Source organism: Mesorhizobium sp. dw_380 (assembly GCF_018588885.1).
In the GTDB taxonomy this organism is placed as follows: Bacteria; Pseudomonadota; Alphaproteobacteria; order Rhizobiales; family Rhizobiaceae; genus Mesorhizobium.
Map to the genome: position 1 here is coordinate 1 of NZ_JAFFIW010000008.1, position 113,415 is coordinate 113,415.

General features: G+C 63.2%; 104 protein-coding genes, 1 other RNA gene and 1 pseudogene (1 of these 106 only partly in view). 65 read left to right on the plus strand and 41 right to left on the minus strand.

The window, feature by feature from the left end:
• Positions 1–40: 40 nt before the first annotated feature.
• Positions 41–1,048: a ligase-associated DNA damage response exonuclease gene (locus JT360_RS10155; RefSeq protein ID WP_214471402.1), complete on the minus strand. Its 1,008-nt coding sequence runs from the start codon at positions 1,046–1,048 to the stop codon at positions 41–43.
• A 122-nt stretch (positions 1,049–1,170) separates the two neighbouring features.
• Here JT360_RS10155 and JT360_RS10160 point away from each other — a divergent pair, with 122 nt between their 5' ends.
• Complete coding sequence (locus JT360_RS10160; RefSeq protein ID WP_214471403.1) at positions 1,171–2,088, plus strand: class I SAM-dependent methyltransferase; 918 nt, start codon at positions 1,171–1,173, stop codon at positions 2,086–2,088.
• 126 nt (positions 2,089–2,214) lie between these two features.
• Entirely contained in the window at positions 2,215–2,574 is a 360-nt protein-coding gene (locus JT360_RS10165) for a hypothetical protein (protein ID WP_214471405.1), read from the plus strand.
• Positions 2,575–2,588: 14 nt separating this feature from the next.
• Here the strand turns inward: JT360_RS10165 and JT360_RS10170 are convergent, their stop codons facing one another.
• The 9 genes from JT360_RS10170 to JT360_RS10210 form a co-directional block, all read right to left on the minus strand.
• Positions 2,589–3,530, minus strand: coding sequence for a 2-hydroxyacid dehydrogenase (locus JT360_RS10170; protein WP_214471406.1), 942 nt, complete (start codon positions 3,528–3,530; stop codon positions 2,589–2,591).
• Between the two features lie 29 nt (positions 3,531–3,559).
• On the minus strand, positions 3,560–5,188 hold the full coding sequence (locus JT360_RS10175) for an ABC transporter ATP-binding protein (RefSeq protein ID WP_214471407.1): 1,629 nt from the start codon (positions 5,186–5,188) through the stop codon (positions 3,560–3,562).
• Positions 5,185–5,685: a type II toxin-antitoxin system VapC family toxin gene (locus JT360_RS10180; RefSeq protein WP_214471408.1), complete on the minus strand. Its 501-nt coding sequence runs from the start codon at positions 5,683–5,685 to the stop codon at positions 5,185–5,187. Before JT360_RS10180 ends, JT360_RS10175 begins: the two co-directional genes overlap by 4 nt.
• The gene (locus JT360_RS10185) at positions 5,685–5,918 is read right to left on the minus strand and encodes a hypothetical protein (RefSeq protein ID WP_214471409.1); all 234 of its coding nucleotides are present in this window, start codon (positions 5,916–5,918) and stop codon (positions 5,685–5,687) included. Before JT360_RS10185 ends, JT360_RS10180 begins: the two co-directional genes overlap by 1 nt.
• Before the next feature lie 161 nt (positions 5,919–6,079).
• The gene (locus JT360_RS10190; protein WP_214471410.1) at positions 6,080–7,225 is read right to left on the minus strand and encodes an ABC transporter permease; all 1,146 of its coding nucleotides are present in this window, start codon (positions 7,223–7,225) and stop codon (positions 6,080–6,082) included.
• Positions 7,225–8,322: a microcin C ABC transporter permease YejB gene (locus tag JT360_RS10195; protein WP_214471412.1), complete on the minus strand. Its 1,098-nt coding sequence runs from the start codon at positions 8,320–8,322 to the stop codon at positions 7,225–7,227. Before JT360_RS10195 ends, JT360_RS10190 begins: the two co-directional genes overlap by 1 nt.
• A gap of 276 nt (positions 8,323–8,598) precedes the next feature.
• Positions 8,599–10,467: an extracellular solute-binding protein gene (locus tag JT360_RS10200; protein ID WP_214471414.1), complete on the minus strand. Its 1,869-nt coding sequence runs from the start codon at positions 10,465–10,467 to the stop codon at positions 8,599–8,601.
• Positions 10,467–12,344, minus strand: coding sequence for an extracellular solute-binding protein (locus JT360_RS10205; protein WP_214471416.1), 1,878 nt, complete (start codon positions 12,342–12,344; stop codon positions 10,467–10,469). The genes JT360_RS10200 and JT360_RS10205 overlap by 1 nt, the downstream gene beginning before the upstream one ends.
• Before the next feature lie 171 nt (positions 12,345–12,515).
• Positions 12,516–13,181: a c-type cytochrome gene (locus JT360_RS10210; protein WP_214471418.1), complete on the minus strand. Its 666-nt coding sequence runs from the start codon at positions 13,179–13,181 to the stop codon at positions 12,516–12,518.
• Positions 13,182–13,376: 195 nt separating this feature from the next.
• Here JT360_RS10210 and JT360_RS10215 point away from each other — a divergent pair, with 195 nt between their 5' ends.
• Together JT360_RS10215 and JT360_RS10220 are read left to right on the plus strand one after the other, a co-directional pair.
• Positions 13,377–14,105 carry a 3-deoxy-manno-octulosonate cytidylyltransferase gene (locus JT360_RS10215; RefSeq protein ID WP_214471419.1) on the plus strand — a complete coding sequence of 243 codons (729 nt, stop codon included), beginning with the start codon at positions 13,377–13,379 and terminating at the stop codon, positions 14,103–14,105.
• A 42-nt stretch (positions 14,106–14,147) separates the two neighbouring features.
• The gene (locus tag JT360_RS10220) at positions 14,148–15,011 is read left to right on the plus strand and encodes a prephenate dehydratase (protein WP_214471421.1); all 864 of its coding nucleotides are present in this window, start codon (positions 14,148–14,150) and stop codon (positions 15,009–15,011) included.
• A gap of 60 nt (positions 15,012–15,071) precedes the next feature.
• On the opposite strand, the gene JT360_RS10225 is transcribed toward JT360_RS10220, so the two are convergent.
• Positions 15,072–15,908, minus strand: coding sequence for a LysR family transcriptional regulator (locus tag JT360_RS10225; protein WP_214471422.1), 837 nt, complete (start codon positions 15,906–15,908; stop codon positions 15,072–15,074).
• Between the two features lie 86 nt (positions 15,909–15,994).
• Between JT360_RS10225 and JT360_RS10230 the strand changes: the two genes are divergently transcribed.
• Positions 15,995–16,981: an aldo/keto reductase gene (locus JT360_RS10230; RefSeq protein ID WP_250888713.1), complete on the plus strand. Its 987-nt coding sequence runs from the start codon at positions 15,995–15,997 to the stop codon at positions 16,979–16,981.
• 61 nt (positions 16,982–17,042) lie between these two features.
• Here JT360_RS10230 and JT360_RS10235 read toward each other — a convergent pair whose 3' ends face one another.
• The 3 genes from JT360_RS10235 to JT360_RS10245 all read right to left on the minus strand — a co-directional run bounded on the left by JT360_RS10235 (position 17,043) and on the right by JT360_RS10245 (position 18,787).
• Positions 17,043–17,345 (minus strand): Dabb family protein, encoded by a 303-nt coding sequence (locus JT360_RS10235; RefSeq protein WP_214471423.1) that lies wholly within the window; start codon positions 17,343–17,345, stop codon positions 17,043–17,045.
• Between the two features lie 9 nt (positions 17,346–17,354).
• Positions 17,355–18,299: an NAD(+) diphosphatase gene (nudC, locus tag JT360_RS10240; RefSeq protein ID WP_214471424.1), complete on the minus strand. Its 945-nt coding sequence runs from the start codon at positions 18,297–18,299 to the stop codon at positions 17,355–17,357.
• A 68-nt stretch (positions 18,300–18,367) separates the two neighbouring features.
• The gene (locus tag JT360_RS10245) at positions 18,368–18,787 is read right to left on the minus strand and encodes an HIT domain-containing protein (protein WP_214471425.1); all 420 of its coding nucleotides are present in this window, start codon (positions 18,785–18,787) and stop codon (positions 18,368–18,370) included.
• A gap of 154 nt (positions 18,788–18,941) precedes the next feature.
• Between JT360_RS10245 and ffs the strand changes: the two genes are divergently transcribed.
• The 12 genes and pseudogenes from ffs to JT360_RS10305 all read left to right on the plus strand — a co-directional run bounded on the left by ffs (position 18,942) and on the right by JT360_RS10305 (position 30,664).
• Positions 18,942–19,038, plus strand: an RNA gene (ffs, locus tag JT360_RS10250) — signal recognition particle sRNA small type.
• A gap of 104 nt (positions 19,039–19,142) precedes the next feature.
• Positions 19,143–20,960, plus strand: a complete 1,818-nt coding sequence (locus JT360_RS10255) for a DNA polymerase III subunit gamma/tau (RefSeq protein WP_214471426.1) — start codon at positions 19,143–19,145, stop codon at positions 20,958–20,960.
• Positions 20,961–20,983: 23 nt separating this feature from the next.
• Positions 20,984–21,307: a YbaB/EbfC family nucleoid-associated protein gene (locus tag JT360_RS10260; protein ID WP_172347094.1), complete on the plus strand. Its 324-nt coding sequence runs from the start codon at positions 20,984–20,986 to the stop codon at positions 21,305–21,307.
• 20 nt (positions 21,308–21,327) lie between these two features.
• Positions 21,328–21,735, plus strand: a complete 408-nt coding sequence (locus JT360_RS10265; RefSeq protein WP_214471427.1) for a hypothetical protein — start codon at positions 21,328–21,330, stop codon at positions 21,733–21,735.
• A gap of 236 nt (positions 21,736–21,971) precedes the next feature.
• Entirely contained in the window at positions 21,972–22,961 is a 990-nt protein-coding gene (locus tag JT360_RS10270; RefSeq protein ID WP_214471429.1) for a cell wall hydrolase, read from the plus strand.
• A 192-nt stretch (positions 22,962–23,153) separates the two neighbouring features.
• The gene (gene recR, locus JT360_RS10275) at positions 23,154–23,759 is read left to right on the plus strand and encodes a recombination mediator RecR (protein WP_214471431.1); all 606 of its coding nucleotides are present in this window, start codon (positions 23,154–23,156) and stop codon (positions 23,757–23,759) included.
• Positions 23,760–23,953: 194 nt separating this feature from the next.
• Positions 23,954–25,231 (plus strand): lytic murein transglycosylase, encoded by a 1,278-nt coding sequence (locus tag JT360_RS10280; RefSeq protein WP_214471434.1) that lies wholly within the window; start codon positions 23,954–23,956, stop codon positions 25,229–25,231.
• A 219-nt stretch (positions 25,232–25,450) separates the two neighbouring features.
• Positions 25,451–27,093 (plus strand): annotated as a pseudogene (locus tag JT360_RS10285) (ABC transporter substrate-binding protein).
• Positions 27,094–27,112: 19 nt separating this feature from the next.
• On the plus strand, positions 27,113–28,174 hold the full coding sequence (locus JT360_RS10290) for an ABC transporter permease (RefSeq protein ID WP_214471436.1): 1,062 nt from the start codon (positions 27,113–27,115) through the stop codon (positions 28,172–28,174).
• On the plus strand, positions 28,171–29,091 hold the full coding sequence (gene nikC, locus JT360_RS10295; protein ID WP_214471438.1) for a nickel transporter permease: 921 nt from the start codon (positions 28,171–28,173) through the stop codon (positions 29,089–29,091). The genes JT360_RS10290 and nikC overlap by 4 nt, the downstream gene beginning before the upstream one ends.
• Positions 29,088–29,921 (plus strand): ABC transporter ATP-binding protein, encoded by an 834-nt coding sequence (locus JT360_RS10300; protein ID WP_214471439.1) that lies wholly within the window; start codon positions 29,088–29,090, stop codon positions 29,919–29,921. Before nikC ends, JT360_RS10300 begins: the two co-directional genes overlap by 4 nt.
• Complete coding sequence (locus JT360_RS10305) at positions 29,918–30,664, plus strand: ABC transporter ATP-binding protein (protein ID WP_214471440.1); 747 nt, start codon at positions 29,918–29,920, stop codon at positions 30,662–30,664. Before JT360_RS10300 ends, JT360_RS10305 begins: the two co-directional genes overlap by 4 nt.
• A gap of 215 nt (positions 30,665–30,879) precedes the next feature.
• On the opposite strand, the gene JT360_RS10310 is transcribed toward JT360_RS10305, so the two are convergent.
• From JT360_RS10310 to JT360_RS10320, 3 genes are read right to left on the minus strand one after another with little or no spacing between them, the layout of a single operon-like run.
• The gene (locus JT360_RS10310; protein ID WP_214471441.1) at positions 30,880–33,981 is read right to left on the minus strand and encodes an efflux RND transporter permease subunit; all 3,102 of its coding nucleotides are present in this window, start codon (positions 33,979–33,981) and stop codon (positions 30,880–30,882) included.
• Positions 33,981–35,057, minus strand: coding sequence for an efflux RND transporter periplasmic adaptor subunit (locus tag JT360_RS10315; RefSeq protein ID WP_214471442.1), 1,077 nt, complete (start codon positions 35,055–35,057; stop codon positions 33,981–33,983). Before JT360_RS10315 ends, JT360_RS10310 begins: the two co-directional genes overlap by 1 nt.
• A complete protein-coding gene (locus JT360_RS10320; RefSeq protein ID WP_214471443.1) occupies positions 35,054–36,193 on the minus strand; it encodes an efflux RND transporter periplasmic adaptor subunit in 1,140 nt (379 codons plus the stop codon). Before JT360_RS10320 ends, JT360_RS10315 begins: the two co-directional genes overlap by 4 nt.
• A 241-nt stretch (positions 36,194–36,434) precedes the next feature.
• On the opposite strand from JT360_RS10320, the gene JT360_RS10325 reads away from it, so the two are divergent.
• Positions 36,435–37,712 (plus strand): 4-aminobutyrate--2-oxoglutarate transaminase, encoded by a 1,278-nt coding sequence (locus JT360_RS10325; RefSeq protein ID WP_214471444.1) that lies wholly within the window; start codon positions 36,435–36,437, stop codon positions 37,710–37,712.
• 95 nt (positions 37,713–37,807) lie between these two features.
• Here JT360_RS10325 and JT360_RS10330 read toward each other — a convergent pair whose 3' ends face one another.
• Entirely contained in the window at positions 37,808–39,061 is a 1,254-nt protein-coding gene (locus tag JT360_RS10330; protein ID WP_214471445.1) for an NAD(P)/FAD-dependent oxidoreductase, read from the minus strand.
• 433 nt (positions 39,062–39,494) lie between these two features.
• Here JT360_RS10330 and JT360_RS10335 point away from each other — a divergent pair, with 433 nt between their 5' ends.
• The 18 genes from JT360_RS10335 (at position 39,495) to trmB (ending at position 56,686) form a co-directional block, all read left to right on the plus strand.
• Positions 39,495–40,784: an imelysin family protein gene (locus JT360_RS10335; RefSeq protein WP_214471446.1), complete on the plus strand. Its 1,290-nt coding sequence runs from the start codon at positions 39,495–39,497 to the stop codon at positions 40,782–40,784.
• A 96-nt stretch (positions 40,785–40,880) separates the two neighbouring features.
• Positions 40,881–41,192 (plus strand): (2Fe-2S)-binding protein, encoded by a 312-nt coding sequence (locus JT360_RS10340; protein ID WP_214471448.1) that lies wholly within the window; start codon positions 40,881–40,883, stop codon positions 41,190–41,192.
• Positions 41,158–41,643 (plus strand): bacterioferritin, encoded by a 486-nt coding sequence (gene bfr / locus JT360_RS10345; protein WP_214471450.1) that lies wholly within the window; start codon positions 41,158–41,160, stop codon positions 41,641–41,643. Before JT360_RS10340 ends, bfr begins: the two co-directional genes overlap by 35 nt.
• A 12-nt stretch (positions 41,644–41,655) precedes the next feature.
• Entirely contained in the window at positions 41,656–43,257 is a 1,602-nt protein-coding gene (locus JT360_RS10350) for a di-heme oxidoreductase family protein (protein ID WP_214471451.1), read from the plus strand.
• Complete coding sequence (locus tag JT360_RS10355) at positions 43,257–44,333, plus strand: imelysin family protein (RefSeq protein ID WP_214471452.1); 1,077 nt, start codon at positions 43,257–43,259, stop codon at positions 44,331–44,333. The genes JT360_RS10350 and JT360_RS10355 overlap by 1 nt, the downstream gene beginning before the upstream one ends.
• 3 nt (positions 44,334–44,336) lie before the next feature.
• A complete protein-coding gene (locus JT360_RS10360; protein ID WP_214471453.1) occupies positions 44,337–45,440 on the plus strand; it encodes a DUF1513 domain-containing protein in 1,104 nt (367 codons plus the stop codon).
• A gap of 96 nt (positions 45,441–45,536) precedes the next feature.
• Positions 45,537–46,214 (plus strand): tRNA (adenosine(37)-N6)-threonylcarbamoyltransferase complex dimerization subunit type 1 TsaB, encoded by a 678-nt coding sequence (gene tsaB, locus JT360_RS10365; RefSeq protein WP_214471454.1) that lies wholly within the window; start codon positions 45,537–45,539, stop codon positions 46,212–46,214.
• Positions 46,214–46,708, plus strand: coding sequence for a ribosomal protein S18-alanine N-acetyltransferase (gene rimI, locus JT360_RS10370; RefSeq protein ID WP_214471455.1), 495 nt, complete (start codon positions 46,214–46,216; stop codon positions 46,706–46,708). Before tsaB ends, rimI begins: the two co-directional genes overlap by 1 nt.
• Positions 46,709–46,792: 84 nt before the next feature.
• Complete coding sequence (gene olsA, locus JT360_RS10375) at positions 46,793–47,593, plus strand: lyso-ornithine lipid O-acyltransferase (protein ID WP_214471457.1); 801 nt, start codon at positions 46,793–46,795, stop codon at positions 47,591–47,593.
• A gap of 74 nt (positions 47,594–47,667) precedes the next feature.
• On the plus strand, positions 47,668–49,077 hold the full coding sequence (gene miaB, locus JT360_RS10380; RefSeq protein WP_214471459.1) for a tRNA (N6-isopentenyl adenosine(37)-C2)-methylthiotransferase MiaB: 1,410 nt from the start codon (positions 47,668–47,670) through the stop codon (positions 49,075–49,077).
• Positions 49,078–49,160: 83 nt separating this feature from the next.
• Complete coding sequence (locus tag JT360_RS10385; protein ID WP_250888730.1) at positions 49,161–50,153, plus strand: PhoH family protein; 993 nt, start codon at positions 49,161–49,163, stop codon at positions 50,151–50,153.
• Positions 50,154–50,170: 17 nt separating this feature from the next.
• Positions 50,171–50,677, plus strand: coding sequence for an rRNA maturation RNase YbeY (gene ybeY, locus JT360_RS10390; protein WP_214471462.1), 507 nt, complete (start codon positions 50,171–50,173; stop codon positions 50,675–50,677).
• 28 nt (positions 50,678–50,705) lie between these two features.
• Complete coding sequence (locus JT360_RS10395) at positions 50,706–51,800, plus strand: hemolysin family protein (protein ID WP_214471463.1); 1,095 nt, start codon at positions 50,706–50,708, stop codon at positions 51,798–51,800.
• A gap of 16 nt (positions 51,801–51,816) precedes the next feature.
• A complete protein-coding gene (locus JT360_RS10400) occupies positions 51,817–52,287 on the plus strand; it encodes a VOC family protein (RefSeq protein WP_214471677.1) in 471 nt (156 codons plus the stop codon).
• An 86-nt stretch (positions 52,288–52,373) separates the two neighbouring features.
• On the plus strand, positions 52,374–53,966 hold the full coding sequence (lnt, locus tag JT360_RS10405; RefSeq protein ID WP_214471464.1) for an apolipoprotein N-acyltransferase: 1,593 nt from the start codon (positions 52,374–52,376) through the stop codon (positions 53,964–53,966).
• A gap of 138 nt (positions 53,967–54,104) precedes the next feature.
• On the plus strand, positions 54,105–54,524 hold the full coding sequence (locus JT360_RS10410) for a helix-turn-helix domain-containing protein (RefSeq protein ID WP_214471465.1): 420 nt from the start codon (positions 54,105–54,107) through the stop codon (positions 54,522–54,524).
• A gap of 168 nt (positions 54,525–54,692) precedes the next feature.
• Entirely contained in the window at positions 54,693–55,958 is a 1,266-nt protein-coding gene (gene metK, locus JT360_RS10415) for a methionine adenosyltransferase (RefSeq protein ID WP_352127047.1), read from the plus strand.
• Positions 55,959–55,984: 26 nt separating this feature from the next.
• Complete coding sequence (gene trmB, locus JT360_RS10420) at positions 55,985–56,686, plus strand: tRNA (guanine(46)-N(7))-methyltransferase TrmB (RefSeq protein WP_214471679.1); 702 nt, start codon at positions 55,985–55,987, stop codon at positions 56,684–56,686.
• A 27-nt stretch (positions 56,687–56,713) separates the two neighbouring features.
• Here trmB and JT360_RS10425 read toward each other — a convergent pair whose 3' ends face one another.
• On the minus strand, positions 56,714–56,878 hold the full coding sequence (locus JT360_RS10425; RefSeq protein WP_214471466.1) for a hypothetical protein: 165 nt from the start codon (positions 56,876–56,878) through the stop codon (positions 56,714–56,716).
• Between the two features lie 291 nt (positions 56,879–57,169).
• On the opposite strand from JT360_RS10425, the gene rimP reads away from it, so the two are divergent.
• From rimP to JT360_RS10475, 10 genes are all read left to right on the plus strand, one after another.
• Complete coding sequence (rimP, locus tag JT360_RS10430; protein ID WP_214471467.1) at positions 57,170–57,805, plus strand: ribosome maturation factor RimP; 636 nt, start codon at positions 57,170–57,172, stop codon at positions 57,803–57,805.
• Positions 57,806–57,854: 49 nt separating this feature from the next.
• Positions 57,855–59,450 (plus strand): transcription termination factor NusA, encoded by a 1,596-nt coding sequence (nusA, locus tag JT360_RS10435; protein ID WP_214471469.1) that lies wholly within the window; start codon positions 57,855–57,857, stop codon positions 59,448–59,450.
• Positions 59,451–59,488: 38 nt separating this feature from the next.
• Positions 59,489–60,139, plus strand: a complete 651-nt coding sequence (locus JT360_RS10440) for an RNA-binding protein (RefSeq protein ID WP_214471470.1) — start codon at positions 59,489–59,491, stop codon at positions 60,137–60,139.
• Positions 60,136–62,715: a translation initiation factor IF-2 gene (gene infB, locus JT360_RS10445; RefSeq protein WP_214471471.1), complete on the plus strand. Its 2,580-nt coding sequence runs from the start codon at positions 60,136–60,138 to the stop codon at positions 62,713–62,715. Before JT360_RS10440 ends, infB begins: the two co-directional genes overlap by 4 nt.
• A gap of 126 nt (positions 62,716–62,841) precedes the next feature.
• Positions 62,842–63,279, plus strand: coding sequence for a 30S ribosome-binding factor RbfA (rbfA, locus tag JT360_RS10450; protein WP_214471472.1), 438 nt, complete (start codon positions 62,842–62,844; stop codon positions 63,277–63,279).
• Positions 63,279–64,250 carry a tRNA pseudouridine(55) synthase TruB gene (gene truB, locus JT360_RS10455; RefSeq protein ID WP_214471473.1) on the plus strand — a complete coding sequence of 324 codons (972 nt, stop codon included), beginning with the start codon at positions 63,279–63,281 and terminating at the stop codon, positions 64,248–64,250. Before rbfA ends, truB begins: the two co-directional genes overlap by 1 nt.
• A gap of 44 nt (positions 64,251–64,294) precedes the next feature.
• Positions 64,295–65,389: a magnesium/cobalt transporter CorA gene (gene corA / locus JT360_RS10460; RefSeq protein ID WP_214471474.1), complete on the plus strand. Its 1,095-nt coding sequence runs from the start codon at positions 64,295–64,297 to the stop codon at positions 65,387–65,389.
• 78 nt (positions 65,390–65,467) lie between these two features.
• Complete coding sequence (gene rpsO, locus JT360_RS10465; RefSeq protein WP_284731560.1) at positions 65,468–65,842, plus strand: 30S ribosomal protein S15; 375 nt, start codon at positions 65,468–65,470, stop codon at positions 65,840–65,842.
• A gap of 407 nt (positions 65,843–66,249) precedes the next feature.
• Positions 66,250–68,397 carry a polyribonucleotide nucleotidyltransferase gene (gene pnp / locus JT360_RS10470; RefSeq protein ID WP_214471475.1) on the plus strand — a complete coding sequence of 716 codons (2,148 nt, stop codon included), beginning with the start codon at positions 66,250–66,252 and terminating at the stop codon, positions 68,395–68,397.
• Positions 68,398–68,547: 150 nt separating this feature from the next.
• Positions 68,548–69,561 (plus strand): class I SAM-dependent methyltransferase, encoded by a 1,014-nt coding sequence (locus JT360_RS10475; protein ID WP_214471476.1) that lies wholly within the window; start codon positions 68,548–68,550, stop codon positions 69,559–69,561.
• 11 nt (positions 69,562–69,572) lie between these two features.
• Here the strand turns inward: JT360_RS10475 and JT360_RS10480 are convergent, their stop codons facing one another.
• The 4 genes from JT360_RS10480 to fabA all read right to left on the minus strand — a co-directional run bounded on the left by JT360_RS10480 (position 69,573) and on the right by fabA (position 73,927).
• Positions 69,573–71,114, minus strand: a complete 1,542-nt coding sequence (locus tag JT360_RS10480) for a putative bifunctional diguanylate cyclase/phosphodiesterase (protein WP_214471478.1) — start codon at positions 71,112–71,114, stop codon at positions 69,573–69,575.
• 171 nt (positions 71,115–71,285) lie between these two features.
• The gene (gene fabI / locus JT360_RS10485; RefSeq protein WP_214471479.1) at positions 71,286–72,089 is read right to left on the minus strand and encodes an enoyl-ACP reductase FabI; all 804 of its coding nucleotides are present in this window, start codon (positions 72,087–72,089) and stop codon (positions 71,286–71,288) included.
• Positions 72,090–72,138: 49 nt separating this feature from the next.
• The gene (gene fabB / locus JT360_RS10490; protein WP_214471481.1) at positions 72,139–73,359 is read right to left on the minus strand and encodes a beta-ketoacyl-ACP synthase I; all 1,221 of its coding nucleotides are present in this window, start codon (positions 73,357–73,359) and stop codon (positions 72,139–72,141) included.
• A 49-nt stretch (positions 73,360–73,408) separates the two neighbouring features.
• Entirely contained in the window at positions 73,409–73,927 is a 519-nt protein-coding gene (fabA, locus tag JT360_RS10495; protein WP_214471483.1) for a 3-hydroxyacyl-[acyl-carrier-protein] dehydratase FabA, read from the minus strand.
• 243 nt (positions 73,928–74,170) lie between these two features.
• Between fabA and irrA the strand changes: the two genes are divergently transcribed.
• Both irrA and JT360_RS10505 read left to right on the plus strand, forming a co-directional pair.
• Positions 74,171–74,602, plus strand: coding sequence for an iron response transcriptional regulator IrrA (irrA, locus tag JT360_RS10500; protein WP_214471485.1), 432 nt, complete (start codon positions 74,171–74,173; stop codon positions 74,600–74,602).
• Between the two features lie 46 nt (positions 74,603–74,648).
• Complete coding sequence (locus JT360_RS10505; protein WP_214471487.1) at positions 74,649–75,029, plus strand: DUF4260 domain-containing protein; 381 nt, start codon at positions 74,649–74,651, stop codon at positions 75,027–75,029.
• Here the strand turns inward: JT360_RS10505 and JT360_RS10510 are convergent.
• A complete protein-coding gene (locus JT360_RS10510; protein ID WP_214471490.1) occupies positions 75,019–75,579 on the minus strand; it encodes an SH3 domain-containing protein in 561 nt (186 codons plus the stop codon). The genes JT360_RS10505 and JT360_RS10510 overlap by 11 nt on opposite strands.
• A gap of 148 nt (positions 75,580–75,727) precedes the next feature.
• Here JT360_RS10510 and JT360_RS10515 point away from each other — a divergent pair, with 148 nt between their 5' ends.
• Positions 75,728–76,729 carry a 2-hydroxyacid dehydrogenase gene (locus JT360_RS10515; RefSeq protein WP_214471492.1) on the plus strand — a complete coding sequence of 334 codons (1,002 nt, stop codon included), beginning with the start codon at positions 75,728–75,730 and terminating at the stop codon, positions 76,727–76,729.
• Positions 76,730–76,753: 24 nt separating this feature from the next.
• Here the strand turns inward: JT360_RS10515 and JT360_RS10520 are convergent, their stop codons facing one another.
• The 9 genes from JT360_RS10520 to JT360_RS10560 all read right to left on the minus strand — a co-directional run bounded on the left by JT360_RS10520 (position 76,754) and on the right by JT360_RS10560 (position 86,640).
• On the minus strand, positions 76,754–77,230 hold the full coding sequence (locus tag JT360_RS10520; RefSeq protein ID WP_214471494.1) for a GNAT family N-acetyltransferase: 477 nt from the start codon (positions 77,228–77,230) through the stop codon (positions 76,754–76,756).
• Between the two features lie 14 nt (positions 77,231–77,244).
• Entirely contained in the window at positions 77,245–77,997 is a 753-nt protein-coding gene (locus tag JT360_RS10525; protein WP_214471496.1) for a molybdopterin-synthase adenylyltransferase MoeB, read from the minus strand.
• A gap of 53 nt (positions 77,998–78,050) precedes the next feature.
• Positions 78,051–79,184 carry a DNA replication/repair protein RecF gene (recF, locus tag JT360_RS10530; RefSeq protein WP_214471497.1) on the minus strand — a complete coding sequence of 378 codons (1,134 nt, stop codon included), beginning with the start codon at positions 79,182–79,184 and terminating at the stop codon, positions 78,051–78,053.
• A gap of 175 nt (positions 79,185–79,359) precedes the next feature.
• Positions 79,360–80,478: a DNA polymerase III subunit beta gene (dnaN, locus tag JT360_RS10535; protein ID WP_140607718.1), complete on the minus strand. Its 1,119-nt coding sequence runs from the start codon at positions 80,476–80,478 to the stop codon at positions 79,360–79,362.
• A gap of 300 nt (positions 80,479–80,778) precedes the next feature.
• Positions 80,779–82,323 (minus strand): chromosomal replication initiator protein DnaA, encoded by a 1,545-nt coding sequence (gene dnaA / locus JT360_RS10540; protein WP_214471499.1) that lies wholly within the window; start codon positions 82,321–82,323, stop codon positions 80,779–80,781.
• An 852-nt stretch (positions 82,324–83,175) separates the two neighbouring features.
• Positions 83,176–83,442 (minus strand): 30S ribosomal protein S20, encoded by a 267-nt coding sequence (rpsT, locus tag JT360_RS10545; RefSeq protein ID WP_027026587.1) that lies wholly within the window; start codon positions 83,440–83,442, stop codon positions 83,176–83,178.
• 181 nt (positions 83,443–83,623) lie between these two features.
• Positions 83,624–84,397 carry an enoyl-CoA hydratase gene (locus JT360_RS10550; protein WP_214471500.1) on the minus strand — a complete coding sequence of 258 codons (774 nt, stop codon included), beginning with the start codon at positions 84,395–84,397 and terminating at the stop codon, positions 83,624–83,626.
• Positions 84,398–84,515: 118 nt separating this feature from the next.
• Complete coding sequence (gene mutM / locus JT360_RS10555) at positions 84,516–85,406, minus strand: bifunctional DNA-formamidopyrimidine glycosylase/DNA-(apurinic or apyrimidinic site) lyase (RefSeq protein WP_214471501.1); 891 nt, start codon at positions 85,404–85,406, stop codon at positions 84,516–84,518.
• A complete protein-coding gene (locus JT360_RS10560) occupies positions 85,399–86,640 on the minus strand; it encodes a phosphopentomutase (RefSeq protein WP_214471680.1) in 1,242 nt (413 codons plus the stop codon). The genes mutM and JT360_RS10560 overlap by 8 nt, the downstream gene beginning before the upstream one ends.
• Positions 86,641–86,996: 356 nt before the next feature.
• Between JT360_RS10560 and JT360_RS10565 the strand changes: the two genes are divergently transcribed.
• The gene (locus tag JT360_RS10565) at positions 86,997–87,920 is read left to right on the plus strand and encodes a phosphate/phosphite/phosphonate ABC transporter substrate-binding protein (protein ID WP_214471502.1); all 924 of its coding nucleotides are present in this window, start codon (positions 86,997–86,999) and stop codon (positions 87,918–87,920) included.
• 7 nt (positions 87,921–87,927) lie between these two features.
• On the opposite strand, the gene JT360_RS10570 is transcribed toward JT360_RS10565, so the two are convergent.
• The 3 genes from JT360_RS10570 to JT360_RS10580 form a co-directional block, all read right to left on the minus strand.
• A complete protein-coding gene (locus JT360_RS10570) occupies positions 87,928–88,551 on the minus strand; it encodes a TadE/TadG family type IV pilus assembly protein (protein WP_214471503.1) in 624 nt (207 codons plus the stop codon).
• A gap of 32 nt (positions 88,552–88,583) precedes the next feature.
• Positions 88,584–89,174: a TadE/TadG family type IV pilus assembly protein gene (locus JT360_RS10575; RefSeq protein WP_214471504.1), complete on the minus strand. Its 591-nt coding sequence runs from the start codon at positions 89,172–89,174 to the stop codon at positions 88,584–88,586.
• Positions 89,175–89,313: 139 nt separating this feature from the next.
• The gene (locus JT360_RS10580) at positions 89,314–89,736 is read right to left on the minus strand and encodes a pilus assembly protein N-terminal domain-containing protein (RefSeq protein ID WP_214471506.1); all 423 of its coding nucleotides are present in this window, start codon (positions 89,734–89,736) and stop codon (positions 89,314–89,316) included.
• Positions 89,737–90,091: 355 nt separating this feature from the next.
• On the opposite strand from JT360_RS10580, the gene JT360_RS10585 reads away from it, so the two are divergent.
• The 9 genes from JT360_RS10585 (at position 90,092) to JT360_RS10625 (ending at position 99,188) form a co-directional block, all read left to right on the plus strand.
• Entirely contained in the window at positions 90,092–90,268 is a 177-nt protein-coding gene (locus JT360_RS10585; protein ID WP_214471507.1) for a Flp family type IVb pilin, read from the plus strand.
• Between the two features lie 164 nt (positions 90,269–90,432).
• Positions 90,433–90,951, plus strand: a complete 519-nt coding sequence (locus tag JT360_RS10590) for an A24 family peptidase (protein ID WP_214471508.1) — start codon at positions 90,433–90,435, stop codon at positions 90,949–90,951.
• Positions 90,952–91,165: 214 nt separating this feature from the next.
• Positions 91,166–91,978 carry a Flp pilus assembly protein CpaB gene (gene cpaB, locus JT360_RS10595; protein WP_214471509.1) on the plus strand — a complete coding sequence of 271 codons (813 nt, stop codon included), beginning with the start codon at positions 91,166–91,168 and terminating at the stop codon, positions 91,976–91,978.
• On the plus strand, positions 91,975–93,492 hold the full coding sequence (locus JT360_RS10600; protein WP_214471510.1) for a type II and III secretion system protein family protein: 1,518 nt from the start codon (positions 91,975–91,977) through the stop codon (positions 93,490–93,492). The genes cpaB and JT360_RS10600 overlap by 4 nt, the downstream gene beginning before the upstream one ends.
• A gap of 14 nt (positions 93,493–93,506) precedes the next feature.
• Complete coding sequence (locus JT360_RS10605; protein WP_214471511.1) at positions 93,507–94,244, plus strand: CpaD family pilus assembly protein; 738 nt, start codon at positions 93,507–93,509, stop codon at positions 94,242–94,244.
• Positions 94,245–94,294: 50 nt separating this feature from the next.
• Entirely contained in the window at positions 94,295–95,584 is a 1,290-nt protein-coding gene (locus JT360_RS10610; RefSeq protein ID WP_214471512.1) for a CpaE/TadZ family protein, read from the plus strand.
• A gap of 23 nt (positions 95,585–95,607) precedes the next feature.
• A complete protein-coding gene (locus JT360_RS10615; RefSeq protein WP_214471513.1) occupies positions 95,608–97,116 on the plus strand; it encodes a TadA family conjugal transfer-associated ATPase in 1,509 nt (502 codons plus the stop codon).
• Positions 97,117–97,145: 29 nt separating this feature from the next.
• Entirely contained in the window at positions 97,146–98,159 is a 1,014-nt protein-coding gene (locus tag JT360_RS10620) for a type II secretion system F family protein (protein ID WP_214471514.1), read from the plus strand.
• A 9-nt stretch (positions 98,160–98,168) separates the two neighbouring features.
• Positions 98,169–99,188, plus strand: a complete 1,020-nt coding sequence (locus JT360_RS10625; protein WP_214471516.1) for a type II secretion system F family protein — start codon at positions 98,169–98,171, stop codon at positions 99,186–99,188.
• A gap of 89 nt (positions 99,189–99,277) precedes the next feature.
• Here the strand turns inward: JT360_RS10625 and JT360_RS10630 are convergent, their stop codons facing one another.
• Positions 99,278–100,105 carry a tetratricopeptide repeat protein gene (locus JT360_RS10630; RefSeq protein ID WP_214471682.1) on the minus strand — a complete coding sequence of 276 codons (828 nt, stop codon included), beginning with the start codon at positions 100,103–100,105 and terminating at the stop codon, positions 99,278–99,280.
• Between the two features lie 131 nt (positions 100,106–100,236).
• Here JT360_RS10630 and JT360_RS10635 point away from each other — a divergent pair, with 131 nt between their 5' ends.
• The 5 genes from JT360_RS10635 to pdeM all read left to right on the plus strand — a co-directional run bounded on the left by JT360_RS10635 (position 100,237) and on the right by pdeM (position 106,383).
• Complete coding sequence (locus tag JT360_RS10635) at positions 100,237–101,601, plus strand: leucyl aminopeptidase family protein (protein WP_214471518.1); 1,365 nt, start codon at positions 100,237–100,239, stop codon at positions 101,599–101,601.
• A 72-nt stretch (positions 101,602–101,673) separates the two neighbouring features.
• On the plus strand, positions 101,674–102,024 hold the full coding sequence (locus tag JT360_RS10640; RefSeq protein WP_214471521.1) for a MarR family winged helix-turn-helix transcriptional regulator: 351 nt from the start codon (positions 101,674–101,676) through the stop codon (positions 102,022–102,024).
• A 27-nt stretch (positions 102,025–102,051) separates the two neighbouring features.
• Entirely contained in the window at positions 102,052–102,912 is an 861-nt protein-coding gene (locus tag JT360_RS10645) for a C40 family peptidase (RefSeq protein ID WP_214471522.1), read from the plus strand.
• 208 nt (positions 102,913–103,120) lie between these two features.
• On the plus strand, positions 103,121–105,670 hold the full coding sequence (locus tag JT360_RS10650) for a ligase-associated DNA damage response DEXH box helicase (protein WP_214471523.1): 2,550 nt from the start codon (positions 103,121–103,123) through the stop codon (positions 105,668–105,670).
• Entirely contained in the window at positions 105,667–106,383 is a 717-nt protein-coding gene (gene pdeM / locus JT360_RS10655; RefSeq protein ID WP_214471525.1) for a ligase-associated DNA damage response endonuclease PdeM, read from the plus strand. The genes JT360_RS10650 and pdeM overlap by 4 nt, the downstream gene beginning before the upstream one ends.
• Positions 106,384–106,385: 2 nt before the next feature.
• Here the strand turns inward: pdeM and JT360_RS10660 are convergent, their stop codons facing one another.
• The 3 genes from JT360_RS10660 to JT360_RS10670 are packed head-to-tail and all read right to left on the minus strand — an operon-like array spanning position 106,386 to position 110,986.
• Entirely contained in the window at positions 106,386–107,321 is a 936-nt protein-coding gene (locus JT360_RS10660; protein ID WP_214471527.1) for a dimethyl sulfoxide reductase anchor subunit family protein, read from the minus strand.
• 3 nt (positions 107,322–107,324) lie between these two features.
• A complete protein-coding gene (locus JT360_RS10665) occupies positions 107,325–108,059 on the minus strand; it encodes a 4Fe-4S dicluster domain-containing protein (protein WP_214471529.1) in 735 nt (244 codons plus the stop codon).
• Positions 108,056–110,986: a molybdopterin oxidoreductase family protein gene (locus JT360_RS10670; RefSeq protein WP_214471531.1), complete on the minus strand. Its 2,931-nt coding sequence runs from the start codon at positions 110,984–110,986 to the stop codon at positions 108,056–108,058. Before JT360_RS10670 ends, JT360_RS10665 begins: the two co-directional genes overlap by 4 nt.
• Positions 110,987–111,264: 278 nt before the next feature.
• On the opposite strand from JT360_RS10670, the gene JT360_RS10675 reads away from it, so the two are divergent.
• Entirely contained in the window at positions 111,265–112,167 is a 903-nt protein-coding gene (locus JT360_RS10675; protein ID WP_214471533.1) for a LysR substrate-binding domain-containing protein, read from the plus strand.
• Here the strand turns inward: JT360_RS10675 and JT360_RS10680 are convergent, their stop codons facing one another.
• On the minus strand, positions 112,168–113,415 hold the 3' portion of the coding sequence (locus JT360_RS10680) for an Hsp70 family protein (protein WP_214471534.1). The gene runs 9 nt beyond the window's last position; only the last 1,248 of its 1,257 coding nucleotides appear in the window; its start codon lies beyond the right edge, outside the window; it ends in the stop codon at positions 112,168–112,170.

The window sequence follows — 113,415 nt, forward strand, 5'->3', positions numbered from 1 at the left end:
GCGCCGTAGAGCACGGCATCAACGATTGGTCTCGCCATCATCAATCGCCCTCGTCCTCATACCCCACCAGATGCAGCGGTCTCGCCGCGATGCCTTCCAGCTCGCACCAGCGCACCAGCGCTTCCTCGCGGCCATGCGTGACCCAGATTTCCCCGGCGCCGGTCTCCTTGATGGTGGTGATCAGTTCGTCCCAGTCGGCATGGTCCGAGATGATCAGCGGCAGCTCGACGCCGCCTTGCCTGGCGCGCTGGCGGATGCGCATCCAGCCTGACGCGAAGCACGAGATCGGATCGGGAAAGCGCCGCGCCCAGCGGTCGGCGAAGGCCGCCGGCGGGCCGACGATGATGGCGCCTGCGAAATCTTGCCTGCCGCCCTCCACCGTCGCCGGTTCGAGTATCCCCAGGTCGATGCCCTGGCTCTGATAGTACTGGCTGAGCTTGTCCAGCGCGCCATGGATGTAGAGCGGCCTGTCGTAGCCGGCGTCTCGCAACAGCCGCATCACCCGCTGCGCCTTCCCCAACGCGTAGGCGCCGACCAGATGCGAGCGCTCGGGAAACTGCGCCGCCGATTTCAAAAGGCGTGCGATCTCTTCGGTGTCGGGCGGATGGCGAAACACCGGCAGGCCAAAGGTCGCCTCGGTGATGAACACGTCGCAGCGGATCGGTTCGAACGGCGCACAGGTCGCATCCTTCTGCCGTTTGTAGTCGCCGGACGCGACGATGCGCATGCCTTGGTGTTCGACCGATATCTGCGCCGAGCCCAGCACATGGCCGGCCGGGTGGAAGCTGACGCTGACCTCGTTGAGGACGATCGTTTCGCCGAGCCGCGCCGCCTGGCTTGTGCCGGCAAAGTCCTCGCCATAGCGCAGGCCCATAATGTCCAGCGTCTGCTGCGTCGCCAGAACCGAGCGGTGGCCGGAGCGCGCATGGTCTGAATGGCCGTGCGTGATCAGCGCCCGGTTCACCGGCCGCACCGGGTCGATGAAGAAATCGCCCGGCGGGCAATAAAGGCCCTCGGGTCGGGGATGAAGCAGGTCGCTGGCGCGCATCGCACCAAGATAGGATATAATTCCGCTGCGGGAAGCCTGTTGTCGGAGACTGCTGACTCCCGGGCATGCTTTGCTTTACAGAGATGACAGCCCGGCTGCCTGCGCCGGCGGAACCCACCATCATGAAACCGCTTCAGACCTCGTCGGGCGATTTGAACGCCGATCGCCGTGCCGACTATGCCGAGATGCTCTTCGCCTCCGGCGACCACACGGAGGCGGCCGATCTGCTGCTCGGCGCGCTGGAGTTGGCGCCGCAATGGGCGATGGGCTGGTTTCGCCTTGGCGAGATGCAGGAGGCATCAGGCAGGCTCGACCTGGCGGCGCAGGCCTGGACGATGTCGCTGAAACTGGATCCAGCCGATCGCCAGGGCGCGGCCCTCAAACTGCAGCTGATCGGCAAGGGTCCAGCTGCTGCCGCGCCGCCCAGCGCCTTTGTCGAAACGCTGTTCGACCACTATGCGGAAACGTTCGAGGCGGCACTGGTCGGCAAGCTTGATTATCGGTTGCCCGAGTTTCTTGAACAAGAGATTCGCAAGGCAAGGCCGGGTCGTTTCCGCCTGGCGCTCGACCTCGGCTGCGGCACCGGGCTGATGGGCGAGAGGCTAAGGCCGATCGTCGACCGGCTGGAAGGCATCGACATCTCGGCCAGGATGCTGAGGAAGGCGCGGGCGAAAGGCATCTATGACACGCTGACAAAAGCGGATCTGCAGGGATTTTCCTATTCAGCCGACAAGCCCGATCTGGTGACAGCAGCCGATGTGCTGATCTATGTCGGCGCGCTCGAAGGCCTGGTCGAGATGGTCGCCGGCCTGCTTGCCGGCGGCGGCCTGTTTGCTTTCTCCGTCGAGCGCCTGGCAGGCGAGGGCGATTTCGCGCTGCAGCCCTCCCGGCGCTACGCCCATTCGGACAGCTATGTCAGGCGGACGCTCGAGGCCAACGGGTTTTCGATCCTGGCGCTTGAGCCGACGACCATCCGGCAGGATCGTCGCGAGCCCGTCAAAGGGCTGACCGTCGTGGCACGGAAAGCACACGCCGCTTGAAGTGTGGGTGACCATGACGCCGTGGCCCTTGCTCATCCGTATTGCTGCGAAAAAGTCCGATTTGCGTGCGCGACTGATATTTGCGATCTGGTCGCATCAGGGCGGGATACAGGAGGAGCATATCGGATGCGCTGGAACATGATGATCTTGGCATCTTGCCTGGCAACGGCCGGCTGCGTCGGCAATTCGATGTCCGAGCGCCAGGACGCCAACATAGAATCCTCGCTGCAATATGACACCGTGCCATGCGATCAGCTGCTGGCGCAGCGCAATGGATTGGCGCAGCAATACAACCTCCCGACGACCGCGAAGCCGACCTTCTCCAATCCCGCCATGGGTTTCGGTCCGTTCACGCCGGACATGCGCTCCAAGGCCCAACGCGATAGCGACAAGGCGTCAGGCGAGATCGATGCCATGAACCGGTCGATCGAGCGCCGCGACTGCGGCAAGCCGGACAAGCAGAAGAAGTTCGCGCTGCCTGGCTAGATCGTGCGGTCCGGCTAATACCCCGCCTTGCGGTCCACCAGGTTCTCGAGCTTTTCGCCGCGCTCGAAAGCGTCCATCTGGCGCAGCATGATCGGCGCCAGGTGCATGGGATCGGAGGTCGCCGCGGCGTGCGGTGTCACGAACACTTTTGGATGGCTCCACAGCGGGCTGGTCTTCGGCAGCGGTTCGACCTCGAACACGTCGAGGCTCGCCTCCTTCAGCGTGCCGTCATCCAGCGCCCGCACGATGTCGGCGTCCTTCTGCAGGCGGCCGCGTCCGGCATTGATCAGCACCGAGCCGCCGAGGCCGTTGCGCTTTCGCAATTCCTTCAGCACGCCATAGTTTATGATGCCCTGCGTGTCCGGCGTCAGCGGCAAAAGCACGACCAGTATATCGGTCGCCTTGAGGAAGGGGATCAACCCGGCCTCGCCGGCATAGGTCGCCACTCCCTGCATCGGCCGGTCGGTGCGCGACCAGCCATTGACGGCAAAGCCGAGCGACAGCAGCACCGAGGCCGCCGCGCGGCCAAGATTGCCAAGCCCCATAATGCCGACGGAGATGTCGCCGGCCGGCCTCTGCTGCGGCTCGTGCCAGATCTTCTTTGCCTGCTGCTGCCGGTAGAGCAGACCCTGGCGGTGGTGATCGAGCACCCGCCAGACGACATATTCGGTCATGTACTGGGTGAGGTTCTCGGCGACGACCTTGACGATCGGCACGTCGGGCAGGCCCGGGTCGGCGAAGATATGGTCGACGCCGGCGCCGATCGAGAAGATGGCGCGCAGATTGGGCAGCGAGGACAACAGGTTCGGCTTCTGCTTCCACACCACGGCATAGGTGATCGACGGATCCTTGGCGCCGTCCGGCTCCAGCACCACCTCGCGCTCGGCCGACAGCAGGTCGCGCCAGCGCTGCGGGTGAAAGCCGGTGACGGCAAGCAGGATGCGGCCTTTTTCCATCGCGGTATTCTCGTCCCTTTTACGCAAAATCACTCGCTGACGATTCCGACCGGCGCCGTCTCTATCTTGAAGGCGGCCGAGATCAGCGCCCGAGTATAGTCGGTTTGCGGATTTCCAAAAATCTGTTCGGAAGGACCGGCTTCGACGATCTGGCCGTTGCGCATGACGATGACATCGTTGGCCAGCGCGCGGATGACCTTGAGGTCATGGCTGATGAAGAGATAGGCGAGGTTGTGCTTGGCCTGCAGGTTGCGTAGGAGGTCGACAACCTGCGCCTGCACGCTCATGTCGAGTGCCGATGTCGGCTCGTCCAGCATGACGAAGCGCGGGTTCAGCACCATGGCGCGCGCGATGGCGACACGCTGGCGCTGGCCGCCGGAAAACTCGTGCGGATAGCGGTTGCGGGTCGCCGGATCGAGCCCAACCTCCTTCAGCACGGCCGCCACCTTGTCGTCGCGCTCGTCGGGCGACAGCTTCGGCTCGTGGATCTTCAGGCCTTCCTCGATGATCTCGGCGATCGACATGCGCGGGCTGAGCGAGCCGAACGGATCCTGGAAGACGATCTGCAATTCGCGCCTGAGCGGCCGCATGGCGTTGAAGGTGAGCTGATTGATGTCACGCCCGTTGAACTGGATGGTTCCGGTCGACGAGATCATGCGCGCCAGCGCCAGGCCGAGCGTCGTCTTGCCGGAGCCGGACTCGCCGACGACGCCCAGCGTCTGGCCGGCGCGCACGGTGACATCGATGCCGTCGACCGCCTTCACGTGATCGACGGTGCGCCGGAAGAAGCCCTGCTTGATCGGGAACCAGACCTTGATGTCCTTTCCGGTCATGACAGGCTTGGCACCGGCATTGGCGGCCGGCGGCTTGCCTTTCGGCTCGGCGGCCAGCAGATGCCGCGTATAGGCATGCTGCGGCTTGGCGAAAATGTCCTTGGTCGGCCCGGTCTCGACGATCTTGCCCTTGGTCATCACGCAGACCCGGTCGGCGATCTTGCGCACGATGCCGAGATCATGGGTGATGAACAGCATTGACATGCCCTTGCGGCTTTTGAGGCCGGCCAGCAGTTCGAGGATCTGCGCCTGCACGGTGACGTCGAGCGCCGTCGTCGGCTCGTCGGCGATCAAGAGTTCCGGTTCATTGGCCAGTGCCATGGCGATCATGACGCGCTGGCGCTGGCCGCCGGACAGTTGGTGCGGATAGGCGTCGAGGCGCTTCTGCGGATCGCGGATGCCGACCTCGTTGAGCAGGGCCAGCGTGCGTGCCTTGGCCGGGCGGTCGGCCATGCCCTGATGCAGCTTCAGGATTTCGACGATCTGCTGCTCGATCGTGTGCAGCGGATTGAGCGAGGTCATCGGCTCCTGGAAGATCATGGTGATCTTGTTGCCGCGCACCTGCCGCAACTGCTTCTCGCTCATGGCAAGCAGATCGGCACCCTGGAACAGGATCTTGCCCGACGGGTGGCTGGCGCTGGGATAGGGCAGGAGCTTCAGCACCGACAGGGCCGAGACAGATTTGCCGGAGCCGGATTCGCCGACCAAAGCCACCGTTTCGCCCTTGGCGATGTCGAACGAAATATGGTCGACGGCGACAGACTGGCCGCCGTCCTGGCCGAAGGCGACGCTGAGGTCGCGAACGGAGAGCAAAGAAGCAGTCATGCATCAATTTCCGCTATGACTTTATCAACGGCAGAAATCTCCGGTCGTATGATCGAAATTTGCGCTGTCAATTGGGGAGGGACAAGCCGATTTGGCGTGACAGAATAGGCATCCTTCAATCTGGTATCGGCAGTCAGAAATTGTGTGCACCCGAAATGCATCGCCGTCGAAGGATGAATAGCATCCGGCAGCCTGAGAGAAATGAACTGCGAGCGAAGCTGTGCTGCGTGCCAGAGAACCTCGCGAGTTACCGCCCCAATCGAGACAAAGGCGTTACCAATCGAGATATTGTCATAGAGCTCAACAAGCGGCTCATTGCTCTTTTTCAGAGGGTCAACCATCAACTCCGCCAGCACGAGCTCGCTTGTCGCGAGAAAAGGCTGCTTTCTGCCCTCGTTCAGTGAAATGAGCTGAAGCAGTTTTTTTGCCAGAGCATCGTTATTTTCGAAAGCGTAGATGAAAATGTTCGTGTCGACGTAAAGCCGGAAGGCGGCCATCAATCCTCCCACTCATCGCGGAGGGCACGAACACGCGCAACGGCCTCTTCGAGACTTGTTCCCGCCGCGTTGGCCTGCGCATTCCGCATAAGTTCAAGCAACTGTTTGCGGCCGAGAGGCCGTTTGGCTTCCTCTTCTACCGTCACCTTAACCGAGGCACTCAAAGCTATACCCTCTCGCAGCTCATCCGGGAGTTTGGATGCAGGGTAATGCTCAAGGATGACCTTATTCACAACTCTGTCCTTTCGTGGGGTACGATATGAGGAACTGCTGTTTGTGATCCGCCCACTGACCATGGCCATCAGTCGTTTCGACAATTGATGCGCCTACGCTCATTTTCGTTCGGACAGCCACACTGAGAATATATCATGCTGAATGCCGATCCGCATCGCTGTCATCGGAACGTCTTGCGCGGATCGAAGGCGTCGCGCGTCGCCTCGCCGACGAAGACCAGCAGCGACAGCATCAGCGAGATGACGATGAAGCCGGAAATGCCGAGCCACGGCGCGTTGAGGTTGCGCTGCGCCTGTTTCAGCAATTCGCCGAGCGAGGCGGAGCCGGGCGGCAGGCCGAAGCCGAGATAATCGAGCGAGGTCAGCGTCGAGATCGAGCCCGAAAGCAGGAACGGCAGGAAGGTCAATGTCGCCACCATGGCGTTGGGCAACAAATGCCGGAACATGATGGTGCGGTTGGGCACGCCGAGCGCCCGTGCCGCGTTGACATATTCGAAGTTCCGGGCGCGCAGGAACTCCGCCCGCACCACGCCGACCAGCGCCACCCAGGAGAACAGCAGCATCAGGCCGAGCAGGATGAAGAAGCCCGGCGGCAGGATGGCGGCGACGATGAGCAGCAGATAGAGCACCGGGATCGCCGACCAGATTTCGATGAAGCGCTGGAACAGCAGATCCGTCCAGCCGCCGAAATAGCCCTGCAGGGCGCCGGCGCCGACGCCGATCAGAGCCGAGCCGGCGGTCAGGATCAGGCCGAACAGCACCGAAATGCGGAAGCCGTAGATGACGCGCGCCAGGACGTCGCGCGCCTGGTCATCGGTACCGAGCCAATTCCAGTTGCCGACAGTGCAGGCCGGGTCGGCGGCGCCCTGCGGATACTGGTTGCAGCGCGTCTTGGCGTCATACCGCCAGGACGGCTTGGCCGGTGCGGCTTCCGGAATGGCGTTGTTGACGGTCTGGTAGGAGTAGCGCACCGGCGGCCAGATCATCCAGCCATTGGCGTTGATCTCGTCCTGGATCACCGGGTCGCGATAGTCGGTGACGGCATAGAAGCCGCCGAATTTTTCCTCGGGATAGGCGACCAGGACCGGAAACAGGATCTCGCCCTTGTAGGAGGCGATGATCGGCTTGTCATTGGCGATGAATTCGGCAAACAGCGACAGCACGAACAGGACGAGGAAGATCCACAGCGACCAGTAGCCGCGCCGGTTGGCCTTGAAGTTCTGCAGGCGGCGCTTGTTGAGCGGCGACAGGAAAGGCCGCGGCATCCGCTCCGGCACCACTCCGGCAGTAACGCTTGCCTCCGACATCAGACGTCTCTCCGCTCGAAATCGATGCGCGGATCGACCCAGGTGTAGATGAGGTCGGACAGCAATCCGATGAACAGCCCAAGCAGCGAGAAGATGTAGAGATTGGCGAATACCACCGGATAATCACGCTCGACCACCGATCGGAAGCCGAGCAGGCCAAGGCCATCGAGCGAGAAGATGTTCTCGATCAGCAACGAACCCGTGAAGAAGGCGGAGATGAAGGCGCCGGGAAAACCGGCAATGACGATCAGCATGGCATTGCGGAAAACGTGGCCGTAGAGCACCTGCCGTTCCGACAGGCCCTTGGCGCGCGCGGTCACCACATACTGCTTTCGGATCTCTTCCAGGAACGAGTTCTTGGTCAGCAGCGTCGTCGTGGCGAAGGCCGACAGCACCAGCGCCGTCAGCGGCAGGGTCATATGCCAGAAATAGTCGACGATCTTGGCCGGCCATGACAGCTGGTCCCAATTGTCCGAGACGATGCCGCGCAACGGGAACCAGTCCCAGAACGAGCCGCCGGCGAACAGCACCATCAGCATGATGCCGAACAGGAAGCCCGGAATGGCATAGCCGACGATGACGACGCCGCTGGTCCAGATATCGAACGGCGAGCCGTCCTTCACCGCCTTGCGGATGCCGAGCGGGATCGAGATCAGGTAGGACAGGAGCGTGATCCACAGCCCGATCGAAATCGAAACCGGCATTTTCTCGAGGATCAGGTCGAGCACCGAGATATCGCGGAAGTAACTGTTGCCGAAATCGAACCTGGAATAATTCCACAGCATCATGCCGAAGCGCTCGAGCGGCGGCTTGTCGAAGCCAAACTGCTTCTCCAGCTTCTTGATGAATTCCGGATCGAGCCCCTGCGCGCCGCGATATTTCGAGCTGACATCGCCGGCGGCATCGAAGTTGGCGCCACCCGCGTCACCACCGCCGCCACCGCCGAGGCGGTCGCTGCCGCCCTGGTTCGTCAGCTTGGCGATGACCTGCTCGACCGGGCCGCCCGGCGCGAACTGGATGACGGCGAAGGAGATCGCCATGATGCCGAACAGGGTCGGGATCATCAAAAGGATGCGGCGCAGGATATAGGCGCCCATCAGGCGTTGTCCTCCCTGAGGACGACTGCTGTGTCTGGGGGTAGCCCCAAGGCAATGGCTTCAGACCGGTCGACGCCGGCGCTGCCCCTCATTGTCCTGCCGGACATTTCTCCCCGTATAGTGACGGGGAGAAAGGGGCTGGCCGCAGTCTCGGCGCTTTTATTGCGACGCTTGTGATTGGCGAAACCATCGATGAGAGCGCCCCTCTCCCCGTCACTATACGGGGAGAGGATGCCGGCAGGCAGGTGAGGGGCGGCGCCAACGCCCGCAAGAAATTCAGCCTTTGCCAATTTTTGCCGCCTTGCCCTTATCGAACCACCACAGCGTCTCGACCGGAAAGCCGAAATCGGGCTTTTGCTCGACAAAGCCGAACATGTCCCAATAGGCGACGCGGTGATTCGCCAGATAGTATGTTGGAATCCAGTCTAGCCGCGCGCGCAAGACCCGGTCGAGCGCTCTGAGGGCGGTGACGAGTTCGCTTCGGCTATGCGCCTTGCCGGCCGCCACGATCAGCGCATCGATGGCCCTGCTTTCCGTGCCGGGATAGTTGCGCTGCCCCGGCGTTTTCGCCATTCGGGAATCATAGAGCATCTCAAGGCTGTCGTCAGTGGGCGTCGCCCCGATCGACCAATGCAGCACGGTAAGATCGAAGTCGAAATCGCTGTGCCGCTGTTCGTACTGCGCCGAATCGATTTGCCGGATCGAGGCGTCGATCCCGATCGCCTTCATATTCTCGGACCATGGGGTGAAGATGCGAACGATGCCGTCATCTTCCGCCAGCATTTCAACCCGCAGCCGCTCGCCCTTGTCATTGACGACGAAACTGCCGGCGCGCTTCCAGCCGGCTTGCGCGAGCAGTCTCGAAGCCTCGCTCAGCAGCTTGCGGTCATGGCCCGAACCGTCGGAGAGGGGCTGCGTCACCGCTTCACCAAAGACCTCTGGCGGCAACTCGGCCCGGAACGGCTCCAGCAGGGCCAGTTCCCCAGGCGAGGGCAGGCCTTCGGCCTTGTAGTCCGACCGTTCGAAGTTTGATTGCGAGCGCTCGTAAGAGCCGTAAAAGAGGGCGCGCTTCATCCATTCGAAATCGAAGCATCTGGCGATCGCCCGCCGCACCCGCTCATCGCGGAATTGCGGACGACGCTGATTCAGCGCGGCACCCTGCATGTCTGGCGCTTTCTCACCGGGAAATTCCCGTTTGACGACCTTGCCGTCCTTCAGCGCCGGAAAGTCGTAACCGGTTGCCCATACCCGCGCGGTAAATTCCTCGCGAAAATGCGTGTCGCCTTTCTTGAAGGCCTCGAATGCCGCCTGCCGGTCAAGGTAAAAGTCGATCCGGATGCGGTCGAAATTGTGCAGGCCGCGGTTCACGGGTAGATCACGGCCCCAATAGTCCGCGACGCGTTCGTATTCGACGGTCTGTCCGGCGGCCACCCGCCCCATCTTGTAGGGTCCCGAGCCGAGCGGCGGCGTCATCGTCGAGGCATCGAAAACATTGGCCGTATAAAAGGCTTTGGACACGATCGGCATCGCCACGATCGCAAGGATGTTTTGCGCGGATTGTTCGCCGTTGAAGGTGAGGTTGAGAGTGGCAGGATCGACCGCGACCGCATCCGTCATGTGCCGCAGCGCTTTGGAAAGGTTCGGATGGCCCTGTTCTTTGTAGAGTTTCAACGCGAAGGCGACGTCTTCGGCGGTCAGCGGCGAACCGTCGTTGAACCGCGCTTGCGGTCGCAGGCTGAAGCGGAAGCCATTGCGGTCTTGCGACAGGGTAACGGACTCGGCGAGCAGGCCATAGACCGCGTCCGGCTCATCGAGCGCGCTTGCCATCAGGGCATCGAAACAGAGTTCTGTGCGCGGTGGCGAATCTCCCTTCAACACCAGGGAATTCAATGTGTTGAAAGTCAGGAAGCTCTGGTTGAGGGTGGCGTTAGGCGGCGCAAAATTCATCTGGCCGCCCTTGGGCGCATCGACATTCACATAGTCGAAATGGGTGAAATCCGGCCTGTATTTGAGGTCGCCGAAGGCGGAGAGCCCATGCAGTTTCACGCCAGTCGCAATGTCGGCGAAGGCCTTGCCCGGCAGCATGGCGGCGGCAGCGGCGGCAGTGCCCAGGGCGAGAAAATCACGGCGGGGCAGCACCGCCATCAATTGCTGCCCCTGTATTTCGCCGCCAGCGCCTTTTCCTTGTCGAGGTCGATCCACCAGGAGTCCGGATCGTATCCCGCATAGGCAGGCTGCTTGTCGGGGATGCCGAATTTGTTCCAGTAAGCCACCCAGATCGCCGAGCGGTAATATTGCGGCACGACGTAGAAATTCCACAACAGCACGCGGTCCAGCGCATGGGTGGCGGCAACGAGATCCTCGCGGTCGGTGGCGAAGATGATACGGTCGACCAATGCATCGACGGTCGGATCCTTGATGCCCATCAGGTTTCGCGAACCGGGCGTGTCGGCGGCCTTGGAACTCCAGAAATCGCGCTGCTCGTTGCCGGCCGAATCCGACTGGCCGAACAGACCGGTGACGACATCGAAATCGAAATGGTTGACGCGGTTGATGTATTGCGTCTGGTCGATGATGCGCAGCGTGGCGTCGACGCCGATCTTGCGCAGATTGGCGATGTAGGGGCTGGCGATCACCTGATCGGTATCGTTCCAGCCCAGGATTTCGAACTTGAACGGAGCGCCGGTCTTGGCATTGACCATCTTGCCGCTCTTGATCACCCACCCAGCCTTGGCGAAGAGGTCGACGGCCTGTTTCAGGTATTTTCGCTCCGCTTGCGGCGAATCATAGACGGGCAGCTTGAACTCCTGGGTGAAGAGTTCGGGCGGCAGCTTGTCGCGGTACTTTTCCAGGATTTCCAGCTCTTTACCCTGTGGCAACCCGCTCGATGCCAGGTCGGTGCCCTGGAAATAGCTCGAGGTGCGGGTGTTGGAACCGAAGAACAGCGTTCGGTTCATCGACTCGAAATCGAACGGATAGGTCAGCGCCTCGCGCACCAGACGATCCTGGAACAGCGGCCGCCGCTGGTTGAGCACGAAGCCCTGCATCGGCTGCGGCGAGTGGCTCTGGAAAACCTTCTTGATGACGTCGCCGGCCTTGATGGCCGGGAAATCATAGGCTGTCGCCCATTTGCGCGAGCTGAATTCGCGGTTGAGGTCTTCCAGTCCGCCCTTGGTGAAGGCCAGCCATGCCGCATTGTCGTCGAGTATGTAGGTGAACCGCCGGGTGTCGAAATTCTCGCGGCCGACCTTCACCGGCAGCTTGGCTGCCCAATAGTCCGGCACGCGCTGCCAGACGATTTCCGAACCGGGTTTGAAGCTGGCGATCTTGTAGGCGGCCGAGCCGAGCGGAATTTCCTGCGTTGGCTTGGTGATGTCGCGCTTCTTGCCGTTGGCGTCGGTACCTTCCCACCAGTGCTTCGGCAGCACGGCGAGGTCGCCGATGATCTTCGGCAGTTCCCGGTTGCCCTTCTGGTTGAAATGGAACTCGACCTCGCGGTCGGAGATGGCCACCGCATCGGTGACGTTCTCGAAATAGCGGCTGTATTGCGGGCTGTTCGCCTTTAGCACCTGGAACGACCAGATCACGTCGTCGACCGTGATCGGCTGTCCGTCATGCCATTTCGCGCGCGGGTCGAGCCGGTATGTCGCTGAGGAATAGTCGGCCGGATATTTGTAGGCATCGGCAATCAGCGGGTGGCTGACGCTGCCTTCATCGGTCGCCTGCTCCATCAGCGTGTCGTAAAGCAGGCCGCCGCCGAATCCGAACAGGCCCGCCGCCGGCGTCCCCTGGACGATGTAGGGGTTGAAGCTGTCGAATGTCCCGAGCACCACGGAATTCAGCGTTCCGCCCTTCGGCGCGTTCGGGTTCACGTAATCATAGTGCTGGAAATTGTCGCCGTATTTGGACTGGCCGATCAGCGATGAGGACGTGCGCCACTCGTCGGCCTGGCTCACTTGCAGCCCCGCCGTCAGCAGGATCGCGCCAAGCAGCGACTTGAGAAGCGTTCGGCCAACCGTCATGCACTATCCTCTTCGCGATGCGTGCCAGATCATTCCGCAAGTGCAATCCTAGATGATTTGACGCTCGTGAAAACCGCCCTGCGCGGCTTTGTCGCCGCGCATGCGGATTTCCCAACGAAAAAAGCCGGGCTGAACCCGGCTTTTTCAAGGTCATGGAGACGATATCTCTGGTTATTTGGCCGGAGCAGCCGGAGCAGCCGGCTTTGCCGGTGCGGCGCCGTCAGCGGGCTTTGCCGGCGCGGCTCCATCGGCCGGCTTGGCGGGCGCGGAGGCGTCTGCGGCGGCACCAGGTGCCGGCAGCGGCTTTGGATTGTCCGACAGCGTGCGCAGATAGGCGATGACGTTGGCGCGGTCCTCGTCCTTGGGCAGGCCGGCGAAGCCCATGGCCGTACCCTTCACGAATTTCTTCGGCGAGGTGATGAAGTGGTCGATGTTGTCATAGGTCCACTTCTCGGCGCCGCCCTTGGAGAATTCCTTCATGCCGGCCGAATAGGCGAAGCCTTCATGTTCGGCGACCGGGCGGTCGACGAGATCCCAGAGGTCCGGGCCGACCTTGTTCGGGCCACCCTTTTCGCCGGAATGGCAGGCCTGGCATTTCTTGAAGACGGCCGCACCCTGCTCGACATTGGCGGCTGCCAGACGGTCGGCGATCGGCTTGGCCGCGGCGGCCGGCGCGGCCGGGCCGCCTTCGGCGGGTTCCGCGGCCTCGATGGCGAAGCCGGGCTTTTCGGGGGCCGGCGAGGCAAACAGCGCGTCCGACACAATGCCGACCGAGAAAACGACGAAAACGGTCCCGAGCAATCCGGCGAGCAGTTTGTTGACTTCGTTGGAATCCATACGCCCCTTGCTCCCTTTTCCGGCGGACCGAACCGTCCACTCCGTCCGTCGGTATCGAGACCTGCCCCTCCGGAGGCGGTCAAATCGCGCGGAAACTAGGTCTTTTGCTCGGGCGTTGCAACACCTATAAGGGCGCTGCCAGTGAGACCTTTTGCCACTTTTCCTTGTCCTCTTTTCGAACGCCTTGCCATAGCGATGTCCACCCTGATCCTGATCCCGGCCCGCATGGCCTCGACCCGCCTGCCGGGCAAGCCGCTGGCCGACATCGCCGGCGCTCCGATGATCGTCCATGTCGCACGCCGTGCGGCCGAGGCCGGCCTCGGCCGGGTGGTGGTGGCGACCGACACGCAAAGCGTCGCCGAAGTGGTGCGCGCGCATGGTTTCGAGGCGGTGATGACCCGCATGGATCACGAGTCGGGTTCGGATCGCATCCACGAGGCGCTGGTCGCGCTTGATCCCGGGCGCAAGGTCGAAACGATCGTCAACGTGCAGGGCGACCTGCCGACCATCGATCCCGGCATCATTGCCGCCGCGCTCAGGCCGTTCGAGGATGCGGCCGTGGATATAGCCACGCTCGGTGTCGAGATCGTCCGCGAGGCGGAAGGGACCAATCCCAACGTCGTCAAGATCGTCGGCTCGCCGCTGTCGGCCACGAGGCTGAGGGCGCTCTATTTCACCCGCGCCACCGCGCCATGGGGCGAGGGGCCGCTCTATCACCATGTCGGCCTCTACGCCTATCGCCGCGCGGCACTCGAGCGCTTCGTCGCGCTGAAGCCGTCGCCGCTCGAGCGCCGCGAGCGGCTGGAGCAGTTGCGGGCGCTGGAAGCCGGCATGCGCATCGATGCCGAGATCGTCCAGTCGCTGCCGCTTGGCGTCGACACGCCGGAAGACCTCGATCGCGCCCGAACCATCCTTTCACACTGACAAATCCCTTCGAACAGAGACACCGTGAATCGAGACTTGGCCATGCCCGAAAAAACCAACAGAATATCCTTCCAGGGCGAGCCCGGCGCCAATTCCGATACTGCCTGCCGCAACGTCTATCCCTCGATGGAGCCGTTGCCATGCCCGACCTTCGAGGATGCGTTCAACGCCGTCGAGACCGGCAAGGCCGATCTCGCCATGATCCCGATCGAGAACACCATCGCCGGCCGCGTCGCCGACATCCATCACCTGCTGCCGGAATCCAGGCTGCACATCATCGGCGAATATTTCCTGCCGATCCATTTCCAGCTGATGGTGCTGCCCGGCGTCAGGCGCGACGAAATCAAGACCGTGCACAGCCACATCCACGCGCTTGGCCAGTGCCGCAAATACGTCCGCAAGAATGGCTGGAAAGCAGTCGTCGCCGGTGACACCGCGGGTGCGGCCAAGATGGTCTCCGAGGTCAAGGACCGCACCATGGCGGCGCTGTCGCCGGCGTTGGCCGCGACGCTCTACGGGCTCGATATCATCGAGGAGAATGTCGAGGACACCGATTCCAACGTCACCCGCTTCGTCGTCCTGACCAAGAACAAACAATGGGCAGAGCGCCCGTCACCAGACGTCAAGATGATGACGACCTTCATCTTCCGCGTCCGCAACGTGCCGGCCGCGCTCTATAAGGCGATGGGTGGCTTCGCCACCAACGGCATCAACATGACCAAGCTGGAGAGTTACCAGCTGGGTGCCTTCACGGCGACGCTGTTCTACGCCGACATCGAGGGCCATCCCGACGATCCGCTGGTCAAGCTGGCGCTGGACGAGCTTCGCTTCTTCTCACGCGAAATGCGGATCCTGGGCGTCTATCCGGCCAGCGAGTCGCGTGAACAGTGGAAGGTGGCGGACTAGCTTTCTTGTTTGGGTAGGATTTCTCGGACAACACCTTGGGCCGGCGGATTGCGGTCAACTCTAAGTGTCGAAGGCTCGATCCGAACCAATGAGTCGTGCGATTCTGTCGATTGTCGCGCGCACCTCCGGCAATTTGCGATCATCGCCGTGCACCACCAGCCATTGTTCATGTGACAGCTCCTCTATCACATCATCGGTGCGAACCAGATCGTTGTGGGCATCACCAACAAAGCAGGGCAACACCACATGGCCAGCGCCAGCAAGCGCGAGGTCAAGGAGCGAGCGCGGCTGGGTGACTTCAATGCGTATTTGATCCCGTTTTTTGGCGCGCACCCAGATTGCCGATGGCGTATTCACCATCGCCGCAATCCAATCAGCTTTTCGAACAGCATTCGGATGTGCATAGGGAGCAAATGCTACGATCTTTGTTCTACGAGCCGCGAGTCCCGGCTCGGACGGACGCCGGTTCCGAATTCCGATCAAGGCCTCGCGCCTGCCTATATTCTGCACCTCTTCAACGGCGCTGAAGACAATGTTCCGGCCGGTCACTTCCAGTTTTTCAATGTTGCGCGCCAGATACCACGTCATCCAGGTGCCCGCGGATACACGGATGGGTGCCGACACGTTTCGCCGTGAGAACTCCCTTGCGATATCCAGGAACCGCTGATCGATGATCTCCGCCTGAGATGTCAGCGCTCGACCTGCTGCCGTCAACTCATAGCCGGATGGCAGCCGAGAGAACAACTCGGCGCCCAACGCCCGTTCAAGGTCGACGATATGCCGGCTCAGCGTTGCCGCGCTCTGACCAACAGCCTTAGCTGCGGACGACAGGCTTCCATCGCGTGCGACTGCCAGAAAGATTCGCAGATCCGACCAATCCATGGCTATTTCATTCATGCGCTACTCCTCTTCATTTTTGTCGACTCACATCTGAAGCCGATCCGGAGCATATCAAGACCGGGCATTCAGCGGAGAACGGCAATATGGCAGCGCAAATTCACTTGGGATCGCGGATTGGCATGGGCTGCTGGGCAATCGGCGGCCACTTTTGGTCAGGCGAGGTCCCCGTCGGATATTCCGGCGCCGACGACAGCGAATCCGTCAGGACCATTCATGCGGCATGGGATGGTGGAATTCGGCTCTTCGATACGTCGGCGGTGTATGGTGCGGGGCACTCAGAAGCGCTTTTAGGCGAGGCCCTATCAGGCCGTTCGGAAGCAGTTATCGTGTCGAAATTCGGCCATTCGTTTGATCCGGTTTCCCGCCAGATGACTGGCCCGAGGTTCGACCCCGACTATGTGCGCTGGTCGGTTGGTGAGAGCCTTCGCCGACTAGGTAGTGATTGCATCGACGTGATGTTGCTCCACCTGAACGATCTCTCGATCGAACACGCGGAACCGGCGTTTGAGGTCTTGGAGCAATTTGTCCAAGCTGGAGATATTCGAAGTTATGGCTGGAGCACTGACTTTCCGCCAAACGTCGGTGCATTCGCTGACTGGAGCAGCTTTTCCACGGTCCAGCATTCGATGAATGTCTTCTTCGATGCGCCGTCAATGTGCAAAACTGCACATGACAACGGGTTGGCGCAGCTGATCCGGTCGCCGCTCGCCATGGGCGTGTTGACGGGCAAATTCTCGGACGGACGGGCGGTTCCACCAGACGATGTCAGGTCGGTTGCCGCAGATTGGCAGGTATACTTTGAAGCATCGCGCGCCCGTTCCGAGTTGACCAGGCAGATCGACGCAATCCGCGAGTTACTCACCGCTGGCGGGCGGACGCTCGGTCAGGGGGCGTTGTGCTGGCTGCTGGCGAAAGGCGGCAACATTCACCCCATCCCGGGCGCAAAAACCGCCAAACAGGCTGTTGAGAACGCCGCAGCCATGGAGTTTGGGCCACTGCCAGAGACCGTGATGGCTGAGATCGAAACCATACTGCAAAGACCGCCAGAAGGTGAGTTTCGCTCCCGATAGCCGCCGCTCCGTCGTGGCTTCACAACGGCCGCTTGGGGTCGAACGCGGTTTTTCGGAATGACTATCCCCAGCCCAGCGGCACGTAATCGATCTCCATGAACGTCTCGACCTCCGGCACCCAGCGGTCGCGCACGAAGGCGACATGGTCCGGATGGTCGTTGTACCTGTTGTAGGCAGCCTGGTCGGCGAACTCCATGGAGAAGCCGAACTGGTAGTCGTTCTTGGGGCTGACTTGCCGCAACTGTTCGAAATGGGTGACGCCCCGGATCGCCGAGAGGATTTTCCTGGCGTCGACGAGGAACCGCTTTTCGTCCAGCGAATGCGGCGCATGCTTCAATGTGAACACTACGGTGTGACGGATCATTTTCTGCTCCTATTCGCTGTCGACCCAGGCGCGGATGAGGTGATGCGCGATGGCGCCTTTCGGCGGCGTGATCAGATTGCCGGCATGCTCCCGGGCCAGCATCAGGCGCACCTCGTCGCGGCCAAACCAGCGGCAGTCTTCCAGCTCGGTCAGATCGGCCTGGATGTCTTCGTTGAGCGGCTCGCCGAAGCAGCCGATCATCAGGGAATAGGGGAACGGCCAGGGCTGGCTGGCATGGTAGACGACGCGGCCAAGCCGGATGCCGGCCTCCTCCAGCGTTTCGCGGCGCACCGCCGCCTCGATCGTCTCGCCCGGCTCGATGAAGCCGGCAAGCGCCGAATACATGCCCGGTGCGAAATGCCGGCCGCGTCCAAGCAGGCATTTTTCACGGGTCGCCGTCAGCATGATCGCCACCGGGTCGGTGCGCGGGAAATGCTCGGTGCCGCAATTCGGGCAATGACGTTTGTAGCCGCCCGCCCGCATCTGCGATTCGCTGCCGCATTTGCTGCAGAAGCGATGGCTGGCGTGCCAGGCGAGCAGGGCAGCACCTTGCGCCATCGCGCCGGCGGCGGCCTCGTCAATCAGCCCTTGCATGTAGACCGAGCGATAGTCGATCGCCTTGACGGTCTCGGGCAGTTGTTCGGCGTCGATCCCGACCGGCACCGCCAGCACCGGCCCCTGTTCGGAAAAACCGAGCAGGACACCCCCGGCGAAGGAAGGGCTGAAGCGCTCGCTCTCGCCGGCGCCGAACCACGGGTCGAGGCCGCCGCCCTCACCAAGCTTCAGGTGGAGCCGGCCGCCATTCATCAGCAGCAGCCGCGTCGCCGGATCCGCCAGCGCCTTGTCGACCGAATCGTCGGCGCGGTTCTCGGATTGCCGGTCGATCGTGTTGCCGGCAAAGCCGACAAACTGGCTCGGCTCGCGCAGGGGCGCGTCAAACAGGCTGAAGCTCATGCGGACTCTGGTGCTTTGGGATGGTTATGTTTGGGGCGAACATGTTTTGGGACGAACACGGGGAAGGCTTATAGCGCCGCCCTTATCGTTTCGGCAAACCGGCGCAGGTCGGAACGCTCATAGGGCTCGCGCAATCCGTACCCCCACACCGGGCCGGGCCAGCCGGGATCGCCTTCGGACCGTGCGATGATATGGATATGCAGTTGGCGCACGATGTTGCCGAGCGCGCCGGTGTTGATCTTGGTGCAGCCGCTCACTTTCTTCAGCGCCTGCGCCACCATATTGGTCTCGAAGGTCAGCATGGCCTGGTCGAGCGGCGTCATGTCGTGGACCTCCTCCACGCCCGGACGCTGCGGCACCAGGAGCAGCCACGGCCAGCGGCGGTCGTTCATCACCCGCAATTCGCACAGCCCAAGCCACATCAACTGCTCGCTGTCCGCCTCCAGCCGGGCATCCAGCGTGAATCCGGCCTTCAGGCCCGGCAACATCGGCGTTTCCCTTGCTTTTCTTGGTTTCCTCAAACTCGTGAGGCTAGAGCGGTGGCCTGGGGGCTGCAAGCGAATCATTGTTTCCCTTACGGTTTGGTGCGCCGAATCTCGTGCGCACTTGCATTTCATCGCGCAATTGCCGATATGGACAGCGGGAGGTTGGTGGTGGACGATCCACTCGCCAACCGGGTCAGGTCCGGAAGGAAGCAGCCCTAACGAGCCCGGAACGGGTCATTGTTCCAGCCTCCCACCTCATCGGCCCTCCTCGCGACATTGACGACGCATTGCAGCGCGGGCGAGACTATGCGCAGGAATCGGCGCCTTTGGGCGCGGCCTTTTGGAGCTTAACGGGCGAATGAGCGAAGCCGGAAATTCGGGGCCAAAAAGCCCGGAGAATGGAAAGGCCGCTGCCTACCGCGTGCTGGCGCGCAAATACCGTCCGTCGAACTTCTCCGAACTGGTCGGCCAGGAGCCGATGGTGCGCACCCTCACCAACGCCTTCGCCACCGGCCGCATTGCGCAGGCCTGGATGCTGACCGGCGTTCGCGGTGTCGGCAAGACCACCACCGCGCGCATCCTGGCGCGGGCGTTGAACTACAAGACATCAACCGTGGATCAGCCTTCGGTCGACCTTGCCGTGCTCGGCGAGCATTGCCAGGCGATCATGGAAGGCCGCCATGTCGACGTCATCGAAATGGACGCCGCCTCGCACACCGGCATCGACGACATCAGGGATATCATCGAGCGCGTGCGCTACGCGCCGGTCTCGGCCCGCTACAAGGTCTACATCATCGACGAAGTGCATATGCTGTCGACGCAGGCCTTCAACGGCCTCTTGAAGACGCTGGAAGAGCCGCCGCCGCACGTCAAATTCATCTTCGCCACCACCGAAATCCGCAAGGTTCCGATCACCGTCCTGTCGCGCTGCCAGCGCTTTGATCTCAGGCGCATCGATGCCGGCGCGCTGGTCGCGCATCTCTCCTCGATCGCCGGCAAGGAAGGCATTTCGGTCGACGATGACGCGCTGGCGATGATCGCGCGCGCGGCCGAAGGCTCGGCCCGCGATTCGCTCTCCATCCTCGATCAGGCGATCGCCCATGGCGCCGGCTCCGTCAGTGCTGAGGCGGTGCGGGCCATGCTGGGGCTCGCCGACCGCGCCCGCATCGTCGACCTCTTCGAACATGTGATGAAGGGCGATGTCGCAGCGGCGCTGGCCGAGTTCCGCGCGCAATACGACACCGGCGCCGATCCGGCGGCCGTGCTGACCGATCTTGCCGAGTTCAACCACCTCGTCACCCGGCTGCGCTTCGTGCCGACCGCCATGGACGATGCATCGCTGTCGCAGGACGAGCGCGAGCGCGGCGCCGATTTCGCCGGGAAGCTGTCGGTCAAGGTGCTGTCGCGGACCTGGCAGATGCTGCTCAAGGGCATTCCCGAGGTGCAGTCCTCCAACCGGCCGGTCAGCGCCGCCGAAATGGTTCTGATCCGGCTGGCGCACGCCGCCGACCTGCCGACGCTGGATGAAGCGCTGCGATCGCTGGAGGGGGCCGCACCGGTCCAAAATGGCGCGCCGCGCCCGAATGGGACGACCACAGGCCCCGGCAACGGCAATGGCACCAGCGCAGTGGCTCAGACGCGTATGCCCTCCGGGCCCGGTGGCGCGCAGACCATGCGGCTGGTCGAGGCCACATCAGCCCCTGCCGCCTTCGTCTCGCCTCCGCAGCCGGCGCCGGAGGTTCAGCCGGTGCCTCTCAAATCGCTGGCCGATATCGTTGCCCTTGCCGACGCGCAGCGAGACATCGCCTTCAAGGTGCTGGTCAAGCGCTGCATCCGTCTCGTGCGCATCGAGCCCGGCCGCATCGACGTCAGCCTGACCGACGACGCGCCGAAGCTGCTGCTCAACGATCTGACGACGAAGCTGCGCGCCTGGACCGGCCGCAACTGGCTGGTGTCGCTGTCGAAGGAAGAGGGCGGCCAGACGCTCGCCGAAATGGAATCGACCAAGCGCGAAAACGCCTTCCTCGATGCCAAGAGCGATCCGACCGTTGCCGCCATCCTGGCGCGCTTTCCCGGCGCCAAGATCATCGATGTGCGCATTCCCGACGCGCCGGAGGCAGAGGCCGCCGAGGCCGAAGTGCCGATCGAGCCGCCTGCCGATGACGACGAGACCTGACAAACCAAGACAAGGATCGGACCATGAAAGATCTTCTCGGCCTGATGGGCAAGGCGAAGGAAATGCAGGCCAAGTTCCAGGCCATGCAGGATGAGATCGCCACGCTGGAAGCGTCTGGCCAGGCCGGTGGCGGCCTGGTCAACGTGACGCTGACCGGAAAATTCGAGATGAAGTCGCTGAAGATCGACCCGTCGCTGTTCAAGGAGGACGATGTCGAGATCCTCGAAGACCTGATTCTCGCCGCCCACAACGACGCCAAGGCCAAGGTCGAGCAGATCATGCAGGAAAAGACCAAGGCGCTGACCGCCGGCCTGCCGATCCCGCCGGGAATGAAGCTGCCCTTCTAACCTTGGGTGGCAGCAGGCCCATGACCGACGAGCCTTCCGAAAGACTGATCGAGCAGCGCGTCCGCAACAGGATCTACGAGATCCTGGAGATACTCGCCGACGGCGATGCCGGCGTCGATCTCGTCGGCATCAAGGGCTATTTCAACCTGTTCGAGGATTTCGTGCACCGCCCGTCCATCGAGGCCGGCACGTCGGCGCTGTCGCGGGAGGAGCGCTCGGTCGTGCTGGAGATCGCCGAGTTCCTCGAGGCGGCCTCCGAAACAAATCCCGATTTTACCAAGGCCGAATTCATCGACAGCGACTGGCCGGGAAGGATCGCACCGGCGGCCAGGGAGGCTCGTGCGCTTTTCCTCAGGCGCGGCCTGTTTTCGGAGAAAATCGAGGAGCTTGAGCCCGGCCAGCCGGCCGCGGTGGCTGCAGGGCGGTAAAGCGGTCCAGGAAACGCGCGACTCGGGTTGCCCGAGAGGCAATTGCGGCGAAACCAAGAGAGGGCGGTCATCGGGTTTGTGAAACGACGGCTCGATCTATCTGAAAAGCCTCGAAATTGTGCCAATTTTGCAACAGTACCCTGCTAATAACGTTTTGGCCATCATTTTGCCCGAAAGTGTCTCATTCTTGCCGCAGCCTGGGGGCGGGCATCGAAGTGAAGTGAGAGGGTTACCTGTTGATTGTCACGCGATGGAAGGCGCCGCTGTTGCTCGGCGTCGTCACCTCTCCGCTGTTCCTGGCCGCTTGCAGCCAGACCACCTCGCACGGCATGTCCGTCGCCAGCCTGACCGACGCCATCACGCCGAGTTTCCTGAACTCGCGCGCCTACAGCCACACGCCGAAGGATAGGGAATGCCTGGAAAGGGCGATGTTCTTCGAATCCAACCGGTCGAGCCGTGACGGCATGATCGCGGTTGGCACGGTGGTGATGAACCGGCTGCGCTCCGGCCAGCATGGCAATACCATCTGTGAGGTGGTGGGCGAGCCCGGGCAGTTCGCGCCGGGCGTCATGACCAGGCCGATGAATTCACGCGCACTGCCCGATGTCGAGGAGGCCGCCGACGCCGTGCTCAAGGGCGAGCGCAAGGCCAAGCTCAAGAACACGATGTATTTCCACACGGCGGGCCTGCGCTTCCCCTACAACAACATGCATTACACCATGGTTGCCGGCGGCAATGCCTTCTACGAAAAGCGCGGCCGCAACTGGCAGCCGCTGCCCGATGAGCCGATGGTTGCGTCAGTGGCGCCCGAAATGGTGAAGCCGGCCGCACCGGTGACGATGGTCGCCTCGGCGGAGCCGGCGCGCCCGGCCAACACCGCTGTTCGCACCGCTCCGGCGCAACAGGTCTACATGACCGCCGCTGCGGAACCGGCACGTCAAACCAAAACGAAGATCGCCCCGGTTCAAGACGCCTATGTCACCGGCGCCGTGGCGCCCACGGCAAAGTCGGCGCGCGTTACGGCAAAACCGACCATGGTCGCGATGCAGGAGCCGATGGAAGAACCGGATGCCGCCCGGTTCGGCGGAACCTTGAACACAAGGGTCATCAGCTCGGTTCAGGGTGCGCCGCAAGAGGCATCGATGGGATTCCAGTCGACGCCCGAGAACACCGACGCCATTGGTGCGATGATCGTCAGCCAGGGTCGGCCGCTCGAAACCAACTGATCCGCGTCGCCACGCTTCCTATGGCAGCATGGCGGACCATGCGCGGACTGGGATGTTTCAAAGCGCTCTGAAAAATCCTGGAGCGGTTCACAGTTTCGCGGAAACGGTGAACCGCTCCAGCTTTTCGTTTTGGCACAATTCCGGACGGAAAACCGCTTCGCACTTTTCCTGGAATTGCTCTAGATCAGTGCGATGTCCAAGCGAATCGCCGGTCCCGAGATCGAACGCCTGATCCAGCTCCTGGCCAAGGTGCCGGGGCTTGGTCCCCGTTCGGCCAGACGCGCGGCACTGCACCTGATCAAGAAGAAGGAGCAGTTGCTGTCGCCGCTCGCTGTCGCCATGGGCGAGGCCGCCGACAAGGTGCGCATCTGCACGACCTGCGGCAATGTCGATACATCGGACCCCTGCATGATCTGCACCGACCCGCGCCGCGATGCCGCCACCCTTATCGTTGTCGAGGATGTCGCGGATCTCTGGGCGCTGGAGCGCGCGGCGGCGATGAACGTACGCTACCATGTGCTCGGCGGCACGCTGTCGCCGCTCGACGGCATCGGCCCCGACCAGCTCAACATCCGCTCGCTGATCGACCGTGTCGCCGGCGGCGAGGTCAAGGAAATCATCCTTGCCGTCAATGCGACGGTCGAGGGCCAGACCACCGCGCATTACCTCACCGACCAGTTGTCCGGCTTCGACATCAAGGTGACGCGCCTTGCGCACGGCGTACCGGTCGGCGGCGAGCTCGACTATCTCGACGAAGGTACGCTCGCCGCGGCGCTGCGCTCACGGACGGCGTTTTGACGCAACTGGCGGACGGGGGCGGATTCATGATTGTTGCGCGTCCTTCGAAACTGGTGCCAAGCGCCCCCCTCTGTCCTGCCGGACATCTCCCCCTCAAGTGGGGAGATCGACTGTTGTCTCTGCTTTCGCCAATCTCCAATGCTGGAGAAGAAACGCCGAGCGCGAAACTGCCAATCTCCCCCCTTGAGGGGGAGATGTCCGGCAGGACAGAGGGGGGCGCTATAGAACGCAGCCTTCGCCAGTTTTGTCTTGCACTCTTCCTGGCTGCGCTCTCTTTCCTTGTTCTCGTCCTCCCCGCCTCCGCCGCCAAGATCGACGACCAGTTCCGCGCCTGGCTGCAGAACGACCTGTGGCCGCAAGCCAAGGCGAAAGGCATTTCGAAGAACACTTTCGATGCCGCCTTCGAGGGCATCAAGCCCAATCTGAAGCTGCCCGATCTTGTCATGCCCGGCGAGAAGCCGAAGACGCCGCAAAAGCAGCATCAGGCCGAGTTCGGCTCGCCGGGTGCCTATTTCGCCGAGAAGACGGTTCGTGCGGTGACGGCAGGCGGACGCGCGCGTGAAGCCGCCAATGCCAAGACTATTGCCGCGATCGAAAAGCGCTATGGCGTGCCCGGCGAGATCCTTCTGGCGATCTGGGGCCGCGAGAGCGGCTTCGGCGCGGCGAAAATGCCTTATGACGCCTTCGAAGTGCTGGGCACCAAGGCGTTCATGTCGACCAAGAAGGATTTCTTTCGCACTGAGCTGCTTGCGGCGCTGGAAATCGTCGAACGCGGGCTGGCCCCGGTTGGCGCCATGAAATCGTCCTGGGCCGGTGCGCTCGGCCAGCCGCAATTCATGCCGACCTCGTTCCTCAAGCATGCCGTGGATTTCGACGGCGATGGACGCGTCGATATCTGGAACTCGACGCCCGACGTGCTCGCCTCGATAGCCAATTATCTCGTCCACTATGGCTGGGTGAGGGGACGTGGATGGGGGTTCGAGGTGACCGTGCCTGAGAACGTCTCCTGCTCGCTGGAGGGCCCGGATCAGGGCAAGAAGATTTCCGAGTGGGCTGACATGGGCATCAAGCGCGTCGGCGGAAAGCCGTTTCCGGCGAGCGAGCTGAAGGCCGAAGGCTTCCTGCTGATGCCGGCCGGCCGCAGCGGGCCGGCTTTCATCGCCACGCCCAATTTCTACGTGCTGAAGGAATACAACACCAGCGACCTCTACGCGCTGTTCATCGGCCACGGCGCCGACCGCATCGCGCATGGCGATCAGAACTTTTCCGGCAGCTGGGGCCCGGTCGGCGATCTCCACCGCTCCGACATTGCCGCCCTGCAGCGGGCGCTGCAAGCCAAGGGCTATGATGTCGGCAACGCCGACGGCCTGCCCGGCTTCAAGACCCGCCGCTCTATCGGCAAGTGGCAGGCCAAGAATGGCGAGGCCGCGACCTGCTTTCCCGATGCCGGCCTGGTCACCGCGCTGAAGTAACTGAAACATTGGCGCATTTTGCCGCATCGGCGGGGCGGATGGCGGAGTTCTGTGGGTGTCGCATAAATGCCCGTTGCCGGCTGTGAAGCCGCCCGATATGGTGTTGACCAACTGGACAAAAACCACGACGGTAAGTGGTCAGAGGGCCCGCTATCGGCCCCAAAGAACGCCGCAATCCTGGGCCGGGAACTCAGGTCAACAAAACAGGGAACAACTACAATGATGATGGAAAAGTTTGCTCTACGCTCTCGTATCTTGCTTGCGGGCGCGGCGATGTCGGCGCTGCTTCTGGCTGGAGCGCCGGCTGGCGCGGTCACCCCCGCCGACACGCTGGTCGAAGGCTTCGCGATCGACGACATCATCTCCATGGATCCGGGCGAGGCGTTCGAGCTGTCGACCGCCGAGGTCACCGGCAACACCTATGACCTGCTTGTCCGCCTCGATCTCAGCGACACGTCCAAGGTCAAGCCCGATCTCGCCGAAAGCTGGACCGTATCGGACGACGGCCTGACCTACACTTTCAAGCTCAAGCCCGGCCTCAAATTCGCCTCGGGCAACCCGATCACGGCGGCCGATGTCGCCTATTCCTTCGAGCGCGCCGTCAAGCTGGACAAGAGCCCGGCCTTCATCATCGGCCAGTTCGGCATCAGCGGCGACAACGTCACCGAAAAGGCCAAGGCTGTCGACGACACCACATTCCAGTTCACCGTCGACAAGCCCTATGCGCCGAGCTTCGTGCTCAACTGCCTGTCGGCCACCGTCGCTTCGGTCGTCGATGCCAAGCTGGTCAAGGAACATGTCGCGGCGGCGACGCCGAGCGCCGACTACAAATGGGACAATGACTTCGGCAATGCCTGGCTAAAGACCGGCTATGCCGGCTCCGGTGCCTTCAAGCTGCGCGAATGGCGCGCCAACGAAGCCGTCGTCATGGAGCGCAACGACAATTACAACGGCGAGAAAGCCAAGCTCGCCCGCGTCATCTACCGCAACATGAAGGAGAGCTCGGCGCAGCGCCTGGCGCTCGAAGCCGGCGATATCGATGTTGCCCGCAACCTCGAGCCTAACGACCTCGACGCCATCGCCAAGAACGCCGATATCACCACCACCAGCGCGCCGAAGGGCACGGTCTTTTACATCAGCCTCAACCAGAAGAATGCGAACCTCGCCAAACCCGAGGTTCGCCAGGCCTTCAAATACCTTGTCGACTACGATGCGCTGAGCTCGACCATCCTCAAGGGCATCGGCGAGATCCACCAGACCTTCCTGCCCAAGGGCGTGCTGGGTGAGCTGGATGAGAACCCGTTCAAGCTCGACGTCGCCAAGGCCAAGGAACTGTTGGCCAAGGCCGGCCTGCCGGACGGCTTCAAGGTGACCATGGACGTGCGCACCGGCCAGCCGTACACGGGCATGGCGGAATCGATCCAGCAGACTCTCGGCCAGGCCGGCATCAAGCTGGAGATCATCCCGGGCGACGGCAAGCAGACGCTGACCAAATACCGCGCCCGCAACCACGACATCTATATCGGCCAGTGGGCCAGGACTATTTCGATCCGAATTCCAACGCCCAGACCTTTGCCTCGAATCCGGACAATTCGGATGCCGGCAAGTCTCATACGCTTGCCTGGCGCAATAGCTGGGACATTCCGGACCTGACCAAGCAGACCGAGGCTGCCTTGCTCGAGAAGGATTCGGGCAAGCGCGCCGACATGTACAAGGACCTCGAGAAGAAAATTCTCGATACCAGCCCCTTCGTCATCATTCACCAGCAATTGGAAGTGGCCGGACTGCGCAAGAACCTCAAGGGCTTTGCGCTCGGCCCGAGCTTCGACACCAACTTCGTCGGGCCGGTCTCGAAACAATAAACGCCGGCGGACGCGCAGCATGAGCGCAGTTGAAAACGAGGGCGGGCGCGGCGGCGCCCGCGCCTATGCCCTCGCGTCGTCGCTCGGCCGTTTCCTGGTCATCGCGGTGACGACCTATCTCGGTCTTCTCGCGGTGACCTTCTTCATCGGCCGTGTCATCCCGATCGATCCGGTGCTGGCGGTGCTCGGCGACCGGGCGCCGGCCAATGTCGTCGAGCGCACGCGGCGCGAAATGGGTCTGGACCTACCGTTGGTCGAGCAGTTCTACATCTATGTGAAAAATGCCCTGAGTGGCAATTTCGGCACTTCGGTGCTGACCACCAATGCGGTGATGACCGACATCCGCCGCGCCCTTCCGGCCACCACGGAACTGGCGACGCTGGGAACACTGATCGGTGCGCTGTTCGGCGTGCCGCTCGGCGTGCTGGCCGCCGTCAGGCGTGGCAGCCTCATCGACCAGATCGTGCGCGTCATTGGCCTGATCGGCTATTCCGTACCGATCTTCTGGCTCGGCCTGCTCGGGCTTGTCCTGTTCTACGCCAAGCTGCAATGGGTGGCCTTTCCGGCGCGGCTCGATGTCGTCTACGAATACACCTTCACGCCGATCACCGGCTTCTACCTTCTCGATGCCGCGATGCAGGGGCAGTGGGATGTCTTCTGGGACGCCTTCCGGCACATTGTCCTGCCGGCCTCGCTGCTCGGCTATTTTTCGCTCGCCTATATCAGCCGCATGACGCGCTCGTTCATGCTCAACGAACTGGCTCAGGAATACATCGTCGCTGCGCGCGCCAAGGGGCTGTCGGAAACCCGCATCATCTGGGGGCACGCGCTGCGCAACGCGGCGGTGCCGATGGTCACGGTGATCGCCCTTTCCTATGCCGGACTGCTTGAAGGCTCGGTGCTGACCGAGACCGTGTTCTCCTGGCCGGGCATCGGCCTCTACATCACCAACTCGCTGCAGAATGCCGACATGAACGCCGTGCTCGGCGGCACCATCGTCATCGGCTCGGTGTTCATAGCCATCAATCTCCTATCCGACCTGCTTTACCGCCTGCTCGATCCGAGGACGAAATCCGCATGAGCGTCGAGGCGATCCAGAGCCGTCGCGACTGGCTGCTCAGCGAGCGGCCGGCGTCCCGCGCGCAGGCGAGGCTCGGCCGCGCCTATGTTGCGTGGCGGCGGTTCTCAGCCAACAGGCTGGCGTTTGTTGGCCTGCTCATCATCATAGCGCTGCTGGTTGTTGCCGCCTTTGCCGGCGTGCTGGCGCCCTATTCGCCGAGCTTTGGCGACCTCAAGAACGCTCGTCTGCTGGCGCCGAGTGCGGAGCACTGGTTCGGCACGGACGATCTCGGCCGTGATATCCTTTCGCGCATCCTCTACGGCTCGCGCTGGACGCTCTACGTGGTCATCCTTGTCGCCGTCATCGCCGCTCCCATCGGCCTGCTGGTCGGCACCGTCGCCGGCTATGCCGGCGGCTGGACTGACGCCATCCTGATGCGCATCACCGACATCTTCCTCGCTTTCCCCAAGCTGGTGCTGGCGCTGGCCTTTGTCGCCGCTCTCGGCCCCGGCATCGAGAATGCGGTGCTGGCGATCGCGATCACCTCCTGGCCGCCCTATGCGCGCATCGCCCGTGCGGAGACGCTGACCGTGCGCAATTCCGATTACATCAAGGCGGTGCAGCTGATGGGCGCTTCGCCGTTCCGCATCGTGCTGCGCCACATCATGCCGCTCTGCATCTCCTCGCTGATCGTCCGGGTGACGCTCGATATGGCCGGCATCATCCTGACCGCTGCCGGTCTTGGCTTCCTCGGCCTCGGCGCTCAGCCGCCGCTGCCGGAATGGGGCACGATGATAGCGTCGGGTCGTCGCTTCGTGCTCGACCAATGGTGGGTGGCCGGAGCGCCGGGCTTCGCCATCCTCATCGTCAGCCTCGGCTTCAACCTGCTTGGCGACGGCCTGCGCGACGCACTCGATCCCCGCAGCGGTGACCAATGAGCACACTTCTCGAGGTCGAGGACCTGCGCGTCACTTTTCCGACCCGCACCGGGCTGATCGAGGCGGTGCGCGGCGTCTCTTTTTCGCTTGGCCGCGAGCGCCTTGGCATCGTCGGCGAGTCGGGCTCAGGCAAATCCCAGACCGGCCGCGCCATTATGGGGCTGACGCCGCCCCAGGCCCGGATATCGGCGAAGAGACTGGCCTTTGACGGCATCGACCTGCTCAGCATCTCGCCGCGCGAACGCCGCGCACTGCGGGGAAACCGCATCGCCATGATCCTGCAGGACCCAAAATATTCGCTCGACCCGGTGATGAGCATCGGCCGCCAGATCGTCGAGACGCTGCGCACGCATGAAAAGGTCGGCAAGGCCGAGGCGCGCGAGCGGGCGCTGGCCATGCTCGAAGCGGTGCAGATCCGCGACCCCAGGCGCGTCTTCGACCTGCATCCGCACGAGGTGTCGGGCGGCATGGGCCAGCGTGCGATGATCGCCATGATGCTGATCGCCGGGCCGGAAATGATGATCGCCGACGAGCCGACCTCGGCGCTCGACGTCACGGTGCAGCTCGACGTGCTCGGCATTCTCGACCGGCTGGTCAGCGAGCGCGGCATGGGGCTGATCTTCATCTCGCACGATCTGCGCCTGGTCTCCTCCTTCTGCGACCGCGTCATCGTCATGTATGCCGGCAAGGTGGTCGAGCAGCTCAAGGCCTCGGAATTGAGCCAGGCCCAGCATCCCTACACGCGCGGCCTGCTCAACTGCATGCCCAAGATCGGCGCCGACCGTCACCCGCTGCCGGTGCTCGACCGCAAGCCGGAGTGGGCGGCATGAGCTCTGCGATTGCCCTCGACAGGCTGGAGGTGATCTTCGACCGGTTTCGCGCGCTCAACGGCGTCAGCCTCGATGTACAGCCGGGCGAATCCTTCGGCCTGGTCGGCGAATCCGGCTCCGGCAAATCGACGCTGCTGAGGGCAATCGCCGGCTTGGCGCCGGTCGCCTCGGGCAACATCACCGTCAACGGCAAGACGCTTGGCACGCGCCGCGACAAGGCCTTTTACCGCGAAGTGCAGATGGTCTTCCAGGATCCGTACGGCTCGCTGCATCCGCGCCAGACAGTCGACCGCCTGCTGCAGGAGCCGCTTGCCATCCATGGTTTTGCCGACGGCGAAAAGCGCATCGAACGCGCACTCGACGAGGTCGGCCTCGGCAACGGTTTCCGCTTCCGCTACGCACATCAGCTCTCGGGCGGCCAGCGCCAGCGCGTGGCGATCGCGCGCGCGCTGATCCTCGAACCGTCGATCCTGCTGCTCGACGAGCCGACCTCGGCGCTCGATGCCTCGGTGCAGGCGGAGGTGCTCAACCTCCTGGAAGAGGTCCGCCGGCGGCGCAAGCTGACCTTCCTGATGGTCAGCCACGACCTCGCCATCATCACCCACATGTGCGAGCGGCTGATGGTGATGCAAGGCGGCGAGGCAGTGGAGAATCTGGCGGCGGGCGACCTCGTCGAGCGCCGCGTCACCAAGGATTATACGCGCAATTTGTTACGAGCCAGCGACGGGTTTGTGAGAGTGTAGCTGAATTTTCGACGTCGAGTTCCTTCGCGCCCCCCTCTGGCCTGCCGGCCATCTCCCCCACGGGTGGGGAGATCGGCTGTCATCTCGGCTTTCGCCAATCACCATCGTGGCATGCTTGAGCGTGGCGCGGAAGCCGCCGATCTCCCCCTTGTGGGGGAGATGTCCGGTAGGACAGAGGGGGGCGCACGGAACGCGACGCTGATCGCAACTTGTCTTCAAACCCTGCCGCTTTCCGGGATGATATCATCGGCCGGAGCGGTGCGCTCCTGCCTCTCCTTCGGCTCCTTGATCCTGAACCAAGTCACATAAAGCGCCGGCAGGAACAGCAGCGTGATCGCCGTACCCGCGATGATGCCGCCCATCATCGCATAGGCCATCGGCCCCCAGAACACTTCGCGCGCGATCGGGATCAGTGCCAGACTGGCGGCGGCCGCCGTCAGCGCGATCGGCCTCATGCGGTGTTCGGTCGCCTCGATGACTGCAGCCCAACGGTGCTTGCCGTCCCGGACGAGGTCCTCGATCTGCACGATCAGGATGACCGAGTTGCGGATCAGGATGCCGATCAGCGCCAGCACGCCCAGGATGGCGACAAAGCCGAGCGGCGCGCCGCTCGGCACAAGGGCCGCCACCACGCCGATCAGGCCGAGCGGTGCCACGGCAACGACCAGGAACAGGCGCTGGAAGCTTTGCAACTGCACCATCAGGATCGTCGCCATGACGAACAGCATCAACGGCACGACGGCGGCGATCGGTCCCTGGCTTTTGGCACTCTCCTCGACCGAGCCGGCGGTGGCGATCGAATAGCCTGGCGGCAACTTGGCGATGAAGGCATCGACCGACGGCTTCAGTTCGTTGACGACCGTGGCCGGCAGCACGTCGCCGACGAGGCCGGCCCGCACGGTGATCGTCGGAATGCGGTCCCGCCGCCACACCGCCGGCTGTTCGAGGTCGTAGCGGAAGTTGGCGACCGCCGCGAGCGGGATCGCTTCGCCGGTGCTGGTCGGCAGCTGCATGTTCTGCAACGTCCCGATCGAGCCGCGCTCGGCCTCACGTGAGCGCGCGACGACATTGATCAGATAGGTGGCGTCGAGCACTTGCGTGATGGTGGCGCCGCCGACCGTGCTGTTCAGCGCGCTGGCGATGTCGGAGGAGGTGATGCCGAGCTGGCGTGCCTTGTCCTGCAGCACGTCGACCCTCAGCACGCGTTGCGGTTCGTTCCAGTCGAAGGTCGGCGCGGCGAGCTTGGGATTGGCCGAGATGACGCCGGCGAATTGCTGCGCCAGCCCGCGCACCGTCTGGATGTCGGGCCCGCCGACGCGGTACTGCACCGGACGGCCGACCGGCGGCCCGAGCTCGAGCGGCTTGACGAAGGCGTCGGTGCCGACGAATTCCTCGCGCAGCAGCTTCTCCAGCGCCGGCTTCACCCGGTTGCGCGCCTCGATGCTCTTGGTGACGATGACGGTCTGCCCGAAATAGGGGTTGGCCGGCTGCACGTCGTAGGCCAGTACGAAGCGCACCGCGCCCTGGCCGATATAGGACGAGAAATGGTCGATGTCGGGATTGCCGACCAGCGCCCGCTGCTCGAACCGCTCCATCTGCTCGCGCGTGTCGGCGATCGACGCATTCTGCGGCAGGTTCCAGTCGACGATCAACTCCGGCCGGTCCGATGGCGGGAAGAACTGCTGCTGCACCAGGCCGAAGCCGGCGATCGAGGCGGCAAACACCAGCACGGTGACGATGATGGTCAGCCAGTGATGGCGCACCGAGCCGACAAGCACGCGCCGGAACAGCGAGGTGAGGCGGCCCGGCTGGTCGTGATGCTTGGTCTTCATCGTCGCCGGCAGGATGGTGACGCCAAGCAGCGGCGCAAACAGCACCGCAACGATCCATGACACCAGCAGCGACACGGCGATGACGACGAAAAGGGTGAAGGTGTATTCGCCTGCGGCGCTGTTGTTGAGGCCGATCGGGATGAAGCCGGCGACCGTCACCAGCGTGCCGGTCAGCATCGGGAAGGCGGTGGAGGTGTAGACATAGGTCGCCGCCTTGCGCAGATTGTCGCCGACCTCCAGCCGCGCCACCATCATCTCGACCGCGATCATCGCGTCGTCGACCAGGAGCCCGAGCGCGATGATCAGGGCGCCCAGCGAAATGCGCTGCAGCGAGATGCCGAGATAGGCCATGACCGTGAAGGTGATGGCCAGCACCAGCGGGATCGACAGCGCCACGACGAAGCCGGCGCGCATGCCGAGGCTGATGAACGACACGGCGAGCACGATGGCGACAGCCTCGAACAGCGCGCGCGTAAAGCCCGAGACGGCCTCTTCGACGATGACCGGCTGGTCGGCGACCAGATGCACGCCGACGCCGACCGGCAGGTCGGCCAGCACCTTGTCCATTTCCTTGTGCAGTGCCTCGCCGAACTCCAGCAGATTGGCGTTGGGCTTCATGCCGATGGCCAGCCCGATCGCGTCCTGGCCGTTGAAGCGGAACAGTGCCGTCGGCGGATCGACGTAGCCGCGCCTGATCGTCGCCACGTCGCTCAGCCGGAAGAAGCGGTCGTTGACGCGCAGATTGATGGCGCGAAGGCTTTCCTCGGAGGTGAACTGGCCGCCGACGCGCACGCTGATGCGCTCAGGCCCCGACTGGATGACACCGGACGGCGTGATCGCGTTCTGTGCTTGGAGACTCGCCACGATCGCCTGCTGGTTGAGACCGAGCGCTGCGATCTGGCGGGTCGAGAATTCGAGATAGATCGCCTCGTCCTGCGCGCCGACCAGGTCGACCTTGCCGGCATTGGGCACGGTCAGGATCTTCGTGCGGGCATCCTCGACATAGTCGCGCAGCTGGCGCGGCGTCAGCCCGTCCGACGTGAAGGCGTAGATGTTGCCGTAGACGTCGCCGAAGCGGTCGTTGAAGAACGGCCCCTGCACGCCTTGCGGCAACTGTGCCGCGATGTCGTTGACCATGTTGCGCACCTGAATCCAGTTCGGCACGACATCACGCGCCTTGGTGGTGTCCTTCAGGTTGACGAAGATGACGGTCTGCCCGGCGGTGGTGACGGATCTGGTGAAGTCGAGGCTGTCGAGCTCCTCGAGTTTCTTCTCGATGCGGTCGGTCACCTGCTGCACGGTCTCCTTGACCGAGGCGCCGGGCCAGTTGGCCTGGACGATCATCGTCTTGATGGTGAAGTTGGGGTCTTCCTCGCGACCGAGATTGAGGTAGGAGAAGATGCCGGCCACCACGAAGACCAGCATGAAATACCAAACCATGGAGCGATGGCTGAGGGCCCAGTCGGAGAGATTGAAGCCCTTCATCAGACGCCGCCCTCCGGCACTTTGACCTTCTGGCCTTCACTCAGGCTGTGGACACCCGCCGTGACGACGCGCATGCCGGCCTCAAGCCCTTCGGTCACCGTGAAGGTGCCGCCATACTTCGACGCGATCTTGATGTCGCGCGCGCTCACGCTCGATGTCCGCGGGTCGACGATCCACACCTTGTCGGAACCATTCTTTTGGAGCAGTGCCGACATGGGCAGTTCGATCGTCGGCGCCACCTTGGTCATGCGGGTCGCTGTTACCGTCGAGCCGAGCCGGAAGGCCTGCGGCGGATCGGTGAGCGCCAGCTTGACGCGCCGGGTGCGGGTCGAGCCCTCGGCCTGCGGCGCGATCTCGCGCAGTTTGGCCTCGGTCTGGATCGTCGGCAGCGATTGCAGGATGACCTGGAACGGCGTGCCGGCGCTGAGATCGCCGGTCAACTGATCGGGAATATCGACCACCGCTTCGCGCAGGTCCGAACGCGCCACGGTGACGACCGTCTGGCCCGCCGAGACCGTCTGGCCGACCTCGGCGCCGACGGCGGTAACGACGCCGTCGAAATCCGAGAACAGCCTGGCATAGCCAAGCTGTTCCTGTGACTTGGCAAGCGAAGCCTTGGCCCGCTCCACATTGGCCTCGGCCGCCTTCCTTGCCTGCTGCGCGGCATCGAAGACAGCCTGCGTGGCATTGGCGGCGGCAAGCAGCTGGCGCTGGCGCTCCTCGCTTGCGGCGGCGTTGGCGAACTGTGCCTCGGCGTTGGAGAGTTCCGCCTTGGCCGCCTGGACAGCGAGATCCAGCGCGGTTGGATCGAGCGCGGCGATCGTCGTGCCCTTGCTGACGATGTCGCCGACCTTGACGTCGCGCGAGACAACCCGGCCAAGCAGGCGGAAAGCAAGGTCGGCGCTGACCTGCGGCTCGACCGAGCCGGCAAAGCCGAAAATCTGCGTGGTGCGCGGCTCGACCACCACTGACAGCACCGGCCGGATGATCTCCGGCGGTTTTTCCTCCGATTTCGAGCAGGACGCGAGCGCGCCAAGCATGAGCACGCCGAACAGGATATGTGGCAGCCGGCTCATTGGCCCGCTCCCGATATCTCGATCGTCTGTCCAGGACTGAGCAATTGTCCGCCTGACGTAACAACGCTTTGCCCCTCGTCCAGTCCCTTGGCGATCACGACCGTGCCCGAATCGAAGGCCAGCACCTCGACCGGCGCCATCGTCACCGCCTTGGTCGACGGATCGACGATCCAGACCGCCGGCTTGCCGGCGCTGGACGTCAGCGCCTGCCAGGGCAGCAGAATCGCCTTCGCCGGCTTGGCACTGACCGAGCCGATGACGGCCGCACCCAGCGGCATCCCCGCGGGCGTGTCGGAAATGCCGACCTTGACCCGGATCGAGCCCGAAGCCGGATCAACCGCCGGCGAGATTTCGCGCACCTTGCCCGTCGTCCTGATCTGCGGGTCGGACAACAATGTGATCGTCACCGCCGGAGAGGCCGGTGTCCTGGCGACCAGCGTCTCCTGGACGTTGAACACGGCGTCACGGTCACCGTCCTCGGCGACAGTAAAGACGGTCTGCGCCGCTTGCACCACCTGGCCGGTTTCGACCTGGCGGGCGGTGATGACGCCGGCGGCACCCGCCTTGAGCTCGGTGAAGGACAGGTTCTGCTGGGCGTTGGAGAGGGCGCTCCGCGCCGCATCGACGCTGCCTTGCGCAACCTTCAGCGCCTGGTCGGCCGCGTCATAGTCGCGCCTGGTGGTGAAGCCCTGCGCAAGCAGCGTCTTCTGCCGCTCGAAGGCGGCGGCGGACTGGGTCAGCTGCGCCTGCGCTGCGTCAAGGTCGGCCTGTGCGGATCGCAGATCGGATTCCTGCTCCTGCGGATCGATGCGGGCAAGCACAGCACCCTGCTCGACATGCTGGCCGACATCGACAAGCCGCTCGGCGACGCGGCCGCCGACACGGAACGACAGATTGTTCAGCGTGCGTGCCGCGATCACCCCGGTCAGCGAGGTCCTCGGTGCATAGTCGGCCATCGCCACAGTCTCGGTGCGCACCATGATGGGCAGTTTTTTGGCTGCCGCTTCCTGCTTCTGACAACCGGCCAGCAGCAACGCGGCCGTGCAGACGCATATTGCCGGGATGGCTGGAAAGGACGAAAGGCTGGAGATCTTGACGGATGGCGGCGAGACGGACGATGTCGCGTTCCTGCTCATGGGCTCCCCCAGCCGCAGGCTGCTCGCTGATCGCGATACCGCGCGGACATCAGAAGGATAGTCGATCCCCCGAAAAAGGGAACCGGTCTCGCACGCGTATCGCCCGTCTGGTTGAGGGCCGGGATGATCCGCCTGTCGCAGGCCCAATCGCCTGCCGGTGGTGCCGACTTGAGCAAAACGTGAAATAAGGTCAGAAGACATCTGATCAACGAGAACGGGCGCCGGCCCGATGAGGGATATCATGAAGAATTCAGCCATTTCGGAACGCAAGAACCAGTCGATCTCGCGCGGCGTCGGCATGACCACGCAGATCTATGCCGACCGGGCTGAAAACTCGGAGATCTGGGATGTCGAAGGCCGCCGCTATATCGACTTTTCCTCGGGCATCGCCGTCGTCAACACCGGCCACCGCCACCCCAGGGTGATCGAGGCGGTCAAGGCGCAGCTCGACCGCTTCACCCATACCTGCCATCAGGTTGTGCCCTATGAGAGCTATGTGCGGCTGGCCGAACGGCTGAACGCCATGCTGCCCGGCAAGTTCGAGAAGAAGACGATCTTCGTCACCACCGGTGCCGAGGCGGTCGAGAACGCCATCAAGATCGCCCGCAGCGCCACCGGCCGTCCGGCGGTCATCGCCTTCGCCGGCGGCTTTCATGGCCGGACCTTCATGGGCATGGCGCTGACTGGCAAGGTCGTGCCCTATAAGGTTGGCTTCGGCGCCATGCCGGGCGACGTCTACCACGCGCCGTTCCCGGTGCCGCTGCACGGCGTTTCCACAGCCGATTCGCTGGCCGCGCTCGACCGGCTGTTCAAGGCCGATGTCGATCCGGCCCGCGTCGCCGCCATCATCGTCGAACCGGTTCAGGGCGAGGGCGGTTTCTACGAGGCGCCACGCGAATTCCTGACCGCGCTGCGCAAGCTGTGCGACCAGCACGGCATGCTGCTGATCGCCGACGAAGTGCAGACCGGCTTTGCCCGCACCGGCAAGATGTTCGCTATGGATCACCATGAAGTGGCGGCCGACATCACCACCATGGCCAAGAGCCTGGCCGGCGGCTTCCCGCTGTCGGCGGTCACCGGCCGCGCCGAGATCATGGATGCGCCCGGCCCCGGTGGGCTCGGCGGTACCTATGGCGGCAGCCCGATCGGCGTCGCCGCGGCACACGCCGTGCTCGATGTGATCGAGGACGAAAAGCTCTGCGACCGCGCCAACGCGCTGGGCGCGCGGCTGAAGCAGCGCCTGCAGTCGATCCGGGACGACGTGCCCGAAATCGTCGATATCCGCGGCCTCGGCTTCATGAACGCCGTCGAGTTCAACGACGTCAAGAAGGGCTTGCCGTCGGCCGAGATCGCCAATGCCATCCGCTTGAAGGCGCTCGACAAGGGCCTGATCCTGCTGACCTGCGGCGTCTACGGCAACGTCATCCGTTTCCTGGCGCCGATCACCATCCAGGACAATGTCATGAACGAGGCGCTCGACATCCTGGAAAGCTCGATCCGCGAAGTCTGCGCTGCGTAGCGCCCTACCTCCCCCTTGTGGGGAGGTCGGACCGAAGGTCCGGGTGGGGGGCCTGGCGCCCCACCCCGCTGCTTCGCCTTGAGGGTAGGCACGTACTAGCCCGCAGCGCGGGCAGGTTCATCTTGCTGGAAAGCGGCCAGCGCCGCTTTCAGCCCATCCGGCCCGGCCGCAACGGTCTGCGGTTTCGGCGAGAAGCCGGCGCCCAGCATCTTGCGGCCAAGCATGTGGTCGCCGGGGCGGTTGACCGATTCGATGCCGAGCAGCCGGTCGCCGGCATAGTGGTAGATCGAGAACTTGTTGTCTGGCAGGTCGCCCAGCACGACATGGCTGTCGCCGCCGGCGGTCAGGCCGACCATCTGCAGCTTCATGTCGCCGATGTCGGACCAGAACCAAGGCACGGCCGAATAGGCATCGGCGTGACCGGTGATGGTGCGCGCCGCAAGGCGCGCCTGGTCGGTGGCGTTCTGCACCGATTCCAGCCGCACGTCGCCGCCGGTGAACCAGTGCCGGTAGGAAGCGGCGTCGCCGATGGCCAGGATATCCGGTGCCGAACTGCGCATCTGGTGATCGACGCGAATGCCGTTGGCAATCGTGAGACCGGCTTCCTGCGCCAGTTCGACATTCGGCACGGCGCCGATGCCGACAATGATCATGCGCGCCGGCAGCTTTTCGCCTGACGAGGTGATCGCGGCCGTGACATGACCGTTTTCGCCTTCGAGCCTTGCAATCGAGGTGCCGGTGAGGATGCGCACGCCTGTCGCTTCCAGCCGCTGGCGGACATGGCTCGCCACCACCGGCGCCACGGCGCGGCCAAGCAGCCGGTCGACTGCCTCGACGACTGTCACACTGCGGCCGGCCGCCCGCAACGTGGCCGCGATCTCCAGTCCGATGAAGCCGCCGCCGAGGATAACGACATCTTCGCTGCGGGCGCTCAAGTCCCGGATCAGCCGCGCATCGGCCAGCGATCGCAGCGACAAAACGCCGGCCAGGTCCGAGCCCGGCAGCGGCAGGAGCCGCGGCCGCGATCCGGTCGCTAGAATCAGGTTGTCGAAGGCAAGCGCGCCGCCGCCAGCGATCTCCAGGCTAGCGCGGCGGGCATCGATACGGTCGATCCGGATGCCCGGCCGGTAGTCGATGGCACTGCCGGTGTAGAAGGCTTCGCCACGCAAAGGTTGCGGTTTGGCCTCGGCATCCTTGATGAAGGTCTTCGACAGCGGCGGCTTGTGGTACGGCAGTTCATTTTCGTCGCCGATCAGGATCACCGGCCCGTCATAGCCGTCCTCGCGCAGGCTTGCCGCCGCTTGCACGCCCGCATGACCCGCACCGACAATGACCACGCCGTTCTTCATCGCATTCCAATCCCGACTTGATTCTAGAATGTCTCGCCAAGTGGCAATTGTCTGGCGCCGCCGCAAGAGTGGGCTTGCGGGTCGCACCCAGGACGCCGGCTGTCAATCGTACAGTTCCACCGCAACGCCGGTGCAGCTCGGTCGTAAAGTTGACTGTTGTAGTTTAGAATAATTCTAAATTATTGTTTCGATTGGCTTTTCCCGTCGATTTTCGTTGACTTCCATCGGCGTCGAAGCTTTATGGGGCCCTGCGCGCTAGCGCATCCCTTTGATGTCTGGGCCTTGAACCCGTTCGATTGGAGGCATTTTGGTGTCTTTCTTCCGCGAACCGCGCGATGGCGCGGCATATCTTGCGCCTTATGGCATCGACGTGGCCTGGCGCCGGTCGCCGCGCGCGCCGTTTACAGAATTCCCGAGAAACTGGAGAGCGATAATGACAGCACGACACGGCGGCAGGTTTGCGGCGATTGGTGCCACGGCGCTGCTGACGGCGGCGGTGTTCGTGCTGCCGGCCAAGGCCGAAACCGATGCGAAGGCGGTCATCAAGACCTATTCCGACATCGCGCTTGCCAAATACGAGGATTCGCTGACCACGGCGCAGGCCCTCGACAAGGCGGTCGACGCGCTGCTGGCCAAACCGTCGGCGGATACGCTCAAGGCAGCCCGCGATGCCTGGAAGGCGTCGCGCGTGCCTTACCAGCAGACCGAGGTCTACCGCTTCGGCAACAAGATCGTCGACGACTGGGAAGGCAAGGTGAATTCCTGGCCGCTGGATGAGGGCCTGATCGACTACGTCGCCAAGAGCTACGGCACCGAATCGGATGCGAATGCGCTCTATACGGCCAATGTGATCGCCAACAAGGAAATCGAGATCAACGGCAAGAAGGTCGATGCCTCGAAGCTTTCGCCGGAATTCCTCTCCGGCACGCTGCAGGAGGCCGGCGGCATCGAGGCCAATGTCGCCACCGGCTACCATGCCATCGAGTTCCTGCTCTGGGGCCAGGACCTGCACGGCACAGGCCCGGGCGCCGGCGAGCGCCCTTACACCGACTACGATCTCAAGAACTGCACCGGCGGCAATTGCGACCGCCGTGCCGAATATCTGAAGTCCGCAAGCACCCTTCTGGTTTCCGACCTGCAGGAGATGGTCGGCAACTGGAAGCAAGACGGCGCGGCGCGCAAGAACTTGGCTGACGGCGAGCCGAACACCGCCATCTCGACGATTTTCACCGGCATGGGCTCGCTGTCCTACGGCGAACTGGCCGGCGAGCGCATGAAGCTCGGCCTGTTGCTGCACGATCCCGAAGAGGAGCAGGACTGCTTCTCCGACAACACCTACAAATCCCACCTCTATGATGCCGTCGGCATTCGCGCTGCCTACCACGCCAGCTATACCAGGATCGACGGCACCGTCGTCTCTGGGCCATCGGTGCATGATATGGTCAAGGCCGCCGATCCGGCGATCGACAAGGAACTCTCCGACAAGCTCGATGTCACCGTCGCCAAGATGGAGGCGATCAAGGCGCGGGCCGAGGCCGGCGAGGCCTATGACCAGCAGATCGCCGAGGGCAACACCGAGGGTAATGCCACCGTCCAGGCGGCGATCGATGCATTGATCGACCAGACCAAGTCGATCGAGCGCGCCGTCAGCGTGCTGAAGCTGAACGCCATCGCCTTCGAGGGATCCGACAGTCTGGATGCGCCCGACAAGGTATTCAAGTAAGCGCCGAAACCCGGAGCCTGACAATCGGCTTCGGAAGGACCTCCGGGAGCAAACCAGCCATACGGCGCGGGAGGCGCCGTCAGCCAGGGCAAGTCAATGCTGATCTGTCATTGCAACATCATCACCGAGAAAGAGATCGAGCAGACGATCATCGGACTGCTGGATCAGGATCCTTGGCAGCTCATCGTGCCGGCAAAGGTCTACCATGCCATGCACAAGCGCGGTCGTTGTTGCGGCTGCTTCCCAAATGTGGTCGAAACGATCATTCGGGTCACCGAGAACTACCACGCCCGCTCGCAGGCGAGTGGGATGGACATCGTTTCACACCTGGACCGCGTCAGAGACCTGCGCGTCCAATATGGGAGCAGAATCCATGAAAGGCGAACCGCAGGTCATCGAGCGGCTTAATGAAGCTCTGTTCCTCGAACTCGGAGCGGTCAATCAGTACTGGGTGCATTTCCGTCTGTTGGAGGATTGGGGGTATGCCAAGCTGGCCAAGAAAGAGCGGGCGGAGTCGATCGAGGAGATGCACCATGCCGACAAACTCGTCGCCCGCATCATCTTCCTCGAAGGCCATCCGAACCTGCAATCCGTGGCGCCGTTGCGCATCGGGCAGAACGTCAAGGAAGTGCTCGAATCCGATCTTGCCGGCGAATACGACGCGCGTACCGCCTACAAGCGCTCACGCGAAGTCTGCGACGAAGCCGGCGACTATGTGTCGATGAAGCTGTTCGAGCAATTGCTGGCCGACGAGGAGGGGCATATCGACTTCCTGGAGACGCAGCTTGATCTGCTGGCCTCAATCGGCGAGGAAAAATACGGCCAGCTCAATGCCGCTTCGGCGGACGACGCGGAGTAAGGATATGCGGGAATGCGGCGCCCCCTAGTCGTCTTGCGCCGCGCGGGGCGGGCCAAGGGCCTGCTGCCCTTTCAGAAAGCGTCAGCCAAATCGGCTGGCCGGCGCTGCATTGTTCTCACGCTGGCGCTGACCTCTTCCGTGATGGCCGGCGACCTTCAACCCGCTGGTCTCACCACCACACGGACCGACCTCGATCCGAAGGACCAGGCGCGCGTCATCGCCGTCGCCAGGCCGACCACGGATTTCTCCAAACCCGAGCCGTTCGAGCTGATGCAAGGCGGCGGCGGAACGTCGCGGAAGGACGTCAGCCGCGATTCCTTCTCGCAATCCTCGGCCAACATCACTTTCGAGGAAGAGGGCACTTTCAAGCTCGGCAACGCCCTGTTCCGCAAGAACTGGGTGTCGTCGCCATCCTCGACGCAGGCCTCGGACGGGCTGGGCCCGCTGTTCAACGAACGTGCCTGCCAGAATTGCCATGTGAAGGATGGTCGCGGCCATCCGCCGGAAGGTGACACAGGCACCACCTCGATGTTCCTGCGGCTGGCCCGCGAGGCCAGCAGCGCGGAAGAGAAGGCCGCGATTGCCGGCCACCAGGCGCTCAACTTCCCCGACCCGGTCTATGGCACCCAGTTGCAGGAGCTGGCCGTGCCCGGCCTGCGCGGCGAAGGCAGGATGCGTGTCGACTATCAGGAACGTGAGGTGGAACTGAGCGACGGCACGATGGTTCCCCTGCGCAAGCCCAGCTACTCCGTCACCGATCTTGCCTATGGACCGCTCGATCCGCGCACCACACTGTCGCCGCGCCTGACCCCGCCGATGATCGGGCTAGGCCTGATCGAGCAGATCGCGCCGGCGGACATCCTTGCCCGTGCCGATCCGGATGACGTGGACGGTGACGGCATTTCCGGCAGGCCCAACATCGTGCCCGACGGCCCAGATGGAAAGCTGACCATTGGCCGTTTCGGCTGGAAGGCGCAGACGGCGTCGATCCGCCAACAGGCGGCGGATGCCTTTGCCGGCGATATCGGCATCTCGACGCCGGAAGAACCGAAACATTGGGGCGACTGCACCGCCGCACAGGCAAAATGCCTCGCCATGCCGAATGGCGTGCAGGAGCGCCTCGGCCCGGTCGAGGCACCGCCGCCGGTAATGGACCTCGTCACCTTCTATTCGCAGAACCTGGCCATGCCGGCGCGTCGCGACCTCGACAAGCCTGATGTGCTCGCCGGCAAGAAGGTGTTCTACGAGATCGGCTGCGTTTCCTGCCACACGCCGAAATTCGTCACCCGCCGCGACGCGCCCAACAAGGCGCAGGCCTTCCAGCTGATCTGGCCCTATTCCGACTTCCTGCTGCACGACATGGGCCCGGACCTGGCCGATGGCCAGGCCGTGGGCGAGGCGACGGGCAGCGAGTGGCGCACCCCGCCACTGTGGGGGATCGGCCTCGCCGAGACCGTCAACGGCAATTCCTTCTTTCTGCATGATGGCCGCGCGCGCAGCCTGACCGAGGCGATCCTGTGGCATGGTGGCGAGGCGCAGAAGACGCGCGACCGCTTTGCCGCCGCCAGCGCCACTGAGCGCGATGCCCTGCTCAAATTCCTGGAGTCACTTTGATGCTGAAGCGCTCTGCTCTGGTTCTCGTTCTTCCGCTGGCCCTGCTGGGCGTGGTCCCGGCATCCGCGGCGATAAAGGCATCCGAAATCATCCAGCGGGCGATCGACGGCTTTGTTCGTCCGGCCTATGCCGGCCTGCATGAGCACGCGGATGCCCTGGCGAAAGCGATGCACAAACTGTGCGAGGCGCCTTCGCAAGAAGAACTCGATGCGGCGCGGGCCGAATTTTCGGCCACGGTCTACGCCTGGTCGTCGGCCGAGATCATCGGGTTCGGGCCGATCAAGGAGAACAACCGGCTGGAACGCATGCTGTTCTGGCCGGACCGCAAGAGCATCGGGCTGAAGCAGGTGCAGGCAGTGTTGTCGGCCAAGGACCCGGCCGCGACCGATCCGGCACAACTGGCCGGCAAGAGCGTTGCCATGCAGGGATTGGGCGCGCTGGAATTCGTGCTTTACGGCGATGGCGCCGACGCATTGGCGGGCAAGGGCGACCCCTATCGCTGCGCCTATGGCGCGGCGGTTGCCGGCAATGTCGAGACCATGGCTGGCGAGGTCAGCGCGGCCTGGAACAAGCGGGACGGCTTTGCGGCGCTCTGGGCCAATCCTGGACCGCAGAACGCGCTCTACCGCGATGGCAACGAGGCGGTGACAGAACTGGTCGGCGTCTTCATCAACGAGCTGGAGATGGTTCGCGATGTCCGCCTGAAGGGGTTTCTGGGCAAGCCCGATGCCGACAAGCCGAAACAGGCGATCTACTGGCGTTCGCAAAACACCACCAATTCGCTGGCCGGAAATCTTGCCGGCATCGACGCGCTGTTCCAGGTCTCGAAACTTGGCGATGCGCTGCCGCCCGATGCGCGCTGGTTGGCGGAATCGATCCATATCCAGCTGGTCAACGGCGTCGCCACCGCCAAGGCGGTCAGCGGTCCGATCGACAAGGCGCTCGCCGATCCGGCGATGCGCGACAAACTCGAGCATTTCGCCTTGATCACCTCCAGCCTGTCGACCCTGATCGGCACCAGGCTGACCGCCGAATTCGGCCTGACCGCCGGCTTCTCGTCGCTGGATGGAGACTGAGGCATGCCAACGCCGCTCATCGACCGCCGGGATTTCCTTAGAGCCGCGGGTATCGGCTTTGCCGCCATGATGGCGCCGTCGGCCTGGGCAAAGACCCTTGCGGTGGATGCCGTCTTCGCCACCGCCTTCGTCAAGCGCGACGGCAGTTTCGGCGCCGCCATCCTGTCCGAGGCCGGCAAGGTGCTGCATGCGATCGACCTGCCCGATCGCGGCCATGACGTCACCTTCGATCCCATCTCGAGGCGTTCGGTGGTCTTTGCCCGCCAGCCCGGCATCTTCGCGGTCGTCTTCGATCACACCGGGCGCGACGCTCCGCTGACCATCGCCAGCATCACCGGCCGGCATTTCTTCGGCCATGGCGTGTTCTCGCCCGACGGAGCGCTGCTCTATGCCACCGAGAACGATTTCGACAACGCCGCCGGCGTCGTCGGCGTCTACGATGCGCGGGCGAAATTCAACCGCATCGGCGAATTCCCGACCTATGGCATGGGACCGCACGAACTTCTGCTGCTGGGCGACGGCAGGACGATCGCGGTTGCCAATGGCGGCATCGAGACCCATCCGGACTATGGCCGCGCCGAGCTCAACATCGCGACCATGAAGCCGTCCTATGTGCTGATCGACCGCGTCACCGGCGACCTCATCGAAAAGCACGAACTGCCGGCGGCACTGCACCAGTTGTCGATCCGCCACATGGACGCCGATCAGGCCGGCACCGTCTGGTTCGGCTGCCAGTACCGGGGTCCGGGCACCGATCGTCCGCTGCTGGTCGGCCGTGCGGCGCGGGACAAGGAGTTGCAGCTGCTCGACATGCCGCGGGACATATTGTCCGGCTTTCGCAACTATATCGGCTCGGTCGCCGCCAATCCTTTAGCCGGCACCGTCGCGGTCTCGTCACCGGAAGGCAATTCGCTTGTCGTGATCGATGCGGTGAGCAGCCGAGTGGTCTCGGCCAGCGCGCTGGTCGAGGTCTGCGGCCTGGCACCGGACGGATCGGGCTTCATGGCAACCACGGGTGCCGGCGAGATTATCGAGGGCAGCGGTGCGACCCGGTTGGAACCGGACTATGTCTGGGACAACCACATGCTGCGCATTGAACAGGTCTGATAGCTCGCGGGCAGAAGCGAAGCCGCTTAACAAATTATGCTTGCGGTGGCGCGGCGTGGCAGGCACAGGGAAGTGTTTCTCGGAACCGGTCGCTTCATGAAAGTCCTTGCCATCGACTGTGCCGCCAGCCTCTGTGCCGCCTGCGTCTACGACGCGGCGGCTGGGCTGGAGCTTGGCCGCTCGGTGCTCGATCTTGGCAAGGGCCATGCCGAGCATCTTATGGCGGTCATCGCGGAGGCGCTGACGGCGGGCACGACCGACTATGCCGGTCTTGGGGCCATCGCCGTCTCTGTCGGTCCCGGCTCGTTTACCGGGCTGCGCGTCGGTGTGTCGACCGCGCGTGGACTTGCACTGGCGCTCAAGGTTCCGGCGATCGGGGTGACGACGCTCGAGGCGCTGGCCGCCGAGGCAGCGGCGGCATTTCCCGGCCGCACCGTGCTGGCGGCGCTCGATGCCGGCCGCGAGGAAATCCATGCCGCTCTCTATGATGAAATGTCAGCTTTGACTTACGGTCCGGCAGTGACGACACTCGCGGACGCCGTGGCCATGGCGACGGAGCGGTCTTCGGTGCTGGCCGGTACAGCGGCCGCACAGATCGCAGCCTCGGCCGGGCGCACCTTCGACATCGGGCCTCGGACGGCCACCGCCGACATTCTCACCTACGCCCGGCTGGCTGTCGCAAAGGGGCAGGACGAAAGGCCGAAACCGCTCTATCTGCGCGGTGCCGACGCCAAGCCGCAGGCTGGGTTCATTTTATCAAGGCAACAAAATTAATGCGCATACCTTTTCTTCAGCCACGCCGCCGGGACTATGCACTCGAGCCGCTCAAGGTGACCGACAGCCCCGCGGTCTCGTTGCTGCATAGCGAGGACTTCGTCCGTCCGTGGACCGACGGCGAGTTCGCCGCCTTGCTCGAGCAGGATACCGTATTCGGTTATGCCGCGCGTGAAACCGGGCAGGGCGCCAAGCCGCCGGTCGGCTTCGTGCTGGCGAGGTTGGCCGCCGGCGAGGGCGAGATCCTGACCGTCGCGGTGGCGCGATCGCATCGCCGCCAGGGACTGGGCTGGCAGTTGATGGATGCGGTGCTGCGCGAACTGCACGCGCAACGCGCCGAAGCATTGTTCCTCGAGGTCGACGAGACCAATGTCGCCGCCATCGCCCTCTATCGGCGGCTGGGCTTCCGCGAGGTCGGCAAGCGCCCGGACTACTACAGGTCGCCCGATCGCGGGCCGACTGGAGCGCTTGTCATGCGCCGCGATCTTCGATAGCCAAACGCCGCATAATTAAAGTGTTACAGCGTCCTTTGCGCGTCCAAGGGGACGCGCGGCGCTGTAATGATAGGGCCAGGACGTATGATCGGAAAAATCAGGATCTTCCTGGCACTAGGCCTCGTCGTCGCCGGTTCGCTGGTCCTCGTGCCGCTGCAGATCCTGTCGATGAAGACCGGCTGGTGGCCGGAAACCTTCATCCTAAAAATTTGGCACAGGCTGATTCTGAGGGCTCTCGGCATGCGCGTCCATGTCAAGGGGACGCTATCGGCCAAGCGCCCCTTGCTGGTTGCCTCGAACCACATCTCCTGGACCGACATCATGGTGCTGGGCTCCATCGTCGATGTGAAATTCATCGCCAGGGCCGATATGGAAGGCTGGCCGCTGATCGGCATGCTGTCGAAATTGCAGCGCACCGTCTTCATAGAGCGCGAACGCAAGCGTTCCTCGGGCGACCAGGCAAGCGAAATCGCCAATCGCATGGCCAAAGGCGACGCCATGGTGCTGTTCGCCGAGGGTTCGACCGGTGACGGCAACGTCGTCCTGCCCTTCAAGAGCACGTTATTCGGCGCCGCCTCGATGGCGATTTCCGAGGGTGCGGCCGAGCAGGTGTTCATCCAGCCGGTGGCGATCGCCTACACGCGCCTGCACGGCGTGCCGCTCGGCCGCCGGCACCGGCCGATTACGGCCTGGATCGGCGATGAGGATCTGATGCCGCATCTCAAGGTGCTGATGGCGGAAGGCGCTGTCGACGTCGAGGTGCATTTCGGCGAGCCGATCGCTTTTTCCAAGGGCTCGAACCGCAAGGAAACGTCCAAGCTGATGGAAAGCCAGGTGCGCGGGATGATGCAGGCGGCACTCGCTGATCCGCGCCCGAGCCGCTAATCCCGCCCTGCGCCTGCAGGCGCAGGGCGAGAATGGTCTGTTTTTTGCCACGGAAAGGCGTTAGAAGCCGCCAGATGGACTTGAATACGATCGAGAGCGACGACATCGGCACGGTGGCCGGGCAGCCGGCTGTGAGTGCCACGGCAGCCAAGAAAGTCTTCATCAAGACTTATGGCTGCCAGATGAACGTCTATGATTCACAGCGCATGGGCGATGCGCTGGCCGCCGACGGCTATACCGCGACCGATGCCATCGACGAGGCCGATCTGGTGCTTCTCAACACCTGCCACATCAGGGAAAAGGCGGCGGAAAAGGTCTATTCCGAGCTCGGCCGCATCCGCGACATGAAGGCGGAGCGCGCCATTGCCGGCCGCGAAATGCTGATCGGCGTCGCCGGTTGCGTGGCTCAGGCCGAAGGGGCGGAGATCATCAGGCGTTCGCCGGCGGTCGATCTGGTCATCGGCCCGCAGACCTATCACCGTCTGCCCGACGTGCTGGCGAGAGTCCGCAGCGGCGAGAAGATCGTCGAGACCGACTACGCCATCGAGGACAAGTTCGAACATCTGCCGCAGCCGAAGCGCGCCGAGGTCATCAAGCGCGGCGTGACAGCTTTCCTGACCGTGCAGGAAGGCTGCGACAAGTTCTGCACCTTCTGCGTCGTGCCCTATACAAGAGGCTCGGAAGTGTCGCGGCCGGTGGCGCAAATCGTCACCGAGGCCGAGCGCCTTGCCGAGGCCGGCGTACGCGAGGTGACGCTGCTGGGCCAGAACGTCAATGCCTGGCATGGCCAGGGCGACAACGGCGGGGAATGGGGCCTTGGCCGCCTGCTGTTCAGGCTGGCCGAAATCCCCGGCCTGGCGCGGCTGCGTTATACCACCAGCCACCCGCGCGACATGGACGAAGAACTGATCGCGGCGCACCGCGATCTGCCGTCGCTGATGCCCTACCTGCATCTGCCCGTGCAATCCGGATCCGACCGCATCCTGAAGGCGATGAACCGCAGGCATACGGCGAGGGATTATCTGGCGCTGCTCGACCGCATCCGCGCCGCGCGGCCCGATATCGCGCTGTCCGGCGATTTCATCGTCGGCTTCCCCGGCGAGACGGAGGCCGATTTCGAAGCGACCATGGAATTGGTGCGCCAGGTGAACTACGCCTCGGCCTTCTCGTTCAAATATTCGCCGCGCCCTGGCACGCCGGGCGCCGACATGCCCGATCACGTGCCGGAAACGGTCAAGGACGAGCGCCTGCAGCGCTTGCAGGCGCTGCTCTTGAAACAACAGCAGGATTTCGGCTCGAGCCTCGTCGGCAGCACCATCGACACGCTGATCGAGAAGCCCGGCCGCCAGTCCGGCCAGAAGGTCGGCCGCTCACCTTGGCTGCAGCCGGTTATTGTTGATGAAAAGGCCGGCGAAATCGGTGACATTATCCAGGTGCGAATCACGAAGACGGGCTACAACAGCCTGTTCGCCGAATTGGCCTGATGGTCTCGGCAGATGAGGAGAGACGGTTGAGCGCAGCGGAGCTGAAGAACCTGCCCCCGGTACCGGCATCCGGGGCTTCTGACATGGCGCACATCGTTCTGACTTTCGACAACAACAAGCTTGCCAGCGCCCTTTACGGCCAGTTCGATGAAAACCTCGCCCGGCTTGAGCAGAAGCTGGGCGTCGACATCCGCTCGCGCGGCAATCAGCTGACCATCAAGGGGTCCGCTTCGGCCGCCGAACAGGCGCGCCGCGCCTTGGACAATCTCTACGCCATTTTGCAAAAGGGCGGCGATATCGGCCAGTCCGACGTCGATGGCGCTGTGCGCATGGCGATCGCCGCCGACGATCAGCTGACGCTGCCGACGCTGGAGCGCAAGGGCAAGGTCTCCGCCGCCCAGATCGCCACCCGCAAGAAGACGATCTATGCCCGCTCGCTCAACCAGGACGCCTATATGCGGGCGCTGGAGCGGTCGGAACTGGTGTTCGGCATCGGTCCGGCCGGCACCGGCAAGACTTATCTGGCGGTGGCCCATGCGGCGATGCTGCTCGAGCGCGGCATGGTCGAGCGCATCGTGCTGTCGCGACCGGCCGTCGAGGCCGGCGAGCGGCTGGGCTTCCTGCCCGGCGACATGAAGGAGAAGGTCGATCCGTATCTGCGGCCGCTCTATGACGCGCTCTACGACATGATGCCGGCCGACAAAGTGGAGCGGGCGATCGCCGCCGAGGTGATTGAAATCGCGCCGCTCGCCTTCATGCGCGGCCGTACGCTGGCGCATGCCGCGGTCATCCTCGATGAGGCGCAGAACACCACGCCGATGCAGATGAAGATGTTCCTGACGCGTCTCGGCGAGAATTCACGCATGATCGTCACCGGCGATCCGACCCAGATCGACCTGCCGCAAAACACCAAATCCGGCCTGGTCGAGGCGCTCAGGATCCTCGACGGCGTGACCGGCATGGTGACGGTGCGTTTCAACGAGGGCGACGTCGTAAGGCATCCGCTGGTCGCCGAAATCGTCAAGGCCTATGATCGTGACGGCAAGCTCGCACGCGGCCTGGGGACCGAAGGCTGATTTGACCGAGAGGTCCCATGATTGAGCAGGAAGGGTCTGGCGGCGTGGGTCTGCCACTTCCCGTCGATATCGACCTGATGATCGAAGCGGGAAATTGGCCGGAAGAGGCGGCGCTTACCCGGCTTGTCGACAGGGCCGCCGCCGCTGCCTTCGCCGAAACTGGTGCGACAGGACACTCCGAACTCAGCGTCGTTTTTTCCGACGATGCCCATATTCAGAAGCTGAATGCCGGCTGGCGGGGCAAGGACAAGCCAACCAACGTCTTGTCTTTCCCGGCTTTTCCACCTGTGAAAGATGGTCCGCTGCCGCCGATGCTCGGTGACATCGTGCTCGCGGCCGAAACGTTGGCGCGCGAGGCGGTACTGGAAGACAAGCCCCTGGAGAACCATATCTCCCATCTCGTCATCCACGGCCTGCTGCATTTGTTGGGCTACGATCACGAGACCGACACCGAGGCGGAGGAGATGGAAGCCGTCGAACGCGCCGCGCTTGCAAGGCTTGCCATTCCCGATCCCTACGCGTAACTACTTCTGATCAATTGACCGGACGACGATGAACGACAAACCAGAGACTGCCGCCCGCCCCGACGCCGGCAGTGTGCCCAAGGCTTCCGACACCTCGGAAGAAGGATCAAGTCCGAGTACCGTTACCCCTGGTGCTGCCAGCACCGGCAGCGTTGCCAGCGAGTCTTCGCCTGCCGGCCCCTCCCTGTTCGACCGTGTTTTGGGCCTGTTCCGGCAACGCAACGGCACCAGCCTGCGTGAGGAAATCGCCGGCGCGCTGGCCGAGACGGCCAGCGATGCCGGCGCCTTCTCGCCTGGCGAGCGCGCCATGCTCAACAACATCCTGCGCCTGCGCGAGGTGCGCGTCGAGGATGTCATGGTGCCGCGCGCCGATATCGAAGGGGTCGAGATCACCACGACGCTCGGCGACCTCCTGGGCACTTTCGAACAATCCGGCCATTCCCGCATGCCGGTCTATTCCGAGACGCTCGACGATCCGCGCGGCATGGTGCATATCCGTGACGTGCTGGCCCACATCACCAAGCTCGCGCGTGTCAAGAAGGGCCGCGCGACCAGGAAGACGCCTGCCGTCACACAGCTCGACCTTGCCCAGGTCGACCTCGCCCGCACCATCGCGGACCTCAACCTGATCCGCCAGGTTCTGTTCGTGCCGCCCTCGATGCTTGCCTCCGACCTGATGGCCCGCATGCAGACGACGCGCACGCAGATGGCGCTGGTCATCGATGAGTATGGCGGCACCGACGGCCTTGTCTCGCTCGAGGACATTGTCGAAATGGTCGTCGGCGATATCGAGGACGAACATGACGACGACGAGCCGATGATCACTCAAAGCGGCGACGGCGTGTTCATCGTCGACGGCAAGGCCGAGATCGACGACGTCGCCAAGATGATCGGCGAGGACTTCGCCGCCGGCGAACACGGCGAATATGTCGACACCATCGGCGGCATGATCTTCAACACGCTCGGCCGTGTTCCAGCGCGCGGCGAGGTGGTGCAGGCCATTCCCGGCTTCGAATTCCATGTGCTCGACGCCGATCCGCGCCGCGTCAAGCGCGTGCGCATCGTGCAGAGCCAGAAGGGCGAGCGCCGCCGCCGGGCCACAGCCCGTGCCGAACAGGCGTAAGCGTCTCGCTCGCCCGATGGCGATCGATGATCCGTTCAAGCACGCGAGCCTGGGATCCGGCGTCTTCTACAAGGATCCTCTTGCCGCGCTCACGTGGCTCGAAGCGGCTTTCGGCTTCGAGCGCAGCATGGTGGTCAGCGACGCCGACGGAAAGCTCGTCCATTCCGAGATGCGGTTCGGCGATTGCTACATCATTGTCGATTCCGAATGGAGCGACCATATCGCCAGTCCAGCTTCGGTCTCGGGCAAGAACACGCAGTCGGTCTATATCAGGCTGAAGGACGGCCTGGACGCACATTGCGAGCATGCGCGGTCGGTTGGCGCTGAGATAATCCAGGAGCCGACAGACCAATTTTACGGCGAACGCCAGTATCGGGCCCGCGATCCCGAGGGCCATGTCTGGACCTTCACCCAGCCCATCCGGTCCGTTTCCCGCGAAGAGGCCGAGCGGTTGAGCGGCCTGCGCATCGAGGGTTGGCACCGGTAGAGCGCGGCCGGGCAACCGTCCGGCGTTTGGAGCACGGACCGCGGCCTGTTAAATCTTGGCTCCTGATTCGCGACTCGGAAGTATGTATGGTGCGCCTTGCCGGCCGGATAATTCTGCTTTGGGGTTGGCGGCGCGCGCTCGTGGCCTTTCTTGCCGGAGCGCTGGCGGTGCTCGGACAGGCGCCCTACGATTTCTTCGCCGCCTGCTTCATCTCGTTTCCGCTGCTGGTCTGGCTGCTCGACGGCGCGACCGGTGAAGCCTCCGGCAGCCTGTTTCGTCGCCTGCGACCGGCTTTTGCGGTCGGCTGGTGGTTCGGCTTCGGCTATTTCCTCGCCGGTCTCTGGTGGATCGGCTCGGCACTGCTGGTCGAGGCCGACGACTTTGCCTGGGCGCTGCCCTTCGCCGTGGTCGGCATTCCCTTCGCGCTCGCCTTTTTCTACGGCTTCGCGACGATGATCGCCCGGCTATTGTGGAGCAGCGATATCGGCCGTATCGCCGCCCTTGCCTTTGGCTTCGGACTGATGGAGTGGCTGCGCGGCTTCCTGTTCACCGGTTTTCCCTGGAATGCCATAGGCGACGCGGCAATGCCGGTGCCCCTTCTGATGCAAAGCGTCTCGGTGACCGGCATGATCGGTATGAACACGCTTGCCGTGTTCCTCTTTTCGTTGCCGGCACTGCTGGTGGCGCGCCGTCATCTGCGCTTGGGCGCGGCGCTGTTCGTCGTGCTTGCCACCGCCCATATCGGCTTTGGCTATGTCAGGCTTGCCGCTCCCGAAAAGCCGGCGGCGCGCAGTCTGGATGTCCGCATCGTCCAGCCGGCCGTCGACCTGTCGGAAAAGTGGGACGCCTCGGTGCGCGACCGTATCTTTGCCACCTTGCTGGGTCTGTCCGCCAAGGCGCCTGACCCCGGCCATGGCAAGCCGCAGCTTATTCTTTGGCCGGAAACCTCCGTGCCGTTTCTCTTCACCGAACGCCCGGACGCGCTGACGGCGCTGGGTGACATGCTGTCCGATGGCCAGATGCTGGTCGCCGGCGTCGTTCGCGAGGAAGGCGGCTCGGCGGCCAGCGCCGACAGCCGCTACTACAACTCGGTGGTGGCGATCGACGACAAGGGCGAAATCACCGATGCCGTCGACAAGGTCCATCTGGTGCCGTTCGGCGAATACCTGCCTTTTGCCGACCTGCTCGGCCGTTTCGGCATCGAGCAGCTCGTCGCCGGACCAATGACGTTCACGGCCGGCAACGAACGCCACGCCCTCACGCTGCCGGGCGGCATCCGTGCCCTGCCATTTATCTGTTACGAGGTGATTTTTCCCGAGCTGGTGGCAGTTGACGCTACGTCAGCGCAGCTTATTGTGAACGTTACCAATGATGCGTGGTTCGGCGACACGCCGGGGCCGTATCAGCATTTCAGGCAGGCCCAGATTCGCGCGGTGGAGAACGGATTGCCCTTGTTGCGTGCCGCCAACAACGGCATCTCGGCCGTCGTCGATCCACGCGGCCGCATCGTCGATGCGCTGGCGATCGACGCGCGCGGAGCGATCGATGTGAAGGTTCCGATTGCCGAACAGACGGTCATTTCGCCCCGCCAGCGGCGCATTAACGGAATGCTGATCATGTTGCTGTTTGCGCTGGTGGGTGTGTTGTTGAATGTAAGGCAAAGGCTACGGGTGAATTGACAGTCGACACATTAGAAACTCATACTGTAACGCCTGAAAATTTCTCGAAGCCGGTGGATCGTTCTGTTGGGGCAGTCGCCTCCGGTTTTGTTTGGGCGGGAAAAAATCACAAAGCCGAAAAAATTCGGCGAGGAAAAAATGACAGAAGAAAACAAGAAGAAACCGAATCCCATCGACATCCACGTTGGAAGTCGCATCCGGCTTCGCCGCAATATGCTCGGAATGAGCCAGGAAAAGCTGGGCGAGAATCTCGGCATCACATTTCAACAGATCCAGAAATATGAAAAGGGCACCAACCGCGTCGGCGCCAGCCGGCTGCAGGCGATAGCCTCCATACTTGGCGTGCCCGTCGCCTTTTTCTTCGAGGATGCGCCGGGCCAGGAGTCCACGGCCGGCCGCGGCTTTGCCGAGGATGCGTCGATGGCTTTCGCCGTCGAATTCTGCGGCAGTCCCGAAGGCCTTCAGCTCAACCGGGCCTTTGTCAAGATCGCCGATGTCAAGGTGCGCCGCCGGATCATCGACCTGGTGAAGTCGCTCGCCGCGGACGATCTCGACTGACCCGGAATGCCTCTCGAACCGGCGGCATCCGTCGCCGGTGGCACAAGATATCGACATCGACAGTCGTGCCAGAACGGCGGCAACGCTTGACGAGCGGCGCTTTGCCCCGCTAACACGTGGCGCGCCAAAATCGGCAGCCTGCCGATCGTTTTTCAAGAGGGGACACCCGTGACGCGGCAGAACTACTTCTTTACCTCGGAATCCGTTGCCGAGGGCCATCCGGACAAAGTCTGTGACCGGATCTCCGACGAGATTGTCGATCTGGTCTATCGTGAAGCCAAGAAGACCGGCATGGATCCGTGGAAAGTGCGTGTCGCCTGCGAGACCCTGGCGACCACCAACCGCGTCGTCATCGCCGGCGAAGTACGCGTCCCGGAGACGCTGCTGAAGAAGGACAAGGCCGGCAATATCCTCAGGGATGCCGCGGGCCATCCTGTCGTGAACCCGGCGAAGTTCAAATCCGTCGCCCGCAAGGCGATCCGCGAGATCGGCTACGAGCAGGCCGGCTTCCACTGGAAGACGGCCAAGATCGAGGTCCTGCTGCACGGCCAGTCGCCCGACATCGGCCAGGGCGTCGACAATGCCGCCGACCGCCAGGGCGAGGAAGGTGCAGGCGACCAGGGCATCATGTTCGGCTATGCCTGCCGCGAGACGCCGGACCTGATGCCGGCGCCGATCTACTACAGCCACAAGATCCTCGAACTCCTGGCTGCCGCCCGCCACGAGAACAACGGCGAGGCCGGCAAGCTCGGCCCAGACGCAAAGAGCCAGGTCACCGTCCGCTACATCGACGGCAAGGCCGCCGAGGCAACGCAGATCGTGCTGTCGACTCAGCATCTCGACGCAACCTGGGATTCGAAGAAGGTCCGCAAGGTCGTTGAACCCTATATCCGCGAGGCATTGGGCGACCTCAAGATCGCCGACGACTGCATGTGGTACATCAACCCGACCGGCAAGTTCGTCATCGGCGGTCCGGACGGTGATGCCGGCCTCACCGGCCGCAAGATCATCGTCGACACCTACGGCGGTGCGGCACCGCATGGCGGCGGCGCCTTCTCCGGCAAGGACACCACCAAGGTTGACCGTTCGGCCGCCTACGCGGCGCGCTACCTGGCCAAGAATGTCGTGGCGGCGAAGCTTGCCGACCGCTGCACCATCCAGCTCTCCTATGCCATCGGCGTCGCCCAGCCGCTGTCGGTCTATGTCGACCTGCACGGCACCGGCAAGGTCGACGAGGCAAAGCTCGAGGAAGCGCTTCGCAGCGTGATGGACCTGTCCCCGTCGGGCATCCGTCGCCATCTCGACCTCAACAAGCCGATCTACGCCAAGACGTCGTCTTATGGCCATTTCGGCCGCAAGGCCGGCCGTGACGGATCTTTCTCCTGGGAAAAGACCGATCTCGCCAAGGCGCTCAAGGATGCTGTCGCGGCGTGAGCGCCGCGACAGACCTGCACCATCAGATGAGCCCGCAAGACAGGCCAAGCCGTTCGACCGAAGCCTTCTTCGGTCGTCGGCGCGGCAAGCCCGTTCGCCCGCAACAGGCGGCGGCCCTGGAAAGCGGGCTTGGCGCCTACGGGCTCGACCTGACGGCGGAAGCGCCGCCGGATCTGCGCACCCTGTTTGAAGCCGATGTCTGCGCCGTTCGGCTGGAGATCGGCTTTGGCGGCGGCGAACATCTTCTGCACCGCGCCATCGAGGCGCCGACGGTCGGCTTCATCGGTGTCGAGCCCTTCGTCAATGGCATGGCCAAGATGATGATGGCCGTGCGGGCAAGGCCGCTGGCCAATCTCAGGGTCTTTGATGACGATGCCACCCGCCTGCTCGACTGGCTGCCCCCGGCCTCGCTCGACGGCATCGATCTTCTCTATCCCGATCCCTGGCCGAAGAAGAAGCACTGGAAGCGGCGTTTCGTCAGCCCAGTCAACCTCGACCGTTTCGCGCGTGTCCTGAAGCCGGGTTCAAGATTCCGCTTTGCGTCCGATATCGACACCTATGTGAACTGGACCTTGCTGCACTGCAGGGCGCATGGCGCCTTCGCATGGCAGGCCGCGGAAGCGGAGGACTGGCATCGCCCCTACGATGGCTGGCCAGGCACGCGTTACGAGGCAAAGGCCATGCGCGAGGGCCGGCGGCCAGCCTATCTCACCTTCATCAGAAAATAGGCGCCTTACGGGCGGCTGCTTCCAAAGTTAGAAACGGCCGATCCTGTTGAAGACGGCCGGATCCATGCCGAGCCTGCGCAATTCGTCCGCGCGCGGCTTGCGGCCGGGTTCCACGGCGCGTGAGGCGGCGACCGCGCTGCCGAATGCGGTGAACAGATCGCCTATGGCGGACAAAATCTTGCGGTTGCTCATGGTAATACCCTTTCGCTGTCGCGAAATATCTTTGTCTTTATGCGATCCCACCTAGATGGGGACGCGGCGTTGGCGCTCACAGGGCTCTCGCCGCATGGAGCCCATGCGCCTCGCGCAACGCTGGCGCCTCGGCCTCATCCAATGCCGCTTCGGCACGGCGGGCTTGAAACATGGGCCGCGTTCGTCTATATCAGCCTCAAATTCTTGGTCGGTATGACGAAGAGTGGGTCCACCCGGTCCCGCTCTTTTTTATTACCTGCCGATAGGTTCGAAACGAACGACGGGTAATCGATGACTGCAACAGCAAGCGAAGGTGACGATCGCATCATCCGCGAAAGCGGCATCGATGCGCGCATCGCGCTGATTATCCAGCCGGTGCTGCGCGGCATCGGTTTTCGCCTGGTGCGTGTGCGCCTGTCCGGCCAGAATGGGCTGACGCTGCAGATCATGGCCGAGCGCGAGGACGGCACCATGACCGTCGAGGATTGCGAAGAGGTCAGCCGCGCGGTGTCGCCGGCGCTGGATGTGGATGATCCGATCGAGAAGGCGTATCATCTCGAAGTCTCTTCTCCCGGCATCGACCGGCCGCTGGTCCGCAAATCGGATTTCACAGCGTGGACGGGCCATATGGTGAAGATGGAGACATCGGTCGTCGTCGCTGATCGCAAGCGCTTCAAGGGCAAGATCGCCGAGGCCGGCGAAAATGACGTGCTGATCGAGCGCGACAAGGCGGCCTATGGCGAGGAGCCGACGGTGAGAGTGCCTTACGATACGATCGCCGAGGCGCGCCTGATCCTGACCGACGACCTTATCCGCGACGCGTTGTCAAAGGACAACAGGGCGCGCAAGGAAGCCAAGAAACGCCGCGGCGAGCCGGACGACGACATTTCCGAGGATGCCACGGAAGAAGACGAACAGGAAAGTTGATTGAGCTGCCGGGCCCGAAGGTCCGGCAAACAGGCTCGGGAGAAAGAACATGGTTGTAAGCGCTAACAGACTTGAACTGCTGCAGATTGCCGATGCGGTCGCGCGTGAAAAGTCGATCGACAAGTCGATCGTCATCGCCGCCATGGCCGATGCGATCCAGAAGGCGGCGCGCTCGCGTTATGGCCAGGAGACCAACATCCGCGCCGACATCAACCCCAACACCGGCGAGATGAAGCTGCAGCGGCTGATGGAAGTGGTCGAAAAGGTCGACGACTATGCCACGCAGATCGCCATCTCCTCGGCGCGCGAACGCAATCCCGACGCTCAGCTCGGCGATTTCATCGCCGAACAGCTGCCGCCGATGGATTTCGGCCGCATCGCTGCCCAGTCGGCCAAGCAGGTCATCGTGCAGAAGGTGCGCGAGGCCGAACGCGACCGCCAATATGACGAATACAAGGACCGCATTGGCGAGATCGTCAACGGCACCGTCAAGCGCGTCGAATACGGCAACGTCATCGTCGATCTCGGCCGCGGCGAGGCCATCATCCGCCGCGACGAATTGATTCCGCGCGAGAACTACAAATATGGCGATCGCGTCCGTGCCTATGTCTACGACGTGCGCCGCGAACAGCGCGGCCCGCAGATCTTCCTGTCGCGTACCCATCCGCAGTTCATGGCCAAGCTCTTCACCATGGAAGTGCCCGAGATCTATGACGGTATCATCGAGATCAAATCGGTCGCCCGCGATCCGGGTTCGCGCGCCAAGATCGCCGTCATCTCGCGCGACAGTTCGATCGATCCGGTCGGCGCCTGCGTCGGTATGCGCGGCAGCCGCGTCCAGGCCGTCGTCGGCGAACTGCAGGGCGAAAAGATCGATATCATTCCGTGGTCGCCTTCGGCCGCGTCCTTCATCGTCAACGCGCTGCAGCCGGCGGAAGTCGCCAAGGTCGTGCTCGACGAGGACGCCGAGCGCATCGAAGTGGTGGTTCCCGACGATCAGCTGTCGCTGGCCATCGGCCGCCGCGGCCAGAACGTGCGTCTCGCCTCGCAGCTCACCGGCTGGGACATCGACATCCTGACCGAGGCCGAGGAATCCGAGCGTCGCCAGAAGGAATTCGTCGAGCGCTCGGCGCTGTTCATGGAAGCCCTCGATGTCGACGAGATGGTCGGCCAGGTGCTGGCCTCCGAAGGCTTCACCAGCGTCGAGGAAGTCGCCTATGTCGATGCCGGCGAGATCGCTTCGATCGACGGCTTTGATGAAGACACCGCGTCGGAAATCCAGACTCGTGCCCGCGAATATCTCGAAAAGATCGAAGCCGAGCACGACGAGAAGCGCAAGGCGCTTGGGGTCAAGGACGAGCTGCGCGAAATCCCAGGCATCACCACCGCCATGATGGTGACGCTTGGCGAGGACGGCGTGAAGACGATCGAGGATTTCGCCGGCTATGCCGCCGACGACCTGACCGGCTGGAAGGAACGCAAGGACGGCGAAACCAAGGTCTATCCGGGCGTGCTGGCCAATCATGGTGTTTCGCGCGCCGACGCCGAGCAGATGGTGCTCAATGCCCGTCTCAAGGCCGGCTGGATTTCCGAGGACGAGCTTGCAGCCGAAGAAGCATCGGCTGACGAAGCCGTTGGTGCGTGAGGTGAAACCGCATCGCACAGAACCCGCCCTCGGACGAGATGAACGATCGCACCTGCATCGTCACCCGCAAGCAGGCCGAACCGGATAAACTGATCCGTTTCGTCGTCGGCCCGGATTCGGCCGTCGTTCCCGATCTCAAGAGAAATCTGCCCGGCCGTGGTTGCTGGGTGAGCGCCGACCGCCTACATATCGACAAGGCGGCGGCCAAGAACCTTTTTGCCCGCGCCTTCAAGGCACAGGTGGTCGTGCCGCCGGACCTCGGCGGCATGGTCGACGGACTGCTCTCCAGATCCGCGCTGGGCATGCTGGGCCTCGCCCGCAAGGCCGGCGCAATCGCGCTGGGCGCAACCAAGGTCGAGAGCGCGGTGCGCGGCGGCCTGGCGCTTTTCGTGCTCCACGCGACCGAAGCGTCCGACGATGGCGTGCGCAAGATCAGCCAGGCGCGGCGGGCGACCGTCCATATCGGCGGCCCGTCCATCCTTGCCTACAAACTTTTCTCCGAGGCCGAGTTGAGCTTGGCATTGGGGGGTACAAATGTGATACATGCTGCCGTCCTCGCGGGAGACGCGGGTAAGGCGGTCCAGAAGCGCATGGTTGCGCTCGACCGATATCGGGGCGGTACCCCGGACGATCTGGCAATGCTTGCGGCCGTTGCTGACGAAGATGATGCCGCAGAGGATATGGAATGAACGATACGAAATCGGGCGACGACAAGACGTTGAGTGTTACGCCGAAGAAGACCTTGACGCTGAAGCGCCCCGGCATGGAACAGGGCACCGTGCGCCAGAATTTCTCGCATGGCCGCACCAAGTCGGTCGTGGTCGAGACCAAGAAGCGCAAGTTCTCGCTGCCTGGCGACAAGCCGGAGCCGGCGGCCGCTGCCCCTGTGCCCGTGTTCACCCCGAAACCGGCGGTTGCGGCAGCACCTGTGGTGCAGGAAGCGCCCAAGGCGCCGCCACCCCCGCCGCCGGCTCCGGTCGAGCGCAGCGGCATGGTGCTGAACGAACTGTCGCGCAGCGAGATGGAAGCGCGCCGCAGGGCGCTCGAAGGCTCCAAGGTGCGCGAGGTCGAGGACCGTCAGCGTGCGGCCGAGGAAGCCAAGCGCCGCGCCGAGGATGAAGAGCGCCGCAAGCGTGAGCGCGAGGAATCCGCGCGCCGTCAGGCCGAGGAAGAGGCGCGCCTTCAGACCGAAGCCGAATCGCGCCGCCGCGCCGAGGAGGAGGCCCGCCGCCGCGCGCCGCAAGCCGCGGAGCTGGCGACCGCCGACGAAGAGGAAGAGGTCAAGCCGAAGCGGACCGGCGCCGGTGCGCCTGTGCGCCGTCCGGTCACGCCCGAAGTGGCGCGTCCGGCCAAGCCGACCAAGGGCGAGGAAGACCGCCGCCGTGGCAAGCTGACGCTGAACTCCGCGCTTTCCGACGAGGATGCCCGAGCCCGTTCGCTGTCGTCGATGCGTCGCCGCCAGGAAAAGTTCAAGCGCGCGATGCACAATGAGCCGCGCGAGAAAGTCATGCGCGAAGTGATCCTGCCCGAGACCATCACCATCCAGGAACTGGCGCAGCGCATGTCCGAACGTGCGGTCGATGTGGTCAAGTTCTTCATGAAGCAAGGCCAGATCCTGAAGCCGGGCGACGTCATCGACGCTGACACGGCCGAACTGGTCGCCACCGAATTCGGCCACACGGTCCGCCGCGTTGCCGAGTCCGACATCGAGGAAGGCCTGTTCAACATCGCCGACCGCCCGGAAGACCTCGTGTCGCGTCCGCCGGTCGTCACCATCATGGGTCACGTCGACCACGGCAAGACCTCGCTGCTCGACGCTATCCGCAATGCCAATGTCGTCTCCGGCGAGGCCGGCGGCATCACCCAGCATATCGGCGCCTATCAGGTCGAGAAGAACGGTCAGAAGATCACTTTCATCGATACGCCCGGCCACGCCGCCTTCACGGCCATGCGCGCCCGTGGCGCCCAGGCCACCGACATTGCCATTCTGGTGGTGGCGGCCGACGACAGCGTGATGCCGCAGACGATCGAATCGATCAGCCATGCCAAGGCGGCCGGCGTTCCGATCATCGTGGCGATCAACAAGATCGACAAGCATGACGCCGATCCGCAGAAGGTGCGCTCCGAACTGCTGCGCCATGAGGTCTTCGTCGAATCCATGGGTGGTGAGGTGCTGGACGTCGAAGTGTCGGCGACCAAGGGCACCAATCTCGACAAGCTGCTCGAGGCGATCCTGCTGCAGGCCGAAATCCTCGACCTGAAGGCCAATCCGGACCGCACCGCCGAGGGCGTCGTCATCGAAGCGCAGCTCGACAAGGGCCGTGGTCCCGTCGCCACCGTGCTGGTGCAGACCGGCACCTTGATGCCGGGCGACATCCTCGTCGCCGGCAACGAATGGGGCCGGGTGCGCGCGCTGGTCAACGATCGCGGCGAGCAGATCAAGGAAGCACCGCCGGCGATGCCGGTCGAGGTGCTCGGCCTTCAGGGAACCCCGCAGGCCGGCGACCGCTTCGCCGTGGTCAACAATGAGGCCCGCGCTCGCGAGATCACCGAGTATCGCCAGCGTCTGGCGCGCGAGAAGGCGGTGGCCAGGCATGCCGGCCAGCGCGGCTCGCTCGAACAGATGATGTCGCAGTTGCAGACGAGCGGGCTGAAGGAATTCCCGCTGGTCATCAAGGGCGACGTGCAGGGTTCGATCGAGGCGATCAACGCCGCGCTCGACAAGCTCGGCACCGACGAGGTGCGTGCTCGCATCGTCCATGCCGGCGCCGGCGCCATCACCGAAAGCGACGTCTCGCTGGCGGAAACGTCGGGTGCGGCAATCATCGGCTTCAATGTCCGTGCCAACGTGCAGGCACGTGCGGCGGCCGTGGCCGCGGGCATCGAGATCCGCTATTACTCGATCATCTACAACCTCGTGGATGATGTGAAGGCGGCTCTGTCGGGCCTGCTGTCGCCGGAGCGTCGCGAGACCTTCATCGGCAATGCCGAGATCCTCGAGATCTTCGACATCACCAAGGTCGGCAAGATCGCCGGCTGCCGGGTCACCGAAGGCAAGGTCGAGCGTGGCGCGGGCGTACGCCTGATCCGCGACAACGTCGTCATCCACGAAGGCACGCTGAAGACCCTGAAGCGCTTCAAGGACGAAGTTTCGGAAGTCCCCGGCGGCCAGGAGTGCGGCATGGCCTTCCAGAACTACGAGGATATGCGCGTCGGTGACGTCATCGAGTGCTTCCGCGTCGAGATGGTGACCCGGACACTCTGAGTTCGAGTGACTTATCGGTACCGGGCGGTGGTCATCAGACCGCCGCCCCAAGCCTGTTGAGAATGACCGTTTGAGACATGCGGCACGGTCCTATCCCGCGCCTCACGCTTTCAGGATTGAGAAAAAATGCCCCGTTCCACCACATCCGGCCCATCCCAGCGCATGCTGCGCGTTGGCGAACAGGTGCGCCATGCGCTCTCCGAAACCTTGCAGCGCGGCGAGATCATCGATCCGCTGATCGAGAACGCCGTGGTGTCGGTCTCGGAAGTGCGCATGTCGCCCGATCTCAAGATCGCCACCGCCTTTGTTTCTCCGCTCGGCGCCAAGGATGCCGGCGCGGTCATCGAGGCGCTGAACAAGCATGCCAAATTCGTCCGCGGCCGTGTCTCCGGCGCGCTCAGGCAGATGAAGTACATGCCGGAGTTCCGCTTCCGGCTGGACACCTCCTTCGACAATTTCGCCAGGATCAACGATCTGCTGAAGTCGCCCGAAGTGGCGCGCGATCTCGATGGGGACGAACACGACAAAGACGACAAGGCCAAATACGACAAGGACGGGGAATAATGGGGCGTCGCGGCAAGAAGAAGGGTCGGCCGGTCTCAGGTTGGGTGGTGTTGGACAAGCCTGTCGGCATGGGTTCGACCGAGGCCGTCTCCAAGATCAAATGGCTATTCCAGGCGGAAAAGGCCGGCCATGCCGGCACCCTCGACCCGCTCGCCTCCGGCATGCTGCCGATCGCGCTCGGCGAAGCCACCAAGACGGTGCCCTACGTGCAGGACGGCGCCAAGGTCTATCGGTTCACCGTTGCCTGGGGCGACGAACGCTCCACCGACGATCTTGAAGGGCCGGTGACCAAGAGCTCCGACCTGCGTCCCGGGGAAGCGCAGGTGCGGGCGCTGCTGGCGAAATACACCGGCGTCATCATGCAGACGCCGCCGCAATTCTCGGCCATCAAGATTGCAGGTGAACGCGCCTACGACCTCGCCCGTGAAGGCGAGACGGTCGACATTCCCGCGCGGGAAATCGAGATCGGTCGTCTGGACGTCATCGAGCACAATGCCGATCACACCGTTTTCGAGATCGAATGCGGCAAGGGCACCTATGTGCGCTCGCTGGCCCGTGACATGGGCCGCGACCTCGGCTGCTTCGGCCACATTTCCGAGCTGCGCCGGGTCGAGGTCGAGCCGTTCACGCCTGAGGATTTCGTCACCATCGCCGAATTGGAAGCGGCCCGCTTCGGCATGAAGGACAAACCGGAGCCTGCCGGCGACGCCGAGCCGATGGAACTCCCCGTCGACTTCGATGCCATCGATGCGCTTCTGGTCGACACGTCGGCGGCACTCGACTGCCTGCCGCAGATCGCCATCAGCGACGATGCGGCGACAAAGATCCGTCTCGGCAATCCGGTGATCATTCGTGGCCGTGATGCGCCTGTGGAGGCGGAAGAAGCCTGCGCGACGGCACGCGGCAAGCTGGTTGCCATCGGCGCGATCGAACAAGGCATGTTCAAGCCCAAGCGGGTCTTTGCCGGGTGACGGCTCTCGTCTAACTTCAGTTGGACTTTAGGCTCGAGGGGCACATGGCAAAGGCCGAGGCGGTGAAAAAGCGGGCGCCCGTGAGGACGCGGCGGCCGCCGGTCGGCGCCTCGCCGGGCACGCTGATCGCAGATCCGGCAGCGCGCCGCTCCGAATTGCGGCTGACCTTGATCTCGCCGCAGAAGTTCAAGACCATCGACAATGCCAGCATCGACGATGTCGAGGCCAATTGCCACAAATGGCCTGTCATCTGGCTCGATTGCACCGGTCTCGCCAACATCGCGCTGATCGAGGAGATCGGCCGCATCTTCAGCCTGCATCCGCTGGCGCTGGAGGATGTCGTCAACACCGGCCAGCGGCCGAAGGTCGACTTCTTCGAGGATCATGCCTTCGTCGTGGTGCGCATGATCGACGATATCACTTCGCACCGCTACGAACAGATCGCTCTCTTCCTCGGCGAGAACTTCGTCGTCACCTTTCAGGAACGCGAGGGTGATCCGTTCGATCCGGTGCGCAAGCGTATCGAGAGCTCGGCGCCCAACCGCTTGCGCACCCGCGGCGCCGACTATCTGGCCTATGCGCTGGTCGACGCCATTGTCGACAGCTATTTCCCGCCGATCGAGGCCGCCGGCGACCTGGTCGACAGCATCGAGGACCAGATGCTGCATTCTCCGCACAAGTATCAGATGCGCCAACTGCACGGATTGCGGCGCGACGCCAATGTGCTGAAGGGCGTGCTGTGGCCGATGCGCGATGCGCTGGCGACGCTGATCCGCAACGACGTGCCCTATCTGAAGGCCGAGACCAAGGTCTTTCTCAATGACACGCTCGACCATTCGCTGCGGCTGATCGAGCTGGTCGAGACCCAGCGCGACATGCTGACCGGCCTGATCGAGATGCATCTGTCGCTGAGCCAGGCGCGCACCAACGACGTTATCAGCTATCTCACCATCGTCTCAGTCATCTTCATGCCGCTCACCTTCCTGGTCGGCGTCTGGGGCATGAATTTCGATCCCGGGAGTTCGCCCTGGAACATGCCGGAGCTGAAAGCCTATTACGGCTATCCGTTGTCGCTCCTGTTCATGGCCGTTGTCGCCGTCGGGTTGATTGCCTTCTTCAAATGGAAGAAATGGCTTTGACAGAGATAAAACTTGCCATCTGGGGCTGAAAAGCCGGCTTCGTGAATTGGGCTGGTGTTTTCTGGGGAATTGCACTATATGCGCCGCAGCAAAGCGCCACGTCGCTTAGCCTACACCGGCCCCTGCTGGACGACATCCCGGCTGAGGGCGACCCGTTTCCTCGAACAGATAAGGAAAAACACGATGTCGATTACTGCCGAGCGCAAACAGGAATTGATGGGTGAATTCGCAACCGCCAAGGGCGATACCGGGTCACCGGAAGTCCAAGTGGCCATCCTTTCCGAGCGCATCAAGAACCTGACCGACCACTTCAAGGACCACAAGAAGGATAACCATTCCCGCCGTGGTCTGCTCGCTCTCGTGTCCCAGCGCCGCAGCCTGCTTGATTATCTCAAGCGCAAGGACGACGCGCGCTATCAGACACTGATCGAGAAGCTCGGTCTGCGCCGTTGACGAATTGACCGGCGGGCTCTTTCAAGGAGTCCGCCGGTCGCGCATTTGAGCACCGGACCAATCCGATCTCGAATGCAGGACTGGAGCGCCGCGCACCCCATCCGGATGCCGGACGGACGCTCCAAAAATGAATTTGCGCATGATGCGTTCCGCAAGCCGTGGTTTTCGGGGTCATGCGCAAGCCAGTCGATCGATTGGCCATATCCGGCTTCAAGCGCGCAGAGGGCCACTTGAAGCCACCCATGGACGGTCATGGGGCAGGATTGCAGGACGCTCGTATGGCCACCGTGCCGACAAACCCGAGCCTCCCGTTGTCTTGCCCGTGGCTGCCCGAGAAAGGAAGCCAGAGGAAAGGGAATCCGCGCACGCTGAAACGGCGCGGCCCTTCCTCATATAAAGGATAAGACATGTTCAATCAGCACAAAGTGGAAATCGAATGGGGCGGCCGCCCGCTCATCCTCGAAACCGGCAAGATCGCGCGCCAGGCTGACGGCGCCGTGCTCGCCACCTATGGCGAGACCAAGGTGCTTGCCACGGTCGTTTCGATGAAGGAGCCCAAGCCCGGTCTCGATTTCTTTCCGCTGACCGTCAACTACCAGGAAAAGACCTATGCCGCCGGCAAGATCCCGGGCGGCTATTTCAAGCGTGAAGGCCGTCCGAGCGAAAAGGAAACGCTGGTTTCCCGCCTCATCGATCGCCCGATCCGTCCGCTCTTCGCGGATGGCTACAAGAACGACACCCAGATCGTCGTCACCGTCGTCCAGCATGACCTCGAGAACGATCCGGACATCCTGTCGATCGTCGCCACCTCGGCCGCGCTGACGCTGTCGGGCGTTCCCTTCATGGGACCGATCGGTGGCGCCCGTGTCGGCTACATCAACGGCGAATACGTGCTCAACCCGCATGTCGACGAGATGCAGGAATCCAAGCTCGATCTGATCGTCGCCGGCACTGCCGACGCTGTGCTGATGGTCGAATCCGAAGCCAAGGAACTTGGCGAGGAGCTGATGCTCGGCGCAGTCATGTTCGGCCATCGCGGCTTCCAGCCGGTGATCGAGGCGATCATCAAGCTGGCCGAAGTCGCCGCCAAGGACCCGCGCGATTTCACCGCCCCGGACTATTCCGCGCTCGAAGCCGAGATGCTGAAGATCGTCGGCGACGAACTCCGCGAAGCCTACAAGATCACCGACAAGCAGAAGCGCTATGCCGCCGTCGACGCCGTCAAGGCGAAGGTCAAGGCAGCGTTTGCTCCGGCCGAAGGCGAAGACGCCAAGTACACCTCCGAGCAGATCGGCTCGGTGTTCAAGGAACTCCAGGCCAAGGTCGTGCGCTGGAACATCCTCGACACCGGCTCGCGCATCGACGGCCGTGACCTGAAGACGGTCCGCAAGATCGTGTCCGAGGTTGGCGTCCTGCCGCGCACCCATGGTTCGGCGCTGTTCACCCGCGGCGAGACCCAGGCGCTGGTCGTTGCCACGCTCGGCACCGGCGAGGACGAGCAGTATGTCGATTCGCTGACCGGCATGTACAAGGAGAAGTTCCTCCTTCACTACAACTTCCCTCCCTACTCCGTCGGTGAAACCGGCCGCATGGGCTCGCCGGGCCGCCGCGAAATCGGCCACGGCAAGCTCGCCTGGCGCGCCATCCGTCCGATGCTGCCGAGCGCTGACCAGTTCCCCTACACGCTGCGTGTCGTCTCGGAGATCACCGAGTCCAACGGTTCGTCGTCGATGGCCACCGTCTGCGGCACCTCGCTGGCGCTGATGGATGCCGGCGTGCCGCTGGCCAAGCCGGTTGCCGGCATCGCCATGGGCCTGATCAAGGAAGGCGAGCGCTTCGCCGTGCTCTCCGACATCCTTGGCGACGAGGATCATCTCGGCGACATGGACTTCAAGGTCGCCGGCACCGCCAGCGGCATCACCTCGCTGCAGATGGACATCAAGATCGAGGGCATCACCGAAGAGATCATGAAGATCGCGCTCGACCAGGCCAAGGACGGCCGTCAGCACATTCTCGGCGAGATGTCGAACGCGCTCTCCGGCGCACGTTCGGAACTCGGCGAGTTCGCGCCGCGCATCGAGGTCATGCACATTCCGACGGACAAGATCCGCGACGTCATCGGTTCGGGCGGCAAGGTCATCCGTGAGATCGTCGAGAAGACCGGCGCCAAGATCAACATCGAGGACGACGGCACGGTCAAGATCGCTTCCTCGAACGCCAAGGAGATCGAGGCGGCGAAGAAGTGGATCCACACCATTGTCGCCGAGCCGGAAGTCGGCGAGATCTACGAAGGCACGGTCGTCAAGACCGCCGACTTCGGCGCTTTCGTCAACTTCTTCGGCCCGCGTGACGGCCTCGTTCACATCTCGCAGCTTGCCAACGACCGGGTCGCCAAGACCTCGGACGTCGTCAAGGAAGGCGACAAGGTCTGGGTCAAGCTGATGGGCTTCGACGAGCGCGGCAAGGTCCGCCTGTCGATGAAGGTCGTCGACCAGGCTACCGGCAAGGAAATCGCTCGCGACAAGAAGGTCGAAGGCGAAGAAAACGCCGCCTGAGCTTGTCTGACAGAAAGATCGAAGCGGGCGCGGCTTATGTCGCGCCCGCTTTCGTTTGGAGCCAATTCCAGGAAAGATGTGAGCGGTTTTCCCGGGAAAAGCGTAGCACTTTCCCCACAGGAATTGCGTAAGACTCCGGGGAGCAAAGGCATGGCCGCTGAGGCATTGAAGACGCTTTTCCATCCGTTCGAGGCCGAGGCGCTTTCCCTGCCGCGAAAGGGTGAGCGCATCCTTTTCCTGGGTGCCGAGCCCGGCCTGCGCCCGCCGCCGGGCTTCGAGGCCACGCTTCATCTCGTACAGGGCTTCCGGCCGCATTTCCGCGCGTTGCAGGCGGCGGGATTCACGGTCGCGCCGCAAGCCGAGGGCGACGGTTTTGATGCCGCGCTGGTGCTCGCGGGCCGGCATCGCGGACAGAACGAACTGCGCATCGCCGAGGCTCTCGAGCGCGTGGCGCCGGGCGGATTGATCGTCGTTGCCGGCGGCAAGGATGACGGCATTGCCAGCCTGCGCAAGCGCATCGACGAGCTTGTGCCGCTCGACGGCCATATGCCGAAATATCACGGCATCGCCTTCTGGCTGCGCCGTCCCGCCGATCTGGAAGCTGCGGAAAAACTGCGCGCCGCCAATCCTGCCCTGCTGGTTGAAGGGCGATTCCACACCGCCCCAGGCATGTTCTCTTTCGATAAGCTCGATGCTGGTTCGAAATTGCTGGTCGAGACCTTGCCCGGTGATCTCAGGGGGAACGTTGCCGACTTTTGCGCCGGCTGGGGTTATCTGGCTGCCGAGGTCGCCGCACGCTCTCCTGGCATAGCAGCGCTCGACCTCTACGAAGCGGACTTCGCCTCGCTCGAAGCGGCGAGGGCCAATATCGGCAACATGGCAGCCGCCCCCAGTTTCTTCTGGACTGATCTACTGACTGAAACGGTGGATCGGCGCTATGACGCGATCATCATGAACCCGCCGTTTCACCGCAGCCGTGCGGCCGAGCCCGAGATCGGCATCGGCATGATCCGGGCAGCGGCCAAGGCCTTGAAGCCCGGTGGGCGGCTGTTCATGGTCGCCAACCGCCAGCTACCCTACGAGCCCGTGCTGTCGGCCGCCTTCTCAAGCCATGCGGAGCTTGCCCGCGACGGCATGTTCAAGGTGTTGTCCGCGCGGCGCTGAAACGATGCAGTTCAGTGCAGACTGGCGACGCGCCGCACGTCCTCGCTGGCGTGCTTGCCAATCCCGATCTTGAGCGGCGCCGGCCGGCCGAACAGATAGCCCTGCACCACCTCGCAGCCGGCTGCACGCAGCAGCGTGGCCTGGCTCTCGGTCTCGACGCCTTCGGCAATGATGCTGACGCCGAGCGCACGCGAAAGCCCGACGATGGTCGAGACGACAGCGCCGGAACTGGAATCGGTATCAATGCGGCTGACGAAGGAGCGGTCGATCTTCAGCTTGCCGAACGAGAAGTCGATCAGGTAGCTGAGGTTGGAATAGCCGGTGCCGAAATCATCGACGGCGACCGAGATGCCCATTTCGGCAAGCTCTTTCAGGATGGCGGCCGCGCGGTCGCGGTCCTGCATCATCGCCGTCTCGGTCACTTCCAGCTCCAGCCGTGACGGCTTGATGCCGGTTGACCTCATCGTGTCGCGCACGATGCCGATGAAGTCCTTGGTCATGAATTGGACAGGCGAAATATTGACCGCGACGAAGCAGTCGTCCGGCAAATGGCGGGCGTCGCTACAGGCCTTGCGCAGAACCCATTCGCCGATCGGGTTGATCATCCCGGTTTCCTCGGCGATCTGGATGAACTCCATGGGCGGGATCATGCCGCGTTCGGGATGATTCCAGCGGATCAGCGCTTCATAGCCGACAATACGGCCGGTCGGCAGATCGAGCTGCGGCTGATAATGAAGGTCGAAGTCCCCGCGCTCGAAGGCGGTGTGCAGCTCGGATTCGACCCATTGGCGATAATCGGCAACGCGCCCCATCTCGCTGTCGAACACCGACCAGTTGCCGATGCCGCTGGCGCGGGCATTCTGCAGCGCCAAATTGGAGCGGCGCAGGATAAGGACTGGATCGACGCCATCCTTGGGCATGGCCACGATACCCACGGACAGGCTCACCGATTGCTGGTGACTGCTGAGTTCGTAGGGCTCCATCATCTCGTCGATGAGCCTTTCGACCGTGCTTTCCATGGTTCCCTGGATCTGATGATCCGGAAGCAGCACCGCGAACTCGCCGGCGCCAATGCGCCCGATCAGCGCGCGTTCAGGTACGCTGCTCTGCAGCCGCTTGGTGAAGGCGCGGATCAGCTCGTCGCCCTGGGTGTAGCCGATCGCGTCGTTGATCTGTTTGAACCGGTCGATGTCGATGTCGATCAGGAACACCGGTTCCCCGGTCCGACTTGTCGCGCATGCCGCCTCGGCGATCTTGCCGACCATTGCAGGGCGCGCCAGCAGTCCCGTCAGCTTGTCGAAATGGGTTTCGTTGAAGACGAAATCCGCCGATTCATCGACGCCGGCGAAGAACGACATTGCCGCCACCGACGCCGCCAGCGCGCAAAGCGCAGCCATGACCGCGACCATCATATCCGTCGATATGCCGGCGAACTCGTCGCCGAGACCGTGCTTCAGGCCCCAGATGCCGAGGATGAAACTGCCAATGCCCGAACTTGCTATGGTGAGCAGTCGGAACACCGGTGTTCGCTTCGGGTTGCTGACGGCAGGCATTCAAAAGTCCCCAGACTGCGGAACTCTATAGCGGAAAGCTCCTTAAAATGAGTTTCCGTGAATGCATCCAATTTTACTGGAGAGGATTTTATTTCTTTACTGGAAAAAGGACGATTTTCCCGACACTGTCTTATGCCGTCGCCCAAAACATGTCGCCTTGATCCGTTTCCGTTAGCCGTCCGTCTGCTTCAACTCATCGAGCGTCGGCATCGAGACGATGTGATAGCCGGAATCGACGTAGTGGATTTCGCCGGTGACGCCGGAGGCGAGGTCCGACAGCAGATAAAGCGCGGAGCCGCCGACCTCGTCGATGGTGACGGTACGGCGCAGCGGCGAGTTGCGCTGCTGGTAGGAGAACATGTGGCGGGCATCTGAAATGCCGGCGCCGGCGAGCGTGCGCACCGGTCCCGCAGAGATGCCGTTCACCCTTATGCCGCGCGGGCCGTAATCGTTGGCGAGGTAGCGCACGCTGGCCTCCAGGCCGGCCTTGGCGACGCCCATGACATTATAGTTCGGCATGACGCGGACCGAACCGGCATAGGTCAACGTGATCATCGAGCCGCCGTCCGTCATCAGTGCCGCGGCATTGCGGGCAACCTCGGTGAAGGAGTAGCAGGAGATCACCATGGTGCGGACGAAGTTGTCCCGGCTGGTGTCGGCGTAGAGGCCCTTCAACTCATTCTTGTCGGAAAAACCGATGGCATGGACGACGAAGTCCAGCCCGCCCCAGGCGTTGCCAAGCGTCTCGAACGTGGCGGCGACCGAAGCGCTGTCTTCAACGTCGCAGGGAACGACCAGCGAGGCGCCGAGCTTGTCGGCCAGCGGTTTGACCCGGCGGCCGAAGGCCTCGCCCTGGTAGGTGAAGGCGAGCTCCGCCCCATGTTCGGATAGCTTCCGGGCGATGCCCCAGGCGATCGAATGATCGTTGGCGACGCCCATGACAAGCCCGCGCTTGCCCTTCATCAATCCGTCCATGGCCGCCAAATCCTTATAAAAATGCTGGCCTTACACAAAAACGCTGGGCTTATGCGGAATAGCGCTGGAAAACGAGCGTTGCGTTGGTGCCGCCGAAACCGAAGGAATTTGACAGGACGGTGTCGATCTTGGCGTTGTCGATGCGCTTGCGCACGATCGGCATGCCCTCGAATTCAGGATCAAGTGTCTCGATATGGGCGCTTTCGCCGATGAAGCCGCCTTGCATCATCAGGATCGAATAGATGGATTCCTGCACCCCGGCCGCGCCGAGCGAATGGCCGGTCAGCGATTTCGTCGAGGTGATGAACGGCATCTTCTCGCCGAACACCTCGCGGATCGCGCCCATTTCCTTGGAATCTCCCACAGGCGTCGAGGTGCCGTGGGTGTTGATGTAGTCGACAGGCGTGGAAACCGTCGCCAGCGCCTGGCGCATGCAGCGGACCGCACCTTCGCCCGAGGGGGCCACCATGTCGTAGCCGTCCGAGGTCGCGCCATAGCCGACGATCTCGGCGTAGATCCTGGCGCCGCGCGCCTTGGCATGCTCCAGCTCTTCCAGCACCAGCACGCCGGCGCCGCCGGCAATGACGAAGCCGTCGCGATTGGCGTCATATGCGCGCGAAGCGGTCGATGCCTTGTCATTGAACTTCGATGACATGGCGCCCATGGCGTCGAACAGGTCCGACATCGTCCAGTCGAGATCCTCGTGGCCGCCGGCAAAGACCATGTCCTGCTTGCCCCATTGGATCAGCTCGTAGCCATTGCCGATGCAATGCGCCGAGGTCGAGCAGGCCGACGAGATCGAATAATTGACGCCGTGGATCTTGAACCACGTGGCCAAGGTGGCCGAGGCCGTCGACGACATCGCCTTCGGCACCGCGAACGGGCCGATACGCTTGGGGCTGCCGTTCTTGAGCGTGGTTTCGGCCGCCTCGACGATGGTGCGGGTGGAAGGGCCGCCCGAGCCCATGACGATGCCGGTGCGCTCATTGGTGATGTCGCTTTCGCCGAGGCCCGCATCGGCGATCGCCTGGTCCATGGCGACATGGTTCCAGGCAGCACCTTGCGACAGGAAGCGCATCGCGCGGCGATCGATCATGGCGGAAGGGTCGAGCGTCGGAGCGCCCCAGACCTGGCAGCGGAAGCCGTGCTCGGCGAAGGAATCGGAAAAGCTGATGCCGGATCTGGCGTCATGCAGCGAGGTTTGCACCTCGTTGGCATTGTTGCCGATCGACGACACGATGCCGAGGCCTGTGACTACGACACGTCTCATTCGCGACTCCTTCCAGGGATGCTGACCAGTGGGTCGGCCAGGGCTGCGGTCAAGCGACCGGCGACTGCTTGGACAGACCGACCTTCAGGTCCGTCGCCGCATATATGGGCTCGCCATCTGCCTTCATCCAGCCATCGGCGATGCCCAGCACCAGCCGGCCGCGCATCACACGCTTGAAATCCACGCCATACTCGACCTTTTTGACCGCCGGCGTGACCATGCCCTTGAACTTGACCTCACCCGTCGACAGCGCCATTCCCTTGCCGGGTTCGCCGAGCCAGCCGAGATAGAAACCCGTCAATTGCCACAAGGCGTCGAGGCCGAGGCATCCTGGCATGATCGGATTGCCGATGAAATGGCAAGCAAAGAACCACAGGTCCGGCTTGATGTCGAATTCCGCGCGGATGAAGCCCTTGTCGAAGGCGCCGCCGGTCTCGCTGACCTCGGTGATGCGGTCGAACATCAGCATGGGCGGGTAGGGCAGCTGGGCGTTGCCCTCTCCGAACAGCTCGCCGCGGGCGCAGGCCAGCAATTCGTCGTAGTCGTAGCTGGATTTCGAACCCGCCATCAATCTCTTCCCCATATCGTCCGGGCGGTAGCGCGCCCTTGTCGTTGGTGTCCTAACACAATCTGTTTCAGGCCGGAAACCGGCGTTTGCGCTTAACCCGCCAGTCTGCCCGGGTCAATGCACGCTATTGATCGCATTCGGACGACAGAATATATGTCCAACAGGGGTCCGGTTTCGGCAGACAATCATTTTTTTGCCATTCTGGGCGTGTCTTGAAGCGGGACTGTGTGCTTGGAAGACCAGATGGACCGGGGCTGCCGGAAGGAAAATGTCGCTGTGGACAAGCGGGTGCGTGAAGCCGGTCTGAGACCGACACGCCAGCGCATCGCGCTGGCCGACCTGCTTTTTGCCAAGGGCGACCGCCATTTGTCGGCCGAGGAGTTGCACGAGGAGGCGCTGGCCGCCGGCGTGCCGGTGTCGCTGGCCACGGTCTACAACGCGCTCCACCAGTTCACCCAGGCGGGACTGCTGCGCATCCTCGCCGTCGAGGGTGCCAAGACCTATTTCGACACCAACACCTCCGATCATCACCATTTCTACATCGAAGGCGAGAACCGGATTTTCGACATCGCCAACGGCCCGGTGACGGTCACCAACCTGCCGGATCCGCCCGAGGGCATGGAAATCGCCAATGTCGATATCGTGGTGAGGCTGCGCCACAAGCGTCAGGAATGATCGGCCCGGCCCGAATGATCGGTCAGGCCCGAATGATCGGTCTGGGATGAAACCCCTCGACCTGATAATCCGGCTCGAATGGGCTGTGGTGGCCGCCGCCGCTGTCGCCTTCTACGCTTCGTCAGGCGTATCCTGGTGGCTCTTCGGATTGCTCATCCTGGCGCCCGACCTGTCGATGTTGGGCTATCTCGGCGGGCCGCGTATCGGCGCCGTTGCCTACAACGCCTTGCACATCCTCATCGTACCGGTGCTTCTGCTGCTCGCCGGTCACCTGTCCGGCAATGCGGCTGCCATCGCGGTCGCGTTGATCTGGATCGCCCACATCGCCATCGACCGTGCGCTGGGCTACGGCCTGAAGCTGTCAACCGGTTTTCAGGACACCCATCTCGGCCGAATCGGTCGCAAGCTGAACGACGTCAGTCCTTGACCCGCTCGCCTGGATAGGCGCCCCACACCGCGGCCTGGGCGAGCCAGCCGGTGTGGCCGTCGAGCGTCATTTCGCACCATTGGCCGTCGCAGGTCTTGATCGTGCCCATGACGCCCGGCTCGACGATCGCTACCACGCTGGCATCCTTGTCGGGGCTTCTGAGCATATTGATTTGAGCGCCCTTGCCGCGCTGCCATGGCGCGATGATCGCGGTGCGCCGGCCCGACAGCAGTGACTGGTTGATCCACCCCTCCGAACCATCGGCATCGCGAACGCGGCGCCACGTATCGAACTCCTGGATGATCTCCATCGGCAGGCCGGCCTTCATATACATCCAGTCGACCGAGTAGTTGGCGCCGGGGCCGACGCGCGAGTTGACGCGGCCGGATTTCAGGCTGACGAATCGCGGCAGCGGCAGGCCGCTCGGCCCGAGCGTGACGGCGCTCTGGGCGGGTGCCGCCGCGCTCTGCGCCGCGGCAAGCGGGGAATAAAGGAGAGCGCCGAGAAATGCTGCGCTGAGGAGCAGGCGAAGCGACGCGAAACCAGACACTTTCGTTCCTTTCGGCGCCGGCCCGGTGGCCGCAGCGCCCCTTTTTCTTTGTCTTCGGCGGCACCGCTTGTTACATGAGTAAATCGGCTGCCGCGACCGGCTTTCAGTTTCGCCGGTCTTGGTTAAAGAGGTCTCAACGAGGGAAACAATGGTAGGCAAAAAGAAGCCTCTCGTGGTCATCACGCGAAAGCTGCCGGACCCGGTCGAGACCCGCATGCGCGAGCTGTTCGACGCAAGGCTGAATGTCGAGGACAGGCCGATGACGCAGCCGGAACTGGTCGCGGCGGTCAAGGAGGCCGACGTGCTGGTGCCGACCGTGACCGACCACATCGACGCGGCGCTGATCGCCCAGGCCGGCGACAATCTCAAGCTGATCGCCAATTTCGGCAATGGCGTCGACAAGATCGACGTGGAGGCGGCTGCCAAGAAGGGCATCACCGTCACCAATACGCCCAATGTGCTCACCGAAGATACCGCCGACATGACCATGGCGCTGATACTGGCGGTGCCGCGCCGGCTCGTGGAAGGCGCCAACGTGCTTACCGGCGACAAGAAATGGGCGGGCTGGTCGCCGACCTGGATGCTTGGCCGGCGCATCTGGGGCAAGCGGCTCGGCATTGTCGGCATGGGCCGCATCGGCACCGCCGTCGCGCGGCGGGCCAAGGCTTTTGGCCTCTCCATCCACTATCACAATCGCCATCGCGTGCTGCCGGCGGTAGAGGATGGGCTTGAGGCGACCTATTGGGAAAGCCTCGACCAGATGCTGGCCCGCATGGACATCATCTCGGTCAATTGCCCGTCGACGCCCGCGACCTTCCATCTGCTTTCGGCGCGGCGGCTGGCGCTGTTGCAGCCCACGGCCTATATCGTCAACACTGCGCGCGGCGATATCATAGACGAAGAAGCGCTGGTCAAGCTGATCCAGGACGGCAAGATCGCCGGAGCCGGCCTCGACGTCTACGAGCACGAGCCGGCGCTCAATGCCAAGCTGCTCAAGCTCGCCGCCAAGGGCAAGGTCGTGCTTCTGCCGCATATGGGCTCGGCGACGCTCGAGGGTCGTATCGACATGGGCGAGAAGGTCATCATCAATATCAGGGCCTTCGTCGACGGTCACCGTCCCCCGGACCGTGTGCTGCCGCTCAGAACCTGATGGCACCCAAGTGAAAGCTAACGCTTACGAAAGAGCCTTGCGCATGGTGATCGAGGTGGGCCTGGTGTAGCCGTCATGCGCCGTCCGTTCGCTTTCGTGAAAGCCGAGACTGGCAAAGGCGGCATGATTGGCGGTGAGCTCGATCCGCGTCTGAAGCTCCAGCACCGCTTTGCCGCGGTCGAGCGCAAGAAGTTCGACCGCCCGCATCAGCCGCCGGCCGATGCCTTGCCCCTGGCAGTCCGGGGCGACGGCAAGCTTGCCGACATAAAAGTCGTCGGCCCTTTCGAGAGCAAAGACGCAGCCGACGATCCTGTCTCCGTCGAGGGCCACGAAACCGGTCTCGCGTCTGGCCTTGTCGCGCAGCGTGTCGGCGGTGAGCAGGTGGGCCGAGGACGGCGGGTCGATGACGCCGTCCATGAAGGCGAAGGCATGCATGATCAGGGCCAGCACGTCATCCCAGCGGCCGAAATCGGCCTGGATGCGGGCGATGGAGAGGGGCATGGGCTGCTTCAAGGTCAGCGTCTGGCGTAGCGGATCGTTTCGAAGCGCGCGGCGAGCGCATCGTAGAGCAGCAGCCGGCCAACCAAGGGTTCGCCTATGCCGGTGATCAGCTTGATCGCCTCCATCGCCTGCAGCGTGCCGACGACGCCGGTCAGCGCGCCAATTATCCCGGCCTCGGCGCAGGACGGCACCAGGCCCGGCGGTGGGGCTTCCGGAAAGAGGTCGCGATAGCCAGGGTTCGGCTTGCCATCCTTGCCGTCCTCGAAAGGCTTCAACACCGTCACCGAGCCGTCGAAGCGGCCGACGGCGGCATGCACCAGCGGCTTGCGCTCGCTCGCGCAGGCGTCGGCCACCGTATAGCGGGTCTCGAAATTGTCGGAACCGTCGACGACGATGTCATAGCGGGTGACCAGGGCAGGGGCGTTGTCCGTGGTCAGCCGCAATGTGTGGGTTTCGACCGCGGTATTCGGATTGATGCGGGCGATTGCCGCCTTGGCGCTGTGGGTTTTCAGCATGCCGACAGTTTCGGTGCCGTGGATGACCTGGCGTTGCAGGTTGGAGAGCGACACGGTGTCATCGTCGACAATGCCGAGCGTGCCGACGCCCGCCGCCGCAAGGTATTCGAGCACCGGCGCGCCCAGGCCGCCGGCGCCGATCACCAGGACCCGCGCTTGCTTGAGCTTCTGCTGGCCCGCGCCGCCGACCTCCGGCAGCACGATATGGCGGGCATAGCGTTCGATCTCGTCGGTGGTGAGCGCATTGGTCATATCAGGACCATATAGCGGCTGAAAAACCTTGACGACATCCATGCAACAAGAATCTAAACGGTTGGCCCAACTGTGCCATGGTCGACCGTCAGGAACTGTGCGCGGCCCTGCAGGCTGGAAAACAGCGCCGCATCGGTCCCCGTCATGAAAGCCTGGCAGTTCAGCTCCTCCAGGATGGAAAACAGTGCCGCCCGCCGTCCGCCGTCGAGGTGTGCTGCGATCTCGTCGAGCAGCAGGATCGGCGTCAGGCCCGACATCTCGCCGGTCAGCCGGGCATGCGACAGGACGATGCCGACGAGAAGCGCCTTCTGCTCGCCTGTCGAGCAGAGCTCCGCCGGCATCGCCTTGGGCCGGTGCCGGACCACGAGATCGGAACGGTGCGGCCCCTCCAGCGTGCGCCCGGCGGCGCGGTCGCGGTCACGGCCATCGGCAAGCGCCCGCCGGAACCGCGCCTCGACATCGACGGCTGGCGCCCTGGCGAGGTCGGCTTCGAGGTCACCCGAAAGGCCGATGTCGGCTTGCGGGAATGGTCCTGCGTCGGGCAGCCTGTCGATCATTGCGGCCAGCAGGCGCACCAGTTCGGCGCGTGCCGCGGCGATCGCCACGCCGGTCTCTGCCATCTGTGTCTCGATCGCCTCGAACCAACGGTCATCCCTGGAGCCTTCAGTAAGCAGGCGATTACGGCCACGCATCGCTTTTTCGTAATCAAGCGCCCGCTGACCATGGCCGGGATCGATCGCCAGCACCAGCCGGTCGAGAAAGCGCCGGCGATCCGCGGCCGGTCCGGTGAACAGCGCATCCATGGCCGGCGTCAGCCAAACAACGCGCAGCCATTCCAGCATATCCTCGGCCGACCGCGCGGTGGCGCCGTTGATGCGCACCCGCCTGCCGACTTCGCCCTCGCCACCGGAAATGCCCGTGCCGATCTCGATCTGGCCGTCAGGCCCGTCGAGCCGGGCGTGCAGCGCAAAGCCGCCATCGCCGCCTTCGCGCGCGACATCGGCGTAAGGGGCACGGCGCAGGCCGCGCCCGGGCGTCAAAAAGGAAATCGCTTCGAGGAGGTTGGTCTTGCCGGCGCCGTTGTCACCGGAAAAGACCACGGGACCCGCGGCGAGGTCGATCGCCAGCGCCGCGTAGTTGCGAAAATTCGTAAGTGTTAGCTTACTTATATGGGTTTGTGCCGGCAACCGCTATCCGCCTATAGAGCAGTTTGTCGTTTCAACGAAACGCCGGACCGTTCTATCTCTTTGTTTTGACGCAATTTCGAACGGAAAGCCGCTTCACATTTTCCTGGACTTGCTCTGGAAGCCGCCTCAGCCATAGTTTTCGTTGCCGTCGTAGCGCGAGGCAACGCCGCGCCGGCTATACCCGCATCGGCATCAGCACGTAAAGCGCGGTCTCGTCGGCCATGTCGTGGATCAGCGTCGGCGAACCGGCGTCGGCCAGCATGAATTTGGCTTCCGTGCCGGTCAGCTGCGCGGCGACATCGAGCAGATATTTGGCGTTGAAGCCGATCTCGATCGGGTCGGCAGAATAGTCGGCCGCCAATTCCTCGGTAGCGCTGCCTGAATCCGGGTTGTTGACCGCAAGCGTCACCTGGCCTTCGCTGATCGAAAGCTTCACCGCGCGGCCGCGTTCGGAGGAAATGGTCGAGACGCGATCGACCGCTGCCGCGAAGCTCTGGCGGTCGAGGATCAGCTTCTTGTCGTTGCCGGTTGGAATGACCCGCTGATAATCGGGGAAGGTGCCGTCGATCAGCTTCGAGGTCAGGACCACGCTGCCGATGGTGAAGCGGATCTTGGTGTCAGACAGTTCGGTGGTCACGGCGATATCAGGATCGTCGACCAGCTTCTGCAGCTCGCTCACCGTCTTGCGCGGAATGATGATGCCCGGCATGCCCTCGGAGCCCGCCGGCGCGTCGATTTCGGCGCGCGCCAGGCGGTGGCCGTCAGTGGCCACCGAACGCAGCTTCAGCTTGCCGCCGACCTCGTGTGTGTGAAGATAGATGCCGTTGAGATAGTAACGCGTCTCCTCGGTGGAGATGGCGAACTGCGTCTTCTCGATCAGACCCTTCAGGGCAACCGAGTCGAGCCGGAAGATATGCGAGAAGGATCCGGCCGAAAGCTCGGGGAAGTCGGATTGCGGCAGGCACTGCAGGCGGAAGCTCGAGCGGCCCGACGTCACCGTCATGGCGTTGCCGTCCTCATCCGTCTTCAGCATCACCTCGGCGCCGTCCGAGAGCTTGCGCACGATGTCGTAGAGCAGATGCGCGGGAACCGTCGTCGCCCCGCCGCGCTCGACCTTGGCGGGCGTCGCTTCCGTGACCTCCAGGTCGAGGTCGGTGGCCTTCATTTCGAGGCTGGCGCCTTCGGCACTGAGCAGCACGTTGGACAGGATCGGTATGGTGTTGCGCCGTTCGACCACGCGGTGGACGTGGTTGAGCGACTTCAGGAGATTTGACCGTTCCAGGATAACACGCATGACGAAACAGGCTCGCTTGAAAGAATGAGCGGGTCTCCGGCTGGCGGCGCCCCGCGAAAGGTCTGAACAGGCTCAGAATCTGCGTAAACTGACAGGAAAAAGCCCGCAAACGCAAGCCCGCGCCACCGGTTCGGGCCGGCTGCACGGGCTTTCTGGGGATAAAGCGCGCTAAGATCGCCAGCCTGGGTGCCGAATCCGGAATCCGGATCGTCGCCAAGCAATGCCACGAGCCCATTTTGGGCTCACGGCCGGGCAGGCAAGCCATTGAATTCAGCGCAGTTCCAACCGTTGCCGGGCCGGTCAGGCCTGGTCGTTGATCAACCGCCTCAACAGCTCGAGCTCCTGTGCCAGCGTGTTGTCGTTGCCGGAAAGATCCTCGATCTTGCGCACGGCGTGCAGCACCGTTGTGTGGTCGCGGCCGCCGAAGCGCCGTCCGATTTCGGGCAGGGAGCGCGGCGTCATCACCTTCGACAGGTACATGGCGACCTGCCGCGGCTTGACGATGGTGCGCGTGCGCCGGTTGGACAGCAATTCCGTCTTCGACACGTTGTAGTGGCGCGCCACTATGCGCTGGATATCCTCGATGCGGACCCGCTTCGGCTCGCCCGTGCGATAGATATGGCCAAGGATCTCGTCGATGCGGTCGATGGTGATCTGCGGCTCGAACGACTGGCGAAACAAGAGCTGATTGAACGCGCCTTCCAGTTCGCGGCCGCTGCCGGTCACGGTGCGGGCGACGTGGTTGAGGATTTCGTCGGAGATGTCGAGCGATGCGTCGTCGATCCTGGCTGTGGCAAGGCGCAGTTTCAGCATGCCGAGGCGCATGACGAAATCGGGCGCCGACATTTCAAGCGCGACGCCGCCATTGAGGCGCGAGCGCACCCGCGGTTCGAGCGATTCCAGTTCCGACGGCGGCCGGTCGGCGGCGACAACCACCTGCTTGGCACTGTCGAGCAGCATGTTGATCAAATGGCAGAATTCATGCTGGATCGACTTGCCCTGCAGGAACTGCATGTCGTCGATGATCAAGAGGTCGATGTCGCGCAACTGCTCCTTGAGCGTCAGCGCGTTGTTGTCGCGGATCGCGGTGGCGAAGCGCCACATGAAATATTCCGCGGTGAGATAGACGACGCGGGATTTGGGGTTCTGCTTCAGCGATTCCGCCGCGATGGCCTGCAAAAGGTGTGTCTTGCCGAGCCCCACGGTCGCGTGCAGGAAAAGCGGATTGAAGCGCACCGCGCTCGACTGCGATTCCGCCACGGCCTTGGCGGCGGCGAAGGCCACCCGGTTGGACGGCCCCTCGATGAAGGAGCCGAACGTGTAGCGCGGATCAAGCGGGGAACCCAGCACGTTGTGGCGGAACTCGCTCTCGACCGCCGCACCCGGGCGGGGCACAGGGGGCCGTTCCACCCTGCCGGGGCTCACCGTGCCGGCGGCCAGTGCCGTCTGCGTCTGCCGTGTCATCTTGCGCGCCGGCGCCAATTCCGGCTCGACATGGCTGCGCCCCTGGCGGGTGGCCGTGCGCACCACGATCTCGATCTTGAGGAGATCGGCATCCTCCTGCTTCCACAGTTCTGAGATGAGATCGAGATAGTGACCGTTAATCCACGAGCGCAGGAACGCGGTGGGCACCGAGATACGGACAATGCCCTTGGACGCCTCCGCGACCTTCATGCGGCCGAACCAGCTCGAATAGACTTCAGCTCCCAGACGCGCCTTCAACTGGGTCTTGACCCGGTCGAACTTCTGTTCCGCGTCGCTGGAGACCGCCATCTCGTTTGCTCCGATCAAAGTTCCAGGAAATGGGAGGTCGCCCGTAAGCTCCCTTTCGATGCCGCTCTGCATGATCGAGTTCCTTGCCTTTCTGTACCTGTTTTCCGCTGGGGATGCGCCTCCTGCATCCGTGTTCCAGCGACTATGTCTTCGCCACGATGCCCGTTGCCGCCGCCGGCAATGAACCTCGCCCATTATCTCGGGGGACCGGTGCCGGCCCATGGAAGCCAGTCCGCGTTGGGTATGTCAGCGCAATACAACACCGTCCGGCGAAAACGCCGGTGTGCTGCAACCTGCCATGTCTAGTTACGCCAGTCCCCTACCGTACCGAAAAAGAGCAAACCAAACCGTCCGCGGACTTGATCCGCGTCGCAAATCCCGCCGATTTAAGCTGGCCGCGTCAGGCTGGGTTAAGGACCCAGGGCCCCGTCCCTTTCGATAGATCGACATTACCGAAATCGCTGTGGATAGGGCAAGGCCACGTCTAACGGATTTTTAAGGAATCTGGTTACCTCGGGCGGGTTGGGCCGCGATGCCTCATCGGCATATTTTGACAAAGCCATTGTGATTCAAACCCTTTTCCGGCGAATATGAAAAAGCCGGGCCGCTGCGAAATTTTCTGAAATAATTCGCTTGACAGCCAGTTGTTCTACCGTCCCTTCGGGACGCTGTGGACAGGCTGTGGATGACCATAGGCAAATACTTGAAAAATATTGCTTATTTCTGATGGGAGCCGGTTTCGGAGCCGACGCTTTTCAAGCAGGCCGACCATAAGCGGGGATACATATGCCGGCAAATCAATCCGGAGCCTGGAATCCGCTTTGATTGTTGTTTTAGAGTATTCTTTTTAAGTACTTGCCGGCAAACGAAAAAACCCGGCGTGATCGGCCGGGTTTTAGAGACGATCAGTCCGGAAAGGCGATGTCAGGCCGACAGCACCTTGAGGCGCTGAGCCAGGCGCGACACCTTGCGGGAAGCGGTGTTCTTGTGAATGACGCCCTTGGTCGCGGCGCGCATCAATTCCGGCTCGGCGGCCTTGAAGGCGGCTTGCGCGGCAGCCTTGTCGCCGGAGGCGAGTGCCTCCTCGACCTGGCGAACATAGGTGCGGACGCGCGAGCGGCGGTTCTTGTTGATCGCCGCGCGGCGGGCGATCTTGCGCGTAGCCTTTTTGGCCGAGGATGTGTTGGCCATGATGCCTCTCTTCTGATCTGGTCGGCGCACGCGGCATGCCGCAGGGCGCAAAAAACAAACGGGCAGCCACGGGGCCGCCTCGGTTGGTGCGGCTTATAGTTCAGCTTTTCGGGCGCGTCAACGCTGCCTGGCGTTCTTTTTGGCCGACGCCATAGGGTTTCGATCGCGGGCCGGCGACGCTCTACCGATTGGTGAAATTCGGCTTCCGCTTCTCGGCGAAGGCGGCCATGCCTTCCTTCTGGTCGTCAAGCGCGAAAAGGGAGTGGAACAGGCGGCGTTCGAACCGCAATCCCTCGGCCAGTGTCGTCTCATAGGAACGGTTGACGGCTTCCTTGGCCATCATCACCGACGGCAGCGAGAAATCCGCGATCTTGGCTGCCGCCCTGACCGCCTCCTCGATAAGCTCGCTGGCAGGCACGACCCGCGACACCAGGCCTGAGCGCTCCGCTTCCGCTGCATCCATCATCCGCCCGGTCAGGCACATGTCCATCGCCTTCGATTTGCCGACGAAGCGGGTCAGGCGTTGCGACCCGCCCATGCCGGGAATGACGCCGAGCGTAATTTCGGGCTGGCCGAATTTGGCCGTGTCGGCGGCGATGATGAAGTCGCACATCATCGCCAATTCGCAGCCGCCGCCCAGGGCATAGCCAGCTACGGCCGCGATGATCGGCTTGCGGGCCCGCGTGAACTCCTCCCAACCAGCGAAGAAGTCCTGGCTGTAGGCGTCCACATATGAGATCGCCTGCATCTCCTTGATGTCGGCGCCGGCGGCGAAGGCCTTGTCCGAACCGGTAACAACCATGGCACCAATGCCGGGGTCGGCACCAAAACTGTTCACGGCTGCGACGAGTTCAGCAAGAATCTCAGAATTCAGCGCATTGAGCGCCTTTGGCCGGTTCAGCGTGATCAGTCCGACCTTGCCGCGCGTCTCGATGATGATCGTTTCATAGGCCATGGCTGCTTCTCCTCGCTTGACCTCGGTCTATCTCTTTGTTTTGGCGCAATTCCCAAGGGAAAACGCTACGCGCTTTTCCCGGGAAAACCGTTCGCACTTTTCCTTGAATTGCTCTAACTCAGCTCTGACATGTCCGGCAATAGAAGGTCGAGCGTCCGCTCTGCACGATGCGTTCGATGTGACCGCCGCAGCCAGGCTTCGAGCAAGGCTTCCCCTCGCGGTCGTAGACGGCGAAGGAATGCTGGAAATAGCCAAGCGATCCGTCGGTTTGCATGTAGTCGCGTAGCGACGAGCCGCCGGCGGCTATAGCATCTGATATAACCGAGCGGATCGCCTCGGCCAGGCTTTCGCTCTGTAGCCTGGCCTTCTTGCCTAGGTTGGCGATGGTGCCAGCCTCGCGCAAGGGCGACAGGCCGGCGCGCCAAAGCGCCTCCGAGACATAGATATTGCCTAGTCCCGCGATCAGCCTCTGGTCGAGGAGTGCTGCCTTCAGCGGCGATCTGCGGCCTTTCAGCAGCGAGGCGAGCAGCACGCCATCCAGCGCGTTGCCCGTAGGCTCGACGCCCAGCCCGGCCAGCATCGGATGCGTCTCCGGCGATCCTTCCGCAAACAGCATAAAGCCGAAGCGGCGCGGGTCGTTGAAGATCACGCGGGACCGGGCCCCGGCCGCCGAGACGACGTGGAACACGACATGGTCGTGCGCCGTGCTTTTAGAACGTTCGTGGTGAAAAACACCTGGTGTCTCGCTATCGTCGTCGGTCTCGATGCGAAAGGAGCCCGACATGCCCAGATGGCAGATCAGCACCGGACCGTCCTGCGAATGCATGGTCAGATATTTGGCCCTGCGGCCGAGCGCCGTGATCGTCCTGCCGGTCAGCCGTTCTGAAAACCGTTCGGGAAAGGGAAACCGGAGATCTGGCCGTCGCGCCTCGACCTTGGCCAGACGTGCACCTTCCAGCACCGGCTGCAGGCCACGCCGGACCGTTTCGACTTCGGGCAATTCAGGCATGGCCGGCAATCATAGCATGGAAAGAAGTGCCGTGGCGGCCGGGCGCCAGCCCGAGATGTTCGGCGACGGTCTCGCCGATATCGGCGAACGTTGTTCTCAGTCCGATGTCGCCACCTTTGAAACCGGGCCCCACGCCGATCACCGGAATGCGTTCACGCGTATGATCGGTCCCTCGCCAGGTCGGATCATTGCCGTGGTCGGCAGTCAGGATGAGAAGGTCGCCCTGCCGCAGCCTGGCGAACGCTTCCGGCAGCCGCCGGTCAAAGGCCTCAAGCGCGGCGGCATAGCCGGCGACATCGCGGCGATGGCCGAATTCGGTGTCGAAATCGACGAAATTGGCGAAAACGAGATCGCCGTCGCCGGCATCGTCCATCGCACCGAGCGCCTTGTCGAACATGGCCATGTTGCCGGCGGCCTTGCGCACTTCCGAAATCCCGCGATGAGCGAAGATGTCGCCGATCTTGCCGACGGCGATGACGCGGCTTCCCCGCGCCGTCAGCCGGTCGAGCAAGGTGGGCTCCGGCGGCGGCACGGCGTAGTCACGGCGGTTATATGTCCGTTCGAAGGTGGCGGCGGTCTCACCGACGAACGGCCGCGCGATCACGCGCCCGATCCGCAGCGGATCGACCAGCCGGCGTACCACCTGACAGAATTCATAAAGCCGCTCCAGCCCGAAATGGACCTCATGCGCGGCGACCTGCAGGACCGAGTCGACGGAGGTGTAGCAGATCGGCTTGCCGGTGCGGATGTGTTCCTCGCCGAACCGTTCGATGATCTCGGTGCCCGGCGCATGGCAGTTGCCGAGAATGCCGGGCACCTCGCCCTCGCGGATCATCGCCGCGGTCAGGTCCGCCGGGAAGGCGGGAACCGTATCCGGGAAATACCCCCAGTCGAAGCGCACCGGCAGAGCCGCGATCTCCCAGTGACCGGAGGGGGTGTCCTTGCCGCTCGAAACTTCCTGCGCCGCGCCATGGAAGGCATTGGCGAGCAGATCCGTCCCGAAATGGGCAAAGCCCAATCCTGTTGCCGTTTCGGCTGCCCTGCCGAGCCCGAGCGATGCCATGTGGGGGACAAACAGCGGCCCTTGCCGAAGCCGCTCGCGATCCGCGCGCCCTTCGGCGCAGGCTTCGGCGATGTGCGCGAGCGTGTTGGCGCCGGCGTCGCCGTAGCGTTCGGCGTCGGCCGCGCCGCCGATGCCGAAAGAATCCAGGACAAAGAGGAAAGCACGCGCCATCGGGTCATTGTTGCCAGTATGAACCACCAGACATAGGGTTCCAGGGCGGCATTGGCAATTCGGAAACCAAACGGCAACGGCTTGGCGCGATAGTCGGACCATGTCGCCCAAAAGTGCGCAGCGGTTTTGGGACAACGACATGGACAAACCAAGAGTGCATGTCGCCCAAAAGTGCGCAGCGGTTTTGGGACAACGACATGGACAAACCAAGAGTGCATGCCGCCCAAAAGTGCGCAGCGGTTTTGGGACGGCGACAGGCACAATCCTAGGTATAACTAGGTATAACTAGGTATAAGAAGTGTCGCTGCGCACCGGGCATCGGACATGGGTCGAAGGAAACGCTGGATCGTTTTGTCATGAACGCTGCGCTCAAGGCATGTGCCGCCCTCTTGGTCGTCAACGGTACGCTCTGGTGCGGTCCGGCGCGGCCCGACTGGCGCGATGATATAGGCACGTTTCGCATAGGTATCGTCGCCGAGCCTGGTGCCGGCAACACCGTTCCGGGGCTGGCGCTGTTGACGCAAGCCTTTACCGATGCGCTTGGCATGAAGGTGGAGTTCGTCGTTGCGCGCGACTATGCGGCACTGATCGAAGCGCAGGCCGACGCCCGCATCGAGTACGCCATCTATTCGGCGACAGCCTACGCCACGGCGCTACGGCGTTGCGGATGCGTGGAGCCGCTTGTGGCACCGGTCGATTCCGACGGTGCGGCCGGCATCCGCTCCGTGCTGCTGACCAGGGACGGCAGGCTGCCCGACCTGGCGGCGATGGAGACGCACCGGATCGCCATGCCGCCGCCGGATAGCGCCGGGGGCTCGCTTTTGCCGCTGGCAGGGCTGGCCGCCGGGCACGTCAAGATCGCCGAAGATGCCTCCTTTCTGATCCATGCAGACTCGGCGTCCGCGGCGGAAAAAATGCTCGTCGACGGCCAGGCTGACGCCTTGTTCGGCTGGGTGAAGGCAGCGGCCGACGGTCAGCCGCAACTGCCTGGCGGCACGCAGGCAAGGCTCGAGGCTGCCGGCCTTTCCGCGCCGGCTCTCCAGGTCGTGTGGACGTCGGGTTTGCTGAGATACGGTCCCCATGCCGTGCGCAGCGATCTCGACCCTGAAGCCAGGCGTCGGTTGACCGTGTTCCTCACCAACCTCAAATCAACGACGCCGGATATCTACGATCTCCTGGAATCGAAGCATGCCGGTGGTTTTGTCGCAGTGGCCCCCAGGGACTACGCGACGGCGGAAGCCATCGTTCGCATGGTGGCCACCGATGGTGGGCAGAAATAGAACCTCTTTAGCAATCGCTGCAGGGGATCGTCAGGCTTCTGCGGGGACGCAGATAGTAGGTCTCGCCCATCGAGATCGTGCTGGCAAAGGCCGAGGGCATACCAAGTTTTTGCTGGCTGTCCGCCGACCAGGTGATCATCGGTTGGTAGGCGAGATTGCTCTCGGTGCGAATGAGGAAGGTGCCGGCGACTTTGAGGGTTGCCGGAACCGTGGTGGTCGCCGGCAGCGTGGTGCCGATACTGTAGACGCCGTTGACCACTTTGCGCGACCACACCACCTGCACCTTGGGTGGCGTGTCGGTGGTGACCTGTATTGCCGTGATGGTGATATTCGGCGTCGAGCGGTTGTAGGGCTGAATGGTGGAGGTGCCGATCTTCATGATGGCGTCGAGATCCGCCTTGACGATGGTCGGCTGCTGCGTGACCAGGTCGGCGACCATGCTGCCGATACGGCTGACCTTCTTGCTGGTCTCGATGGCCTGCGAAGCTTCCATGGTCACAAAATACATGACCAGCAGAATCGGCACGATGAGCGCGAACTCGACCGCCGCGACGCCTCGGCGGTTGGACCAGAACCCGGCTGCCTTGCTCCAAATCCCCGCAATTCCAGGATGTGCCCCCGCACGCATCATAGTCATCGCCTTTGTTGTTGGTGATTTCGAACTCAATTGTCGAACGGTTCGTTCTGCCAGGTCACCGACGCAAAATGCAGCGTCCTGCCACCATTCAGATTGGCCATCGACCTGGCCATCAGATCGGTCATGACGGGCCATTTGTAGAAGACCCGCAGCATATTCCTGGTTTCCGTAGGACCCGGTGAGTTTGCGAAAGTCTGTGAACTTGTGCCCTGCATCAGCACGACGTCGCCGTTCTGGATCTTGAAACCGGCCAAGGCCGCGTCGGCGAAAGTCTGATATTGGCGAAGATCCACGAGCAGCTGATTGGGACAATCCGTCGAGACGATGATCTGCAGTTTTCCGCAGATCAGGGTCGTCAGTTTGCTCCCGGCGACATCGGCCGGCCTCAACTGCCCCGTGCGCAACTGACGCGCGACGTCGTCGGTGATGTTGGCCATCACTTCCTGGCCGGCAAACGAGATGCAGCTTTCAAGGATGGCGAAGACGAGGAGGGCGAACGGCAATGCGAGCAGCGCGAACTCCAGGGCCGTGCTGCCACGCCGGTCGCGAACGAAGCGCCTGAAAAACCTGGCGCGCTCCACCTTTTGCTGACCTGTCGAACCGAATTCGTCGCTCATGCCTTGTTCCTGCCATCCCGGGACGGTCCTGGCAGGTGCATTAGCGCAAACCAATTGAGGTCCGGTTTGAATGATCGTTAAAGTCGGCGCCGACGTCTTAACCGGCCGATAACCTGGACGGCTACCGAGCCGGCGCAGCCTATTTGCTGACGCTCATCTCGGCTTCGGAGGATTTCTCCGCCTCGCTCTTGTAGGAGCTCTCGCAATAGGGCGTGCAAGACATGGTCTGGACCTCGGCGCGCCGGTAAATGCGAACCGACGAGGCCGCCTGCCGCACGACGGTGACCTGCGCGTCGACGATCGGGCTGCCTTCCTGGTCGAGAACGACGAGATTGGTGACACCGAAACCCTTGCCGGTGAGTACGACGGTCGAGGCGTCCTGGACGGAGGCATCGGCGATTGCCGGGTTGCCGACGACGATGGTGTCGGCGGGGCGCGACAGCTTCACGATCTTGGCCTGGTTCATGGTGACTTCGATATCGGCGCCGGCCTTGGCTGGCGCGATCAAGTCCGTGGCGGCAAGAAGCACGGCAATCAGGATTGAAGATCTCTGCAGGGCCATCGAGGCGCTCCACCCAAGCAACTGTTCAACGGAACATGAACGAGATTGGTGAACCAACAGTTAAGTCGGCCTGCTGGCGCTGGATGCAGCCACCCGCATGGCTGCCCGCGCGGCCAGATCCACGCTGGGTGCAAGCCTCCTTAAGTCCTTGCCTTTTGCGGCGTTGGCTTGGGAAACGGTACTTTAGCCGGCGCTTAGCATGGAGTTAACCACGCACTGTGTTCGAACCGGGAAAGGAATCGGTAAGGCTGTTTATTAAGCCGATCGAAAGAGCTTCTCCCTAGATTGGCAGCATCCGATCAACCATCACAGAAGTTGACGGAAGTGCTGTAACACGTGGAGTAGGAGCTCTCGAATGTCTAATCTTTTCGCACGTTTCGTGAAGGACGAATCCGGCGCGACCGCTATCGAATATGGTCTGATCGCCGCTCTCATCGCGCTCGCCATCATCACCGGCGCCGGCGCCCTCGGCAATGCCCTCAATGCCAAGTTCACTGCCATCGGATCAACCTTGAACTCCAGCGGCAGCTGATCTGCTTATTGCTGGGTATTCAGATTGCGTTCTGAAAAAGGGCTGCCGCGCGGCAGCCCTTTTTCAATATCATAGCGAATGTAGGCGTCTTGCGGGTCTCATCAAACGCTGATCGAACAAGCCTAGATTGAGCACTGTGGAATTCGCACAATAGGCACAACCCGATGCTTGAAGCCCTGATCTTCGTCGTCTTTCCGTTCTGTATGCTGTTTGCCGCGATCTCCGATATGCTGTCGATGACGATCGCCAATCGCGTGTCGGTGCTGCTTGTCGTCGTCTTCGCGCTGGTTGCGCCGCTGACGGGCATGGAATGGGCAGCCTATGGTTGGCATTTTGCCGCCGGCGCCTTGGTCCTGGCCGTGACATTCGGCCTGTTCGCAATGGGTGGCATGGGTGGAGGCGATGCCAAGCTGCTGGCCGCCACGGCGGTGTGGATGGGCTTAAACATCAACCTCGTCGAATACCTTGTTGTCTCGACAATCATCGGTGGCCTGCTGACGCTCGCCATCCTGCTTTACCGGAAATCGCCGCTGGCGGTTGTTACCGGCCGCAACGCATTCCTGCGTCATTTCGCGGAAGAGGCCAACGGGGTTCCCTACGGGATCGCGCTCGGCCTTGGCGGGTTGTTGACCTATCCGGATTCGCCTTTGATGGTGTGGGCGCTGGCCAGGCTGGCAAGCTGAGCACAATTGAATTTCTTTTCCTGATTGGGATCGTTGGACTGGGCCTTGAAGAGGGGCAAGCCGTTGCCGTTGCTGGGTTGCGGCGTGATCCAGCTAATTTATGTAAACGTTAAATTAATCACGATCGTAAGCATTGCATTAACCTTGTTTTGACGATTGCCGCTGCAAAGTCCGGCTTGGCTACGTGGTTTGCCAAGGGCGAGGGTTCGGACAGATGCCAGCATCCCGACTGATTATTCTGAGCGTGGCGGTGGCCGCGGCGGGTGGCGCTGGCTATGTCGCGAAAAACATGGTCGCCCCGCCGCCCCAGGTCGTCGTCGATGCCGGCCCCCAGGCACCCGCCGTACCCTTGCAGGAGGTGCTTGTGCTCTCCGGCGACGTCGCGATGGGCAACGCGCTCGCGAACAACATCACGTGGCAATCTTGGCCGGCCGACGGCGTCAACGCGAATTTCATCACCAAGGCCACCGCTCCCGACGCCCTCGAGAAATTGAAGGCGTCGATTGCCCGTGTAGCGATGTATGCGGGTGAGCCCGTGCGGCGTTCCAAGCTGATCGGCGAAGGGCAAAGCTTCATGTCGTCCATCCTGCCTTCCGGGATGCGGGCGGTCGCCACAACCATATCGGCCGACACTTCCGCCGGCGGCTTCATCCTTCCCAACGATTTTGTCGACGTCATCATGACCCGCAGGGCGGATGCCAACAGCGGCAGCACCGGTTTCAACACCGAAACCATTCTCAAGAACATCCGCGTCCTGGCAATCGATCAGACGATCCAGGAGGACGAGGAGGGCAAAAAGACCAGGGTGGGCCAGACCGCCACGCTGGAACTCACGCCCAAGCAGGCGGAGATCATCACCGTTGCCCAGCAGATGGCAGATCGCCTGACGCTGGCGCTGCGGGCGATCACGGACACCCAGGAAAAGAATGTAGGCGAGGCCGACTATCTCGTTTCCGGCAACGGCCGCAAGGGAACGGTGAGACTGATCAAGTCGGGCGAAGTTTCCGAAGTAGGGGCAAGGAAATGAGGCTAAGCGGTAAACTGCCGGCAATCGTAGCCACGGCATTCAGCCTGCTGCTCGTCGGGACGAATGTGCAGGGCGTTGTCGAGGCGAAAAGCACGCAGGTGACGGCCACGACAGCCACGCAGCGCGTCAAGCTTGGCCTCAACAAATCGGTTGTCATAGACCTGCCGAGCGATGCCTACGACATCCTTGTGGCCAACCCGACGGTTGCCGATGCGGTGACCCGCACCGCACGGCGTATCTACCTGTTCGGCAAAGCGGTCGGTGAGACCAACATTTTCGTCTTCGGTCCGAACGGCGAGCAGATTGCCAGCCTGGATCTGGCCATCGAACGCGATGTCGCCGGCCTGGAGGACTACATCAAGCGCTTCATTCCGACCTCGGAAATCAAGGTGGAGCTGCTCAACGACAATGTCGTCCTGACCGGAACCGTCGACACGCCGCTGGACGCGAAACGGGCGGTTGATCTGGCGACGATCTTCGTCTCGGGCGGTGAAGCAACGACGGGACAATATTCGCAGACCGCGGCCGGCGGCTCGGCCCAGAGCGGTGTCGACATCAATAACCCGGACCAGGAGCGCCGCGTCTCGAAGATCGTCAACCTCTTGCAGATCATCGGCGACGACCAGGTCACGCTGAAGGTGACGGTCGCCGAAGTCAGCCGCTCCGTGATGAAGCAGCTCGGCGTCAACATGGTCGGCAGCGGCGGCAGCAATGGCATAAGCTACGGCGCGATCAGCGACAATTTCACCGGGCTTGGCAAACAGCTCTCGAATTCGGGCTTCAATATCGGCGCCTCCGGGCTGCAGGCCTATATCAACGCCATGGAGCAGTCCGGGGTCATGAAGACCTTGGCCGAGCCAACCTTGACCGCCGTATCCGGCGAGAAGGCGACCTTCAAGGTCGGCGGCGAATACAACATGGTGAGCGGTGTCTCCGCGAACGTGTCGACTGACAACCAGACCGGCCTGAAGACCTACACCGTTGAAAAGATCGAGTACGGCATCGGGCTGGAATTTCAGCCGGTGGTTTTGTCGCCCGGACGCATCAGCCTGAAAGTCAGAACCTCAGTCTCCGAGCCGACAACCGAAGGATCCGTGTCACTGTCCGAGGGCGTGACAAGTCCCGGTATGAATGCCCTGTCGTTGCGCAAGCGTCTTGCCGATACCACGGTTGAATTGCCCTCAGGCGGCTCCATGATGATCGCGGGCCTGGTGCGAGACGATGTCAGGCAAGCCGTCAACGGCTTGCCCGGGCTGACAAAAATCCCCGTGCTTGGCGCTCTCTTCCGCAGCAGGGATTTCGTGCGCAACGAGACCGAGCTGGTGATCATCATCACGCCCTATCTTGTGAAGCCGGTGGCACGTAACGATCTCGCCAAGCCGGATGACAATTTCAATCCTCCGAGCGACGGCGCCGGCATGTTTCTTGGCCGCGTCAATCGTGTCTACGGCACCATGCAGACCAACAAGCCCAACGGCCGCTACCACGGCGTTGTCGGCTTCATCTACAAGTGAATGGGGAAGCGGACATGTCTCAGGCAGCGTTGAAGACAAGGACCATCGCCACGACGGCACGCACCAGCCGTTCGCGGGCCGGCCTGCGGGTGCTGCCGATCCTGGCGGTGGTGGCGACGGCGTTGCTGGCCGGCTGCGCGCAGCGCGACAGCGTCACCGTGGGTGCCATTCCGGACGACTATCGCACCAACCATCCGATCGTCATCGCAGAGAAGAACGAGAAGATCGACCTTCCCGTAGGCGCCGGCGATCGCGGCATGACCGGTTCGCAGCGCGACACCCTCCTCGGTTTCCTCGACAGCTATGACAAGAGTGCGGCTCCGGCATTGACGATCCAGGTTCCCAGCGGATCGGCCAATGAGGCTGCCGCGACGGCGGCCGCGCGCGATTTCGCCCGGCTCGCGGTCGCCAGCGGCGTCAAGCGCAACCGGATCGTCCTGGTTTCCTATCAGGCCGGCTCGAGCGAGATATCCGCCCCGGTCCGCGTCTCCTATATCGCGGTGAAAGCCCAGACCGACAAATGCGGACGCTGGCCCGATGATCTGGTCGAGACGTCGGAAAACAAACACTATGCCGACTTCGGCTGCTCCTATCAGAACAATCTCGCCGCTCAGATGGCCAATCCGGGCGATCTGCTCGGGCCGCGCAAGCAGACTACCATCGACGCGGAAAACCGGGGCAAGGTGATCGACGTCTACCGCAGCAGGGGCATTTCGGATGAGTTTCTCGGCTCTTCGGAAGTGACCTACTGAGCCGCCCTTGGGAAAGAGAAGCCACGGAAAGAACAGGCCACGGAAAGAGCATGACCATGAGCAACCTCGCCTATGACGCTATCGTGGACAGCGGTGACACCTCGCCGCAGGACATCGCCGCGATGCAGGCGTTGCGGCCGGTTCCGCGCATCTCGATCCAGGCATTCTGCGAGACCGAGGGCGTTGCCAATCCGGTCGAACGCGCCGGCGAGGACCGCCGCATGACCAAGGCGCATCTCAAGGTCCATATGGGCGGCGTCCCCACGGCAATCGAGTTCTATCAGTCGGCGCCGACGCCGAACCTGATCCTGCTGGAGTCACGCAGCGAACCCAAGCAATTGCTGGAGCAGCTTGCCCAGCTCTCGGAATACTGCGATCCATCCTCGAAAGTGGTGGTGATCGGCCATTACAATGATGTCGGTCTCTATCGCGAACTCATCCGCTCCGGCATCTCCGAATATGTCATCGCGCCGGTGTCCATGGCCGACATCGTCAGTGTGGTGTCGTCGATTTTCGTCGATCCGGAGGCCGAACCGATCGGCCGTTCTATCGCCTTTGTTGGCGCCAAGGGAGGCGTCGGCTCTTCCACCATCGCCCACAACGTGGCCTGGGCAATGTCGTCCCTGTTCAAGTCCGAGGTCGTCGTTGCCGACCTCGACCTCGCCTTTGGCACGGCCAACATCAATTTCGATCAGGATCCGGCACAGGGCATCGCCGAAGCGGTGTTCTCGCCTGAACGCATAGACGAAGTCTATCTCGACCGGCTGCTGACGCAGTGCGCCGAGCACCTGTCGCTGCTCGCGGCACCCTCGACGCTGGAACGCGTCTATGACTTCGACCCCGACGCCTTTGCGCAGCTTGTCGACACCGCGCAGCGCAGCGTGCCGCTTCTGGTGCTGGACGTTCCCCATGTCTGGACGGGCTGGGCCAAGAACACGCTGGTCAAGGCTGACGAGATCGTCATCACGGCGACACCCGAACTTGCCAATCTGCGCAACACCAAGAACCTCGTCGACATGTTCAAGCGGCTTCGCCCCAACGATCCGCCGCCGAAGCTGATCATCAACCAGGCCGGCGTCCCCAAGCGACCGGAAATTTCGCCGTCCGATTTCGCCGAGCCGCTCGGGCTGACGCCGATGTCGGTCATTGGCTTTGATCCGGTGCTGTTCGGCAATGCCGCCAACAACGGGCGCATGCTGGGCGAGATGGACGCCAAGAACCAGGTTGTCGCGACCATCAACGAGATTGCCCATGTGCTGACCGGGCGAAGCGAGATCCGGACGAAAAAGAAGGCTGGCCTGGGCAGCCTGCTCGGCAAGCTCTCGCGCAACAAGAAGTGACGCTTTGGAACCGGTAGTCGATCATGTTCGGTAAAAGAGGCAACGACGACGGCAACCGGTTCACGCCGGAATTTCGCCAGCCAGCATCGCCGCCGGCCGCGCCGCCGGCCGCGGGTTCGACGGACACGGCAGTTCTTGCCCGGCCCGCGGCAACGCCGCAGCCGAGCGCGCCTGTCGCGCCACCGGCTCGCCGCGCGGTCGAAGCACTGCCCATCGCGCCTGAGCAGAGGCGTGGCCCGCGCGAAAAGAGCGAAACCTACTACGACACCAAGAGCCAGGTTTTTTCCGCGCTCATCGACACGATCGACCTGTCGCAACTCGCCAAGCTCGACCCCGAAAGCGCGCGCGAGGAAATCCGCGACATCGTCAACGATATCATCGCGATCAAGAATTTCGCGATGTCGATCGCCGAGCAGGAGGAACTGCTCGAGGACATCTGCAATGACGTGCTTGGGTATGGGCCTCTCGAGCCATTGCTGGCCCGCGACGATATCGCTGATATCATGGTCAACGGGTCCAAGAACGTCTACATCGAAGTCAACGGCAAGGTCGAGCAGACCAGCATTCGCTTTCGCGACAACCAGCAGCTTCTCAACATCTGCCAGCGCATCGTCAGCCAGGTCGGCCGCCGTGTCGACGAATCCAGCCCGATCTGCGACGCCCGTCTCCCCGACGGCTCTCGCGTCAACGTCATCGCACCGCCGCTCGCCATCGACGGCACCGCGCTCACCATCCGCAAATTCAAGAAGGACAAGCTGACGCTCGATCAGCTGGTCAAGTTCGGCGCCATCTCGCCGCAGGGCGCCGAAGTCCTCAAGATCATCGGCCGTGTTCGCTGCAACATCGTCATCTCGGGCGGCACCGGCTCCGGCAAGACGACACTGCTCAACTGCCTGACCAACTACATCGACCGCGAGGAGCGCGTCATCACCTGCGAGGACTCGGCCGAACTGCAACTGCAGCAGCCGCATGTCGTGCGCCTGGAAACCCGTCCGCCCAACCTCGAAGGCGAAGGCGAGGTGACGATGCGCGACCTGGTCAAGAACTGCCTGCGCATGCGGCCGGAGCGCATCATCGTCGGCGAAGTGCGCGGCCCCGAAGTGTTCGATCTTCTGCAGGCGATGAACACCGGCCATGACGGCTCGATGGGCACGATCCACTCGAACAGCCCGCGCGAATGCCTGAACCGTATCGAATCCATGATCGCCATGGGCGGCTTTTCACTGCCGCAGAAAACCGTGCGCGAGATCGTCGTCGGCTCCATCGACGTGATCATCCAGGCGGCGCGTCTGCGCGACGGTTCGCGCCGCATCACCCACATCACCGAAGTGATCGGGATGGAGGGCGACGTCATCATCACGCAGGATATCGTCCTCTACAACATCAAGGGCGAGGACGCCAACGGCAGGCTGCTGGGCGAGCACGTCTCGACCGGCATCGGCCGCCCGCATTTCTGGGACCGGGCTCGTTACTACGGCGAGGAGCAGCGCCTCGCCACCGCGCTCGAGGCGATGGAGAAACGCGCTGACTGACGCATCCGCAGGCGTGAAGGTTCTGGTCGATGTTTGGAATTGACGGCACCGTATTGGCGTTTGTCGTACTCGCCGGCTTCAGCGCCGGCGCGGTCGCCTATGCATTCCTGTTCAACCAGATCAGCAATGAGAAACAGGCCGGCAAGCGCCTGGAAACGATCAAGGCCGCGGAGACGGACCGTTCCATCGTCAATGCCACGCGCGACCGCGCGGCGGACGCGGCCAAGCGCCGAAAATCGGTCCAGGATTCTCTGAAGGAACTCGACGCGAAGCAGAAAACCAAGGACACCGCCGTCAAGAAGCCGCCGCTGAAGGCGCAGCTTCGCCAGGCCGGGATGAAGGTTCCGATTGAGCGCTTCTATGTTTATTCCGCCATATGCGGCCTCGCGCTGACGATTGTCGCGTTCGTGGCCGGGGCGCCGCTGATTGTCTTGCCCGGCGTGCTGCTGGCGGGTGCGCTCGGCCTGCCGCGCTGGTTCGTCTCGTTTCGCCGCACGCGCCGCGTCAAGGCATTCCTCAACGAATTTCCAAACGCGCTCGACATCATCGTGCGCGCGGTCAAGTCGGGCCTGCCGCTGAACGATGCCGTGCGCCTGATCGCCAACGAATCCCCCGAGCCGGTGAAGACCGAGTTTCGCCGCATCGTCGATTCGCAGCAGATGGGCCTGTCGATCCCCGATGCGACCTTGCGCATGCCCGAAACCATGCCATGCACCGAGGCGAGCTTCTTCGGCATCGTCATCCAGATCCAGTCGCAGGCCGGCGGCAACCTGTCCGAGGCGCTGGGCAACCTTTCGCGCGTGCTTCGTGATCGCAAGAAGATGAAGGCCAAGGTCCAGGCGCTGTCGATGGAGGCGAAGGCATCCGCCGCCATCATCGGCGCGCTGCCTTTCATCGTCTCCTTCCTCGTCTATCTCTCCAGCCCCAATTACTTGATGCCGCTGTTCAACACGAGTGTCGGCAATCTCATTCTCGGGTGTTCTGCCGTCTGGATGTCAATCGGCATCTTGGTGATGCGCAAGATGATGAACTTCGACGTCTAGGATCGTGGCATGACCGAGCAAGTCATCAAATCACTGACCGACCCGACCCTTCTGATCGCGCTGCTGGTCGGCATCGCCGTGTTCGCGACGGTCTTCACCCTGCTGCCGGCGTTTGGCGGAAACCAGCTCAAGGCGCGCATGAAGTCGGTCGCGCTCGAGCGCGATGAGCTTCGCGCCAAGCAGCGCGCGCGGCTCGCAAACGAAGCTGATCGCCGCCGCAAGGGCCTGCGCGAAGAACAGTCGGTCGGCATGCGCAACATTGTCGATCGGCTCGACCTGCGGCGCGCTCTGGCCGACGAGGGCACCTTGCAGAAACTCAAGGTCGCCGGCTTCCGGGGACAGAATCCGCTGACGCGGTTTCTCTTCTTCCGTCTCGTGCTGCCTTTTGTCGGCTTTGCGCTGGGTCTGGTCTACATATTCGTGCTGGGAGGATTGCCTGACAAACCCCTGGTCATCCGGCTGTTCGTCTGCATCCTCGTCGCCTATGGCGGGTTCTACGCACCGATCATCTATGTCAACAACCGCGCCACCAAGCGCAAGCAATCGATCCAGATGGCGTGGCCGGATGCGCTCGACCTGATGCTGATTTGCGTGGAGTCAGGCATGTCGGTGGAGGCCGCGCTGCGCAAGGTCGCCGACGAGATCGGCGCGCAGTCGGTTGCGCTGGCGGAAGAGTTCATCCTGACCAACGCCGAGCTTTCCTATCTGCAGGAACGCAAGCAGGCCTATGAGAACCTGGCGAGCCGCACCGGGCTGGAATCGGTCAAATCGGTGTCGCAGGCGCTCGTCCAGGCCGAGCGTTACGGCACACCGGTGGCGCACGCGCTGCGCGTGCTTGCCGCTGAAAGCCGCGACATGCGCATGAACGCCGCCGAGAAAAAGGCCGCCGCCTTGCCGCCCAAACTCACAGTGCCGATGATCCTGTTCTTCCTGCCTGTACTTTTCGCCATTATCCTGGGCCCCGCCGGCATCCAGGTCAGCCAGCGCGGCGGCATCTTCGGCGATCAGCATAGCACCAGCAGCAAGTAAGCAACGACGGTTGCTCCAAGAAGAAGGCCGCGTGACTGACACCACGCGGCCTTTCGATGTCCGACGATCCGTCCGCTGCTTGCCGACGGTCAGTTGGTGGCGGCCTTGCCCTTGCCCTTGTCCTGGTCCTTGAGCTGGCTCCAGGCATTCTGCTGGGCCAGCATCTGCCTGAGATAAGCGACGTTGGCCTGCGCCTGTTCGGGCGAGAGCTCCTGTGAGGCGATCTTCTCGGCTTCGTCGAAGCGGCCCTGCAGGCCAACCACCAATGCCAGGTTTTGGCGCACACGGCTATCGGCGTTGGGCTGCTGGGCAGCCGAACGCATATAGGTTTCGGCGGTGCGCAGATCCCCTTCCAGCACATAGGACATGCCGAGATTGGAGAGAACCGACGGCTCGTTCGGCTTGAGTTCGAGGGCCTTGCGGTAAAGCTGGCGCGCATCGTCCTTCTGGCCAAGCTGGTCCAGAATGGCCGCTTCCGCCGACACCAGCCTCCAGTCTGGATATTCCGGCGTCTGTGCGCGGCGCACGGCATCGAGCGCTGCCTCGAACTGGCCATTGGCGGCCAGCGCCTTGCCGTAGGCCGCGAGCACGTCGCGGTCCTTTGGGTAGGCGATCGCCAGCTTGCGCATCACGGCAAGCGACTGGTCGGCATCGCCGTCCATCTGCAGCGCAGCCGCGAAATTGGTCGCGATTCGCTTGTCGTTGGGGTTCCTGGCGTAGGACTGGCCGAGCGCGGCCGTGGCACTGTGCAGCTCTCCCGCCGACATGGTCTCCAGCGGCTTGCCGCCGGTGCGGCCGATCGAGCCGGTGGTCATCCTGCTGGTACCGCAACCCGCGACGCCCGCCGCGAGCGCCAGCATGAGGGCCGTGGTGACAAGCCGTTTGCTCCTGGCATTCACTGTGCGGTTGGTCGGCATCGGCACCTAAGCCTCCATTCATGCGCGTGGCCATTGCGTGGCCATCTTCCCTCCCGCAGAAATATTCTGTTAACCCTAACGGAGGGTTAACAAATGCCGACTCGGCTTGGGCTCGGCAAGGAGAACATCGAATGCCTGTCGAACTCGTCGAGAAGAAATTGCAAGGTGCGTTGCCGGTGCATCTCGTGGCCCGTGACGGTCTGGAGGCCTCAGGCCTGGCGCCATCCATGGTCGCCTGGGCCAGGGCCAACGGCTTTTCCGGCGAGGCAGGCAGGACGCTGGCCGTGCCCGGCGAAAACGGCGCGCTCGCCGGCGCCCTGTTCGGTGTTGGCGACGGCGAGGGCGCGCTCGCTCTCGGCGCGCTGTCGAAAACGCTGCCAGAAGGCGACTGGCATTTCGCCTCAGTGCCTGCCGAGCCGGAACTCGCGGCAATCGCGCTGGCGCTCGGCGGCTATGTCTTTACCCGTTACGGCAAGAAGCCAGGCAAGGCGCTGCGCTTCGACCTGCCGGCCGGTGTCGACGCGGCCCGCGTTCGCCGGGTCGCCGATGGCGTCTTCCTGACGCGCGACCTGGTCAACACGCCGACCAGCGATATGGGGCCGGACGACCTGGAGAAGGCAGTGCGGACCCTGGCCGAGGCCCACAAGGCCGAAGTCTCCGTGATCAAGGGCGACGACCTGCTTGCCCAGAACTTCCCGATGATCCACGCCGTCGGCCGGGCATCCGTCAGCGCGCCGCGCCTGATCGACATGATTTGGGGGCAACAGGGCGCGCCGAAGGTGACGCTTGTCGGCAAGGGCGTCTGCTTCGACACCGGCGGCCTCGATATCAAGCCGTCGTCCGGCATGCTGTTGATGAAGAAGGACATGGGCGGTGCCGCCAATGTGCTCGGCCTGGCTTCGATGATCATGGCCGCGGGTTTGAACGTGCGGCTGCGCGTGCTGATCCCCGCGGTCGAGAATTCGATTGCCGGCAACGCCTTCCGGCCGGGTGACGTGCTGGCGAGCCGCAAGGGCATCTCAGTCGAGATCGGCAACACGGACGCTGAGGGGAGGCTCGTACTTGGCGACGCGCTGGCGCTGGCCGACGAGGAGGAGCCTCGGCTCCTGGTCGATATGGCGACGCTGACCGGGGCTGCCCGCGTCGCGCTCGGCCCTGACCTGCCGCCTTTCTACACCGGCGACGAGGCGCTGGCCTCGGATCTGGCGGCGGCATCGCTGGCGGTCGAGGATCCGCTATGGCGCATGCCGCTGTGGCGGCCCTACGATGCGAAACTGTCGTCGAAGATCGCCGACATCAACAATGTCACGACGGACGGTTTCGCCGGCTCGATCACGGCGGCATTGTTTCTCAAGCGCTTTGTCGAGAAGACGGTGAGCTGGGCGCATTTCGACATCTTCGCCTGGAACCCGGCTGACCGCCCGCACGGTCCTGCCGGTGGCGAAGCACAGGGCATCCGCGCCCTGGAGCGAATTGTCACAAAACGGTTCGGCTGATGGCCGCACGCAGTGCCTGCAAATTGCTGAAACTGAAACGGAACCGAAACAATTTGCCGGCATGCTGGCGCGATGTCGATTACGATGCGCCCGAGCCAGGCCTTGCGACTGTGGCAGCAAGTGATGCTGTCGCAGGTGCGCGACGACGCGCCCGACCTGACCATGCGCCAGACCGCGATCCTGTTCACCATCTATCTCGATCCGCCGCCGCACACCGTGCGCGGCCTCGCCGCTCGCCTCAACGTCACCAAGCCGGTCATCACGCGCGCGCTCGACACGATGGGCGCGCTGAAACTGGTGTCGCGTCATCGCGACGAACTCGACAAACGCAACGTGCTGATCAAGCGCACGGTCGAGGGTGCACTCTTTGTCGAGCGTTTCGGCGATGTTATCATCGCCAAGGCCCACGAACTGCCGATCTGATCAACCAACCTTGACCGAGTAGCTGATTTGACTGCCCACGACGCCCGCCTCCACGCTTTCCGTTCCGACCTTGCCGATGCAAGGCTGCGGGGAGAGGTCGTTGCCGACCGCTTCGTTGCCGGCCGGCCGGCGCGGATTTCGGTCGCTGTAGCCGACATCCGCAAGGCGCCACGGGCGGATGCCGGCATCAACACGCAGGCCCTGTACGGCGACGACGTCCTGGTTTTTGAGGATGCCGAAGGCTGGGCCTGGGTCCAGGCCGAACGAGACGGCTATGTCGGCTATGTCGCCGACACCATGCTGGGCGGACGAGACCATGCGCCCACCCATATGGTCACAGTACCCCGCACCTTTCTCTATCCCGGTCCCGACCTGCGCTTTCCGATCGCCGGACAGCTGTCGATGGGGTCGACGGTGACGGTGGCTGGGTCTGCCGAAACGCGCGGCACGCACTATGCAATCCTGCCTTCCGGCGAGGCCATCATATCAGGCCACCTCCGGCCGATTGGTGACACGGCAGCGGACTATGTTTCGGTGGCCGAGATATTTCTCGGCACGCCCTATCTCTGGGGCGGCGTTTCCGGTTTCGGCATCGATTGCTCAGGCCTGGTGCAACTGGCTATGCGCATGGCCGGCAGAAACGTGCTGCGCGATTCCGACATGCAGGCTGCAAGCATCGGCGAGCCGCTCGATCCAGGGCCGGACTATGCCGGACTGCGCCGGGGCGACCTCGTCTTCTGGAAGGGCCATGTCGCGGTCATGACCGACGCCGAGACCACGATCCACGCCAACGGCCACACCATGCTGGTCTCGCGCGAAGGGCTGAAGGACGCCATCGCCCGCATCGGCTATCTCTATGGCGGGCCGACAGGGTTTCGGCGACCGTGATCCTTTTCCTTCTCCCCGTCACTATAGAAGGTGCCCGGAGGGCGGATGAGGGGCGGCGCTAACGATTGGAAGTTCGCGCCGCCCCTCACCTGCCTGCCGGCATCCTCTCCCCGTATAGTGACGGGGAGAGGGACGCTCCCCAACGTCCCGATCCCCTTTTGTTCCGATTCTGCTTGGCGATTGCCTGCCTTCGCGCTACCTCTGGCGCGTGACAGAGCAGCCGCGCCTTGCCGATCAGAATGCCACTGTGGCCCTGCCCGAACCGTTCGTCAGATGGTTCGGCGAGAAAGGCTGGTCGCCGCGCGCCCATCAAATCGAATTGTTGGCGAAGGCTCAAAGCGGGCAATCGGTGCTGCTGATCGCGCCGACCGGCGCCGGCAAGACGCTGGCTGGTTTCCTGCCGTCGCTGACGGAATTGGCCGTCTGGCCGAGGCGAAAGCCGGGCCAGGCGCGCCGCGGCATCCACACGCTGTACATCTCGCCGCTCAAGGCGCTGGCTGTCGATATCGAGCGCAATCTCGGCAAGCCGGTCGAGGAGATCGGCCTGCCCGTCACCATCGAGACGCGCACCGGCGACACGCCTTCCCATAAGCGCCAGCGCCAGAAATTAGCACCGCCCGATATCCTGCTCACCACGCCAGAGCAACTGGCGCTGCTGATCGCGGCAGGCGATGCCAGGCGGTTCTTCGAAGATCTGCGCTATGTCGTGCTCGACGAGTTGCATTCGCTGGTGACGTCGAAACGCGGTCATCTGCTGGCGCTCGGGCTGGCGCGGCTGCGCAGCTTTGTTCCTGGCCTGCAGATGATCGGCCTGTCGGCGACGGTGGCCGAGCCGGACGAATTGCGGCGCTGGCTGGTCAGCCAGAATCCGCCCAAAGGCGCAACAAGCCCTGACATGGCCGAATTGATCGTCGTCACCGGCGGTGCGAAGCCCGAAATCACCATCCTCGATTCCGAGGAGCGCGTGCCATGGGCGGGGCATTCGGCCCGCTACGCCACGCCGGAGATTTACCGCGAGATCAAGCGCCACAAGACCACCCTGCTGTTCGTCAACACCCGCAGCCAAGCGGAGCTGCTGTTCCAGGAATTGTGGCGGGTCAATGATGACACTCTGCCGATCGCACTCCACCATGGTTCGCTCGATGTCGCGCAGCGCCGGCGTGTCGAGAAGGCGATGGGCGAGAACGCGTTGCGCGCCATCGTCGCCACCTCGACGCTCGACCTGGGCATCGACTGGGGCGATGTCGACCTGGTAGTGCATGTCGGCGCGCCGAAAGGCGCCAGCCGGCTGGCGCAGCGTATCGGCCGCGCCAACCACCGCATGGACGAGCCGTCGAAGGCGATCTTGATCCCGGCCAACCGTTTCGAGGTGCTGGAATGCCGTGCCGCGCTCGACGCCAATTATCTCGGCGCACAGGATACGCCGCCGCTGGTCAATGGCGGCCTCGATGTGCTGGCCCAGCACGTCTTGGGCTGCGCCTGTGGTGCGCCGTTCCGTGCCGATGATCTGTTCGAGGAAGTGCGAACGGCGGCGCCCTATGCCTACCTCGACCGGCCGACATTCGACCGCGTCGTCGATTTCGTCGCCACCGGCGGCTATGCGCTGAAGAACTATGAGCGTTACGCCCGCATCCGCCTGAACAAGGATGGGTTGTGGCGCGTCTCCAATCCGCGCGTTGCCCAGCAATACAGGCTGAATGTCGGCACCATCATCGAAGTGCCGGCGCTCAACGTGCGCTACGTGCAAGCTGGCAGCAAGGGCTCGGCCTCACGCGGCGGCCGGGTCCTCGGCAAGATCGAGGAGGCTTTTCTCGAAACCTTGACGCATGGCGACACCTTCATGTTTGCCGGCAAGGTGCTGCGCTTCGAAGGCATCCGCGAGAGTGAATGCTTCGTGTCGAATGCGCCCGGCAGCGATGCCAAGGTACCCTACTATGGCGGCGGCAAGTTCCCGCTTTCGACCTACCTTGCCGAGCAGGTCCGTATCATTCTGGACGACCCGCAGCGCTGGAAGAAGCTGCCGGAGCAGGTGGCCGACTGGCTGCGGTTCCAGGCCGACAAGTCGGTGCTGCCGAAGCGCGAAGACCTGCTGATCGAAACCTTTCCGCGCGGCAACCGCCATTATCTGGTCGCCTATCCCTTTGAAGGCAGGCTGGCGCACCAGACGCTCGGCATGCTCCTTACCCGGCGTCTCGACAGGGCGGGCGCCAGGCCGCTCGGCTTTGTCGCCACCGACTATGCGCTGGCCATATGGTCGCTGGGCGACATGGGCGCGATGTTCAAGGCCCGGAAACCGTCACTCGGCGCGCTTTTCGACCAGGACATGCTTGGCGATGATCTCGAAGCCTGGCTGGCCGACAGCTGGCTCCTCAAGCGCACCTTCCGCAATTGCGCGCTGATTTCGGGATTGATCGAGAAACGCCACCCGGGCCAGGAGAAAAGCGGCCGCCAGGTCACGGTCTCGACCGACCTGATCTATGACGTGCTGCGCAGCCATGAACCGGATCACATCCTGCTGCAGGCGACACGGGCCGATGCGGCCGCCGGTCTGCTCGATGTCAGCAGACTTGCCGACATGCTCTCGCGCATCCAGGGTCGAATCATGCATAAGAATCTTGAGCAGATCTCGCCGCTCGCTGTGCCGATCATGCTCGAGATCGGCAAGATGCCGGTGAACGGCGAAGCCGATGAGACATTGCTGATGGACGCGGCCACGCTGGTAGCGGAGGCCATGGGGCCGGAGATGGTCGAGGAATGAACTTTTCGCTGGCGCGCGCATCGCTGATTGCCGAAGCCGATCTGGTTGACGTCGCCGGCGAGAGCGCGGTCTGCGATCGGCGCGGTGTGCTTTATTTTCCCGAGTTCAGGTTGCTGGCGGTGTCCGACCTGCATCTGGAAAAGGGTTCGTCGCTGGCAAGGCGCGGCACGCTGATCCCGCCTTACGACACCGGCGCGACCTTGCTGCGGCTGCAGGCGGTGATATCGGATTACCAGCCGTCGATCGTTATCAGCCTTGGCGATAGCTTCCATGATGGCGGCGGCGCCGAGCGCATGCATGCGAGTTTCCGCGAGCGGCTGGAAGCGTTGATGGCAGGCCGCGACTGGTTCTGGGTCGCCGGCAATCATGATCCGGAAGCGCCTGCGGACCTGCCTGGCGATACGGTGCGGGAACTGGCCATCGGTTCGCTGCTGTTCCGGCACGAGCCGTCCAAGGTGCGCGTCGAAGGCGAAATATCGGGCCACCTGCATCCTTGCGCGCGCATCGTGCAACAGGGCCGCTCGGTGCGCAGGCGCTGCTTTGCCGGCGATGGTGGCCGCATGATCATGCCGGCCTTCGGCGCCTATACCGGTTCGCTCAATGTGCTCGACCACGCCTATGCCGGGCTGTTCCGCCTGGAATCGCTGATGGCCTATATGCTTGGCGCCGACCGCATTTTTGCGATTTCACGGTCAATGCTGCGGCCGGGTTGATCTCAACGTCCGTAGTAGAGGGTAACCGTGTGCTTGGCTTCGGCGAAGAATAGCCAGCGCTCGACCAGCATGCCGGCGAATTGGACGATCGCGGCGAGCGCTGAAGGCACGGCCGCATAGGGCCAGGGCGGGGCAAAGGTGACGGCGAGAAGCAGGATTGGCAGGACAAAGGCCAGCACCTGCGCGATCTGGCGCAGGCGTACACTGTGCTTGCGCGCAATGCGAAAGCCCATTTCCTTAAGCAGATAGTTTTCCTCGGTATGCGGCCATTCCAGCGACCGAACCGTGCCGCCGGCAAGGCCGGTCGCGGTGTTGGCGTTGCTCGGGATTTCCAATTGGTCGTTGTACCGCCAGGTCGCCAGCTTCCAGCCCCAGCCGAGCAAGGTCAGCAGCATGCAGGCAGCCACAAGCATTTTTGAGCCGACAGCGAAACCTTGGCACAGCGCGTTCAACAGAACGCTGCCGGTCATCGCCGAGAAGATGAGATAGCCGGGCAGGGTGAAGCGACTGTGCCACTGGGCGATCGGCTTCAGCGAGGCGTAAATCATGCCGGTGGTGCAGACGGTGACCACGGCGCCGATGGCCGCAAGCAATCCGGCGATGCCGACCCAGCCGCCAGTGCGGCCGAAAAACACCCATCCGATGCCGAACAGCCCCGCCGGGATAAAGGTGATGACCGAGGCCACGCCCTCACGCGACAGCCATGAACTGCGCCATTGCGAGAACGCCCGCCAGGCGCGTTCGGGTCTGCCGAGATGGCCGGTTGACGACAACAATCCGGCCGCAATCAGGCCGAGCGCCAAACCCAGGCCGACGAGCCCCAGCCAGAAATCGGCGGGGATGATGTGAAACCCGCCGAGCATGCCAAGCAGCGCGAGCAGCCCGTAGCCGGCGCCGGTGGCGGTGGTGAAGAAGACGACGGAGAAGGCGGGATGCATGGGTTAGTTCGACAACATGCGATCGACCCAGCCGAGGAAGCCGCCTTCGGCCCGTATCGGCTCCAGCGCTTTCGCCGGCACCGATGCGGCGCGTTGCGTGTGGGCGCGCGGCGGCAGATATTTGTTGGTCGGGTGATAGCCCATCTCAGGCATCAGGTCGACGCCGCCGCGCTCCGCCACCAGTTGCGACACGGCCGACTGGGGATCGCCGAGATCGCCGAAATGCCGGGCGCTGGTCGGGCAGGCGGCGACGCAGGCCGGCACACGGTCTTCTTCGGCCAGATTGTCATTGTAGATGCGGTCGACGCACAGCGTGCATTTCTTCATCACGCCGACATCGGTATCGAACTCGCGCGCGCCATAGGGGCAGGCCCAGCTGCACAGTTTGCAGCCGATGCACTTGTCCTCGTCGATCAGCACGATGCCGTCCGATGCCCGCTTGTAGGAGGCGCCGGTCGGGCAGACGGTGACGCAGGCCGGCGTCTCGCAATGCAGGCAGGAACGCGGGAAGTTGACCGTGCGCCCACCCATCTCGGTGGTGTGCTCGTAGCTGTGCACGCGGTTGAACCAGACGCCGTCGACATGGCCGCCATAGGGATCGATATCGGTGAGTGGTGCCATGTGACCGCCGGTGTTCCATTCCTTGCAGGCGGTGACGCAGGCCTGGCAGCCGACGCAGGTGTCGAGATCGATGACCAATCCGAGCTTCTTGTCGGTGTGGGTGGGAAGGCAGGTCATTCGGCGGCCTCTCTTGCCCTGCGGAATTCGGCGCCGAAGGTCAGCCTGTCGGGCGAGGGCTCGAAATGCGGCGGCTGGTGGAAACGCTCGAATTGCGGTTCGGTGAAGCCGGCTTCCTCCGCCCTGCATTTGACGATGCGCACGCGCAGATCGAACCAGGCCGCCTGGCCGGTGACCGGGTCGGAATTCGAATAGCGTTTGCCCTGCGCGTCGGCCGAGGTCTGGTCGCCGATGACATGGTTGAGCAGGAAGCCGCGATTGCTTTCGGCGGCGTCATCCTTCAGTCCCCAACTGCCGCGACGCTTGCCGATCGCATTCCAGGTCCACACCGTGCTTTCGTTCACCCCGTCGACCAGCTTGATCTGCCCTTTGACCCTGCCATTGATGCTTTCGATCCACACCCAGTCGTCATCGACCAGGTTGAGGCCGGCGGCGGTCCGGTAATGCACGAACAGCCGGTTCTGACTGGTGATCTGCCTGAGCCAGGCATTTTGCGACCCCCAGGAATGATACATGTGCATCGGCCGCTGTGTCAGCGCGTGCAGCGGATATTTTTCCAGGTCGACGGCGGCTTCCTCGAACGGCGTGTACCAGAAGGGCAGCGGGTCCATGTAGGTCTCGATGCGCTGGCGCTCGCCCTCTGGCGGTAACACACTGCCATGGCCCCGCGCGGCAAGCCGGAAGCGCTGCATCGGCTCGGAATAGAGCTGGAAGACGATCGGCTCGGCTTTGGGGATGAAGCCCATCTGCTCGGCGAAATCGAGATAGGCGCGATTGGCCATCTTGTAATAGCGCCGATCGTCGGCGAAGTCGTGGTGCCAGAAGCCGCCATTGTCGATGTAACGCTGCAACTGGTCGGGATTGGCCTCGCCCTTGCCGAATGAGGCGCCATCCTTGCCGCGCCAGCCGGCGAGCGGGCCGATACCGGGCGTGCGCTCATGGTTGACGATGTAGTCGGCATAGTCGGCATATTTGGCCGAGCCGTCGTCCTTGACGAAGCCGGGCAGGCCGAGCCGCGCACCCAGTTCGATCAGCACCGACTGGAACGGCCTGACGTCGCGGTCCGGCTCGACGACGGGATGGCGGATGGCGTCGCCCGGACCGTCGGCATCGCTGATCGGCCGGTCGAGCAGGCTGATGCAATCATGGCGTTCGAGATAGGTCGTGTCGGGTAGCACGAGGTCGGCGAACGGCACGGTCTCGGAGTAATAGGCGTCGGAATAGATGATGAAGGGGATCTTGTAGTTGCCGGCCTCGTCATGGTCGGTCAGCATACGAATCGTCTCGACGGTGTTCATCGAGGAATTCCAGGCCATGTTCGACATGTACATCATCAGCGTGTCGATCTTGTAGGGATCGCCGGCCCAGGCATTGCGGATGACGGTGTGCATCAGGCCGTGAGCCGCGAGTGGCGCCTCCCAGGAATAGGCCTTGTCGATGCGGACCGGCGTGCCGGCTTCATCGACCAGCAGGTCGTCCGGCCCGCAGACGAAGCCAAGCGCCATGCCGTCGAGCGGCGTCATGGCCTTGGTTGTCTTGCCGGCGGGTTTCGGGCCTGGCGGTGCCGATCTGGGATAGGGCGGCTTGAAGCGGAAGCCGCCGGGAACATCCACCGTGCCGAGCAGCACCTGCAGCAGGTGGATGGCGCGGCACGTATGAAAACCGTTCGAATGGGCGGAGATGCCGCGCATGGCATGCATCGAAACAGGGCGCCCCTTGATCGTCTCGTGCTGGCGCCCGGCCCAGTCGGTCCACGCGACCGGCAGTTCGATCGTCTGTTCGAAGGCAACATGGGCAAGCTCGGCCGCGATCCCGCGGATCGTCCCGGCCGGGATGCCGCAGCGTTCGGCGACCGAGTCCGGCGCATAGTTCTCGTCGAGGTAGCGGTCGGCGATGAGTTGGAACACCGGCGTACAGCGGCGGCCAGCGACTTCGAAGCTGCCGGTCAGCGCCGGCTTCGCCTCCGGGTCGATCGCCTTGACGGAGGTTTTCGCCACCCTGTCCCAGGCCAACGGATTGCCGTCGGCGTCGCGGACGAACAGACCGTCATCGGCGGCGTCAGGCTCTTGGATGACCAGCATATGAGCATTGGTGTAGCGCAGGAGATAATCGAGATCGACGCGGCCGGCCTTCAGCAGTTCGTGGATGAGGGCGAAGACGAACAGGCCGTCAGTGCCCGGCCGGATGCCGATCCAGTCGTCGGCAATGGCGTTATAGCCGGTCCGGCATGGATTGATCGACACCACCTTGGCGCCGCGCGCCTTGAGCTTGCCCAAGCCGATCTTGATCGGGTTGGAATCGTGATCCTCGGCGACGCCGAACAGCATGAAGTATTTGGTGTTGTCCCAGTCGGGCTCGCCGAATTCCCAGAACGAACCGCCGATCGTGTAGAGCCCGCCGGCCGCCATGTTGACCGAGCAGAAGCCGCCATGGGCGGCGAAATTCGGCGTGCCGAACTGGCTCGCCCACCAGCCGGTCAGGGATTGCGACTGGTCGCGGCCGGTGAAGAAGGCAAGTTTCCTCGGATCGGTGCGACGAACCGCCGAAAGCCGTTCGGTCGCGATCGAAAAGGCTTCCTCCCACTCGATCTCGCGGAACTCGCCGGAGCCGCGCGGGCCGGTGCGCAGCAATGGCTTCTTCAGCCGGGCCGGGCTGTAGTGCTGCATGATGCCGGAGCTGCCCTTGCCGCAGATCACGCCGCGATTGACCGGATGGTCCTTGTTGCCGTTGATGTAGCGGACCTTGCCATCCTTGATGTGCACGTCGATGCCACAGCGGCAGGCGCACATGTAGCAGGTCGTCTTGGCGATGCTGTCGGAAATATCAGGCGAGGTGTCGACGCCGTCGCCTTCATCAGGCGCGCGCGTGTCGGCCAGCGGGCGTTGCGATGGTGCCGAATTCGCGCCGCGCGGCGGTCCGTGTATCATGGTTCGGCGGTGCCGGGAGGGTTCGCGGATTTGGCCCGCGTCTTCGGTCCGGGGCCGCGCATGTAATGTTCTTCCGGGTGGTAGCGATCACCGGTGAGCCGCCGCCTTATGCCACGGGCCCAATGGGCAAACAGGGATCTGAACCGCCCGATCATTTTATTCGCTGCGAGTTGAAGGCCAATTTTTTCTAACTTCGCCTGAAAAAGTAGAATAAAGCTATCGATCCGTCTAATCAGTTGTTCTTGTAAATTCGATCGGTATTGGTTCTTAATGCGTTCATGACCCTGGATCAGTTGCGCATTTTCGTCGCCGTCGCCGAGCGCGGCCACATGACCAAGGCGGCGGAGCTTTTGGGTATCTCCCAGTCCGCGGCATCGGCCGCCATCCGCGCGCTTGAAGAACAGCACGGCGTCCATCTGTTCAACCGCGTCGGCCGCAACATCGAACTTGCCCAGACCGGCCACCGGTTCCTGCCGGAGGCCAAGGCGGTGCTGGAGCGAGCCGCCGCCGCCCGCAATGTGCTGGAACATGTTTCGCAGACGGTCGCCGGCAGCCTGTCGATCGCCGCCAGCCTGACCATCGCCAGCTATTGGCTGCCGCGCCGGCTGGCATCCTTCCACGAAGCCTATCCGGCGGTGCGGCTGAGCGTCAGCATCGGCAACACAAGGCAGGTCGAGGCCAGCGTGCTGGATGGAACCGCCGATCTCGGCCTTGTCGAGGGGCGCACCGAGTCCGACATTTTGCGCCGCGCCAAGGTCGATACCGACCGGTTGATGCTGGTTGTTGCGAGTTCCCATCCCGAGATCGCCGAAACCGCGCCCGGTCATCCCGACATCAAGGGCTTGCGCTGGATCATCCGCGAGGGCGGTTCGGGCACGCGCGAGGTGCTGGAGGATCTGGCGCGGCGTGAGGGGATTTCGCTTGCCGACCTGCAAGTCTTCCTGGTGCTGCCCAGCAACGAAGCGGTTCGCCAGGCGGTCGAGGCGGGTGCCGGCGCCACCATCATTTCGGAACTCGTCGTCGGACGTGCCGTTGCCGAAGGCAGTTTGCGGTCCGTGCCGCTCGAACTGCCGAAACGCGACTTCGCCATGATCACGCACCGCGATCGCCAGGCCAGCCTGGCCCAGATGGCGCTCAAGGCGCATCTCGGCGCTGAAACAACCCGAGGCGATCCGGCGTAGTCAGCCGAACTTCCGCTGGGCATCCAGAGCCAGGCCAAGGCCGACCGAACCGAACATGTCGCCATCAATGACGGAAGCCTGCGGCACCAGCGAGAGGATTTCCCGTCTTGCCAGCGGGATCGCGGTCGATCCGCCGGTCAGGAACACTGCCGTGATGTCGGACGGCTTGACCTGCGCGTCGCGGATGGTGTGCACGACCGTTTCGGTGACCCGCTCAATGTCCCTGGCGATGGTGGCATCCAGCCCGTCGCGCGTGATGTCGGCGGCGAACGCGGCGCCCGGCAGCGTCACCGCGACTTCAGCGGCCGGCTCGTCGGTCAGCTCGATCTTGGCCTTCTCGACCAGTCCGGCCAGCGCGTGCCCATAGCGGTGCTCGACGATGTGGATGAAGCGGTCGACGAGATCGGCGCGCGCCGCCTCGTAGCGGATCTGGCGCAGATGCGTCATCGCCTTGGCGGTGTACACCAGGTTGATGCGCTGCCATGTGGCGAGGTCGATGAAATAGCTGGCCGGCAGATTGCGCTTGCCGTCCTTGGTCGGGGTCAAATAGCCGAGCTGCGGCATCACATGGGCGATGCTGAGCAGCCGGTCGAAATCCGTGCCGCCGATATGAACACCCCGGCTGGCCAGGATATCGTCCTTGCGGTCCGGGGATCGGGCACGCTCCGGCGAGACGCGCACCACCGAAAAATCCGACGTGCCGCCGCCCATGTCGATGATCAGCGCCAGCTCTTCGCGCGTCACCCTCTGCTCGTAGTCGAGCGCCGCGGCGATCGGCTCGAACTGGAAGGCGATATGCTTGAAGCCCTGGGCATGCGCGGCCTTTTCAAGGTCGCTCTGGGCATTCGCGTCGGCTTGTGCATCGTCATCGACAAACTGCACCGGGCGGCCGAGCACCACGGTCTCCACCAGATCGCCGCCATCCTCCTCCAACTTCTTCCTGAGATGCCCGAGAAACAGGCCGATGATCTCCATGAAGCCGATCGAGCGCGCCTTGATGCGCGTCTTTTCATGCGCCAGCGAACTGCCGAGCACGCTCTTCAGCGAACGCATCAGCCGGCCTTCCACGCTGTCGGTGTAGTTGGCGATGGCCTGGCGGCCAAAACAGATGCGGCCATCCTCGAAATTGAAGAACACCGCACTCGGCAATGTCACCTGGCCGTCCTCGAGCCCGACGAGGCGAGGGCGGCCGTTGCGGACCACGCCAACCGTGGAGTTCGAAGTGCCGAAGTCGATGCCGGCGAATGC

Excerpts from the sequence above, each read along its gene's own strand:
- JT360_RS10610 (WP_214471512.1), top strand. The coding sequence starts at position 94,295 with ATGACCATGAGCAACCTCGCCTATGACGCTATCGTGGACAGCGGTGAC.
- JT360_RS10570 (WP_214471503.1), bottom strand. The coding sequence starts at position 88,551 with ATGATGCGTGCGGGGGCACATCCTGGAATTGCGGGGATTTGGAGCAAG.
- JT360_RS10660 (WP_214471527.1), bottom strand. The coding sequence starts at position 107,321 with ATGCATCCCGCCTTCTCCGTCGTCTTCTTCACCACCGCCACCGGCGCC.
- JT360_RS10410 (WP_214471465.1), top strand. The coding sequence starts at position 54,105 with ATGACAGAAGAAAACAAGAAGAAACCGAATCCCATCGACATCCACGTT.
- JT360_RS10215 (WP_214471419.1), top strand. The coding sequence starts at position 13,377 with ATGTCCACCCTGATCCTGATCCCGGCCCGCATGGCCTCGACCCGCCTG.
- rbfA (WP_214471472.1), top strand. The coding sequence starts at position 62,842 with ATGCCCCGTTCCACCACATCCGGCCCATCCCAGCGCATGCTGCGCGTT.
- JT360_RS10280 (WP_214471434.1), top strand. The coding sequence starts at position 23,954 with ATGTCCGGCAGGACAGAGGGGGGCGCTATAGAACGCAGCCTTCGCCAG.
- JT360_RS10615 (WP_214471513.1), top strand. The coding sequence starts at position 95,608 with ATGTTCGGTAAAAGAGGCAACGACGACGGCAACCGGTTCACGCCGGAA.
- fabI (WP_214471479.1), bottom strand. The coding sequence starts at position 72,089 with ATGGACGGATTGATGAAGGGCAAGCGCGGGCTTGTCATGGGCGTCGCC.
- JT360_RS10255 (WP_214471426.1), top strand. The coding sequence starts at position 19,143 with ATGAGCGAAGCCGGAAATTCGGGGCCAAAAAGCCCGGAGAATGGAAAG.
- bfr (WP_214471450.1), top strand. The coding sequence starts at position 41,158 with ATGAAAGGCGAACCGCAGGTCATCGAGCGGCTTAATGAAGCTCTGTTC.
- JT360_RS10170 (WP_214471406.1), bottom strand. The coding sequence starts at position 3,530 with ATGGAAAAAGGCCGCATCCTGCTTGCCGTCACCGGCTTTCACCCGCAG.
- trmB (WP_214471679.1), top strand. The coding sequence starts at position 55,985 with ATGAGCCCGCAAGACAGGCCAAGCCGTTCGACCGAAGCCTTCTTCGGT.
- JT360_RS10330 (WP_214471445.1), bottom strand. The coding sequence starts at position 39,061 with ATGAAGAACGGCGTGGTCATTGTCGGTGCGGGTCATGCGGGCGTGCAA.
- JT360_RS10290 (WP_214471436.1), top strand. The coding sequence starts at position 27,113 with ATGAGCGCAGTTGAAAACGAGGGCGGGCGCGGCGGCGCCCGCGCCTAT.
- JT360_RS10640 (WP_214471521.1), top strand. The coding sequence starts at position 101,674 with ATGTCGATTACGATGCGCCCGAGCCAGGCCTTGCGACTGTGGCAGCAA.
- ybeY (WP_214471462.1), top strand. The coding sequence starts at position 50,171 with ATGATTGAGCAGGAAGGGTCTGGCGGCGTGGGTCTGCCACTTCCCGTC.
- olsA (WP_214471457.1), top strand. The coding sequence starts at position 46,793 with ATGATCGGAAAAATCAGGATCTTCCTGGCACTAGGCCTCGTCGTCGCC.
- JT360_RS10305 (WP_214471440.1), top strand. The coding sequence starts at position 29,918 with ATGAGCTCTGCGATTGCCCTCGACAGGCTGGAGGTGATCTTCGACCGG.
- JT360_RS10565 (WP_214471502.1), top strand. The coding sequence starts at position 86,997 with ATGAACGCTGCGCTCAAGGCATGTGCCGCCCTCTTGGTCGTCAACGGT.
- JT360_RS10300 (WP_214471439.1), top strand. The coding sequence starts at position 29,088 with ATGAGCACACTTCTCGAGGTCGAGGACCTGCGCGTCACTTTTCCGACC.
- JT360_RS10180 (WP_214471408.1), bottom strand. The coding sequence starts at position 5,685 with ATGGCCGCCTTCCGGCTTTACGTCGACACGAACATTTTCATCTACGCT.
- JT360_RS10400 (WP_214471677.1), top strand. The coding sequence starts at position 51,817 with ATGGCGATCGATGATCCGTTCAAGCACGCGAGCCTGGGATCCGGCGTC.
- JT360_RS10635 (WP_214471518.1), top strand. The coding sequence starts at position 100,237 with ATGCCTGTCGAACTCGTCGAGAAGAAATTGCAAGGTGCGTTGCCGGTG.
- JT360_RS10605 (WP_214471511.1), top strand. The coding sequence starts at position 93,507 with ATGTCTCAGGCAGCGTTGAAGACAAGGACCATCGCCACGACGGCACGC.
- JT360_RS10315 (WP_214471442.1), bottom strand. The coding sequence starts at position 35,057 with ATGAGCCGGCTGCCACATATCCTGTTCGGCGTGCTCATGCTTGGCGCG.
- JT360_RS10515 (WP_214471492.1), top strand. The coding sequence starts at position 75,728 with ATGGTAGGCAAAAAGAAGCCTCTCGTGGTCATCACGCGAAAGCTGCCG.
- rimI (WP_214471455.1), top strand. The coding sequence starts at position 46,214 with ATGCGCATACCTTTTCTTCAGCCACGCCGCCGGGACTATGCACTCGAG.
- JT360_RS10425 (WP_214471466.1), bottom strand. The coding sequence starts at position 56,878 with ATGAGCAACCGCAAGATTTTGTCCGCCATAGGCGATCTGTTCACCGCA.
- pnp (WP_214471475.1), top strand. The coding sequence starts at position 66,250 with ATGTTCAATCAGCACAAAGTGGAAATCGAATGGGGCGGCCGCCCGCTC.
- JT360_RS10600 (WP_214471510.1), top strand. The coding sequence starts at position 91,975 with ATGAGGCTAAGCGGTAAACTGCCGGCAATCGTAGCCACGGCATTCAGC.
- miaB (WP_214471459.1), top strand. The coding sequence starts at position 47,668 with ATGGACTTGAATACGATCGAGAGCGACGACATCGGCACGGTGGCCGGG.
- JT360_RS10620 (WP_214471514.1), top strand. The coding sequence starts at position 97,146 with ATGTTTGGAATTGACGGCACCGTATTGGCGTTTGTCGTACTCGCCGGC.
- JT360_RS10190 (WP_214471410.1), bottom strand. The coding sequence starts at position 7,225 with ATGTCGGAGGCAAGCGTTACTGCCGGAGTGGTGCCGGAGCGGATGCCG.
- nudC (WP_214471424.1), bottom strand. The coding sequence starts at position 18,299 with ATGAGCTTCAGCCTGTTTGACGCGCCCCTGCGCGAGCCGAGCCAGTTT.
- JT360_RS10205 (WP_214471416.1), bottom strand. The coding sequence starts at position 12,344 with ATGACGGTTGGCCGAACGCTTCTCAAGTCGCTGCTTGGCGCGATCCTG.
- JT360_RS10310 (WP_214471441.1), bottom strand. The coding sequence starts at position 33,981 with ATGAAGGGCTTCAATCTCTCCGACTGGGCCCTCAGCCATCGCTCCATG.
- JT360_RS10225 (WP_214471422.1), bottom strand. The coding sequence starts at position 15,908 with ATGAATGAAATAGCCATGGATTGGTCGGATCTGCGAATCTTTCTGGCA.
- JT360_RS10670 (WP_214471531.1), bottom strand. The coding sequence starts at position 110,986 with ATGATACACGGACCGCCGCGCGGCGCGAATTCGGCACCATCGCAACGC.
- JT360_RS10385 (WP_250888730.1), top strand. The coding sequence starts at position 49,161 with ATGGCGCACATCGTTCTGACTTTCGACAACAACAAGCTTGCCAGCGCC.
- JT360_RS10245 (WP_214471425.1), bottom strand. The coding sequence starts at position 18,787 with ATGTTGCCGGGCCTGAAGGCCGGATTCACGCTGGATGCCCGGCTGGAG.
- corA (WP_214471474.1), top strand. The coding sequence starts at position 64,295 with ATGGCAAAGGCCGAGGCGGTGAAAAAGCGGGCGCCCGTGAGGACGCGG.
- truB (WP_214471473.1), top strand. The coding sequence starts at position 63,279 with ATGGGGCGTCGCGGCAAGAAGAAGGGTCGGCCGGTCTCAGGTTGGGTG.
- JT360_RS10590 (WP_214471508.1), top strand. The coding sequence starts at position 90,433 with ATGCTTGAAGCCCTGATCTTCGTCGTCTTTCCGTTCTGTATGCTGTTT.
- JT360_RS10235 (WP_214471423.1), bottom strand. The coding sequence starts at position 17,345 with ATGATCCGTCACACCGTAGTGTTCACATTGAAGCATGCGCCGCATTCG.
- JT360_RS10220 (WP_214471421.1), top strand. The coding sequence starts at position 14,148 with ATGCCCGAAAAAACCAACAGAATATCCTTCCAGGGCGAGCCCGGCGCC.
- JT360_RS10575 (WP_214471504.1), bottom strand. The coding sequence starts at position 89,174 with ATGAGCGACGAATTCGGTTCGACAGGTCAGCAAAAGGTGGAGCGCGCC.
- JT360_RS10560 (WP_214471680.1), bottom strand. The coding sequence starts at position 86,640 with ATGGCGCGTGCTTTCCTCTTTGTCCTGGATTCTTTCGGCATCGGCGGC.
- JT360_RS10665 (WP_214471529.1), bottom strand. The coding sequence starts at position 108,059 with ATGACCTGCCTTCCCACCCACACCGACAAGAAGCTCGGATTGGTCATC.
- JT360_RS10475 (WP_214471476.1), top strand. The coding sequence starts at position 68,548 with ATGGCCGCTGAGGCATTGAAGACGCTTTTCCATCCGTTCGAGGCCGAG.
- JT360_RS10355 (WP_214471452.1), top strand. The coding sequence starts at position 43,257 with ATGCTGAAGCGCTCTGCTCTGGTTCTCGTTCTTCCGCTGGCCCTGCTG.
- dnaA (WP_214471499.1), bottom strand. The coding sequence starts at position 82,323 with ATGCAGAGCGGCATCGAAAGGGAGCTTACGGGCGACCTCCCATTTCCT.
- JT360_RS10480 (WP_214471478.1), bottom strand. The coding sequence starts at position 71,114 with ATGCCTGCCGTCAGCAACCCGAAGCGAACACCGGTGTTCCGACTGCTC.
- fabA (WP_214471483.1), bottom strand. The coding sequence starts at position 73,927 with ATGGCGGGTTCGAAATCCAGCTACGACTACGACGAATTGCTGGCCTGC.
- rpsO (WP_284731560.1), top strand. The coding sequence starts at position 65,468 with ATGCGCCGCAGCAAAGCGCCACGTCGCTTAGCCTACACCGGCCCCTGC.
- JT360_RS10340 (WP_214471448.1), top strand. The coding sequence starts at position 40,881 with ATGCTGATCTGTCATTGCAACATCATCACCGAGAAAGAGATCGAGCAG.
- nikC (WP_214471438.1), top strand. The coding sequence starts at position 28,171 with ATGAGCGTCGAGGCGATCCAGAGCCGTCGCGACTGGCTGCTCAGCGAG.
- JT360_RS10265 (WP_214471427.1), top strand. The coding sequence starts at position 21,328 with ATGACCGACGAGCCTTCCGAAAGACTGATCGAGCAGCGCGTCCGCAAC.
- JT360_RS10155 (WP_214471402.1), bottom strand. The coding sequence starts at position 1,048 with ATGCGCGCCAGCGACCTGCTTCATCCCCGACCCGAGGGCCTTTATTGC.
- JT360_RS10335 (WP_214471446.1), top strand. The coding sequence starts at position 39,495 with ATGACAGCACGACACGGCGGCAGGTTTGCGGCGATTGGTGCCACGGCG.
- recR (WP_214471431.1), top strand. The coding sequence starts at position 23,154 with ATGTCCAAGCGAATCGCCGGTCCCGAGATCGAACGCCTGATCCAGCTC.
- JT360_RS10200 (WP_214471414.1), bottom strand. The coding sequence starts at position 10,467 with ATGGCGGTGCTGCCCCGCCGTGATTTTCTCGCCCTGGGCACTGCCGCC.
- JT360_RS10395 (WP_214471463.1), top strand. The coding sequence starts at position 50,706 with ATGAACGACAAACCAGAGACTGCCGCCCGCCCCGACGCCGGCAGTGTG.
- JT360_RS10160 (WP_214471403.1), top strand. The coding sequence starts at position 1,171 with ATGAAACCGCTTCAGACCTCGTCGGGCGATTTGAACGCCGATCGCCGT.
- lnt (WP_214471464.1), top strand. The coding sequence starts at position 52,374 with ATGGTGCGCCTTGCCGGCCGGATAATTCTGCTTTGGGGTTGGCGGCGC.
- mutM (WP_214471501.1), bottom strand. The coding sequence starts at position 85,406 with ATGCCTGAATTGCCCGAAGTCGAAACGGTCCGGCGTGGCCTGCAGCCG.
- JT360_RS10165 (WP_214471405.1), top strand. The coding sequence starts at position 2,215 with ATGCGCTGGAACATGATGATCTTGGCATCTTGCCTGGCAACGGCCGGC.
- pdeM (WP_214471525.1), top strand. The coding sequence starts at position 105,667 with ATGAACTTTTCGCTGGCGCGCGCATCGCTGATTGCCGAAGCCGATCTG.
- JT360_RS10525 (WP_214471496.1), bottom strand. The coding sequence starts at position 77,997 with ATGACCAATGCGCTCACCACCGACGAGATCGAACGCTATGCCCGCCAT.
- JT360_RS10195 (WP_214471412.1), bottom strand. The coding sequence starts at position 8,322 with ATGGGCGCCTATATCCTGCGCCGCATCCTTTTGATGATCCCGACCCTG.
- irrA (WP_214471485.1), top strand. The coding sequence starts at position 74,171 with ATGGACCGGGGCTGCCGGAAGGAAAATGTCGCTGTGGACAAGCGGGTG.
- JT360_RS10520 (WP_214471494.1), bottom strand. The coding sequence starts at position 77,230 with ATGCCCCTCTCCATCGCCCGCATCCAGGCCGATTTCGGCCGCTGGGAT.
- dnaN (WP_140607718.1), bottom strand. The coding sequence starts at position 80,478 with ATGCGTGTTATCCTGGAACGGTCAAATCTCCTGAAGTCGCTCAACCAC.
- JT360_RS10580 (WP_214471506.1), bottom strand. The coding sequence starts at position 89,736 with ATGGCCCTGCAGAGATCTTCAATCCTGATTGCCGTGCTTCTTGCCGCC.
- nusA (WP_214471469.1), top strand. The coding sequence starts at position 57,855 with ATGGTTGTAAGCGCTAACAGACTTGAACTGCTGCAGATTGCCGATGCG.
- JT360_RS10550 (WP_214471500.1), bottom strand. The coding sequence starts at position 84,397 with ATGGCCTATGAAACGATCATCATCGAGACGCGCGGCAAGGTCGGACTG.
- JT360_RS10175 (WP_214471407.1), bottom strand. The coding sequence starts at position 5,188 with ATGACTGCTTCTTTGCTCTCCGTTCGCGACCTCAGCGTCGCCTTCGGC.
- JT360_RS10350 (WP_214471451.1), top strand. The coding sequence starts at position 41,656 with ATGCGGCGCCCCCTAGTCGTCTTGCGCCGCGCGGGGCGGGCCAAGGGC.
- JT360_RS10260 (WP_172347094.1), top strand. The coding sequence starts at position 20,984 with ATGAAAGATCTTCTCGGCCTGATGGGCAAGGCGAAGGAAATGCAGGCC.
- JT360_RS10505 (WP_214471487.1), top strand. The coding sequence starts at position 74,649 with ATGAAACCCCTCGACCTGATAATCCGGCTCGAATGGGCTGTGGTGGCC.
- fabB (WP_214471481.1), bottom strand. The coding sequence starts at position 73,359 with ATGAGACGTGTCGTAGTCACAGGCCTCGGCATCGTGTCGTCGATCGGC.
- JT360_RS10440 (WP_214471470.1), top strand. The coding sequence starts at position 59,489 with ATGAACGATCGCACCTGCATCGTCACCCGCAAGCAGGCCGAACCGGAT.
- JT360_RS10625 (WP_214471516.1), top strand. The coding sequence starts at position 98,169 with ATGACCGAGCAAGTCATCAAATCACTGACCGACCCGACCCTTCTGATC.
- JT360_RS10630 (WP_214471682.1), bottom strand. The coding sequence starts at position 100,105 with ATGCCGACCAACCGCACAGTGAATGCCAGGAGCAAACGGCTTGTCACC.
- cpaB (WP_214471509.1), top strand. The coding sequence starts at position 91,166 with ATGCCAGCATCCCGACTGATTATTCTGAGCGTGGCGGTGGCCGCGGCG.
- JT360_RS10325 (WP_214471444.1), top strand. The coding sequence starts at position 36,435 with ATGAAGAATTCAGCCATTTCGGAACGCAAGAACCAGTCGATCTCGCGC.
- JT360_RS10210 (WP_214471418.1), bottom strand. The coding sequence starts at position 13,181 with ATGGATTCCAACGAAGTCAACAAACTGCTCGCCGGATTGCTCGGGACC.
- JT360_RS10320 (WP_214471443.1), bottom strand. The coding sequence starts at position 36,193 with ATGAGCAGGAACGCGACATCGTCCGTCTCGCCGCCATCCGTCAAGATC.
- JT360_RS10230 (WP_250888713.1), top strand. The coding sequence starts at position 15,995 with ATGGCAGCGCAAATTCACTTGGGATCGCGGATTGGCATGGGCTGCTGG.
- infB (WP_214471471.1), top strand. The coding sequence starts at position 60,136 with ATGAACGATACGAAATCGGGCGACGACAAGACGTTGAGTGTTACGCCG.
- JT360_RS10360 (WP_214471453.1), top strand. The coding sequence starts at position 44,337 with ATGCCAACGCCGCTCATCGACCGCCGGGATTTCCTTAGAGCCGCGGGT.
- rpsT (WP_027026587.1), bottom strand. The coding sequence starts at position 83,442 with ATGGCCAACACATCCTCGGCCAAAAAGGCTACGCGCAAGATCGCCCGC.
- JT360_RS10585 (WP_214471507.1), top strand. The coding sequence starts at position 90,092 with ATGTCTAATCTTTTCGCACGTTTCGTGAAGGACGAATCCGGCGCGACC.
- tsaB (WP_214471454.1), top strand. The coding sequence starts at position 45,537 with ATGAAAGTCCTTGCCATCGACTGTGCCGCCAGCCTCTGTGCCGCCTGC.
- rimP (WP_214471467.1), top strand. The coding sequence starts at position 57,170 with ATGACTGCAACAGCAAGCGAAGGTGACGATCGCATCATCCGCGAAAGC.
- JT360_RS10675 (WP_214471533.1), top strand. The coding sequence starts at position 111,265 with ATGACCCTGGATCAGTTGCGCATTTTCGTCGCCGTCGCCGAGCGCGGC.